This window comes from Streptococcus sp. Marseille-Q6488, assembly GCF_946902925.1.
Taxonomy (GTDB): Bacteria; Bacillota; Bacilli; order Lactobacillales; family Streptococcaceae; genus Streptococcus.
Genome location: NZ_CAMPPZ010000016.1, coordinates 1 through 107,905 on the forward strand (window position 1 = coordinate 1; position 107,905 = coordinate 107,905).

The 107,905-nt window shown below is 38.5% G+C and carries 83 protein-coding genes, 4 tRNA genes, 1 rRNA gene and 1 riboswitch; of the genes, 61 read left to right on the forward strand and 27 right to left on the reverse strand.

Annotation, left to right across the window (positions count from 1 at the left end; genetic code table 11):
- The 18 genes from OVN23_RS07995 to OVN23_RS08080 all read right to left on the reverse strand — a co-directional run.
- Positions 1-79: ribosomal RNA gene (locus tag OVN23_RS07995) — 16S ribosomal RNA — on the reverse strand; the annotation flags it as partial.
- Positions 80-322: 243 nt separating this feature from the next.
- Positions 323-394, reverse strand: a tRNA-Glu gene (locus tag OVN23_RS08000).
- A 92-nt stretch (positions 395-486) separates the two neighbouring features.
- Positions 487-966, reverse strand: coding sequence for a sigma-70 family RNA polymerase sigma factor (locus tag OVN23_RS08005; RefSeq protein ID WP_173218729.1), 480 nt, complete (start codon positions 964-966; stop codon positions 487-489).
- Positions 967-1,086: 120 nt separating this feature from the next.
- The gene (gene ftsH, locus OVN23_RS08010; RefSeq protein ID WP_173218731.1) at positions 1,087-3,045 is read right to left on the reverse strand and encodes an ATP-dependent zinc metalloprotease FtsH; all 1,959 of its coding nucleotides are present in this window, start codon (positions 3,043-3,045) and stop codon (positions 1,087-1,089) included.
- 15 nt (positions 3,046-3,060) lie between these two features.
- A complete protein-coding gene (gene hpt, locus OVN23_RS08015; protein WP_000892176.1) occupies positions 3,061-3,603 on the reverse strand; it encodes a hypoxanthine phosphoribosyltransferase in 543 nt (180 codons plus the stop codon).
- Positions 3,604-3,607: 4 nt separating this feature from the next.
- A complete protein-coding gene (gene tilS, locus OVN23_RS08020) occupies positions 3,608-4,885 on the reverse strand; it encodes a tRNA lysidine(34) synthetase TilS (protein ID WP_173218733.1) in 1,278 nt (425 codons plus the stop codon).
- Positions 4,882-6,150, reverse strand: a complete 1,269-nt coding sequence (locus tag OVN23_RS08025; RefSeq protein ID WP_173218735.1) for a serine hydrolase — start codon at positions 6,148-6,150, stop codon at positions 4,882-4,884. The genes tilS and OVN23_RS08025 overlap by 4 nt, the downstream gene beginning before the upstream one ends.
- Positions 6,143-6,265, reverse strand: a complete 123-nt coding sequence (locus OVN23_RS08030) for an SP_0009 family protein (protein ID WP_000429331.1) — start codon at positions 6,263-6,265, stop codon at positions 6,143-6,145. The genes OVN23_RS08025 and OVN23_RS08030 overlap by 8 nt, the downstream gene beginning before the upstream one ends.
- 4 nt (positions 6,266-6,269) lie before the next feature.
- Positions 6,270-6,638, reverse strand: a complete 369-nt coding sequence (locus OVN23_RS08035) for a septum formation initiator family protein (protein WP_000041903.1) — start codon at positions 6,636-6,638, stop codon at positions 6,270-6,272.
- The gene (locus OVN23_RS08040; RefSeq protein ID WP_001234978.1) at positions 6,631-6,897 is read right to left on the reverse strand and encodes an RNA-binding S4 domain-containing protein; all 267 of its coding nucleotides are present in this window, start codon (positions 6,895-6,897) and stop codon (positions 6,631-6,633) included. The genes OVN23_RS08035 and OVN23_RS08040 overlap by 8 nt, the downstream gene beginning before the upstream one ends.
- A gap of 57 nt (positions 6,898-6,954) precedes the next feature.
- Positions 6,955-10,464, reverse strand: a complete 3,510-nt coding sequence (mfd, locus tag OVN23_RS08045) for a transcription-repair coupling factor (protein ID WP_173218737.1) — start codon at positions 10,462-10,464, stop codon at positions 6,955-6,957.
- A complete protein-coding gene (gene pth / locus OVN23_RS08050; protein ID WP_173218739.1) occupies positions 10,465-11,034 on the reverse strand; it encodes an aminoacyl-tRNA hydrolase in 570 nt (189 codons plus the stop codon).
- A gap of 71 nt (positions 11,035-11,105) precedes the next feature.
- Positions 11,106-12,221 (reverse strand): redox-regulated ATPase YchF, encoded by a 1,116-nt coding sequence (gene ychF, locus OVN23_RS08055; protein WP_001218700.1) that lies wholly within the window; start codon positions 12,219-12,221, stop codon positions 11,106-11,108.
- A gap of 84 nt (positions 12,222-12,305) precedes the next feature.
- Complete coding sequence (locus tag OVN23_RS08060) at positions 12,306-12,500, reverse strand: DUF951 domain-containing protein (RefSeq protein ID WP_000285186.1); 195 nt, start codon at positions 12,498-12,500, stop codon at positions 12,306-12,308.
- Between the two features lie 64 nt (positions 12,501-12,564).
- A complete protein-coding gene (dnaN, locus tag OVN23_RS08065) occupies positions 12,565-13,701 on the reverse strand; it encodes a DNA polymerase III subunit beta (RefSeq protein ID WP_173218741.1) in 1,137 nt (378 codons plus the stop codon).
- Between the two features lie 158 nt (positions 13,702-13,859).
- On the reverse strand, positions 13,860-15,221 hold the full coding sequence (dnaA, locus tag OVN23_RS08070; protein ID WP_023944973.1) for a chromosomal replication initiator protein DnaA: 1,362 nt from the start codon (positions 15,219-15,221) through the stop codon (positions 13,860-13,862).
- Positions 15,222-15,433: 212 nt separating this feature from the next.
- Complete coding sequence (locus OVN23_RS08075; RefSeq protein WP_173218743.1) at positions 15,434-16,192, reverse strand: ParB/RepB/Spo0J family partition protein; 759 nt, start codon at positions 16,190-16,192, stop codon at positions 15,434-15,436.
- A 57-nt stretch (positions 16,193-16,249) separates the two neighbouring features.
- Positions 16,250-17,431 carry a S1C family serine protease gene (locus tag OVN23_RS08080; RefSeq protein ID WP_173218745.1) on the reverse strand — a complete coding sequence of 394 codons (1,182 nt, stop codon included), beginning with the start codon at positions 17,429-17,431 and terminating at the stop codon, positions 16,250-16,252.
- 182 nt (positions 17,432-17,613) lie between these two features.
- Between OVN23_RS08080 and rlmH the strand changes: the two genes are divergently transcribed.
- The 7 genes from rlmH (at position 17,614) to OVN23_RS08115 (ending at position 20,798) form a co-directional block, all read left to right on the forward strand.
- Positions 17,614-18,093, forward strand: coding sequence for a 23S rRNA (pseudouridine(1915)-N(3))-methyltransferase RlmH (rlmH, locus tag OVN23_RS08085; protein WP_267240948.1), 480 nt, complete (start codon positions 17,614-17,616; stop codon positions 18,091-18,093).
- A gap of 43 nt (positions 18,094-18,136) precedes the next feature.
- Positions 18,137-18,210, forward strand: a tRNA-Arg gene (locus tag OVN23_RS08090).
- 165 nt (positions 18,211-18,375) lie between these two features.
- The gene (gene comC, locus OVN23_RS08095) at positions 18,376-18,501 is read left to right on the forward strand and encodes a competence-stimulating peptide ComC (RefSeq protein WP_173218747.1); all 126 of its coding nucleotides are present in this window, start codon (positions 18,376-18,378) and stop codon (positions 18,499-18,501) included.
- A 20-nt stretch (positions 18,502-18,521) separates the two neighbouring features.
- Positions 18,522-19,847: a competence system sensor histidine kinase ComD gene (gene comD / locus OVN23_RS08100; RefSeq protein ID WP_173218749.1), complete on the forward strand. Its 1,326-nt coding sequence runs from the start codon at positions 18,522-18,524 to the stop codon at positions 19,845-19,847.
- Entirely contained in the window at positions 19,844-20,596 is a 753-nt protein-coding gene (comE, locus tag OVN23_RS08105; protein ID WP_000866064.1) for a competence system response regulator transcription factor ComE, read from the forward strand. Before comD ends, comE begins: the two co-directional genes overlap by 4 nt.
- A 51-nt stretch (positions 20,597-20,647) precedes the next feature.
- Positions 20,648-20,719 (forward strand) — tRNA-Glu (locus OVN23_RS08110).
- 5 nt (positions 20,720-20,724) lie between these two features.
- A tRNA-Asn gene (locus OVN23_RS08115) sits at positions 20,725-20,798 on the forward strand.
- Between the two features lie 40 nt (positions 20,799-20,838).
- Here the strand turns inward: OVN23_RS08115 and OVN23_RS08120 are convergent.
- The gene (locus OVN23_RS08120; protein ID WP_001158275.1) at positions 20,839-21,381 is read right to left on the reverse strand and encodes a TetR/AcrR family transcriptional regulator; all 543 of its coding nucleotides are present in this window, start codon (positions 21,379-21,381) and stop codon (positions 20,839-20,841) included.
- Positions 21,382-21,508: 127 nt separating this feature from the next.
- On the opposite strand from OVN23_RS08120, the gene OVN23_RS08125 reads away from it, so the two are divergent.
- A complete protein-coding gene (locus OVN23_RS08125; RefSeq protein ID WP_173262590.1) occupies positions 21,509-24,151 on the forward strand; it encodes a YhgE/Pip family protein in 2,643 nt (880 codons plus the stop codon).
- Between the two features lie 29 nt (positions 24,152-24,180).
- Here the strand turns inward: OVN23_RS08125 and OVN23_RS08130 are convergent, their stop codons facing one another.
- Together OVN23_RS08130 and OVN23_RS08135 are read right to left on the reverse strand one after the other, a co-directional pair.
- Entirely contained in the window at positions 24,181-26,724 is a 2,544-nt protein-coding gene (locus OVN23_RS08130; protein ID WP_173262592.1) for a YfhO family protein, read from the reverse strand.
- A 61-nt stretch (positions 26,725-26,785) separates the two neighbouring features.
- Positions 26,786-28,408: an ATP-binding cassette domain-containing protein gene (locus OVN23_RS08135; RefSeq protein WP_173262594.1), complete on the reverse strand. Its 1,623-nt coding sequence runs from the start codon at positions 28,406-28,408 to the stop codon at positions 26,786-26,788.
- A gap of 205 nt (positions 28,409-28,613) precedes the next feature.
- On the opposite strand from OVN23_RS08135, the gene trpS reads away from it, so the two are divergent.
- On the forward strand, positions 28,614-29,639 hold the full coding sequence (gene trpS / locus OVN23_RS08140; protein ID WP_267240949.1) for a tryptophan--tRNA ligase: 1,026 nt from the start codon (positions 28,614-28,616) through the stop codon (positions 29,637-29,639).
- 151 nt (positions 29,640-29,790) lie between these two features.
- Entirely contained in the window at positions 29,791-31,269 is a 1,479-nt protein-coding gene (gene guaB / locus OVN23_RS08145) for an IMP dehydrogenase (RefSeq protein ID WP_000073430.1), read from the forward strand.
- A 51-nt stretch (positions 31,270-31,320) separates the two neighbouring features.
- Here the strand turns inward: guaB and recF are convergent, their stop codons facing one another.
- Both recF and yaaA read right to left on the reverse strand, forming a co-directional pair.
- Complete coding sequence (recF, locus tag OVN23_RS08150) at positions 31,321-32,418, reverse strand: DNA replication/repair protein RecF (protein WP_173262597.1); 1,098 nt, start codon at positions 32,416-32,418, stop codon at positions 31,321-31,323.
- Positions 32,419-32,420: 2 nt separating this feature from the next.
- On the reverse strand, positions 32,421-32,789 hold the full coding sequence (yaaA, locus tag OVN23_RS08155) for a S4 domain-containing protein YaaA (RefSeq protein ID WP_000455895.1): 369 nt from the start codon (positions 32,787-32,789) through the stop codon (positions 32,421-32,423).
- 158 nt (positions 32,790-32,947) lie between these two features.
- Between yaaA and yfmF the strand changes: the two genes are divergently transcribed.
- From yfmF to tsf, 12 genes are all read left to right on the forward strand, one after another.
- Positions 32,948-34,198 (forward strand): EF-P 5-aminopentanol modification-associated protein YfmF, encoded by a 1,251-nt coding sequence (gene yfmF / locus OVN23_RS08160; protein WP_173262599.1) that lies wholly within the window; start codon positions 32,948-32,950, stop codon positions 34,196-34,198.
- Complete coding sequence (gene yfmH / locus OVN23_RS08165; RefSeq protein ID WP_173283111.1) at positions 34,195-35,478, forward strand: EF-P 5-aminopentanol modification-associated protein YfmH; 1,284 nt, start codon at positions 34,195-34,197, stop codon at positions 35,476-35,478. Before yfmF ends, yfmH begins: the two co-directional genes overlap by 4 nt.
- Positions 35,479-35,519: 41 nt before the next feature.
- Positions 35,520-36,362 carry a cytoskeleton protein RodZ gene (rodZ, locus tag OVN23_RS08170; RefSeq protein WP_173253033.1) on the forward strand — a complete coding sequence of 281 codons (843 nt, stop codon included), beginning with the start codon at positions 35,520-35,522 and terminating at the stop codon, positions 36,360-36,362.
- A 10-nt stretch (positions 36,363-36,372) separates the two neighbouring features.
- Positions 36,373-36,918 carry a CDP-diacylglycerol--glycerol-3-phosphate 3-phosphatidyltransferase gene (gene pgsA, locus OVN23_RS08175; RefSeq protein WP_061654441.1) on the forward strand — a complete coding sequence of 182 codons (546 nt, stop codon included), beginning with the start codon at positions 36,373-36,375 and terminating at the stop codon, positions 36,916-36,918.
- Complete coding sequence (locus tag OVN23_RS08180) at positions 36,915-37,742, forward strand: energy-coupling factor ABC transporter ATP-binding protein (RefSeq protein ID WP_173253019.1); 828 nt, start codon at positions 36,915-36,917, stop codon at positions 37,740-37,742. Before pgsA ends, OVN23_RS08180 begins: the two co-directional genes overlap by 4 nt.
- Complete coding sequence (locus tag OVN23_RS08185; RefSeq protein ID WP_061088579.1) at positions 37,727-38,566, forward strand: energy-coupling factor transporter ATPase; 840 nt, start codon at positions 37,727-37,729, stop codon at positions 38,564-38,566. Before OVN23_RS08180 ends, OVN23_RS08185 begins: the two co-directional genes overlap by 16 nt.
- Complete coding sequence (locus tag OVN23_RS08190; RefSeq protein ID WP_020902295.1) at positions 38,559-39,353, forward strand: energy-coupling factor transporter transmembrane component T family protein; 795 nt, start codon at positions 38,559-38,561, stop codon at positions 39,351-39,353. Before OVN23_RS08185 ends, OVN23_RS08190 begins: the two co-directional genes overlap by 8 nt.
- 58 nt (positions 39,354-39,411) lie before the next feature.
- Entirely contained in the window at positions 39,412-40,230 is an 819-nt protein-coding gene (gene mreC, locus OVN23_RS08195) for a rod shape-determining protein MreC (protein WP_061654451.1), read from the forward strand.
- Entirely contained in the window at positions 40,230-40,724 is a 495-nt protein-coding gene (gene mreD, locus OVN23_RS08200; RefSeq protein WP_061654453.1) for a rod shape-determining protein MreD, read from the forward strand. Before mreC ends, mreD begins: the two co-directional genes overlap by 1 nt.
- Positions 40,725-40,817: 93 nt before the next feature.
- The gene (gene pcsB / locus OVN23_RS08205) at positions 40,818-41,996 is read left to right on the forward strand and encodes a peptidoglycan hydrolase PcsB (RefSeq protein ID WP_112445445.1); all 1,179 of its coding nucleotides are present in this window, start codon (positions 40,818-40,820) and stop codon (positions 41,994-41,996) included.
- Between the two features lie 224 nt (positions 41,997-42,220).
- Entirely contained in the window at positions 42,221-43,000 is a 780-nt protein-coding gene (gene rpsB, locus OVN23_RS08210; protein WP_000268466.1) for a 30S ribosomal protein S2, read from the forward strand.
- 78 nt (positions 43,001-43,078) lie between these two features.
- Positions 43,079-44,119 (forward strand): translation elongation factor Ts, encoded by a 1,041-nt coding sequence (tsf, locus tag OVN23_RS08215; RefSeq protein WP_000808091.1) that lies wholly within the window; start codon positions 43,079-43,081, stop codon positions 44,117-44,119.
- Between the two features lie 121 nt (positions 44,120-44,240).
- Here tsf and cysK read toward each other — a convergent pair whose 3' ends face one another.
- A complete protein-coding gene (gene cysK / locus OVN23_RS08220; protein WP_173253018.1) occupies positions 44,241-45,167 on the reverse strand; it encodes a cysteine synthase A in 927 nt (308 codons plus the stop codon).
- A gap of 284 nt (positions 45,168-45,451) precedes the next feature.
- Positions 45,452-46,087, reverse strand: a complete 636-nt coding sequence (locus OVN23_RS08225; RefSeq protein ID WP_173274896.1) for a YigZ family protein — start codon at positions 46,085-46,087, stop codon at positions 45,452-45,454.
- Between the two features lie 56 nt (positions 46,088-46,143).
- Here OVN23_RS08225 and OVN23_RS08230 point away from each other — a divergent pair, with 56 nt between their 5' ends.
- The 18 genes from OVN23_RS08230 to OVN23_RS08315 all read left to right on the forward strand — a co-directional run bounded on the left by OVN23_RS08230 (position 46,144) and on the right by OVN23_RS08315 (position 66,147).
- Positions 46,144-47,442, forward strand: coding sequence for a DEAD/DEAH box helicase (locus OVN23_RS08230; RefSeq protein ID WP_173274897.1), 1,299 nt, complete (start codon positions 46,144-46,146; stop codon positions 47,440-47,442).
- On the forward strand, positions 47,439-48,101 hold the full coding sequence (locus tag OVN23_RS08235) for a ComF family protein (RefSeq protein WP_267240953.1): 663 nt from the start codon (positions 47,439-47,441) through the stop codon (positions 48,099-48,101). The genes OVN23_RS08230 and OVN23_RS08235 overlap by 4 nt, the downstream gene beginning before the upstream one ends.
- Before the next feature lie 79 nt (positions 48,102-48,180).
- Entirely contained in the window at positions 48,181-48,729 is a 549-nt protein-coding gene (gene hpf, locus OVN23_RS08240) for a ribosome hibernation-promoting factor, HPF/YfiA family (protein ID WP_050073478.1), read from the forward strand.
- Between the two features lie 135 nt (positions 48,730-48,864).
- Positions 48,865-50,838 (forward strand): DHH family phosphoesterase, encoded by a 1,974-nt coding sequence (locus tag OVN23_RS08245; protein ID WP_267240954.1) that lies wholly within the window; start codon positions 48,865-48,867, stop codon positions 50,836-50,838.
- Entirely contained in the window at positions 50,835-51,287 is a 453-nt protein-coding gene (rplI, locus tag OVN23_RS08250; RefSeq protein WP_000864214.1) for a 50S ribosomal protein L9, read from the forward strand. The genes OVN23_RS08245 and rplI overlap by 4 nt, the downstream gene beginning before the upstream one ends.
- Positions 51,288-51,330: 43 nt before the next feature.
- On the forward strand, positions 51,331-52,683 hold the full coding sequence (dnaB, locus tag OVN23_RS08255) for a replicative DNA helicase (RefSeq protein WP_120770774.1): 1,353 nt from the start codon (positions 51,331-51,333) through the stop codon (positions 52,681-52,683).
- A gap of 1 nt (position 52,684) precedes the next feature.
- A complete protein-coding gene (locus OVN23_RS08260; RefSeq protein WP_267240955.1) occupies positions 52,685-52,951 on the forward strand; it encodes a Veg family protein in 267 nt (88 codons plus the stop codon).
- Positions 52,952-53,144: 193 nt separating this feature from the next.
- Positions 53,145-54,506: a choline binding-anchored murein hydrolase CbpD gene (gene cbpD, locus OVN23_RS08265; RefSeq protein WP_267240956.1), complete on the forward strand. Its 1,362-nt coding sequence runs from the start codon at positions 53,145-53,147 to the stop codon at positions 54,504-54,506.
- 82 nt (positions 54,507-54,588) lie between these two features.
- A riboswitch (TPP riboswitch) is annotated at positions 54,589-54,691 on the forward strand.
- Between the two features lie 68 nt (positions 54,692-54,759).
- Positions 54,760-55,050: an MTH1187 family thiamine-binding protein gene (locus OVN23_RS08270; RefSeq protein ID WP_000647665.1), complete on the forward strand. Its 291-nt coding sequence runs from the start codon at positions 54,760-54,762 to the stop codon at positions 55,048-55,050.
- Positions 55,013-55,771, forward strand: a complete 759-nt coding sequence (locus OVN23_RS08275) for an ABC transporter permease (RefSeq protein ID WP_001245134.1) — start codon at positions 55,013-55,015, stop codon at positions 55,769-55,771. The genes OVN23_RS08270 and OVN23_RS08275 overlap by 38 nt, the downstream gene beginning before the upstream one ends.
- A gap of 36 nt (positions 55,772-55,807) precedes the next feature.
- Positions 55,808-56,815 (forward strand): ABC transporter substrate-binding protein, encoded by a 1,008-nt coding sequence (locus tag OVN23_RS08280; RefSeq protein WP_173253013.1) that lies wholly within the window; start codon positions 55,808-55,810, stop codon positions 56,813-56,815.
- Complete coding sequence (locus tag OVN23_RS08285) at positions 56,815-57,543, forward strand: ABC transporter ATP-binding protein (RefSeq protein ID WP_173253012.1); 729 nt, start codon at positions 56,815-56,817, stop codon at positions 57,541-57,543. Before OVN23_RS08280 ends, OVN23_RS08285 begins: the two co-directional genes overlap by 1 nt.
- A 117-nt stretch (positions 57,544-57,660) precedes the next feature.
- Complete coding sequence (locus OVN23_RS08290; protein WP_173253011.1) at positions 57,661-58,119, forward strand: CtsR family transcriptional regulator; 459 nt, start codon at positions 57,661-57,663, stop codon at positions 58,117-58,119.
- A 1-nt stretch (position 58,120) separates the two neighbouring features.
- The gene (locus tag OVN23_RS08295; RefSeq protein WP_173253010.1) at positions 58,121-60,553 is read left to right on the forward strand and encodes an ATP-dependent Clp protease ATP-binding subunit; all 2,433 of its coding nucleotides are present in this window, start codon (positions 58,121-58,123) and stop codon (positions 60,551-60,553) included.
- 527 nt (positions 60,554-61,080) lie between these two features.
- Positions 61,081-61,734, forward strand: a complete 654-nt coding sequence (gene rr06, locus OVN23_RS08300) for a two-component system response regulator RR06 (RefSeq protein ID WP_173253009.1) — start codon at positions 61,081-61,083, stop codon at positions 61,732-61,734.
- The gene (locus OVN23_RS08305) at positions 61,731-63,074 is read left to right on the forward strand and encodes an ATP-binding protein (RefSeq protein WP_267240957.1); all 1,344 of its coding nucleotides are present in this window, start codon (positions 61,731-61,733) and stop codon (positions 63,072-63,074) included. The genes rr06 and OVN23_RS08305 overlap by 4 nt, the downstream gene beginning before the upstream one ends.
- A gap of 168 nt (positions 63,075-63,242) precedes the next feature.
- On the forward strand, positions 63,243-63,770 hold the full coding sequence (locus tag OVN23_RS08310) for an isoprenylcysteine carboxyl methyltransferase family protein (RefSeq protein ID WP_173253007.1): 528 nt from the start codon (positions 63,243-63,245) through the stop codon (positions 63,768-63,770).
- Between the two features lie 76 nt (positions 63,771-63,846).
- On the forward strand, positions 63,847-66,147 hold the full coding sequence (locus OVN23_RS08315; protein WP_267240958.1) for an RICH domain-containing protein: 2,301 nt from the start codon (positions 63,847-63,849) through the stop codon (positions 66,145-66,147).
- 73 nt (positions 66,148-66,220) lie between these two features.
- On the opposite strand, the gene dusB is transcribed toward OVN23_RS08315, so the two are convergent.
- A complete protein-coding gene (dusB, locus tag OVN23_RS08320) occupies positions 66,221-67,201 on the reverse strand; it encodes a tRNA dihydrouridine synthase DusB (RefSeq protein ID WP_173228934.1) in 981 nt (326 codons plus the stop codon).
- On the reverse strand, positions 67,188-68,060 hold the full coding sequence (gene hslO, locus OVN23_RS08325) for an Hsp33 family molecular chaperone HslO (protein WP_000357854.1): 873 nt from the start codon (positions 68,058-68,060) through the stop codon (positions 67,188-67,190). Before hslO ends, dusB begins: the two co-directional genes overlap by 14 nt.
- Positions 68,061-68,224: 164 nt before the next feature.
- Between hslO and OVN23_RS08330 the strand changes: the two genes are divergently transcribed.
- The 21 genes from OVN23_RS08330 to OVN23_RS08425 all read left to right on the forward strand — a co-directional run.
- Positions 68,225-69,652 carry a helix-turn-helix domain-containing protein gene (locus tag OVN23_RS08330; protein ID WP_267240960.1) on the forward strand — a complete coding sequence of 476 codons (1,428 nt, stop codon included), beginning with the start codon at positions 68,225-68,227 and terminating at the stop codon, positions 69,650-69,652.
- A gap of 159 nt (positions 69,653-69,811) precedes the next feature.
- Complete coding sequence (glpK, locus tag OVN23_RS08335; RefSeq protein ID WP_267240961.1) at positions 69,812-71,320, forward strand: glycerol kinase GlpK; 1,509 nt, start codon at positions 69,812-69,814, stop codon at positions 71,318-71,320.
- Between the two features lie 41 nt (positions 71,321-71,361).
- Entirely contained in the window at positions 71,362-73,188 is a 1,827-nt protein-coding gene (gene glpO / locus OVN23_RS08340; protein ID WP_267240962.1) for a type 1 glycerol-3-phosphate oxidase, read from the forward strand.
- Positions 73,189-73,275: 87 nt separating this feature from the next.
- A complete protein-coding gene (locus OVN23_RS08345; protein WP_173253004.1) occupies positions 73,276-73,980 on the forward strand; it encodes an MIP/aquaporin family protein in 705 nt (234 codons plus the stop codon).
- Positions 73,981-74,208: 228 nt separating this feature from the next.
- Positions 74,209-74,340 (forward strand): teichoic acid D-Ala incorporation-associated protein DltX, encoded by a 132-nt coding sequence (locus OVN23_RS08350; protein WP_000813667.1) that lies wholly within the window; start codon positions 74,209-74,211, stop codon positions 74,338-74,340.
- 20 nt (positions 74,341-74,360) lie between these two features.
- A complete protein-coding gene (gene dltA, locus OVN23_RS08355) occupies positions 74,361-75,911 on the forward strand; it encodes a D-alanine--poly(phosphoribitol) ligase subunit DltA (RefSeq protein WP_173253003.1) in 1,551 nt (516 codons plus the stop codon).
- Entirely contained in the window at positions 75,908-77,152 is a 1,245-nt protein-coding gene (gene dltB / locus OVN23_RS08360) for a D-alanyl-lipoteichoic acid biosynthesis protein DltB (protein ID WP_267240963.1), read from the forward strand. The genes dltA and dltB overlap by 4 nt, the downstream gene beginning before the upstream one ends.
- 12 nt (positions 77,153-77,164) lie before the next feature.
- The gene (gene dltC / locus OVN23_RS08365) at positions 77,165-77,404 is read left to right on the forward strand and encodes a D-alanine--poly(phosphoribitol) ligase subunit DltC (protein ID WP_173253001.1); all 240 of its coding nucleotides are present in this window, start codon (positions 77,165-77,167) and stop codon (positions 77,402-77,404) included.
- Positions 77,397-78,665: a D-alanyl-lipoteichoic acid biosynthesis protein DltD gene (gene dltD, locus OVN23_RS08370; protein ID WP_267240964.1), complete on the forward strand. Its 1,269-nt coding sequence runs from the start codon at positions 77,397-77,399 to the stop codon at positions 78,663-78,665. The genes dltC and dltD overlap by 8 nt, the downstream gene beginning before the upstream one ends.
- Before the next feature lie 152 nt (positions 78,666-78,817).
- Positions 78,818-79,258, forward strand: coding sequence for a zinc-dependent transcriptional regulator AdcR (gene adcR, locus OVN23_RS08375; protein WP_001249308.1), 441 nt, complete (start codon positions 78,818-78,820; stop codon positions 79,256-79,258).
- Positions 79,258-79,962 carry a metal ABC transporter ATP-binding protein gene (locus OVN23_RS08380; protein ID WP_001269496.1) on the forward strand — a complete coding sequence of 235 codons (705 nt, stop codon included), beginning with the start codon at positions 79,258-79,260 and terminating at the stop codon, positions 79,960-79,962. The genes adcR and OVN23_RS08380 overlap by 1 nt, the downstream gene beginning before the upstream one ends.
- Positions 79,955-80,761 carry a metal ABC transporter permease gene (locus OVN23_RS08385; protein ID WP_000950038.1) on the forward strand — a complete coding sequence of 269 codons (807 nt, stop codon included), beginning with the start codon at positions 79,955-79,957 and terminating at the stop codon, positions 80,759-80,761. The genes OVN23_RS08380 and OVN23_RS08385 overlap by 8 nt, the downstream gene beginning before the upstream one ends.
- Before the next feature lie 9 nt (positions 80,762-80,770).
- Positions 80,771-82,276, forward strand: a complete 1,506-nt coding sequence (gene adcA / locus OVN23_RS08390; protein WP_173252999.1) for a zinc ABC transporter substrate-binding lipoprotein AdcA — start codon at positions 80,771-80,773, stop codon at positions 82,274-82,276.
- Between the two features lie 1,818 nt (positions 82,277-84,094).
- Positions 84,095-84,979, forward strand: coding sequence for an SPFH domain-containing protein (locus tag OVN23_RS08395; protein WP_025168872.1), 885 nt, complete (start codon positions 84,095-84,097; stop codon positions 84,977-84,979).
- 202 nt (positions 84,980-85,181) lie between these two features.
- Positions 85,182-90,113 (forward strand): ZmpA/ZmpB/ZmpC family metallo-endopeptidase, encoded by a 4,932-nt coding sequence (locus tag OVN23_RS08400; RefSeq protein ID WP_267240965.1) that lies wholly within the window; start codon positions 85,182-85,184, stop codon positions 90,111-90,113.
- 225 nt (positions 90,114-90,338) lie between these two features.
- Positions 90,339-94,127 carry a sugar-binding domain-containing protein gene (locus tag OVN23_RS08405; protein WP_267240966.1) on the forward strand — a complete coding sequence of 1,263 codons (3,789 nt, stop codon included), beginning with the start codon at positions 90,339-90,341 and terminating at the stop codon, positions 94,125-94,127.
- Position 94,128: 1 nt separating this feature from the next.
- A complete protein-coding gene (locus OVN23_RS08410; RefSeq protein WP_138703866.1) occupies positions 94,129-95,817 on the forward strand; it encodes an alpha-L-fucosidase in 1,689 nt (562 codons plus the stop codon).
- 100 nt (positions 95,818-95,917) lie between these two features.
- Positions 95,918-96,808, forward strand: coding sequence for an Rpn family recombination-promoting nuclease/putative transposase (locus OVN23_RS08415; RefSeq protein ID WP_138703865.1), 891 nt, complete (start codon positions 95,918-95,920; stop codon positions 96,806-96,808).
- 236 nt (positions 96,809-97,044) lie between these two features.
- On the forward strand, positions 97,045-97,806 hold the full coding sequence (locus OVN23_RS08420) for an IS110 family transposase (RefSeq protein WP_173218789.1): 762 nt from the start codon (positions 97,045-97,047) through the stop codon (positions 97,804-97,806).
- On the forward strand, positions 97,769-98,212 hold the full coding sequence (locus OVN23_RS10430; RefSeq protein ID WP_119942462.1) for a transposase: 444 nt from the start codon (positions 97,769-97,771) through the stop codon (positions 98,210-98,212). The genes OVN23_RS08420 and OVN23_RS10430 overlap by 38 nt, the downstream gene beginning before the upstream one ends.
- 257 nt (positions 98,213-98,469) lie before the next feature.
- The coding region (locus tag OVN23_RS08425) for a YSIRK-type signal peptide-containing protein (protein ID WP_267240967.1) at positions 98,470-107,905 on the forward strand (9,436 nt) is incomplete at its 3' end.

Here is a 107,905-nt window from a genome sequence, read left to right on the forward strand (position 1 = left end):
TCCTCCTTCAGCGTTCTACTTGCATGTATTAGGCACGCCGCCAGCGTTCGTCCTGAGCCAGGATCAAACTCTCATTAAAAGTTTGAGTTCTCACTCATTTCTGTCACTGACAGATTTATTGTTTTTTCATTGTTCAGTACTACAACCTTAGTTGTAGTGCCCTGCACATTGGTTCGTCTTGTTCAGTTTTCAAAGGTCTTTGTCACTCGCTTCCCTCAAGCGACAACTATATTAGTATATCACAGTCGCTTTCGCTTGTCAACACTTTTTTGAAACTTTTTTAAACTTTTTTCATCAAGTATTTCCAACTGCAACATACCCATAGTCCGTACGGGATTCGAACCCGTGTTACCGCCGTGAAAAGGCGGTGTCTTAACCCCTTGACCAACGGACCAGAGTTGTTATTTTCAACTCTTACTATTATACCGACTTTTCAAACTTTGTCAACACCTTTTTTAAACTTTTTTTATTTTTTTGCATGAATTCCTAATGGGTACGGATGTCAAACTCCTTAAACACAATACGTAAGTCCTTTAGGACTCTTTGACGCCCTCGGAATCGTTCATTTCTTAAAATGCGTTCTAGCTCTTCTTGTTGCTCTTTAGTTTGTTTGTTTCTATAATCTCTTAGTGTTTCATGAAAGAGATAATAGTCATCTAGCCACAGACCTCCCTCACTTATACGATGACTGATCTCGCCTACTTCTTCATAAGGTTCTTTATTATATCTTCGTTTGTGGCTTTCTTGCTTACGGATATAGTCTAAAATTCGATTTCGAAACTTGGTTTTGAAATATTGCCTTAAACGAGGGATATCTTCTACCAATTCTTCTTCTCTACTAATCAATTCATGTAAGCAAATCATTCCCTCTTGGTTCCAGTCCGATAGCTCCCATAAATGAAGGTAATATTCATTTCTACACTTGTATACAATTCCTTGGACTTCTTCATACATTTTTTTAAGCATAATCTTCCCCTTTCTAGATACAGTCTAACAGATTCAGAAACACTTTTGGCACATTTCCTCCATTCTGCACCCTTTAGATCCTCAACTGCACAAAAAAGAGAGGACAAGCCTCTCTCAGGGTTATTTTTCGTCATTCATTTTTGACTTTACTTCATCATAGGATAGTGCATGAGATTCCTCTTCTACTGCTTCAGGCATCTTTCCTGTTTCGTAAAGAGCTTTAATTTGTGTACTATCTAATGTTTCGTATTTCAATAATGCTTCTGCAATCAACTTGTGAGTTTCACGATTTGACTGAATAATTTCAGCAGCTTTATTTCGTGCTTCATTCAATAATGAACGAACTTCTTCGTCAATTTCATAAGCTGTTTGTTCTGAAATTAATTTTTGAGGACTCTGTGCCCCAAACATAGCATGGTTTCCTTCATATTGTACTGGGCCAAGTTTTTCACTCATACCGTACTCTGTAACCATTGCACGCGCCATTTGTGTCGCTTGTTCAAAGTCGTTTGAAGCTCCTGTAGTTTGGACATTAAAGATAATTTCTTCAGCTACACGTCCACCCATTAAGCCAGCCAATTGCTCTTTCATATCTTCTTTAGATAGAAGCATTTGGTCTTCCTTAGGAAGTGCAATCATATAACCACCTGCACGACCACGTGGTACAATTGTAACCTTATGGACAACTCGGGCATTCGATAAGACTAGACCAACAATGGTATGTCCTGCCTCATGATAGGCAACTAATTCACGTTCTTTTTGTGAAACAGTCTTATCTTTCTTAGAAGGTCCAGCAATAACCCTATCTTCTGCTTCATCAATATCTGAGGCATCAATTATCGATTTATTGCGACGAGCAGCAACTAAAGCCGCTTCATTCAAGACATTCTCTAAATCAGCACCAACAAAACCTGGAGTTTGTTGAGCAACTAATTTCAAATCAACATCTTCTGCTAAAGGCTTGTTCTTAGCATGAACTTTCAAGATTGCTTCGCGCCCCTTAACATCAGGACGGCCAACCAATACTTTTCTATCAAAACGTCCTGGACGCAAAAGGGCAGGGTCAAGTACATCTGAACGGTTTGTAGCAGCGATGACGATAATTCCTTCATTTCCCTCAAAACCATCCATCTCAATCAAGAGTTGGTTCAAGGTTTGCTCACGTTCGTCATTACCTCCGCCGAGACCGACTCCACGTTGACGTCCAACAGCATCAATTTCATCGATAAAGATAATAGCTGGTGCTGCTTTTTTGGCATCTTCAAAAAGAGAACGAACACGACTAGCTCCAACTCCGACAAACATTTCTACAAAGTCAGAACCTGAGATACTAAAGAATGGAACACCTGCTTCTCCGGCGACTGCTTTAGCAAGCAAAGTTTTACCTGTTCCCGGAGGTCCCTCCAGAAGGACACCTGCTGGAATACGAGCCCCAAGTTTTGTAAATCGTTTTGGATCTTTTAAGAATTCAACAACTTCAACTAGTTCTTGTTTTTCTTCCTCAGCTCCAGCAACATCTGAAAATCTTACTTTAATATCTTCTTTATTTGCAGCTTTAGCCTTACTACGTCCAAAACTCATTGGGTTACGACCATTGCCTCCCCCCATATTTCCCATCATAGAGAATAGGAAGAAGAAAAGAATCCCAAATGGCACAATGGATACGAGTAGATTAATCCACATACCACTTGAACTTTCATGCTTAACAGTTACTTCTGCTTTATGGTCAGAAGCAAGTTTTTGCAATTCTGATACTGTGGTATCAGAGGGAAGAATAATACTTGAAAATTTCTCTACTGTTGTAGCAGATGGAGAAAAGAACTGAATGCCTGTTTCTTCTTTACTTGTTTTAGGATTTTTATAGACACCCGAAACTTCTATAACACTGCCATTTGGTTGGTAAGTCAATTCTTTTACATTGTCATCGGTAATTTCTTTTACCAATTCTGTATAATTAATTTGCTCACTTTTCCCTGCAACACTACCTGTACTAAAATACTGGTAAGCTGTAACTAGGAAAAAAATAAGTAATAACCATAGAAATGGATTTTTAATTAAACCATTATTTTGTTTTTTCATTAAAAATTGTTCTTTCTAATTTGAATACACTTCTTCTTTTAAGACTCCAACATAAGGAAGATTACGATAATTTTCTTTGTAGTCTAAACCATAACCTACTACAAACTCATTTGGGATAGTAAAGCAGGTATAGTCTGCCTCAATTTCTACAACACGTCCTTCTGGTTTATCCAACAAGGTTGCAATGTTAACAGAAGCTGCTTCTCTTGCAATAAACATATCTCGCAAATTCTTCAAAGTTTGACCTGTATCAATGATATCCTCTACAAATAGAACATGTCTTCCTTTAATATCTTGAGTTACATCTTGCTTGATATTGATGACACCACTACTTGCTGTTCCACCATGGTAGCTAGAAACCATCATGAAGTCCATTTCAATATGTGTATCAATATGTTTGACCAATTCAGCCATAAAAGGAATAGATCCTTTTAAAATCCCAACCAAGATTGGATTTTTTCCTGCATAGTCCTTAGTTAATTGAGCACCTAATTTTTTAGCAGCTTCTGTAATTTCATCGTGTGAAACGAGGATTTTTTTAATATCGTTTTCTAACATTTTTTTACCTATCTATTTTTTCTATATAAAGTACAGTGTTCATTATATCATTTTTCGTGTTTTTACTCAAATCACTAGTCGCAATTCCCAAAATTGAGACAATTTCACCAAATTGCTCAATAATCAGAGCAGATTTTCGCTTTTCCATAGGGATTTTCAAATCAATAAATAGACGTCTGAGTTTTTTTCTATGCCCATTTTGAATCAAAAAATCTCCTCTTTTTCGATGACGAATGAGTATTGATGTTTCCCGTGAAACAGGTATTCGTTGAATTGATTCACCTTCTAATGGAAGTCCAAAGGAAAATAAATAACCTTGATAAGATACCTGATTTTGATAGTGTAACACAAGTTCATCTTCCTTTTCATCAGCCTGCGGACTGATTTTACAAATCTGAAACTGTTGATACTCTTTTATCAATTCATATCCATTTTTAATCGGATAACGATACTGGCTTTTAGATTTTAAAATCTGCCAAACTTCAGCAAACTGCGCTTTTGTAAGATTCAAATCTGGAAAACGATTCAGATAAGTTTGAAGTAAAACTCTTTGTGTTGACTCAGAGTAAGACAATAGCTGCTCTAAATTTTCCACATCAATATTGTTAGATAATTCAGCTATTGCCAAATCATAATCTAAAATTTCATTGCCGATACTTAAGATTGCATCTCTAAATCGAGGATTTTCTTTTTCTAATTCTGGTAAATAAGAATTTCGAATACGATTGCGCAAATAATGATTTTCCTGATTTGATATATCTTCAAAGTGAAAAATTGGTGGAAAGTCTTTTTTCTGAAAATGCAAGAAGGGCCGAATGATTTCTATCTCTCCTACTACTTGCTTCTCCTTAATTCCTGATAGATAGCGCAAACGAGTACCTCGAATCAAACGCATCAAAATCGTTTCCACCTGGTCATCAGCATGGTGGGCAGTGACTAAAGCTGTCGCACCTGTCTTTTTCATGACCTCTTGAAAAAAATCATAACGAAAATTTCTTGCACGCGCTTCTGAAAATTCTCCTAAAAAATTGCTGATATAAATAGGAAGCTCTACTTCAGCAGCCAACTTCCTTAATTCCTTTTCTTCCCAATCTGATTCTACTCTCTGCTTATGATTCACATGAGCTAGAATCAATTCAATTTCTAACTCTTTTTGATAAGTAGATAATACCTTAAATAGAAACATAGAATCTAATCCACCAGAAAGAGCTAGCACCACCTTAGTATGCTTTTTGAAATATCCCTTCTTGAGAAAATGATTTAAAAAATCTTGTTCCCTCATTTTAGAACCTCATAAACATCCTTGGCTATCTGAGAAATCGTATCATAATCAGAATTCTTAGTGAAAATAGAAAGAATAAATGGAGAATCTGCGTAGACAACACCCGTATCATGCTTAAATTCGTCCGCATCCCCAATTTTATGAGCTACCTTCACAGAAACACCTTTGGCAATTCGCTGATTATCAAAATCTGTTTTAGTCAAAGACTCTAGCACAAATCCATTTTGATTATAAATGGCTTCCATAACCTTCCCAGCCATCTTGGAAGAAATCAATTTTTCTTTTGGATCCCAATCATCTCCCGTAATGGCAGACATCTTGGATTTGAATGTGGCATCAGATTGGTTTGAAATGTAATAACCCAATATATTATGAGCTACATTATCAGATTCTTTAGATACTTTTGTGATTAAGTCCTTGAGAGAATACTCTTTATTATCCTCTTTTTTAGGAAGACTACCACTTCCCTCTGGTTTATAAGAACCTGGAAAATCATTGACTGCAGATACGTATTTTACAGTCGTATCTAACTGATAAAGACCCTCATTTATTTTTTCTTGCGCATAATAGAGATAAGGGAGTTTCAAAACACTAGCTGCATACATCTTTTCATCTTGATTGATACCAGCTTCTTTTCCAGTAGTCAGTTGCTTAACATAAATAGAGAATGAATCCTTCTGATATTTTTCAGATAACATTTCTTGGACTTTACTCATCCGATTATCTTCTTCAGAAGTTGATTCTTTAGCTACCCATCCAACCTGATCAATATGTAGAAATTCTCTTCCTTCTACAAACATGGTCTTGTCGATTGATACTTGCGAATAAGCTGATAAGGATGATTTCACTTCTTTTAAATCATAAGGGCTATTATACAGTTTAAAGTCAGATTCTAACCATACTTTTTTTATTATTGGAGTTACCTCCGATTGATCATATAAAAATCGTTTGTCCGCAGCTATAAATTGATGATTTGATAGCTTAAATACCGGAATCCCTTGTTTATTTAAGTGCCACTCAGTTATTTGAAAACTTGTTTTGGGAGTCAATTTTCCAGATTCCACTACTAAATCTTCATTCGCATAAATAGGAACATCTCCATAAACCATGGGAGAACTTAATTTTTCTCTAAAATAAATACCAAAGTCAGATTGTGAAAGGTAATAAATTTCTTTCGAAGTATAGACTACTTCTTTTTCTGTGCTAACGACTTTTGAAATGGTCAAAAAACTTGGTAGCAACAAAATAATTAAGAATTTACGCATTCTTCCTTTCCTTTTCTTCTTGTAAACGCAATAATTGATTTTTATCAGCCAATTCTTCCAGCTTTTCATCTGACAAACTCAAAAATTGCTCAATTATGTCTAATAAATTTTCCATTTTATCACCTTTGAAGCAAGTCAGGAATCGTATAAACTATTTCCCTCGACTTAGAATAATAGTACTTCGCTCGTGTATATTTGGCAGCATAATCCTCATCTTTCAACTTGGTAGCAAATGCTGTCTCCTTATCCTTTTCATCACTCAAAGTTTGATACTGAGTTTGCAAGTCTGCTAATTGCTGACGTCTTTGGAGTAATTGCTGATAGCTCTGCGCTAAATTAAAAGTTGGCAAGATAAATAATAGCATAATCAAAATCAATACCCACCCCATAAAACGATTCCGTTTTTGCCGTTCTTTCATCAGGTAGCGACGGCGTTGGTGTTCATTTTGAATAAAAGAATTATTCAATTGTACGATATTTTTAGACATTTTCTTCTACCCGTGTTTCACTGATAATTTCATACATGCCTGCTGCATCTTCTTTTTTTGTACTATCTTTCATCTCTAGTACTTTTACAAGTAGCAACTTATTGCCAAAGCGAATTTCAACTTGGTCATTAACTTTCAAATCCGTTGAACTTTTGGCCAAGATTCCATTCACCTTGATTCTGCCTTTATCTGCTACTTCTTTTGCGACTGTACGACGCTTGATAATTCGCGATACTTTTAAATATTTGTCTAATCTCATCCTTATTACCTCAACTTATTATTGTACCATTTTTATCTATTTTATAGAAGAAAAATATCAAATGGCATTTTCTTCCTTCGACTCTTTTATCTCTAATAAACTTTCTCCAAAAATCAGCAGACCTTCTAAAATTTCATAATCTTTCTTATTTTGAACATCAAATACAAGCTCCATTAATCCCTTATTCTCAGCGATGCCTGCTTTTAAGTTCGTTGCGGATAAAGCTTTAAAATAATCTTGAGCTAAAAACAGTCGTTGAGTGACTTTTTCAAATTGAACTGTAATCTTATTTTCTTTTCTTTCCACACGTTGAACAAAGACCTTGTCCAAATATGACTTGACTAAACCAATCTCTAAAAGATAGGCTACTACATCTGGGTATTCTCCAAAACGGTCTATCAACTCCTCTTGTAACTCTTCATAATTGACACGGTTGTCAATTTGACGAATTTTCTTGTAAATTTCAATCTTATGTCGTTGGTCTGAAATATAAGTATCAGGAAGATAGGCATCGATTTGCAAAATCAATTCAGCATTCCCTTTAGTTCTTGTGTTAGCGTTAGCATTACCGTTTCGTTTAGCAATAGCTTCCTCTAATAACTGCGAATACAATTCAAAACCAACAGAATCAATGAAACCAGACTGGGATTTTCCTAGGAGATTCCCTGCTCCACGAATCGAAAGATCTCGCATAGCAATCTTAAATCCGGATCCCAATTCTGTAAATCCTTTAATCGCTTCTAATCTCTTCTCAGAGACTTCACTAATTGATTTTTCTGGACGATACATTAGATAGGCATAAGCAATACGATTACTACGACCGACTCTTCCTCTTAACTGATACAAGGTTGACAAGCCCATATGGTCCGCATTTTCAATAAATAAAGTATTGGCATTTGGAATGTCCACTCCTGTCTCAATAATGGTAGTTGTCACCAAGATATCGTATTGTCCCTCAATGAAGTCTAATAGAGTATTTTCCAACTGAATCTCACTCATTTGCCCATGAACATAACCAATCGAAGCCTCTGGAATCAACTCCTGTAATTCAGAAATCTTCTGGTCAATCGTGTCAACTTTATTGTAAAGATAGTAAACTTGACCTCCACGCTCCATTTCACGTAAGACAGCATCACGAATGACACTATCATTCTTTTCTAAAACATAGGTTTGCACTGGATAACGATTAGTCGGCGGAGTTTCAATAACAGACAAATCTCTGATTCCCAGCATAGACATGTGAAGGGTACGAGGAATTGGCGTTGCTGTCAAGGTCAGGACATCTACTTGTTTTTTCAGTTCTTTCAAGGCTTCCTTATGCTTGACACCAAATCGCTGTTCCTCATCAATAATCATCAAGCCCAAATCAGCAAACACAACATCTTTTGACAAAACACGATGCGTTCCAATCAAAATATCAACTTGACCATTCTTTAATTTTTCAAGTGTCTCTGCCTGCTCTTTTTTACTTCTAAAGCGACTCAACACATCAATATTAACAGCAAAATTTTGGAATCGTTCCTTAAAATTAGTATAGTGCTGTTGCGCTAAAACCGTCGTTGGAACTAGAACGACCACCTGTTTATGATCATTGACTGCCTTAAAGGCTGCACGCATTGCAACTTCGGTCTTTCCAAAACCAACATCCCCAACCAATAGCCTATCCATTGGCTGAGAATTTTGCATATCTCTCTTGATTTCCTCGATACTACGAAGTTGATCATCTGTTTCAACATAAGGGAAGGCATCATCAAAAGCATCTTGCCCTTCATCATCGGCTGAGAAAGCAAAGCCTTTCAACTGACTACGCTCAGAATAGAGTTTGATTAAATCGTCTGCTATATCCTCTACCTGGTTCTTAACTTTTTGCTTTGCTTTTTTGAAATGACCATCATTTAATTTATTGAGTTTAGGTTCTTTACCGTCACTTGAAACGTATTTGGAAAGTAGATGAATCTGTTCCACTGGGATAGAGATTTGATCCCCGTTTTGGTATTGAACACTAACATAATCACGGTGAATCCCTTTGATTTCAATTGTTTCAATCCCTAGATATTGACCAATTCCATGAATGTGGTGAACAACGTAATCTCCTTTTTCAAGTTCATTGTAATCTTTTAATCTCTCTGCGTTTGAAACATGTTGTCTTCGAAAACGACGTTTCAATTTCTTTTGAAAAATCTCATGTTCAGTTATCAATAAAATCTTTTCATCTACAAAATGAAAACCATGTCTGAGATTGCCCTCGATTAAGTTTACAGATTCTTTACAGATACTTGACTTATCTCTGGAATCCAATTTAATCTGGTATTCCTCTAACATATCCTCCAATGCCTTACTTCCCATTGAATTGCTAGATTGCAAGATAATAGTATAATTCATTTTTTTGTATCGTTCAATTTCTTCTTTTAGAAAAGAAAACTGATTGAAAAATTCCTGCATAGGATATTGATTGAATTGATAAATTTTGTCAAACTTGAGATTTCCTAACCCCTTTTGTAGATTAGAGAAAAAGGTAACCGGACTCTGTTTTTTATAGATTTGTTCTGTATCTGCAAAATACTGCATCTCAGAAAATGCTTTACCATTCTGTAATTCTTCTGTAAAGTATTGCGCTAGCTCCCTTTCAAAGACTTCATACTGATTCATCAATTTTTGATAATCATCAAAGAATATTGGAGTATCTTTTTCAATATAATCAAAGACAGTCCATGTCTTATCATAGCACAAAGATAAAAACTTCCGAGAATCAGAATGAATTTGTTTTTTGTGAAAACTTGAAAGAATTTCTTCTAAGTATGATTTTAAAATAGGTGATAAAGTCTTTGAAATTTGTTTTTCTAAAGCTGACTGACCTCTTTGATAATCATTTTCTCTCAAAAGTATGTCGCTAGCTGGAAAGATTGTGAGTTCTGTCTTATTTTCTTTCGATAATTGTGTTTCTACTTCAAATGACCTGATACCATCAATTTCATCACCAAAAAACTCAATTCGGCAAGGTTCTAACTGGGATATTTCAAAAATATCTAAAATATCTCCTCGTATACTAAACTCTCCCTGAGTTTGTACTTGTGTAACTTTTCGATAGCCTATTTCCTTTAACTGATGGATAAACGCATGTTGATCATATTCTTCACCAACTGAGATTTTTACAATACTATCTTTGAATACATTGGGAGACGGTAAAATTAATCGACTTGCTGCGATATTACATACTAAAATCCCTTTCTTAGACGGATCAGTCAAAAAACGCAAGGCTTCAACCCGTGAAATAATTTTTTCTTGTGAAGACATCAAAAACTCGACCATAGGGGAGTCATCTACCAAAAATGGATAGACAAGTTCCTCACCCAAGATAGAGATAAGATCACTAATAAGACCTTCTGCTTCTCCATAAGTTGATAGCAATAGAACAATCTTATCTTCTTTCTTCAAACTACTAGCGATTGCTAAAGCTTTTGTAGAAGTTGACAAACCTAACATTAATTGTCTTTTCTTATCTGTCAGATTTTGATGCCATTTTTGGATCTGATCATTTTCTGAGAATAAATCTAATAAGGTCGCCATTTATCCGTTATACCTCTGCATCGTTTTCTCAAAGTTTTTCTCTTGTAAATAGTAATTTACAGAATCGTCAACTTTGTCAATAGACTGTAAAATACCGATATAATCATCCTTGTCAAAGGTACTCAAAACATGGTTAACAACTGACATGCCATTTTTAGGTCTTCCGATTCCAATCTTAACACGGTTAAAGACCTGAGTTCCAATATGTTGAATAATAGACTTGATACCATTATGACCACCTGCTGAGCCTTTTGCTCTTAAACGAATCTTTCCAACTTCCATATCAAGATCATCGTAAATGATGAGTAAATCTTCAATATCTAAACCATAGTAAGTCAATAAAGCATGAACTGCTTTTCCACTTTCATTCATAAATGTCGTTGGTTTGACGAGATAAATTTTTTCTCCATTGAAGAAAAAAGATGCTAGATCAGCTTGAAATATCTTATCGTGTGTAAAAGTGACATTCTGCTTCTTCGCTAGTTGATCAATCAACATAAAACCAACATTGTGTTTTGTTTCAAAATATTTATCCCCTGGATTTCCCAAGCCTACAAGTAATTTGGTCATTTATTTTTCCTTTCAAAAGCCAAAAGGGTTGGAATTTTTTTCCAACCTAATTGACACTATTTATTAATTTTTTAGACATTAAAGCGGAATTCCATGATATCGCCGTCTTGGACGATATATTCTTTTCCTTCTTCACGCAAGCGTCCAGCTTCTTTTACGGCCTTTTCAGATCCATATTTCACTAAATCCTCATATGACATAGTTACTGCACGAATAAAACCTTTTTCAAAGTCTGAGTGGATAATACCAGCTGCTTGAGGAGCCTTCATACCACGTTTGAAAGTCCAAGCACGAACTTCTTTTTCACCAGCTGTGAAGTAAGTTCCAAGTCCAAGTAAGTGGTAAGCTGCACGAGTCAACTTGTCAACGCCTGATTCTGTCAACCCAAGAGCTTCAAGAAACTCTTGCTTGTCTTCATCGTCTAACTCAGAAATTTCTTCCTCAGCACGCGCAGAAATCACTACTACCTCTGCATTTTCTGTCGCTGCAAATTCGCGAATTTGTTTGACATAGTCGATAGAATCTGGATCTGAAACTACATCCTCATCTACATTAGCAACATAAAGAACTGGTTTAGTTGTCAAAAGGAAGAGACCTTTGACAACTTTTTGTTCTTCATCTGTAAATTCAATAGTTCGAGCTGATTTTCCATCTTCAAGAACTGGTTTAATCTTTTGAAGAACATTGAATTCTGCTACTGATTCTTTATCTTTTTGCGTACGTGCCATCTTTTCTACACGCGCATAGCGCTTATTAACTGATTCTAAGTCAGCAAGAATCAACTCCAAGTTAATGGTATCAATATCTGCAAGTGGATCCACAAAGGCATCTTCACGTCCTTGCTCGCGCATCACATTTTCATCATCAAAAGCACGAACTACATGAACAATCGCATCTACTTCACGGATATTAGCCAAGAATTTATTCCCTAGCCCTTCTCCTTTTGAAGCTCCTTTTACAATCCCTGCAATATCTGTAAATTCAAATGTTGTTGGAACTGTCTTTTTAGGAGTGATCATTTCAGTCAATTTTTGTAGACGTTCATCTGGAACTTCCACCATTCCAACGTTTGGATCAATAGTCGCAAATGGGTAGTTCGCTGCCTCTGCTCCTGCTTTTGTAATTGCATTAAATAGTGTTGATTTACCAACGTTTGGCAAACCAACGATACCTGCTGTTAAAGCCATATTTTCTCATTCTCCGTTTTCATTTCAATCCCTAATATTATAACACAAAAAGGGAAAACTTGCTAACCCTCTAACTAAGGCTTCCTAGTCAATAATTTTATTCATTTTTCGATCAAAATCATAGCGTCCCATCATGACAACATGGTCACAATTGCTACATTTGATTTTGATATCTGCTCCTACACGCGTAATTTCCCAACGATTAGCCTTTTTACCTGTTGACTTGATGGTGCAAGCGTGTGGTTTTTTCATTTCAACAAAATTTCCAACTTGATACATACTACTCTCCTTTTCTTTTTCGATTATATCATAAAAGAGGCGAGCTAAGCTCAACCTCTTTAACTTAATTTGTACGGACTGGGGTGATAAGCTGCATAAAGTCCTCATCAGTGTCTGCTGGCACAAGAGTAAATGGACGAACAGCTGAGATAAAGCTAATGGTCACCTTTTCGCTATTTAAAGCTTTAAGAGAATCAATCAAATAAGTTGGATTGAAACTAATAGTCAAATCATCACCAGTAACCTGCTCCGTATCGATTTCTTCATTTACTTTACCAACTTCTGGAGAGTGAACATGGGCGCTAACAACCCCATCTTTAATTTCAAGCTTCACAGTACCATTTTGAGTCGCACTTGATAAAAGGCGAGCACGCTCCATTGACTGACGTAAGTTTACAACATCAAAAGTAATAGTAGTGTTAAAATCTGTTGGAATCAAACGATCTGTATCAGGATAGTTTCCTTCGAGGAGACGAGTATAGAAGCTAATATTTTCACTTCTAAAGAGGATTTGATTGTTAGCAAAGAAAATCTCTACAGTTTCAATATCATCTGTAAATACCGCTGAAAATTCGCGTAAAGAACGGCTAGGAATTACAACATCAAAATCATCACTATTTTTCTCAAGCGTTAATTTTTTCTGGCTTAGACGATGAGAGTCTGTTGCCACTGTTTTGAGCTCCTTGTGGTTACTCAATACAAAATGAACACCTGTTAAAATCGGACGACTCTCTTGTGTGCTTGCAGCAAAGGCTGTTTCATTGATAATTTTCTTGAGTAATTTTGTTTCAAGAATTAAAGGAGTACTTGCTGAAATTTCTTGAATTCGTGGATATTGTTCGCTATCTTTTCCTTTTAGGGTAATTTCTGATTTGCCACTGGTTAAAACAATTTGATTTTGTTCAATTTCTTTAAAATCAAGAGTCACATCAGGTAGACTAGATACCACATTGATGAAGAAAGAAGCTTCAAGAAGGATTGAACCTAGAGAAGTAATTAACAAACCAGCATCTTCATTTTTTTGAGAAATAAAATTTTCAATTGAAATTTGACCATTTGATCCAATTAAAGTAACACCTTCATTGGTCACGTCAATTTTGACAGTTGATAAAATAGGAATGGCATTTTTAGAACTAATAGCTCTCTTAGTAATATTTAATGCTTGTAGAAATAAATTTTTATTAATTGAAAAATGAATCATGGATTCTCCTTTATTTATTTTTAGTATTAGAAGGATAATAGTAATAATAGAGTCTGTGAAATCTGTGGAAAACAGACTTTAAACAAGTCATATCAAGTTTTTGGGCTTGTTTAAAAAATGTGGATAAAAAAGATAATAAAGTAAAAGTTATCCACAAGTTATTTGATTTTCTTTTTGATTGATTCAATTTCTAAACGTAAATTATCGTCTTCATCAATCAAAGATTTAATTTTTGCATGGGCATGAATGACTGTTGTATGATCTTTTCCTCCAAATTCCTTCCCAATTTTTGGAAGACTATTATCTGTCAGTTCTCTAGATAAATACATGGCTACTTGACGGGCTAACACAATATTTTGAAGGCGTCTGCTTCCCTTCATTTCTTTGACGCTGACACCATAAAAGTTACCAACTTCATTTTGAATTTTGTCAATTGGGATGACGAGCATTTGGCTAACATCTTGTTTGCGAGCTCTAATAGCTTCTGCAGCAATATCAATAGTGATATCCTTGATTTTTTTTACTCTGGCAATTAAAGTGATGTCGTTGATAGCTCCCTCAAGATCTCGAACATTTGAGTCAAATTGCCCAGCTAGGTATTCTAGAGTATCACTTTGAAAATTGTAGCCTAAATGTTCCGTTTTACTTTGTAAAATGGCAATACGTGTTTCAAAGTCAGGGGGGGTGATAGTTTGGGTCAACCCCCAACTAAAGCGCGTTACAAGCCTTTCCTCGAGTCCTTCTAAATGCTTTGGACTTCTATCACTGGTTAGGACAATCTGTTTTTGCTTGTCATGAAGGGCATTAAAAGTATTGAAAAATTCTTCTTGAGTTGCGACTTTTTTTCCGCTGAGTGACTGGATATCATCGATTAACAAAAGATCAAGACTACGATAGGTCTTTTTAAACTTTTCCATTTCCCCAAGTCTTAGGTGATCAAGAAAGTCATTAATAAAGCTTTCAGCAGGTATGTATTTGACACGCGCATTTGGAATATTTTTCAAAATTTCATTCCCAATGGCATTAAGTAAGTGAGTCTTACCAAGTCCCGGTCCTCCATAGATAAAAAGAGGGTTATAGGTCAGAGCCAAATCTTCAGAGACAGCCAAAGCGGCTGATACTGCCCAAACATTTCCATCCCCTTGAATAAAGTTATCAAAGGTATACTTTTCTTTTAACCCAGTATCCGAATAAGGAATAGATGCTAACTTTGGACTATAATCATAAAGAGTTGAATTTGTAGCTTCTTCAACTTGTGAGATAGCCGTATCTTGAGGTTTAGTGAAAATATAGTGGGGAGTTATCTCAGCATCATAAATTTCAAATCCGGCAACTACAATAATATCTTTTAGTTGTTTTTCCCAGACCATTTCCATTTCAGATCGTGGTAAAAATATAGTGGCAACATTTTCCTCTACCTTGATGAGTTCAGCTTGAATAGCATAGAAATCATACATGGATCGAGTCAGTCTTTCTTGAGCAAATTCTAATATACGATTCCAAAATTGTTTTTCTTTCAATCCTTTCTCCTCCTTTACTATTTAAAAGTTTAATACTAGAGATATTTTACCATAGATAGTAAGAATTTTCCACAAGCTGTGAAAAATAATCCACAATGTTACCAAGTTTTATCCACAGATTGGGGATAAAGTCAGAAACTATTGTTTTATTAAGCTTTTTATCGAAAAACATAGTGGATAACCTTGTGAGATAAAAAAATAAAAGAACAGCCTTATTTCAGGCTGTTGATAATTCTACTATATTCTTCTTGATTTGAGAAAGCAATAATGATTTTTCCACTATCTTTTTTAGACAGTTTGATTTCTACATCTAATCCGAGTAGTTTTTTTAACTGTTCTTCTTCATTTTGTATGAAATGATCATTTTTTTGCTGTTTCTTTTGTTTTTTCTCTGTCAGCAGAGCTTCTAACTTCCTTACAGAAATATCTTCTTCTATAATCCGTTGTAAGAAATAGTCTTGTTGTTCCTTAGTCAACCCAACTAGAGAACGCGCATGAGCTTGTGATAGTTTGCCATTTTCTACTTCTGAGAGAATCTGTTCTGGCAAGGAAAGCAAACGAATGGAGTTGCTGATATAAGGACGAGACTTGCCCATTTTATCTGCAATTTCAGCATGGGTGAATCCTTTCTCTACGAGAGATTCATAAGCGCGTGCTTCTTCTATTGGATTTAAATTTTCCCTCTGTAAATTTTCAATGATGGATTGGACCATCATCTCTTGATCTGAAAGCTGTTTAACAACAGCTGGGATAGACGTTAGACCAGCTAAAAGTGAAGCCCGATAGCGTCTTTCTCCTGCAAGGATTTCATAACCAATCACAGGAGATTGACGAACAATAATCGGTTGAATGACCCCATTTTCTTTGATAGACTGTGCTAGTTCATCTAGTTTTTCTCTATCAAATTCTTTTCGGGGTTGATAGGGATTTTTTTGTATATCTGTGATAGAAATCATTTCAAATTTTTCCATGATTCTACACTAACACATCTTTTCTCTTATGTAAAGCTTTCTTTACATAGATGTCAATTAAGATTCTAAATCACCTGAACTCTTGTCAAGCTTGATGGATGTAGTTTCTTCTTTACCGTTACGATAGTAAGTGATCTTAATGGTGTCTCCGATAGAATGATTGTAAAGAGCACTTTGTAAGTCTGTTGATGAAGCAATCTCTTTGTCATCTACTTTTGTAATAACATCGTATTTTTCAAGGTGACCATTGGCAGGCATATTACTTTGTACAGAACGAACAACTACGCCAGATGTAACATTACTTGGAATATTGAGTCTTCTGATGTCACTTGTACTTATATTAGATAAATTAACCATCTGGATTCCCAAAGCTGGGCGTGTCACTTTTCCGTTCTTTTCTAACTGTTCAATAATATTGATAGCATCATTTGCAGGGATTGCGAAACCAAGGCCTTCTACAGATGTTCCTCCATTTGTGGCAATTTTACTTGAGGTAATTCCGATAACCTGTCCTTGAATATTGATCAGTGGACCGCCAGAGTTACCTGGGTTAATAGCAGTATCAGTTTGGATGGCTTTTGTAGAAATGGCTTGTCCATCTTCAGATTTTAAGGATACATTTCTATTGAGACTAGATACGATACCTTGAGTGACAGTATTTGCATATTCAGAACCTAACGGGCTACCAATGGCAATAGCAGTTTCTCCTACGGTTAACTTGCTAGAATCACCAAACTCAGCTACTGTTGTAACTTTTTCTGAAGAGATTTTGACGACAGCAATATCAGAGAAAGTGTCAGCTCCGACAATTTCTCCAGGTACTTTAGTTCCATCTGACAAACGAATATCTACTTTGCTGGCACCATTTATAACGTGATTATTGGTGACGATGTAAGCTTCTTTATCATTCTTTTTATAAATAACCCCAGATCCTTCACTAGAGATTTGCTGAGAATCTGTATCAGTCTCATCATTACCAAATACGCTATTTTGTCTATTTGCTGAATAAGTAATAACAGAAACAACAGCATCTTTTACTTTATTAACAGCCTGTGTTGTTGAATTTTCGTTTTTATAGGCAGTCTGTGTAATAGTACTATTGTTGTTAGAGTTTCTTACACTACTTTCTTGAGTTAGTTGAGCTATTGAAAAACTACCCAAGGCTCCACTAAAAAAGCTAATGACGATAACGACTAATAATTGAAACCCTTTTTTGTAAAATGTTTTTAAATGTTTCATATTTGCCTCCATATTTTTGAATTACTGAAAGTATAAACTGACTAGCTTAATTATAACTTAAACATAAAAGTTTTACACAAACTGTGGATAACTCTTTTAAAACTGTGATTTTCTCAATTGAAATCTATTTTTTATTTTGTGAATAAGATGTGAAAAAATAGAGAATATGTTAGAATAGAGTCATGAAAATTAAAGTTGTAACAGTTGGGAAACTGAAAGAAAAGTATTTAAAAGATGGTATTGCAGAGTATTCAAAACGAATTTCTCGATTTGCTAAGCTTGAAATGATTGAGCTAGCAGATGAAAAAACACCAGATAAGGCCAGTGAGTCAGAAAATCAAAAGATTTTAGAAATAGAAGGTCAGAGGATTTTATCAAAAGTTGGTGACCGTGATTTTGTTATTGTGTTAGCCATTGAGGGGAAAACACTTTCTTCAGAAGAATTTAGTAAGCAGTTAGAAGAAGCTTCTATAAAAGGATTTTCTACTCTTACCTTTATTATTGGAGGGAGTCTGGGATTATCACAGGATGTAAAAAAGAGAGCCAATCTCTCTGTTAGTTTTGGTCGTTTAACCTTGCCCCATCAGCTAATGAGACTAGTCCTTGTTGAACAAATCTATCGGGCTTTTACAATTCAGCAGGGATCACCCTATCATAAATAGAAAATTGACTTTTAATTGATTTTTTGGTAGAATAATTGTGTTAGGTCTCATAGCTCAGCTGGATAGAGCATTCGCCTTCTAAGCGAACGGTCGCAGGTTCGAATCCTGCTGGGATCAATATAGTAGCAAAGCTGGGAATTTTCCCGGCTTTTTTCTTAAAAAAGTACACTTGGGGAGAAAAAAATGACAGTTGAGAGAATTTTATCTAAAATGAAATTCCATTTTGTATAATGGTTTTTGTAAGTTAGCTTACAAGAAAAAAACATTTTAGGAGATTTTATTATGAAAAACACAGTTAAATTGGAACAGTTTGTAGCCTTGAAGGAAAAAGACTTGCAGGAGATTCGAGGTGGGGAAAGTAGGGTTTCAAGAATCATCCTTGATTTTCTTTTCCAACGAAAAAAGTAATGAAATAAGGAGAAAGAGTAATGGATTTACTTGGATTTGGGACAGTTATTGTTCATTTTTTAATTATTAGTCACAGTTACCGTTTAATTTGTAAAGGTCAAATAAATAGAAAAGAACTATATGTTTTTGGTATCTATACATTACTAGTAGAAGCAGTACTTGAACTTTCCTTTTATCTTCCATATTTAGATAAAATAGGGATTGAAAGATTTTTATTTCCTTTGGGCTTATATTCCTATTTTCGATGGATGAAACAGTATGAGAGGAATAGAGGACTATTCCTAAGTTTACTACTATCTCTTTTATATGAGAGCACTCATAACTTTCTGTCCGTAACTTTCTCCTCTATAACAGGAGACAATTTTGTTTCACAATATCATTTCCCATTCTTTTTCGTTGTAACGGTGTTGACTTATGTTGTTATATTAAAAATCATTCATTATTTCCACTTAGAACTAACCTATTTTGACAAGGACTACCTTTATCCTTTCTTGAAAAAAGTATTTTTTGCTTTACTATTGTTACATCTTTTATCTTTCGTTTCAGATATAGTAAGTACGATTAAACATTTGAATAGTTTTGGAAGTATCTTGTCATCTATTGTCTTTATTTCTCTCCTTTTGACCTTCTTTGCAATGAATTCGCATAAAGAACAAATGGAGAAAGAGATTGCGTTGAAGCAGAAGAAATTTGAACAGAAACATTTACAGAATTATACAGATGAAATTGTCGGTCTGTATAATGAAATTCGTGGTTTTCGACATGACTATGCTGGGATGCTTGTCAGTATGCAGATGGCAATTGACAGTGGTGATTTACAGGAAATTGACAGAGTTTACAATGAAGTTTTGGTCAAAGCAAATCATAAATTGCGTTCAGATAAGTACACTTACTTTGATTTGAACAACATAGAAGATTCAGCTTTACGAAGTTTGGTTGCTCAGTCTATTGTCTATGCTCGAAATAATGGTGTAGAGTTTACACTGGAAGTAAAAGATACGATTACCAAGCTCCCAATTGAACTATTGGATTTGGTTCGTATCATGAGCGTTTTATTGAACAATGCTGTCGAAGGATCGGCTGATAGCTATAAAAAGCAGATGGAAGTAGCAGTTATTAAGATGGAAACTGAAACAGTTATTGTGATTCAGAATTCATGTAAAATGACGATGACTCCTTCAGGAGATCTATTTGCTTTAGGATTCTCCACTAAGGGAAGAAATCGCGGGGTAGGATTAAATAATGTGAAAGAACTACTAGATAAGTACAACAATATTATTTTAGAAACAGAGATGGAAGGCAGTACATTTAGACAAATCATTAGATTTAAGAGGGAATTTGAATGAAAGTTTTAATTTTAGAGGATGTTATTGAACATCAAGTGAGACTAGAGAGAATATTGGATGAAATTTCGAAAGAATCGAATATTCCAATATCATACAAGACAACGGGAAAAGTCCGTGAATTTGAAGAATACATTGAAAATGATGAAGTAAATCAGCTTTATTTCCTAGATATCGATATTCATGGAATTGAGAAAAAGGGATTTGAAGTGGCTCAGCTCATTCGTCATTACAATCCTTACGCTATTATCGTCTTTATTACCAGTCGATCAGAGTTTGCGACTCTAACCTATAAATACCAGGTATCAGCCTTAGATTTTGTTGATAAGGATATCAATGATGAGATGTTCAAGAAGAGAATTGAGCAAAATATTTTTTACACGAAGAGTATGTTACTTGAAAATGAAGATGTTGTAGATTATTTTGACTACAATTACAAGGGAAATGATTTAAAAATTCCTTACCATGATATTTTGTATATTGAAACGACAGGAGTCTCTCATAAATTGCGCATTATTGGTAAGAATTTTGCCAAAGAGTTTTACGGTACCATGACAGATATTCAGGAAAAGGACAAACATACTCAGCGATTTTATTCTCCTCATAAATCATTTTTGGTAAATATAGGCAATATTAGAGAAATTGATCGAAAAAACTTAGAAATTGTTTTCTATGAAGACCATCGTTGTCCTATTTCAAGATTAAAAATTAGAAAATTAAAAGATATTTTAGAGAAAAAATCTAAAAAGTGATTGACAATTAGTAAGAAATTGATATAATGGTTATATCTGCTACAGATAGAAGGTCCGTTGGTCAAGGGGTTAAGACACCGCCTTTTCACGGCGGTAACACGGGTTCGAATCCCGTACGGACTATTTTATCCGCCATAGCTCAGTTGGTAGTAGCGCATGACTGTTAATCATGATGTCGTAGGTTCGAGTCCTACTGGCGGAGTATAGATAAAAGGGAACACAACTGTGTTCCTCTTTTTGTATCAATTTGTATCACCAAGCATCTTCATAAGGAAATCTGTTATTTCTTGAGGACTTTCTTTTTTTCCATGTGCAATCCAAGTTTGACAGACACCAAAAAGTGCATGAGTTAGATAGATGCTACTGTATTCTAATTCAGTTGTATTGAGATTCAGTTGCATAAATCGCTTTTGTAAATCTGTACTGAGCATGATATGAAGTTTATTTCGTAAGAAATTTTGGATTTCTTTAGTTCCATTTTCAGAAAGAAGGGCAGCCAGAAGTGGTTCTGACTCTAGATATTCAAATACTTCTAAAATAGCATCTCTTTTGTGATGAGCATGTTTTTGAAAAATATATTCAAATGTATGAAATAGCTTGCTTTGATAGTGCTCAATCATATCATACTTATCCTTATAGTGCGTATAGAAGCTGGAACGACTAATTCCGGCTTTTTCTGCTAATTTGACAGTAGAAATTTGATCAAATGGCTGTTCCATCAGTAATTGTACCATAGCATTTTCAATAGTTCGCTTTGTTTTTAAGCGTTTGTTACTTTCTTGCATATTTCCTCCTTGTAAACAAATTAGACTATATGTCTAAAAATGGATTTTTTATCTTGTAATTTAGATTTTTTAATGTATAATCTATTATATCAAAATTTTAGACAATATGTTTAAAAAAGGAGAAACTATGTTTAAAGAATGGAAAGCAATTTTTAAAAAACCAACCTTTATTATTGTCATGATAGGGATTTCTCTTATTCCAGCTCTGTACAATATCATATTTTTGTCATCAATGTGGGATCCATATGGGCAATTGTCTGACTTACCTGTAGCAGTTGTCAATAATGATAAAGAGGCTTCCTATAATGGTAGTAATATAGCAATAGGAAAAGACATGGTGTCCAATTTAAAAGAAAATAAAACCTTGGATTTTCATTTCGTGGATGAAGATGAAGGAAAGAAGGGATTGGAAGATGGCGATTACTATATGGTAGTGACTTTACCCAGTGATTTATCTGAAAAAGCAGCTTCTATTTTAACGGATCATCCAGAACAAATGCAAATCGATTATCAGACTTCAAGTGGTCATAGTTTTATTGCCAGCAAGATGAGTGATTCTGCAATGACACAATTAAAGCAGAATGTCTCTACCAATGTAACCGAGACCTATACCAAAGCTTTATTTAACAAAATGATCGATTTAAAGGATGGCATGAGTCAAGCAGCTTCAGGTAGTGAAAAATTAACTGATGGAGCGAATCAGTTAGTTACAGGAAGTCAAACATTAACTACTAACCTACACTCTTTAGCAGCTTCAAGTTTAACCTTTTCAAATGGAACGGAGCAGTTTACTAAAGGATTATCTGCTTATGTTTCTGGTGTCGAACAACTTCATCTTGGCTTAGGGGATTTTAATAGTGGTTTAGTTACATATACTGGTGCAGTGAGTCAATTAGATAGCGGATTAGGTCAATTATCTTCTAAAAGTCCTGAATTAGTAAGAGGAATCAATCAGTTATATACTGGTGTAGAATCCTATACTGGCGGTGTTTCTCAGCTTAATGCTGGTCTTAATCAATTTTCATCTGGTGTTAGTGCCTATACAAACGGAGTGGGAAATCTTGCAACAGGTGCTAGTCAGTTATCTAATCAATCAGCTACACTTCGAATGGGTATGGAGCAATTAAGTGAAGGGATTCAACAACTTTCTAGCAAGTTAGATGCTTCGTCTGGGAAAAAAGATCAAATTAATCAATTATCTTCTGGTCTAAATCAGTTAAATCAAGCTATTCAAAATATTGATGTTGGAGATACAAAACAATTAGATTCTGTTTTATCAAGTATAGTATCTCTTTCTAATCAAATGTTAGCAAGTGCTCAGTCTGATAAAGCGACTACATTAGCTAATATTCAATCGACAGCAGCTTATCAATCTTTGACAAGTGAGCAACAAGCTGAGATAAGTGCTTCTGTATCTCAAAATTCGACTGATAGTATTCAATCAGCACAGTCAATTGTAGCTTTAGTTCAAGGTTTACAAGGAAGTTTAGAAAACTTACAAAATCAATCTTCTAATCTTTCGACTTTAAAAAATCAAGCTAATCAAGTATTACCGCTTGCTTCTACTTCTTTGACAGGATTGTCAAGTGGATTAACAGAGATACAAGGAGCTGTTGCTAGCAAATTAGTTCCTGCCAGTCAGTCGATTACATCGGGTGTAAATGCATATACTGCAGGTGTTGATAAAGTTTCTCAAGGCGCAAGTCAACTAAGTAAAAAAAATGCCACCTTGACAGGTAGTTTGGGTCAACTAGTTTCAGGCTCAAACACCTTGACACAAAAATCTTCTAGCTTGACAGCAGGAGTTGGTCAATTAGTTGAAAAAACTCCAGAATTAGTGTCTAGTATTGAAAAATTATCAACTGGCTCTAACCAATTGAATCAAAAGAGTCAAGAATTGATAGCAGGAGTTGATAAATTGCAGTCAGGCTCTAGCCAACTATCTGACAAATCCAGTCAGTTAATTTCAGGTGCTTCTCAATTAGAAAGTGGAGCTAATAAATTGGCAGATGGAGCTGGGAAACTAGCAGAAGGTGGAACAAAGTTAACTTCTGGATTGGAAGGTTTACAGACAGGAGTTGCTTCTTTAGGACAAGGACTAAGTAATGCTAGTGATCAACTCAAATCAGCATCAACAGAATCTAAAAATGCAGAGATTTTGTCAAATCCTCTCAGTCTCTCCAAAACTGACAATGATCAAGTTCCTGTAAATGGAATTGCAATAGCTCCTTATATGATATCAGTTGCTCTCTTTGTTGCAGCAATATCAACGAATATGATCTTTACGAAGTTGCCTTCAGGATGTCATCCGGAGAGCCGTTGGGCTTGGTTGAAATCTCGAGCTGAAATAAATAGTATTATAGCTGTTTTGGCAGGAATTTTGGTATATGGAGGAGTTCATCTTATTGGTCTAACTGCAAATCATGAGATGAGAACATTTATTCTCATTATCCTAACAAGTTTAGTATTCATGTCCATGGTGACCGCTTTAACAACATGGAATAGCCGTATAGGAGCTTTCTTTTCTCTTATTTTGCTTTTATTACAGTTAGCATCAAGTGCAGGTACTTACCCACTTGCTTTGACAAATGATTTCTTTAGAGCTATTAGTCCTTGGTTACCAATGAGTTATTCAGTTTCGGGATTACGACAAACAATCTCTATGACAGGAAATATTCATCATCAAGTTATTTTCCTTGCCGTTATATTAGTACTATTTATTTGTTTAGGTATGCTGGCCTATCAACCTAAGAAAATGGAAGAAGATTAAAAAAATCGACCGATTAACTGGTCGATTTTTTATATCTTAGATAACTTTCGTCTGTAATTATAGATTCCAAATAGTAAGAGAGAAGTAAAGGAACAGATTGCTCCAGTAATAAACCCATTGGGAATGAAGGAAAGTGTAATAGTTCCTTTCCCCTTGGAAACATCAACTTTCATAAATCCAGTTTGAGCTTGTTTAATTTCTGTTTTCTTATCATCTTGGTAGGCAGACCAACCTTTGTCATAAGGAATGGTGAAGAAAATGGACGTATCTTGTTGGACATCATATGTAGCAAAGACCTTGTTTTTAGAAGTTGATACTGTGACAGGTTGTTCTTTAATTTTTTGAATTGCCTCAGTTAAAGTTTGGGTATCTAAACGGTAGAAGGTAGGAGATTCAAATGATACTTGTGAATTTCCAGGGAAACTAACATGAATATTGAAAGTTTTTGTCTCTTTTGTATAACCTAGATTAAAGAAGGAGAAGACATTATCAGTTGTAAAAGTTTTCTTTTCTCTATTTACAAGGATGTCAACCTTCTTTTGTTTGTCATTAGAAAAGTGAAGGTTTGTGAAAGAAAGATAAACTTGGCTGTTTTCTGGCACTTCAATTTGATACTGGATTGATGCATCCTCATTTGAAGAGCTTGTAACACTAATCAAATCATCAGTATTCTCTGTTTTTTCATAGGGGATTGGAGAAAAATAATCAAAATCGACGTTAGCAAGTTGATTTAAAAACGAGGCTTGATTATCCAAAGTGTGTTCATTGAACTTGACATCATTGTAAACAGATTGACTAGCAAATGCAATCGGAAGAGAGAATTGATTTTCATATAGGGTAAGATTATCTTTTTGATAGATATCTTTAAAACCATACTTATCAATAGGACTGTCTGAGATATTGTACTGGATGCCAAATAAACTATCAGCCAAAATACTATTATTGGCATAACGGAGATTGAGATTGGTTCCAGAGGATTTAAATCCAACTTTATCCAAAGTAGAGCTTGCTGAACGATTTCGAACAGATGAAAATTGAGAGATTCCATTGTAGTTGAATTTCATACTGTCATTTCCTGTCTGAGTTTCTAGTTTTTCAGTACGGGTAAATTGATTCCCAATATATGTTGAGAAAGATTCCATAGCTGGGATATCTCTACTATATGCACTTCGAGAAGCAAATCCCCATTCTTTAGCAATTCCGTCTATTTGAGATGAAGCATTTAAACTTATTTCAACCATTATAAATAAAGAGATTAGAATGGCAAATAGATTTACAGAGATAAACTTTTTGATAATTGCAAGGAGTAAAAGAGAATAGACACCCAAAAATTCAAGAGTCAGTAGAATATTCAAATCTGTTAAAAAAGAATAATGTGATTTTAGATAGATGGTAGCTAAAAATCCTGATACTACAAGAAAAAGCGAAACTAAAAAATTCCAGACTTTAAGTTCTTTCAGACGATTTAAGACTTCTGCTGCTGTGTAAATTAACAAGGTAGAGAAAATCCAAGCATAGCGATGTAAAAACATATTTGGAGTATGCATGCCTTGCCAAAATAAATCAAGAGCTTCTATATAAAAGCTGATAATTAGAAATGCAAAGAAGATTGCATAGGTAAGTTTCACGTGAAACTTAATAGTTTTCAGTGTAAAAAATAAAATAGTCAAAATAAAGGGAAGTAGTCCGACAAAAATCATTGGAATAGCCCCATACTTTGTTGTATCAAAGGAACCGATGAATTGCTTAGCAAAGAGATCAAGATACCAGCTACTTTCAGTTTGAAACTTTGTAACTTCAGTTAATTTTTCCCCATGTGTCTGTAAATCAAACAGAGTGGGAAGAGTCATAATCAAACTAGCCATACCAGCTAAAAAGGAGATAACTATGAAATCAAGAACCGATGATTTTCGGGTTTTAAAGTCCCACGAAATTTGACAGAGATACCAGAAAATAAGAAACAATACTGTCATATATCCAAAATAATAATTTTGAATAAATAAGATTGACAGACTTGTAAAGTACAATAGGAAATTCTTTTCAGTTATCAGTAGATGTAAACCAGTGATAATTAAAGGAATCAAGATAAAAACATCTAGCCAGGTTTTTATCTCTAATTGACTAACGGTAAAGCTCATCAGAGCATAGGAAGTAGATAAAGCTAGTTTTAAAGGATTAGGAATCGATTGAAATAATTTATTTAAACTAAAGTAAGTTGACAGTCCAATCAATCCAAATTTTAAGAGAGTTGTCAGATAGACAGCATCTGGCATATTTGTTAGATCAAAAAAGTAAACTAGTGGTGAAAAGAAACTACCCAAGTAATAACTAGATAGGGCATAGAAATTTAATCCGAGGCCACTTGTAAAGGTGTAAAACAAACTACCATTTCCGTGTAGGATATTTCTTAGAGATATATCAAAAATAACGTATTGATGAAACCCATCTCCTAATAGTGGAGATGTATCGCTATTCCAGTAGATACCTTGAGATAGATATACTCCTATCATAATGATTATGGGAATGATGAAAGAAACAAAATAGGTCCAATATGTTTTAAAAAATAATTTCATGTTACCTCATAAAATGTTAGAAAACTCAGCTGGTTAACCCAACTGAGTTTTGAAGTTTTATTTAGTCTTTCCAAAGTTCTTTAACTTTTGCTTGTACTTCTGCATTTTCTAGGAATTCATCATATGTTTCATCGATACGGTCAATGACGCCATTTTTAGACAAGACAATGATATGGTTGGCTAGAGTTTGAATAAACTCGTGGTCATGGCTGGCAAAGATGATTGATTCTTTAAAGTTTTTCAATCCATCGTTCAAGCTTGAGATAGATTCCAAGTCCAAGTGATTGGTTGGATCATCAAGGACAAGGACATTTGATTTCAAGAGCATGAGTTTTGAAAGCATGACACGAACTTTTTCTCCCCCTGACAAGACATTTACAGGTTTGTTAACTTCATCTCCAGAGAAGAGCATACGGCCGAGGAAGCCACGTAGGAAAGTATTGTCATCTTCTTCTTTACTTGCGAATTGACGCAACCAGTCAAGGATTGACTCTCCTCCTGCAAAATCTGCCGAGTTATCTTTTGGCAAGTAAGAACGGCTAGTAGTTACTCCCCACTTGACAGTTCCTTCATAGTCAATGTCCCCCATGATTGCACGAATTAGTGCAGTCGTTTGGATGTCATTTTGTCCAATAAGCGCTGTCTTATCACCTGGACGCAAGATGAAGCTAATGTTGTCAAGAATAGTTTCACCGTCAATCTTGACAGATAGATTTTCTACTGTCAAGAGATCATTACCGATCTCACGTTCAGCTTTAAAGTTGATAAATGGGTATTTACGGCTAGATGGAATGATTTCTTCTAAGACAATCTTATCAAGCATCTTTTTACGGGAAGTTGCTTGTTTAGATTTAGATGCGTTAGCAGAGAAGCGAGCAACGAATTCTTGGAGTTGCTTAATTTTTTCTTCCGCCTTAGCATTACGGTCTGCTAGCAATTTAGCAGCAAGCTCAGAAGATTCCTTCCAGAAGTCGTAGTTTCCGACATAGAGTTTGATTTTTCCAAAGTCAAGGTCGGCCATGTGAGTACATACTTTGTTTAAGAAGTGACGGTCGTGGGATACTACGATAACTGTGTTATCAAAGTCAATCAAGAAGTCTTCTAACCATGTAATTGATTGGATGTCTAAACCGTTGGTAGGCTCGTCCAAGAGAAGAACATCAGGTTTACCAAAAAGTGCTTTGGCAAGGAGAACTTTAACCTTTTCACCATTGGCCAATTCGCTCATGTTTTGGTAGTGTAATTCTTCTGGAATGTTTAGGTTTTGAAGGAGTTGAGAGGCTTCGCTTTCTGCTTCCCAGCCTCCAAGCTCAGCAAACTCTCCTTCGAGTTCGGCAGCACGAACCCCGTCCTCGTCTGAGAAATCTTCCTTCATGTAGATAGCATCTTTCTCTTTCATGATGCTATAAAGTTTTTCATTTCCCATGATAACAACATCAATGGCACGTTCATCTTCATAGTCAAAGTGATTTTGACGAAGAACAGAGAGACGTTCATCTGGACCAAGAGAGATGTGACCAGTAGTAGGTTCGATATCTCCGGCTAAAATTTTTAAAAAGGTAGATTTTCCGGCACCATTAGCACCAATTAATCCGTAAGTATTTCCTTCTGTAAATTTGATATTGACATCATCAAAAAGTTTGCGATCACTAAAACGTAGTGAAACATCAGATACTGTAAGCAATGTTTTTCTCCTATATACGTAATATATTTATTCTACTAGAAAATACAGAAATATTCAAATTTTTATTTGTCAATTTTGTGTAAATTACATTTACAGCATCCTTTACACAAATCTGTAAATAGCAAGACTGATTTATTTTGATAAATTACGGTTATTTCATTAAAAAAATGCTATAATTGAAGGGACTATATCGAAGGAGAACAAAATGACTAAATCCATTATTTTAACAGGAGACCGTCCAACAGGAAAATTGCATATTGGACATTATGTTGGAAGTCTCAAAAATCGAGTATCATTACAGGAAGAGGATAAGTATGATATGTTTGTGTTCTTGGCTGACCAACAAGCCTTGACAGATCATGCCAAAGATCCTCAAACCATTGTAGAGTCTATTGGAAATGTGGCTTTGGATTATCTTGCAGTTGGATTGGATCCAAGTAAGTCAACTATTTTTATTCAAAGCCAGATTCCAGAGTTGGCTGAGTTGTCTATGTATTATATGAATTTGGTGTCATTAGCACGTCTGGAGCGCAATCCAACTGTCAAGACAGAAATTGCTCAGAAAGGATTTGGAGAAAGCATTCCGACAGGATTCTTGGTCTATCCAATCGCTCAAGCAGCTGACATCACTGCTTTTAAGGCTAATTATGTTCCTGTTGGGACAGATCAGAAACCAATGATTGAGCAGACTCGTGAAATTGTTCGTTCTTTTAACAATGCATATAACTGTGATGTCTTGGTAGAGCCGGAAGGTATTTATCCAGAAAATGAGAGAGCAGGGCGTTTGCCTGGTTTAGATGGAAATGCTAAAATGTCTAAATCACTCAATAATGGTATTTATTTAGCTGATGATGCGGATACTTTGCGTAAAAAAGTAATGAGTATGTATACAGATCCAGATCATATTCGAGTGGAAGATCCAGGTAAGATTGAGGGAAATATGGTTTTCCATTATCTAGATGTTTTTGGTCGCCCAGAAGATGCTCAAGAAATTGCTGACATGAAAGAACATTATCAACGAGGTGGTCTTGGTGATGTGAAGACCAAGCGTTATCTACTTGAAATATTAGAACGTGAACTGGGTCCTATTCGTGAGCGCCGTATCGAATTTGCTAAGGATATGGGAGAAGTTTATAATATGCTTCAAAAAGGTAGTGAAAGAGCGCGTGAAGTTGCAGGTCAAACCCTATCTGAGGTTAAAGGAGCAATGGGACTTCATTACTTTAACTAAGTTTATTTTACAAGAAACTATCATTTCTATCTCAAAGAAAAGATAGTTTTTTATTTACCCCTGTAACATTTGACAAATTTTTATAGAATGGTATGATAGATACAATATAAAAAGAGTCAAGCTCAAAAATAAAGAAAAGAGGAAACTTCGAATGTCTAATTGGGACACTAAATTTTTGAAAAAAGGTTTTACCTTTGATGATGTATTGCTTATTCCAGCTGAAAGTCATGTGTTGCCTAACGATGCAGATTTAACAACTAAATTGGCAGATAATCTGACTTTAAATATCCCAATTATTACCGCTGCTATGGACACAGTTACAGAGAGTCAAATGGCCATTGCTATTGCTCGTGCAGGCGGTCTCGGAGTTATCCATAAAAACATGTCAATTGCTCAACAAGCAGACGAGGTTCGTAAGGTAAAACGTTCTGAAAATGGAGTTATTATTGATCCGTTCTTCTTGACGCCTGAACATACAATTGCTGAAGCAGATGAGCTTATGGGTCGTTACCGCATCAGTGGTGTTCCAGTTGTTGAAACACTTGAAAATCGTAAATTGGTTGGTATTTTGACAAACCGAGATCTTCGTTTTATTTCAGACTATAACCAACCAATCTCAAATCATATGACCAGTGAAAATCTTGTGACTGCTCCTGTAGGTACAGATCTTTCAACAGCTGAGAGTATTCTTCAAGAGCACCGTATTGAAAAGCTTCCGTTGGTCGATGAAGAAGGCCGTCTTTCTGGTTTGATTACTATCAAAGATATTGAAAAAGTTATTGAGTTTCCAAATGCGGCGAAAGATGAGTTTGGTCGTCTTCTAGTTGCAGGTGCAGTAGGTGTTACTTCAGATACCTTTGAACGTGCAGAGGCGCTTTTTGAGGCAGGGGCGGATGCGATTGTTATTGATACTGCACATGGTCATTCTGCAGGTGTCTTGCGTAAAATTGCTGAGATTCGTGCTCACTTCCCAGATCGTACTTTGATTGCTGGAAATATTGCTACTGCTGAAGGTGCACGTGCCCTTTATGAAGCAGGTGTAGACGTTGTCAAGGTTGGTATTGGCCCAGGTTCTATCTGTACTACTCGTGTGATTGCTGGTGTTGGTGTTCCGCAAGTAACAGCTATCTATGATGCTGCAGCTGTTGCGCGTGAATATGGTAAAACGATAATTGCTGACGGTGGAATCAAGTATTCTGGAGATATTGTAAAAGCCCTTGCTGCAGGTGGAAATGCAGTTATGCTTGGATCAATGTTTGCTGGAACTGATGAAGCTCCAGGCGAAACTGAAATCTTCCAAGGACGTAAGTTTAAGACTTACCGTGGTATGGGATCAATTGCTGCTATGAAGAAAGGTTCAAGCGATCGTTACTTCCAAGGTTCTGTCAATGAAGCAAACAAACTCGTTCCAGAAGGAATTGAAGGTCGTGTTGCTTATAAAGGTGCGGCAGCTGATATTGTCTTCCAAATGATTGGAGGTATCCGCTCTGGTATGGGTTACTGTGGTGCAGCTAACCTTAAAGAACTACACGATAATGCTCAATTTATTGAAATGTCTGGTGCTGGTTTGAAAGAAAGCCATCCTCATGATGTACAAATTACGAATGAGGCACCAAATTATTCTATGTAAAAAAACAATGAAAAGAACTCCAGTAAAAACAGGAGTTCTTTTACAATGTTGTCAATTTCTATTTACAGCAACTTTACCATCCTGAATAGTGAAGATACTTAGATTTTCTGGCAGATTTTGAAGATGATCTAAGCTTGTTGTTGTAATAAAGGTTTGGATTGAATGAGAAATCGTTTCTAATAATTTTAGTTGTCGAGTGTTGTCAAGTTCGCTCATAACATCGTCAAGCAGTAATATTGGAGATTCTGTAGTAATACTTTCCATTAATTCGATTTCTGCTAATTTTATCGATAGGACGAGACTACGATGTTGACCTTGACTTCCAAAACTAGCATCCATCCCATTTATATAAAAAGAGATATCATCTCGATGAGGACCAACACCAGTATTCTTTTTAAATAAATCTCTGGATCTACTTTTTTCTAAAGCAATTTTGAAAGATTCGGACAAGTTTTGTTTGTCAGTCATATTGACAGAAGATTGATAGGATATTGACAACTCTTCAATCTGATTAGAGAGTTCAAAATGTTTCTTACGCCCAAATGATTCTAGTTTTTTTATGAAATCTAAGCGGTGATTCATTACACGACATCCATAATAAACTAGCTGATCATCTAGTACTGAAAGGAAGGTTTCATCTATTATTTGAGCTGATTTTAGGTAAGTGTTTCTTTGTTTTAGGATGTGATTATAATTGGTTAAGTCAGATAAATAGATTGGCTTGATTTGTCCAAGTTCCATATCAATGAATTTTCGTCGAACTGAAGGTGCTCCTTTAATTAGTTGTAAATCTTCAGGAGCAAATAAGACAACATTCATGTGTCCTACGTAATCTGAAAGTCGTGCCTGTTTTAAATGATTAACTTTTGTCACCCGGCCTTTTTGTGTTAGTTCTATTTCTAGAGGAATGGATCCCGTTTTTTTCTGAATAAGACCTGAAAGATGAAGTTGTTCCTCATCAAAATGAATGAGATTTTTATCGGTTCGAGTTCGATGACTACGTGTTAAGGCTAAAAAATAGATAGCCTCTAACATATTTGTTTTACCTTGTGCATTGCGTCCTAAAAAGATATTTAATTTAGGATTAAAGTCTATTTTCGTCTCTTTGTAGTTACGAAAAGTTTTAAGAGATAGGTGTTGTAGCCACATGATTATCTACCAGGGAATCGCGGAGCTTGTTTGCTTTTGGGTGATGAAGAAAGTTTCGATTTGTCTTTTTTTATTCCTTTATTCATCTCCTTAACAAGTTTAGCGATTCGTTCTTTTTCAACTTTATCAGCTTGGTATTCATCTTGCTCCTCAGAAGTAGGTTGTGTCAACAAAATGTCAATATTCATGTCAGGGATGTCAATTTTATCGCCAATACGAAGTTTTTTACCGCGACGACTCTCTAATTCCCCATTAAAGTAAACAGAATGTTCAGAGAGAAAGGATTTGATAGCTCCTCCGCTATGTGTGATTCCAAGTTCTTTGAGTAGTGCTTGGAGGGTAATAAATTCTTCAAATAATTTGTATTCCATAATTCACCTCAATCTTTGGTATTATACCATATTTTCCTAAAAATAGTGAGAGAAACAGGGAGAAATGTAAGCGATTTTTATTTCAAAAGTGTTACAGAGAACAAGAAAATTTCAGGTTTTCGTGATATAATAGAAGTCTGTATATAAGGAGGTAAATCATGGAGTTAGTGCATGGAATTTCAACACATTTTATCCAATCAAAAAAGTTTAAAACGAACAAAATTACCGTGCGTTTTACAGTTCCATTATCTCTTGATACGATTGCAGGTCGCATGTTGAGTGCGAGTATGCTAGAAACTGCCAACCAGATGTACCCCACTTCTCAAAATTTTAGGAGACACTTGGCCAGTCTATACGGTACAGATATGTCAACCAATTGTTTCAGAAGAGGGCAAAGTCACATTGTAGAATTGACATTTACCTATGTTCGTGATGAGTTTTTAAGTAGGAAAAATGTGCTAACTTCTCAGGTTTTGGAACTTGTAAAAGAAACTCTTTTTTCACCCGTAGTAGTTGATAATGGGTTTGATCCCGCCTTATTTGAAATTGAGAAAAAGCAATTGCTAGCAAGTTTAGCAGCTGATATGGATGATTCTTTTTATTTTGCACATAAAGAATTGGATAAATTGTTTTTTCATGATGAACGTCTTCAATTGGAATATAGTGATTTACGAAATCGTATTTTAGCTGAAACTCCACAAAGTTCTTATTCTTGTTTCCAAGAATTTTTGGCCAATGATCGAATAGATTTCTTTTTCCTAGGTGATTTTAATGAGGTTGAAATTCAAAATGTATTAGAATCATTTGTCTTTAAAGATCGAGAAGGAGATGTGAAGGTCCAGTATTGTCAACCTTATTCCAATATCCTTCAGGAAGGTATGATTCGGAAAAATGTGGGACAGTCTATTTTAGAGTTGGGATATCATTGCCCTTCTGAATATGGTGATGAGCAACATTTACCCATAATTGTAATGAATGGTTTACTTGGTGGATTTGCTCACTCTAAGCTCTTTACAAATGTCCGTGAAAATGCTGGATTGGCTTATACTATTTCAAGTCAGCTTGATTTGTTTAGTGGATTCTTGAGGATGTATGCTGGCATTGATCGAGAAAATCGTAACCAGGCTCGAAAAATGATGAATAATCAACTGCTTGATTTAAAAAAAGGATATTTTACAGAGCTTGAGCTAGAGCAGACCAAGGAAATGATTCGTCGGTCTTTGTTGCTTTCTCAAGATAATCAAAGTTCATTGATTGAACGTGCTTATCAAAATGCCTTACTTGGAAAATCTTCAGCAGACTTTAAAGGTTGGATTGCAAAACTCGAGCAAGTTGACAAAGATGCTATTTGTAGAGCAGCTAATAATGTGAAACTACAGGCGATTTACTTTATGGAAGGAATAGAATGACAAAGGTTGTTTTTGAAGAAAAATACTATCCAGCTGTAAAAGAAATGGTTTATCGAACTCGTTTGTCGAATGGATTGACAGTTGCTCTTTTGCCTAAAAAGGAATTTAAAGAGGTTTACGGGAGTGTAACTGTCCAGTTTGGTTCGGTAGATACGCTTGTCACAGAAGTTGACAGAGATGTAAAACAATATCCTGCAGGAATTGCTCATTTTCTTGAACATAAATTATTTGAAAGAGAAGATGCTAGCGATTTGATGTCTGCTTTTACGAGTCTAGGTGCAGATAGTAATGCCTTTACAAGTTTTACAAAAACAAACTATCTTTTTTCAGCAACGGATCATTTTTTAGAAAATTTAGACTTACTTGATGAATTGGTAACATCAGCACACTTTACTGAAGATTCCATTTTAAGAGAGCAGGATATTATCCAGCAAGAACGAGAAATGTATCAAGATGATCCAGATTCGTGTTTATTCTTTTCAACTTTAGCGAATTTGTATCCTGGCACACCTTTAGCAACTGATATAGTTGGCAGTGAGGAGTCAATTTCCCAAATCCATCTAACTAATTTGCAAGAAAATTTTACAAGATTTTATAAATCTGTAAACATGTCTCTGTTTTTAGTTGGTAATTTTGATGTGGAGCGAGTACAGAACTACTTTGGAAGAAAAGAACTGAAAGATTTAGATGTTCAGGAACTAGCAAGAGAAAAATTTGTTTTACAGGCTGTGAAGTCAACAGACAGTATGAGAATGGAAGTATCTTCTCCCAAACTAGCGATTGGAGTTAGAGGTAAGCGAGAAGTTGCTGAGGCGGATTGCTATCGACATCATATTTTATTAAAATTATTGTTTGCAATGATGTTTGGTTGGACTTCGGATCGTTTTCAAAAATGTTATGAATCAGGTAAATTAGATGCTTCCCTATCTCTTGAAATTGAAGTAACAAGTCGCTTTCATTTTGTCATGTTGACAATGGATACGAAAGAGCCAGTTGCTTTGTCTCATCAATTCAGGAAGGCTATTCGTAATTTTACAAAGGATTTAGATATTACAGAGGAACATTTAGATATTATCAAAAGAGAGATGTTTGGCGAATTTTTCAGTAGCATGAACTCTCTTGAATTTATTGCAACGCAATATGATGCTTTTGAACATGGTGAGACAATTTTTGACTTACCAAAGATTTTACAGGAAATTACTTTAGAGGATGTCCTTGAAGCAGGACATCACTTAATAGATGAAGGGGATATAGTTGATTTTACAATATTCCCATCGTAGTAACCTATCATAATAGATACTAGAAAGAAGGGATGACAAGTATGAGGAAAAAAACAATTGGTGAGGTTTTACGATTAGCTAGAATCAATCAGGGATTGAGTTTAGATGAATTGCAGAAAAAGACAGAAATCCAGTTAGATATGTTGGAAGCAATGGAAGCAGACGATTTCGATCAACTTCCAAGTCCTTTTTACACGCGTTCTTTCTTGAAAAAATATGCATGGGCTGTTGAGTTAGATGATCAAATTGTTTTGGATGCTTATGATTCTGGGAGTATGATTACTTATGAGGAAGTAGATGTTGATGAAGATGAGTTGACAGGTCGTAGACGTTCAAGTAAGAAAAAGAAGAAAAAAACATCCTTTTTACCTTTATTTTATTTTATCCTTTTTGCTTTATCGATTTTAATTTTTGTGACCTATTATGTTTGGAACTATATTCAAACTCAACCAGAGGGGTCTTCTCTTTCTAATTACAGTGTGGTTCAATCAACAAGTTCAATAAGTTCAACTAGCTCTGTTCCCCACTCTTCAAGTAGTAGTTCATCTAGCAGTTCTTCTAGTGTAGAATCAACTATAAGTGTATCAGGTGAAGGAAATCATGTAGAAATCGCTTATAAGACAAGTAAAGAAACAGTTAAATTGCAATTGGCAGTTTCAGATGTTACAAGTTGGGTCAGCGTTTCAGAAAGCGAACTTGAGGGCGGTGTAACCCTATCGCCAGAGAAGAAAAGTGCAGAAGCAACAGTTGCAACTAAAAGTCCTGTAACCATTACATTAGGTGTTGTAAAAGGTGTTACTTTGACAGTAGATAATCAGACTGTTGATTTATCGAAGTTAACAGCGCAGACTGGACAAATCACTGTAACCTTTACTAAAAATTAAGGAAAAACGAATGAAAAAAGAACAAATTCCCAATCTCTTAACAATAGGTCGAATTCTCTTTATACCTATTTTTATCTTTATTTTAACGATAGGAAATTCGATAGAAAGTCATATAGTGGCAGCTATTATCTTTTCTATTGCCAGTATTACCGACTATTTAGATGGATATTTAGCACGTAAATGGAATGTGGTCAGTAATTTTGGTAAATTTGCAGATCCCATGGCGGATAAGTTACTAGTTATGTCGGCTTTTATTATGTTGATTGAGTTAGATATGGCTCCGGCTTGGATTGTTGCAGTGATTATCTGTCGAGAGTTGGCTGTGACAGGTTTAAGGCTTTTATTGGTTGAAACTGGTGGAAAAGTTTTAGCAGCAGCAATGCCTGGAAAAATTAAAACTTTCAGTCAGATGTTTGCCATTATTTTCTTGCTATTACATTGGACTTTGCTTGGTCAAGTTCTACTTTATGTAGCCTTGTTTTTCACTATCTACTCTGGCTATGATTATTTCAAGGGTAGTGCTTATGTATTTAAAGGGACATTTGGTTCGAAATGAAATCAATAATTGATGTAAAAAATCTTTCTTTTCGCTATAAGGAAAGTCAGGAATACTATGATGTGAAAGATATTACGTTTCACGTGAAACGTGGAGAATGGCTTTCGATTGTAGGGCATAATGGTAGTGGTAAATCAACGACTGTCCGGTTAATCGATGGCTTATTGGAAGCGGAATCTGGAGAGATTGTAATTGATGGTCAACGGCTGACTGAGGAAAATGTTTGGAATATACGTCGTCAAATCGGTATGGTTTTTCAAAATCCAGACAATCAATTTGTTGGAGCGACTGTTGAAGATGATGTTGCTTTTGGTTTGGAAAATCAGGGCCTTTCTCGTCAAGAAATGAAAAAGAGAGTGGAAGAAGCTCTGGCTTTAGTTGGCATGTTAGACTTTAAAAAGAGAGAGCCGGCGCGTCTATCAGGTGGCCAAAAGCAACGTGTGGCCATTGCAGGCGTTGTAGCCCTAAGACCAGCTATTTTAATCTTAGATGAAGCAACGAGTATGTTGGACCCTGAGGGGCGTAGAGAACTGATTGAGACAGTACAGGGAATTCGGAAAGACTATGATATGACGGTCATTTCTATTACCCATGATTTGGAAGAAGTTGCCATGAGTGACCGCGTATTGGTCATGAAAAAAGGGGAAATTGAATCAACTAGTAGCCCAAGAGAACTTTTCTCTCGAAATGATTTAGATCAAATTGGATTAGACGATCCTTTTGCCAATCAAGTAAAATATTCTTTGAGCCAGAATAGCTATGATTTACCTGAAAATTATTTGACAGAAAGTGAGCTAGAGGATAAATTATGGGAATTGCTCTAGAAAATGTGAGTTTTACATATCAAGAAGGGACTCCCTTAGCTTCAACAGCTTTGTCGGATGTTTCTTTGACGATTGAAGATGGTTCTTATACGGCTTTAATTGGGCACACAGGTAGTGGTAAATCAACTATTTTACAACTCTTAAATGGTTTATTGGTGCCAAGTCAAGGGAGTGTGAGGGTTTTTGATACCTTAATCACCTCGACTTCTAAAAATAAAGATATTCGTCAAATTAGAAAACAGGTTGGCTTGGTATTTCAGTTTGCTGAAAATCAGATTTTTGAAGAAACGGTTTTGAAAGACGTTGCTTTTGGACCGCAAAATTTTGGAGTTTCTGAAGAAGATGCGGAGAAGATTGCGCGTGAGAAACTGGCTCTGGTTGGAATTGATGAATCACTTTTTAATCGCAGTCCGTTTGAGTTGTCAGGGGGACAAATGAGACGTGTTGCCATTGCAGGCATACTTGCCATGGAGCCAGCTATATTAGTCTTAGATGAGCCAACAGCTGGCCTAGATCCTCTGGGTAGAAAAGAGTTGATGAATTTGTTCAAAAAACTCCACCAGTCAGGGATGACCATCGTCTTGGTAACGCATTTGATGGATGATGTTGCTGAATATGCGAATCAAGTCTATGTAATGGAAAAGGGACGTTTGGTTAAGGGTGGTAAACCGAGTGATGTCTTTCAAGATGTTGTTTTTATGGAAGAAGTGCAGTTGGGAGTACCTAAGATTACGGCTTTCTGTAAACGATTGGCTGATAGAGGCGTGTCATTTAAACGATTACCGATTAAGATAGAGGAGTTCAAGGAGTCGCTAAATGGATAGTATGATTTTGGGGCGTTATATCCCAGGGGATTCGATTGTTCACCGATTGGATCCACGTAGCAAATTGCTTGCTATGATGTTACTAATTTTGATCGTTTTTTGGGCTAATAATCCCTTGACGAATCTAATTCTTTTTATAGCGACAGGGATATTTATTGCCTTGTCAGGAGTATCTCTTTCATTTTTTATTCAGGGCTTGAAGTCTATGTTTTTCTTGATTGCCTTCACAACTATTTTTCAACTATTTTTCATTTCTAATGGGAATGTGTTATTTGAGTTTTCGTTTGTGAGAATCACAGATTATGCTTTGCAACAAGCTGGGATTATTTTTTGTCGTTTTGTATTGATTATTTTCTTTTCAACTTTGTTAACCTTAACGACCATGCCCTTAAGTTTGGCATCAGCTGTCGAAGCTTTATTAGCACCTTTAAAGCGTGTGAAAGTTCCAGTTCATGAAATTGGTTTGATGCTGTCCATGAGTCTACGTTTTGTTCCGACCTTAATGGATGATACGACGCGGATTATGAATGCACAGAAAGCGCGTGGAGTGGATTTTGGTGAAGGAAGCATCGTTCAAAAAGTAAAGGCGATGATTCCTATTTTGATTCCTCTTTTTGCAACAAGTTTAAAACGTGCAGATTCCTTGGCTATCGCCATGGAAGCGCGTGGTTATCAGGGTGGAAAAGGTAGAAGTCAATACCGACAACTGAAATGGACTCGAAAGGATACGCTGACTATTCTTGTTATTATCGTACTTGGTTGTTGCTTATTTTTCTTAAAATCTTAGTAGCTTTTAGGAATTGATAAAAAGTTACTGTAACAGTTTTTGATATAAAGGTAGGGATATGAACCGTTTTAAAAAATCAAAATATGTCATTATTGTTTTTGTCACTGTTCTGCTTGTCTCAGCTCTCTTAGCGACGACTTATTCAAGTACAATTGTGACAAAATTAGGAGATGGGATCTCATTGGTTGATAGAGTTGTGCAAAAACCTTTTCGGTGGTTTGATTCTGTCAAATCAGATTTGGCTCATTTGACACGAACATATAATGAAAATGAAAGTTTGAAGAAACAGATTTACCAGTTAGAAGTCAAATCAAATGAGGCGGAAAGTTTAAAGACGGAAAATGAACAACTGCGCCAATTGCTTGATATGAAGTCTAAATTGCAAGCCACAAAGACTTTAGCAGCAGATGTTATTATGCGTTCTCCGGTATCTTGGAAGCAGGAGTTGACCTTAGATGCAGGTAGATCAAAAGGTGCTTCTGAGAACATGTTAGCTATTGCAAATGGTGGCTTGATTGGGAGTGTTTCAAAAGTGGAGGACAACTCTACTATGGTCAACCTTCTGACAAATACGGAAAATGCTGATAAGATTTCTGTTAAAATTCAACACGGCACTACTACAATTTATGGAATTATTGTTGGCTACGACAAGGAAAATGAAGTTCTTAAAATTAGTCAATTAAATAGTAATAGCGATATTAGTACAGGCGATAAGGTAACAACAGGTGGATTAGGAAACTTTAACGTTGCTGATATTCCTGTAGGTGAAGTGGTTGCCACAACGCATAGTACAGACTATTTGACACGAGAAGTAACTGTTAAATTGAGTGCAGATACTCATAATGTGGATGTGATAGAATTAGTGGGGAATTCATAATGAGACAGTTGAAGCGGGTTGGAGTGTTTTTATTGCTCCCTTTCTTTGTTCTAATTGACGCCCATATTAGCCAGCTTCTGGGCTCATTTTTCCCCCATGTACATTTAGCTAGTCATTTTCTTTTTCTATTTCTCTTATTTGAGACGATAGAAGTATCAGAATATCTCTACCTAGTCTATTGTTTTGTGATAGGCTTGGTTTACGATGTTTACTTTTTCCATCTAATAGGGATTGCAACTCTCTTATTTATCTTATTGGGAGCCTTTCTTCATAAATTGAATAGTGTTATTTTATTGAATCGTTGGACACGAATGCTCTCTATGATTGTACTGACATTCCTGTTTGAAATGGGTAGTTATCTTTTGGCTTTTATGGTAGGGTTGACAGTGGATAACATGTCGATTTTTATAGTCTATAGCTTGGTACCGACGATGATTTTAAATTTTTTATGGATTACTGTTTTTCAATTTATTTTTGAAAAATATTATCTATAAGAACGACATATAAATGTAACAAAGGCGTAATATTTATTGGAGTTTTTTTTGGTATACTAGTATTGTCTTAAACAGAAGGAGTATTTATTAACCATGAAGAAAAAAATCTTAGCCTCGCTTTTATTAAGTACAGTAATGGTTTCCCAGGCAGCAGTATTGACGACTGCCCATGCAGAAACGACTGATGACAAAATTGCTGCTCAAGATAATAAAATTAGTAACTTAACAGCACAACAAGAAGAAGCACAAAAACAAGTTGATCAAATTCAGGAGCAAGTATCTGCTATTCAAGCAGAGCAATCTAACTTGCAATCTGAAAATGATAGATTACAAGCAGAATCTAAGAAACTCGAGGGTGAGATTACAGAACTTTCTAAAAACATTGTTTCTCGTAACCAATCTTTGGAAAAACAAGCTCGTAGTGCTCAAACAAATGGAGCCGCAACTAGCTATATCAATACCATTGTAAACTCAAAATCAATTACAGAAGCTATTTCACGTGTTGCTGCAATGAGTGAAATCGTATCTGCTAACAACAAAATGTTGGAACAACAAAAGGCAGATAAAAAAGCAATTTCTGAGAAGCAAGTAGCAAATAATGATGCTATCAATACTGTAATTGCTAATCAACAAAAATTGGCAGATGATGCTCAAGCATTGACTACTAAACAGGCAGAACTAAAAGCTGCTGAATTGAGTCTTGCTGCTGAGAAAGCGACAGCTGAAGGGGAAAAAGCAAGTCTATTGGAACAAAAAGCAGCAGCTGAGGCAGAGGCACGTGCAGCTGCGGCAGCAGAAGCAGCTTATAAAGAAAAACAAGCTAGCCAACAACAATCAGTACTTGCTTCAGGTAATACAAACCTAACAGCACAGGTACAAGCAGTATCTGAATCTGCAGTAGCACCTGTTCAGGCTAAAGTACGTCCAACATATAACACGGATGCCTCAACTTATCCAATTGGAGAATGTACCTGGGGAGTTAAAACATTAGCACCTTGGGCTGGAGACTATTGGGGTAATGGAGCACAGTGGGCCACAAGTGCAGCAGCAGCAGGTTTCCGTACAGGTTCAACCCCTCAAGTTGGAGCAATTGCATGTTGGAACGATGGTGGATATGGACACGTAGCGGTTGTTACAGCTGTTGAATCAACAACACGTATTCAAGTATCAGAATCAAACTATGCAGGTAATCGCACACTTGGAAACCACCGTGGATGGTTTAATCCAACAACGACTTCTGAAGGTTTTGTGACATATATTTATGCAGACTAATTACAGAGGGACTCGAATAGAGCCCTCTTTTTCAGTTTTTACCAGGGACAATAACTATTAAAAATCCCATCAAAATAGCTTGAAAATATCGAAAAAGTATGGTAGAATAAAGATTGTCGTGTGAACGATAATACTCATTCTTGATGAATTGTGAAGCAGTTGCCCTTGGGTCGTTTTGCGAGTTGAAGTCAAGAAGAGGAAAAAAACAAAAAGGAGAAATACTCATGGCAGTAATTTCAATGAAACAACTTCTTGAGGCTGGTGTACACTTTGGTCACCAAACTCGTCGCTGGAACCCTAAGATGGCTAAATACATCTTTACAGAGCGTAACGGAATCCACGTTATCGACTTGCAACAAACTGTAAAATACGCTGACCAAGCATACGACTTCATGCGTGATGCAGCAGCTAACGATGCGGTTGTATTGTTCGTTGGTACTAAGAAACAAGCAGCTGATGCAGTTGCTGAAGAAGCAGTACGTTCAGGTCAATACTTCATCAACCACCGTTGGTTGGGTGGAACTCTTACAAACTGGGGAACAATCCAAAAACGTATCGCTCGTTTGAAAGAAATCAAACGTATGGAAGAAGATGGAACTTTCGAAGTTCTTCCTAAGAAAGAAGTTGCACTTCTTAACAAACAACGTGCGCGTCTTGAAAAATTCTTGGGTGGTATCGAAGATATGCCTCGTATCCCAGATGTGATGTACGTAGTTGACCCACATAAAGAGCAAATCGCTGTTAAAGAAGCTAAAAAATTGGGAATCCCAGTTGTAGCGATGGTTGACACAAACACTGATCCAGATGATATCGATGTAATCATCCCAGCTAACGATGACGCTATCCGAGCTGTTAAATTGATCACAGCTAAATTGGCTGACGCTATCATCGAAGGACGTCAAGGTGAGGATGCAGTAGCAGTTGAAGCAGAATTTGCAGCTTCAGAAACTCAAGCAGATTCAATTGAAGAAATCGTTGAAGTTGTAGAAGGTGACAACGCTTAATTTATATAAATAGTAATTACCTAGGAGGGCGGGGCTTAGCCCGGCTCTCCTATTTTTAAAAAATATAGGAGAATCAAAATGGCAGAAATTACAGCTAAACTTGTTAAAGAGTTGCGTGAAAAATCTGGTGCTGGTGTTATGGACGCTAAAAAAGCATTGGTTGAAGTGGAAGGCGATATCGAAAAAGCGATTGAATTGCTTCGTGAAAAAGGTATGGCAAAAGCAGCTAAGAAAGCTGACCGTGTTGCTGCAGAAGGTTTGACTGGTGTTTATGTTGACGGTAACATTGCAGCAGTTGTTGAAGTAAATGCTGAAACTGACTTCGTTGCGAAAAACGCTCAATTTGTTGAGTTGGTAAACGCAACAGCTAAAGCAATCGTTGAAGGAAAACCAGCTAACAACGAAGAAGCTCTTGCTTTGACTATGCCTTCAGGTGAAACTCTTGAAGCTGCATACGTATCTGCAACAGCGACTATCGGAGAAAAAATCTCATTCCGTCGCTTTGCTTTGATTGAAAAAACAGATGCACAACACTTCGGAGCATACCAACACAACGGTGGACGTATCGGTGTTATCTCTGTAATCGAAGGTGGAGACGAAGCACTTGCTAAACAAATTTCAATGCACATTGCTGCTATGAAACCAACAGTTCTTTCATACAAAGAATTGGATGAGCAATTTGTTAAAGATGAGTTGGCACAATTGAACCACGTTATCGACCAAGATAACGAAAGCCGTGCAATGGTTAACAAACCAGCTCTCCCACACTTGAAATATGGATCAAAAGCTCAATTGACTGATGATGTTATTGCTCAAGCTGAAGCTGACATCAAAGCTGAGTTGGCTGCAGAAGGCAAACCAGAAAAAATCTGGGACAAAATCATCCCAGGTAAAATGGATCGCTTCATGCTTGACAACACTAAAGTTGACCAAGCTTACACACTTCTTGCACAAGTTTACATCATGGATGACAGCAAGACAGTTGAAGCATACCTTGAATCAGTTAACGCTTCAGTAGTTGAGTTCGCTCGCTTTGAAGTTGGTGAAGGTATTGAGAAAGCTGCAAACGACTTTGAAGCTGAAGTTGCAGCTACAATGGCAGCAGCCTTGAATAACTAATTATAGAAAGGAAGTAAATTTGCTTCCTTTTTTCTATGCAGTCGATCCTTATAGGGAGAGTTTCCTATTTTCAAGGTAAAAATAAAAAGCCCTATAATAAGGGCCAATTGTATTTAGGAGACTAAACTTCAAATTCATAGAGTGCTGTAGAGAGATAACGTTCACCGTTATCTGGTGCTAGAGCAAGGACTTTTTTACCTGTACCTAATTTTTTGGCAATCTCGATGGCTCCGTAGATAGCTGCAGCTGAAGAAATCCCTACAAGGAAACCTTCTTTTCCACCAATTTCACGTCCGAGTGCAAGAGCATCATCTGATGTTACACGAACGATACCATCATAGGCTTTAGTATCAAGTGTATCAGGAATAAATCCAGCTGAGATACCTTGAATTTTGTGAGGACCAGGTTTTTCACCAGATAGAATAGCAGATTCATCTGCTTCTACTGCAAAAACTTGAATACTTGAATTTGCTGATTTGAGTGCATGAGAAACACCAGAAATTGTTCCACCGGTACCCACTCCAGCAACAAAGGCATCTAGTCCATCTTTACCGAAAGCAGCTAGTATTTCAGCTCCTGTTGTTCTTTCGTGTACCTCTGGATTTGCTGGGTTGTCAAATTGAAGAGGAAGGAAACCATCACGTTCAGCAGCGATTTCTTGAGCTTTGGCAATAGCACCCTTCATTCCTTCGCTACCAGGCGTAAGGACGAGTTCAGCACCATAGGCTTGGATGATCTTACGTCGTTCTACACTCATAGTTTCAGGCATAACGATGACGACTTTATACCCTTTAGCAGCACCTACCCATGAAAGTCCAATACCAGTGTTTCCACTTGTTGCTTCAACAATAGTAGAACCAGGTTTTAGAATACCGTCTTGTTCAGCTTTTTCAATCATGCTAAGAGCAATACGGTCTTTTACAGAAGAACCAGGGTTAAATGCTTCAAGTTTTACATAGACATCTGCAGCACCTTCTGGCACAATGTTGTTGAGTTTAACAATCGGAGTTTGACCGATTAGTTCAGTAATGTTGTTATAAATAGACATATGAATACCTCTTTGTATAAGATATTTCTAGTATAACGCTAACTATACCATTTGTAAAATATAGAAATCCTATCGGAGCGATAGGATTTTTTTATATCATAGGTCTAAGCCATTAATTTTAAGAGATTGTGTTAGGCTAATTCTAGTAAATAGGTGTAAAGAAGAAAGTTATCAGTTTTCTTTTTGAATTGCTTCATTTTCTAGTAGGTCTTGGCAAGCATCTTTTTATTTTGCTCGTTAAAGTAGTTGTGAGAATGTCAACGAAACGCTGTATTATCCATTGTTTACAACAAGTTTACAGGAACTTCAACTTCTCGTAAACCTTGGTCAGTTAAAGTGACTTTTCCATTAAAAAACTCTACAAGTGCAGCTTTAATAGTTTCTTTTTCTTCTTTATCAACATAAATCATCGTATCGACTTGATCTGTAAAGTTTGTCTCAAGTTCCATGAGCTCATGTTCCTTAAGAAAGTTACTGTACTCTTGGTACTGAGCGTAAGACATTTGAATAGCAATGCCCGCCTGTTCCTTTATTTCAATGATGCCAATTTCTTTGACACCTAAGGCAACACTGCCTGCGTAAGCACGAATTAGTCCTCCAGCGCCTAGTTTAATACCACCAAAGTAGCGTGTCACGACCACACAGACATTGGTGAGATTGTGATTTTCTAGTACCCCAAGCATGGGAACACCAGCAGTGCCACTAGGCTCGCCATCATCACTTGTACGTTTGATTTCACTACGTTCCCCAATAATAAATGCAGAGCAGTTATGCGTAGCTTTGTAGTGTTCTTTTTTGATAGCAGTAATGAAGTCACGAGCCTCTTCTTCGCTATAAACACGCTTGGCATGACAGATAAAGCGGGATTTTTTGATTTCTTCTTGGACTTGTCCGTCCTCTTTAATTGTTCTAAATTCCATGATTTAATTGTACTAAAAAATCATCTAAAGCGCTAGGTTTTTACGAATAAAGAAGTATGAAAGTAAATCCAAACTATCTCGGTCGTTTGTTTACTGAGAATGAATTAACAGAAGAGGAATGTCAGTTGGCGGAGAAATTTCCAGCAATGAGAAAGGAGAAGGGGAAATTTTTCTGTCAACGTTGTAATAGTACTATTCTAGAAGAATGGTATTTGCCCATTGGTGCTTACTATTGTCGGGAGTGCTTAATTATGAAGCGAGTCAGGAGTGATCAAGATTTATACTATTTCCCACAGGAGGATTTTCCGAAGCAAGATGTTCTTAAATGGCGTGGTCAATTAACTCCTTTTCAAGAGAAGGTGTCAGAGGGACTGATTCAAGCAGTAGAGAAGCAAGAGCCAACTTTAGTTCATGCGGTGACAGGGGCTGGAAAGACAGAAATGATTTATCAAGTTGTGGCTAAAGTGATTAATGGAGGTGGTGCAGTATGTTTGGCTAGTCCTCGCATAGATGTTTGTTTGGAGCTGTATAAGCGCCTGCAAAATGATTTTTCTTGCGAGATAGCCCTCCTACATGGAGAATCAAAGCCGTATTTTCGAACACCACTAGTTGTTGCGACGACCCATCAGTTATTGAAATTTTATCAAGCTTTTGATTTGCTGATAGTGGATGAAGTAGATGCTTTTCCTTATGTTGACAATTTCACGCTTTACCACGCTGTCAAGAATAGTGTAAAGGAGAATGGATTGAGAATCTTTTTAACAGCGACTTCGACCGATGAGTTGGATAAAAAGGTCCGTTTAGGAGAACTAAAAAGACTGAGTTTACCGAGACGGTTCCATGGAAATCCGTTGATTATTCCTAAGCCAGTTTGGTTATCGGATTTTAATCGCTACTTAGACAAGAATCGTTTGTCACCAAAGTTAAAGTCCTATATTGATAAGCAGAGAAAGACAGCTTATCCGTTACTCATTTTTGCTTCAGAAATTAAGAAAGGGGAGCAGTTAAAAGAAATCTTACAGGAGCAATTTCCAAATGAGAAAATTGGCTTTGTATCTTCTGTAACAGAAAATCGATTAGAGCAGGTGCAAGCATTTAGAGATGGGGTGCTGACTATACTCATCAGCACAACTATTCTAGAGCGTGGTGTGACGTTTCCTCGTGTAGATGTTTTTGTAGTAGAAGCGAATCATCGTCTTTTTACCAAGTCTAGTTTGATTCAGATTGGTGGACGAGTTGGACGAAGCATGGATAGACCGACAGGAGATTTGCTTTTCTTCCATGATGGATTAAATGATTCAATCAAGAGGGCGATTAAGGAAATTCAGATGATGAATAAGGAGGCTGGTCTATGAAGTGCTTGTTATGTGGGCAGACTATGAAGACTGTTTTAACTTTTAGTAGTCTCTTACTTCTGAAGAATGATGCCTCCTGTCTTTGTTTAGATTGTGATTCTACTTTTGAAAGAATTGGGGAAGAGAACTGTCCAAACTGTATGAAAATAGGATTGTCAACAAAGTGTCAAGATTGTCAATTTTGGTGTAAAGAAGGAGTTGAGGTCAGTCATAGAGCGATTTTCACTTACAATCAAGCTATGAAGGATTTTTTTAGTCGATATAAATTTGATGGAGACTTCCTTTTAAGAAAAGTTTTTTCTTCATTTTTAAGTGAGGAGTTGAAAAAGTACAAAGAGTACCAATTTGTAGTCATTCCCCTAAGCCCTGATAGATATGCTGATAGAGGATTTAATCAGGTTGAGGGCTTGGTAGATGCAGCAGGCTTTGCGTATCTGGATTTATTAGAAAAGAGAGAAGAGCGAGCTAGTTCTTCTAAAAGTCGCTCAGAGCGCTTGGGGACAGAACTTCCTTTCTTTATTAAAAGTGGAGTCCGCATTCCTAAGAAAATCCTACTTATAGATGATATTTATACTACAGGAACAACTATAAATCGTGTGAAGAAACTGCTGGAAGAAGCTGGTGCTGAGGATGTAAAAACATTTTCCCTTGTAAGATGAGGAAAAAATTTGCAAAAATAGAATGAAAGCGTTATAATAAAATCATAAAAACAAAAATGTTTAGAAAGAAGGTACTCATATGATTAAATATAGTATCCGTGGTGAAAACCTAGAAGTAACAGAAGCAATTCGTGATTATGTAGTTTCTAAACTCGAAAAGATCGAAAAGTACTTCCAGCCAGAACAAGAGTTGGATGCCCGAATTAACTTAAAAGTTTATCGTGAAAAAACAGCTAAAGTGGAAGTAACGATTCCGCTTGGATCTATTACTCTCCGCGCAGAAGATGTGTCTCAAGATATGTATGGTTCAATTGACCTTGTAACTGATAAAATTGAACGTCAGATTCGTAAAAACAAAACAAAAATCGAGCGTAAAAATAAAAATAAGGTAGCAACTAGTCAATTATTTACAGATGCTTTGGTGGAAGATTCAAATGTTGTCCAGTCTAAAGTTGTTCGTTCAAAACAAATTGATTTAAAACCAATGGATTTGGAAGAAGCTATTCTACAAATGGATTTATTGGGGCATGATTTCTTTATCTATGTGGATGTTGAAGATCAAACAACCAATGTGATTTATCGTCGTGAGGATGGCGAAATTGGTTTGTTAGAAGTTAAAGAATCTTAATTTCAATATGTGTAAAGGTAGGTTTACTGAATTGTAAACCTCCTTTTTCTTATAATTGATAGAATTACTGATTACACTTTTAAAAAGTCGCTTTTTGAGGGGTATTATGGTATAATGGGTGCCAAGAGGTTTGGAATGAAAAAATTTTATGTAAGTCCAATTTTTCCTATTCTAGTAGGATTGATTGCGTTTGGAGTCTTATCCACTTTCATTATTTTTGTTAATAATAATCTGTTGACGCTTTTAATTTTGTTTCTTTTTGTAGGAGGCTATGTTTTTTTATTTAAGAAACTGAGAGTGCATTATACAAGGAGTGAAGTAGAACAAATCCAGTATGTAAACCACCAAGCGGAAGAAAGTTTGACAGCTCTATTGGAACAGATGCCTGTAGGTGTTATGAAATTGAATTTATCTTCTGGAGAGGTTGAGTGGTTTAATCCCTATGCTGAATTGATTTTGACCAAGGAAGATGGAGATTTTGACTTGGAAGCTGTTCAAACGATTATCAAGGCTTCAGTAGGAAATCCGTCTACTTATGCCAAACTGGGTGAGAAGCGTTATGCTGTTCATATGGATGCTTCTTCCGGTGTTTTGTATTTTGTAGATGTATCCAGGGAGCAAGCCATAACAGATGAATTAGTAACAAGTCGACCAGTGATTGGGATTGTCTCTGTGGATAATTATGATGATTTGGAGGATGCAACTTCTGAGTCAGATATTAGTCAAATCAATAGTTTTGTAGCTAATTTTATATCAGAGTTTTCAGAAAAATACATGATGTTTTCTCGTCGGGTAAGTATGGATCGATTTTATCTCTTTACTGACTACACGGTGCTTGAGGGCTTGATGAATGATAAATTTTCTGTTATTGATGCTTTCAGAGAAGAGTCGAAACAGAGACAGTTGCCCTTGACCTTAAGTATGGGATTTTCTTATGGCGATGGAAATCATGATGAAATAGGGAAAGTTGCTTTGCTCAACTTGAATTTGGCTGAAGTACGTGGTGGCGACCAGGTGGTTGTCAAGGAGAATGATGAAACGAAAAATCCAGTCTACTTTGGCGGTGGGTCGGCTGCGTCCATCAAGCGCACTCGTACCCGTACTCGATCAATGATGACAGCCATATCTGATAAGATTCGTAGTGTGGATCAAGTGTTTGTAGTTGGGCATAGAAATTTAGATATGGATGCCTTGGGCTCTGCTGTAGGTATGCAGTTGTTCGCCAGCAATGTGATTGAAAATAGCTATGCTCTTTATGATGAAGAACAAATGTCTCCAGATATTGAACGAGCTGTTTCATTCTTAGAAAAAGAAGGAGTTACGAAGTTGTTGTCTGTTAAGGATGCAATGGGGATGGTGACCAATCGTTCTTTGTTGATTCTTGTAGACCATTCAAAGACAGCCTTAACATTATCAAAAGAATTTTATGATTTATTTACCCAAACTATTGTTATTGACCACCATAGAAGGGATCAGGATTTTCCAGATAATGCAGTTATCACTTATATCGAAAGTGGTGCAAGCAGTGCCAGTGAGTTGGTAACGGAATTGATTCAGTTCCAGAATTCTAAGAAAAATCGTCTGAGTCGTATGCAGGCCAGTGTTTTGATGGCTGGTATGATGCTGGATACTAAAAATTTTACCTCACGAGTGACTAGTCGGACATTTGATGTTGCTAGCTATCTCAGAACGAGAGGAAGTGATAGTATTGCTATCCAAGAAATCGCTGCGACAGATTTTGAAGAATATCGTGAGGTCAATGAACTGATTTTACAGGGGCGTAAATTAGGTTCAGATGTACTAATAGCAGAGGCTAAGGACACGAAATGCTATGATACAGTTGTTATTAGTAAGGCAGCAGATGCCATGTTAGCTATGTCAGGTATTGAAGCGAGTTTTGTTCTTGCGAAGAATACACAAGGCTTTATATCCATCTCAGCTCGGAGTCGTAGTAAACTGAATGTGCAACGGATTATGGAAGAGTTAGGCGGTGGAGGTCACTTTAATTTGGCAGCAGCTCAAATTAAAGATTTAACCTTGTCAGAAGCAGGTGAAAAACTGACAGAAATTGTATTAAATGAAATAAAGGAAAAGGAGAAAGAAGAATGAAAGTAATCTTTTTAGCAGATGTTAAAGGAAAAGGTAAAAAAGGCGAAATTAAGGAAGTACCAACAGGGTATGCGCAAAACTTTCTTATCAAAAAGAACCTAGCCAAAGAAGCGACTGCTCAAGCTGTAGGTGAACTTCGTGGTAAACAAAAATCCGAAGAAAAAGCTCACGCTGAGATGATTGCAGAAGCAAAAGCAATTAAAGCCCAACTTGAAGCAGAAGAAACGGTTGTAGAATTTGTTGAAAAAGTTGGTCCAGATGGTCGTACCTTTGGTTCTATTACCAATAAGAAGATTGCAGAAGAATTGCAAAAGCAATTTGGAATTAAGATTGATAAACGTCATATTCAAGTACAAGCTCCGATTCGAGCAGTTGGTTTGATTGATGTACCAGTGAAAATCTATCAAGATATTACAAGTGTAATCAATCTTCGTGTGAAGGAAGGATAAGTTTACACCTTCTTGACAAGATTGTAAAAGGAAGGGAAGTCTGATGGCAGAAGTAGAAGAGTTACGAGTACAACCTCAAGATATCTTAGCTGAGCAATCCGTTTTGGGGGCTATCTTTATTGATGAGAGTAAACTTGTTTTTGTGCGAGAATACATTGAGTCTCGGGACTTTTTTAAGTATGCCCATCGTTTGATTTTCCAAGCTATGGTCGATTTATCCGATCGTGGTGATGCTATAGATGCAACAACGGTTCGTACTATTCTTGATAATCAAGGCGATTTACAGAATATTGGTGGCTTGTCTTACCTGGTTGAAATTGTCAATTCTGTGCCAACTTCTGCTAATGCGGAGTACTATGCTAAGATTGTTGCAGAAAAAGCAATGCTACGTCGTTTAATCGCTAAGTTGACAGAGTCTGTCAATCAAGCTTACGAGGCTTCGCAACCAGCTGATGAAATCATTGCTCAGGCAGAAAAAGGGCTGATTGATGTCAGCGAAAATGCTAATCGAAGTGGATTTAAGAACATTCGAGATGTGTTGAATATCAACTTTGGAAATCTGGAAGCTCGCTCGCAGCAAACGACTGATATTACAGGTATTGCGACAGGCTATCGTGACTTAGATCATATGACGACTGGACTTCATGAGGAGGAGTTGATTATCCTAGCAGCCCGTCCAGCGGTTGGTAAGACAGCCTTTGCCTTGAATATCGCTCAGAACATTGGGACTAAGTTGGACAAAACGGTTGCTATCTTTTCGCTCGAAATGGGTGCGGAAAGTTTAGTGGATCGTATGTTGGCGGCAGAAGGTTTGGTGGAGTCTCACTCTATTCGTACGGGTCAATTGACTGATGAGGAATGGCAAAAATATACCATTGCTCAAGGGAATCTAGCCAACGCAAGTATCTATATCGATGATACGCCAGGGATTCGGATTACAGAGATTCGTTCTCGTTCTCGTAAACTGGCTCAAGAAACTGGAAATCTTGGTTTGATTTTAATAGACTATTTGCAGCTTATCACGGGAACTGGTCGGGAAAATCGTCAACAAGAGGTTTCAGAAATTTCACGTCAGTTGAAAATTTTAGCTAAGGAACTGAAGGTTCCAGTAATCGCTCTAAGTCAGCTTTCTCGTGGTGTAGAACAACGTCAGGATAAGAGACCGGTCTTGTCTGATATTCGTGAATCTGGGTCTATTGAGCAGGACGCTGATATCGTAGCCTTTCTTTATCGCGACGACTACTATGAGCGTGGTGGTGAAGAAGAGGAAGGCATACCGAATAATAAGGTAGAAGTTATTATCGAGAAAAACCGTAGTGGAGCTCGTGGAACGGTGGAATTAATTTTCCAAAAAGAATACAATAAATTTTCAAGTATCTCAAAGAGGGAGGCATAAGATGTCAGATGCATTTACAGATGTAGTCAAGATGAAAAAAATCAAAGAAGAAATCAAGGCACATGAGGGACAAGTCGTAGAAATGACTTTGGAGAATGGTCGTAAGCGCCAAAAAAATAGATTGGGTAAGCTAATTGAGGTTTATCCATCCCTATTTATCGTTGAATTTGGGAACGTTGAAGGAGATAAACAAGCTAATGTTTACGTTGAATCCTTTACTTACTCAGATATCCTTACAGAAAAGAATTTGATTCATTATCTTGACTAAAGTGAGAAATTTTCTCACTTTTTCTTTTTTCTCCGAATAGTTTAAGTGAAGGCAATCTTCGATTTATACTCTTCGAAAATCAAATTCAAACCACGTCAGCTTCGCCTTGCCGTTACTCAAGTACAGCCTGCGCCTAGCTTCCTAGTTTGCTCTTTGATTTTCATTGAGTACTATACTATTTCAAGGAGGAAGAATGAAAATTTCACCATTTAAAGTAGCAGAGACAAGGTTTTCTTTTAGAAAATCAGCTAAAAAGGTTGTTCCCTTTTTAGTAGTAGGATTGATGTTAGCAGCGGGTAATAGTGTATATGCCTATTCCGGAGGGAATGGATCAATTGCGCGTGGAGATGATTATCCTGTTTATTATAAAAATGGGAGCCAGGAGATTGATCAGTGGCGCATGTATTCTCGTCAGTGTACTTCTTTTGCAGCTTTTCGCTTGAGTAATGTCAATGGTTTTGAGATTCCAAGGGCTTATGGAAATGCGAATGAATGGGGGCATCGTGCTCGTCGTGAAGGCTATCGTGTAGATAATACACCGACGATTGGCTCTATTGCTTGGTCTACTGCAGGAACTTATGGGCATGTTGCCTGGGTGTCAAATGTAATGGGAGATCAGATTGAGATCGAGGAATATAACTATGGTTATACAGAAGCCTATAATAAACGAAGTATAAAAGCAAATATGATGACAGGATTTATTCATTTTAAAGATTTGGCTGGGGGTAATGTAGTAAGTAGTGGCAAAGTATTCAATAGTCAACCTTCTTCTACAGGAGGAACTCATTATTTTAAGAATAAGGTAGCTATAAAAAATCAACCTTTAGTTAGTGCAACTTCAATTGCATATTATTCTCCAGGTGAGAGTGTTCATTATGATCAGGTACTTGAAAAAGATGGGTACAAGTGGTTGAGTTATACTGCCTATAATGGAAGCTATCGTTATGTTCAATTGGAGGCTGTGAATAAAAATCCTCTAGGTAATTCTGTTCTTTCTTCAACCGGTGGAACTCATTATTTCAAGTCTAAGTCTGCTATAAAAAATCAGCCATTAGCTAGTGCAACTGCGATTGATTACTATTATCCTGGGGAGAATGTTCATTATGATCAAATTCTCGAAAAAGATGGCTACAAGTGGTTGAGTTATACGGCTTATAATGGAAGTCGTCGCTATATCCAGCTAGAGGGAGTGGTTTCTTCACAGAATTATCAGAACCAATCAGGAAATAGCTCTAGCTATGGATCCAATAGTAGTTCAGCTGTTGGTTGGAAGAAGATAAATGGTAGTTGGTATCATTTCAAATCAAATGGTTCTAAATCAACGGGATGGCAGAAAGATGGAGCTAGCTGGTATTATTTGAAATCATCTGGTGAAATGCAGACAGGCTGGTTAAAGGAAAATGGCTCGTGGTATTATCTGGATAGTTCAGGGGCAATGAAAACAGGCTGGTATCAAGTTTTTGGTAAGTGGTATTATTCTTACTCTTCAGGTGCCTTAGCTGTTAATACGACGGTGGATGGCTACAGAGTAAACAGTGATGGAGAACGAGTATAGAAAATTGGAGTAGGAAATTTTTCCTGCTCTTTTCTGTAAGCAGTTTCCTTGACATTTTTCTTATTTTGCGCTATCATATATCTATATAATATATGGGAGTCTGTGTACAGTCTGAGAGGAAGTGTTAAACTTCGACCGCACCTGATCTGGGTAATGCCAGCGTAGGGAACGATACTTAGTCTATTCTTGACCTTTTCCATATATGGTAAAGGTTTTTCTTTTTGTCAAAGGAAAACGAGAAGAGGAGGTTTTTATGAAAGCAAGCATTGCCTTGCAAGTTTTACCCCTAGCACAGGGGATTGATCGGATAGCTGTTATCGATCAGGTCATTGCTTATCTGCAAGTTCAAGAAGTGACCATGGTGGTGACACCATTTGAAACGGTCTTGGAAGGGGAGTTTGATGAGCTTATGCGCATTCTAAAAGAAGCGCTGGAAGTGGCAGGGCAGGAGGCAGATAATGTCTTTGCCAATGTCAAAATAAATGTAGGAGAGATTTTAAGTATTGATGAGAAACTTGAAAAGTATACTGAGACGACACATTAGTCTATTGGGCTTTCTGGGAGTCTTGTCAATCTGGCAGTTAGCAGGTTTTCTTAAACTTCTCCCCAAGTTTATCCTGCCGACACCTCTTGAAATTCTCCAGTCCTTTGTTCGTGACAGAGAATTTCTCTGGCACCATAGCTGGGCGACCTTGAGAGTGGCTTTATTGGGACTGATTTTGGGAGTCTTGATTGCCTGTCTCATGGCTGTACTTATGGATAGTTTAACTTGGCTCAATGACCTGATTTACCCTATGATGGTGGTTGTTCAGACCATTCCGACCATTGCCATAGCTCCTATCTTGGTCTTGTGGCTAGGTTATGGGATTCTGCCCAAGATTGTCTTGATTATTTTGACGACAACTTTTCCTATCATCGTCAGTATTTTGGACGGTTTTAGGCATTGTGACAAGGATATGCTGACCTTGTTTAGTTTGATGCGGGCCAAGCCTTGGCAAATCCTGTGGCATTTTAAAATTCCAGTCAGCCTGCCTTACTTTTATGCAGGTCTGAGGGTCAGTGTCTCCTACGCCTTTATCACAACAGTGGTATCTGAGTGGTTGGGAGGCTTTGAAGGACTAGGTGTCTACATGATTCAGTCCAAGAAACTGTTTCAGTATGATACCATGTTCGCGATTATTATTCTGGTATCGATTATCAGTCTTCTGGGTATGAAGTTGGTCGATATCAGTGAAAAATATGTTATTAAATGGAAACGTTCGTAGAATTAGAATGTTTCAAAAAGAAAAGAGGAAATCAAAATGAAAAAAACATGGAAAGTGTTTTTAACGCTTGTAACAGCTTTTGTAGCTGTTGTGCTTGTGGCCTGTGGCCAAGGAACTGCTTCTAAGGATAATAAGGAAGCAGAACTTAAGAAGATTGACTTTATCCTAGACTGGACACCAAATACCAACCACACAGGGCTTTATGTTGCCAAGGAAAAAGGTTATTTCAAAGAAGCTGGAGTCGATGTTGATTTGAAATTGCCACCAGAAGAAAGCTCATCTGACTTGGTTATCAATGGTAAGGCACCATTTGCAGTGTATTTCCAAGACTACATGGCTAAAAAATTGGAAAAAGGAGCAGGAATCACTGCCGTTGCAGCTATCGTAGAACACAATACATCAGGAATCATCTCTCGTAAATCTGATAATGTAAGCAGTCCAAAGGACTTGGTTGGTAAGAAATACGGAACTTGGAATGACCCAACTGAACTTGCTATGTTGAAAACATTGGTAGAGTCACAAGGTGGGGACTTTGATAAAGTCGAAAAAGTACCAAACAACGATTCAAACTCAATCACACCGATTGCCAATGGAGTATTTGACACTGCTTGGATCTACTATGGATGGGATGGAATTCTTGCCAAATCTCAAGGTGTAGATGCTAACTTTATGTACTTGAAAGACTACGTTAAAGAATTTGACTATTACTCACCAGTCATCATTGCTAACAACGACTACCTCAAAGATAACAAAGAAGAAGCACGTAAAGTCATCCAAGCTATCAAAAAAGGCTACCAATATGCCATGGAGCATCCAGAAGAAGCAGCTGACATCCTCATCAAAAATGCACCTGAACTCAAGGAAAAACGTGACTTTGTCATCGAATCTCAAAAATACTTGTCAAAAGAATACGCAAGCGACAAGGAAAAATGGGGTCAATTTGACGCAGCTCGCTGGAATGCCTTCTACAAATGGGATAAAGAAAATGGTATCCTTAAAGAAGACTTGACAGACAAAGGCTTCACCAACGAATTTGTGAAATAATGACAGAGATTAGACTAGAACACGTCAGTTATGCCTATGGTCAGGAGAGGATTTTAGAGGACATTAACCTGCAGGTGACTTCAGGTGAAGTGGTTTCTATTCTGGGTCCAAGTGGTGTAGGAAAGACCACCCTCTTTAATCTAATTGCTGGGATTTTAGAAGTTCAGTCAGGGAGAATTGTCCTTGATGGTGAAGAAAATCCCAAGGGGCGCGTGAGTTATATGTTGCAAAAGGATTTGCTCTTGGAGCATAAGACGGTGCTTGGTAATATCATCCTGCCCCTCTTGATTCAAAAAGTGGATAAGGCGGAAGCCATTGCCCGAGCGGATGAAATTCTTGCGACCTTCCAGTTGACAGCTGTACGGAACAAGTATCCTCATGAACTCAGTGGCGGGATGCGTCAGCGTGTAGCCTTGCTTCGCACCTACCTTTTCGGGCACAAGCTTTTTCTCTTAGATGAAGCCTTTAGCGCCTTGGATGAGATGACCAAGATGGAACTCCACGCTTGGTACCTTGAGATTCACAAGCAGTTGCAGCTAACGACCCTGATCATCACGCATAGTATCGAGGAGGCTCTCAGTCTCAGCGACCGCATCTATATCTTGAAAAATCGCCCTGGGCAGATTGTTTCAGAAATTAAACTAGATTGGTCTGAAGGTGAGGACAAGGAAGTCCAAAAGATTGCCTACAAACGTCAAATTTTGGCAGAATTAGGCTTAGATAAATAGAAAAATAGGGAGTTGGTGAAGATTATCCTTTACCAGCGCCCTTTTTCTTTTAAAAATGAGAAAATTTCGGTATAATAGTCAAAGATAGTCAAGGTTTAAAGAGAGAGGTGGGTTGTAATGAGATTTAAAAATACATCGGATCATATTGAGGCCTACATCAAGGCGATTTTAGATCAATCTGGTATCGTGGAGTTGCAACGTAGTCAGTTGGCAGATACCTTTCAGGTTGTCCCTAGTCAGATTAACTATGTGATCAAGACACGCTTTACTGAAAGTAGAGGCTACTTGGTTGAAAGTAAGCGTGGTGGCGGAGGCTATATTCGTATAGGACGGATTGAGTTTTCTAGTCATCATGAAATGCTCCGGGAGCTGCTTTACTCGATTGGTGAGCGAGTCAGTCAAGAAATTTATGAAGATATTCTGCAGCTTTTGGTTGAGCAGGAATTGATGACCAAGCAGGAGATGAATTTGCTGGTAGCAGTAGCTTTGGATCGCGTTCTAGGAGAAGAAGCTCCAGTCCATCGTGCAAACATGCTACGCCAGGTCATACAAGAGGTAGATAGAAAAGGGAAGTAAGATGAACTATTCAAAAGCATTGAATGAATGTATCGAGAGTGCCTACATGGTGGCTGGCCATTTTGAAGCTCGTTACCTAGAGTCTTGGCACTTGTTGATTGCCATGTCCAATCACAGTTATAGTGTGGCAGGGGCAACTTTAAATGATTATCCATATGAGATGGACCGTTTAGAAGAGGTGGCTTTGGAACTGACTGAAACGGACTATAGCCAGGATGAAACCTTTACGGAATTGCCGTTCTCCCATCGTTTGCAAGTTCTTTTTGATGAAGCAGAGTATGTAGCGTCAGTGGTCCATGCTAAGGTGCTAGGGACGGAGCACGTCCTCTATGCGATTTTGCATGATGGCAATGCCTTGGCGACTCGTATCTTGGAGAGGGTTGGTTTTTCTTATGAAGACAAGAAAGATCAGGTCAAGATTGCAGCCCTTCGTCGAAATTTAGAAGAACGAGCAGGATGGACTCGTGAAGACCTCAAGGCTCTACGCCAACGGCATCGTACAGTAGCTGACAAGCAAAATTCTATGGCCAATATGATGGGCATGCCCCAGACTCCAAGCGGTGGTCTCGAGGACTATACGCATGATTTGACAGAGCAAGCGCGTTCTGGCAAGTTAGAACCAGTCATCGGTCGGGATAAGGAAATCTCACGTATGATTCAAATCTTGAGTCGAAAGACCAAGAACAATCCTGTCTTGGTTGGGGATGCTGGTGTCGGGAAAACAGCCTTGGCGCTTGGGCTCGCTCAGCGTATTGCTAGTGGTGATGTACCTGCGGAAATGGCTAAGATGCGCGTGTTAGAGCTTGATTTGATGAACGTTGTTGCAGGGACACGCTTCCGTGGTGACTTTGAAGAACGCATGAACAATATCATAAAGGATATTGAAGAAGATGGTCAAGTTATCCTCTTTATCGATGAACTTCACACTATCATGGGTTCTGGTAGTGGAATTGACTCAACTCTGGATGCGGCCAATATCTTGAAGCCAGCCTTGGCGCGTGGAACTTTGAGAACGGTTGGTGCGACTACTCAGGAAGAATATCAAAAACATATCGAAAAAGATGCGGCCCTTTCTCGTCGTTTCGCTAAAGTGACGATTGAAGAGCCAAGTGTTGCAGATAGCATGACCATTTTGCAGGGGTTGAAGGCGACTTATGAGAAACATCACCGTGTACAAATCACAGATGAAGCGGTTGAAACAGCCGTTAAGATGGCCCATCGTTACTTAACTAGTCGTCACTTGCCAGACTCTGCTATCGATCTCTTGGATGAGGCAGCAGCAACAGTGCAAAATAAAGCAAAGCATGTAAAAGCAGACGATTCTGGCTTGAGTTCAGCTGACAAGGCCTTGATGGATGGCAAGTGGAAACAAGCAGCTCAGCTAATCGCAAAAGAAGAGGAAGTGCCTGTTTACAAAGACTTGGTGACAGAGTCTGACATTTTGACCACCTTGAGTCGCTTGTCAGGTATCCCCGTTCAAAAACTGACTCAGACTGATGCTAAGAAATACCTGAACTTGGAAGCAGAACTACACAAACGTGTCATCGGTCAAGATCAAGCAGTTTCAAGTATTAGTCGTGCCATTCGCCGCAATCAGTCAGGGATTCGTAGTCATAAGCGCCCGATTGGTTCCTTTATGTTCCTAGGACCGACAGGTGTCGGTAAGACCGAATTGGCCAAAGCTCTGGCAGAAGTTCTTTTTGACGACGAATCAGCCCTTATCCGCTTTGATATGAGTGAGTATATGGAGAAATTTGCAGCCAGCCGTCTCAACGGAGCTCCTCCAGGCTATGTGGGTTACGAAGAAGGTGGGGAGTTGACAGAGAAGGTTCGCAACAAACCCTATTCCGTTCTCCTCTTTGACGAGGTAGAGAAGGCCCATCCAGACATCTTTAATGTTCTCTTGCAGGTCTTGGATGATGGTGTCTTGACAGATAGTAAAGGACGCAAGGTTGACTTTTCAAATACCATTATCATCATGACGTCAAACCTTGGTGCAACTGCCCTTCGTGATGACAAGACAGTTGGTTTTGGGGCAAAGGACATTCGTTTTGATCAGGAGAATATGGAAAAACGCATGTTTGAAGAGCTGAAAAAAGCTTATAGACCTGAGTTTATTAACCGTATTGATGAAAAGGTGGTCTTCCATAGCCTGTCTAGCGACCATATGCAGGAAGTGGTGAAGATTATGGTCAAACCTTTAGTGGAAAGTTTGGCTGAAAAAGGCATTGACTTGAAATTACAAGCTTCCGCACTGAAATTATTGGCAAATCAAGGATATGACCCAGAGATGGGAGCTCGTCCACTTCGCAGAACATTGCAAACAGAAGTGGAAGACAAGTTGGCAGAACTTCTTCTCAAGGGAGAATTAGAGGCAGGTAGCACACTTAAGATTGGTGTTAAAGCAGGCCAGTTAAAATTTGATATTGCATAAAAGAATAAAAGTATCAGCATCTGACCATAAGTCACAGTGGAGTGAAACTCAATGAAAATCAAAAAGCAAACTAGGAAGCTAGCCGCAGGTTGCTCAAAACACTGTTTTGAGGTTGCAGATAGAGATGACGTGGTTTGAAGAGATTTTCGAAGAGTATGAAACTAAAACCTATAGCTTCTAAAGGATCCGTGGTTTTCACTATTCAACCCAAAATTCATATGTTTATTACCCTCCATCGTATTTGTCTTAGAGCGTGTGTAGTAGAAAAAGAGCAGTCTTATCTGAAATTTTTATTCTTTCAAAAGAGACCTGTTTCTTTTTTGCCTGTCAACCCCGTTCTAGCTTGTATTTGAAAAATCAAACTAAGTTGCAAGATGAATGATTTTCTTGTATTTACGTTGTTGTTGACAACAAGTAGCGGATAAATGAAATCCATTCCATTATCATAGATGATAGGCTGGTAGGAAATTTTCAAATAACATACAGGAAATAGATGTGTGAAGTTCCGGTAGTAGAAAGGGAGAAAGATGAACATTTTAGTTGCAGATGACGAGGAAATGATTAGAGAAGGAATTGCAGCATTTCTGACAGAAGAGGGTTATCATGTTATTATGGCTAAGGATGGACAAGAGGCCTTGGAAAAATTTCAAGATCTTCCTATCCATCTCATGGTACTGGATTTAATGATGCCTAGGAAGAGTGGTTTTGAAGTGTTAAAAGAAATCAATCAAGAGCACGATATTCCTATCATCGTCTTGAGTGCTCTGGGAGATGAAACTACTCAGTCACAGGTATTTGATCTCTATGCTGATGATCATGTGACAAAGCCTTTTTCTTTGGTACTGCTTGCCAAGCGTATTAAAGCGCTTATCAGACGTTACTACGTCATAGAGGATCTTTGGCAATATCAGGATGTAACAGTGGATTTTACCTCTTACAAAGCACATTATAAAAATGAAGAAATTGATCTCAAACCAAAGGAATTATTGGTACTAAAGTGTTTGATTCAACATAAAAATCAAGTTTTAAGTAGAGAGCAGATATTGGAAGAAATTTCAAAAGATGTAGCTGATTTACCTTGTGATAGGGTCGTTGATGTCTATATTCGTACTCTTCGTAAAAAATTGGCTTTAGATTGTATCGTGACTGTGAAAAATGTTGGGTATAAGATTAGCTTATGATAAAAAATCCTAAATTATTAACCAAGTCTTTTTTAAGAAGTTTTGCAATTCTAGGTGGTGTTGGTCTAGTCATTCATATAGCTATTTATTTGACCTTTCCTTTTTATTATATTCAGTTGGAAGGGGAAAAGTTTAATGAGAGTGCAAGAGTGTTTACGGAGTATTTAAAGACTAAGACAGCTGATGAAATTCCAAGCTTACTCCAGTCTTATTCAAAGTCCTTGACTATATCTGCTCACCTTAAAAGAGATATCTTAGATAAGCGGCTCCCTCTTGTGCATGACTTAGATATTAAAGATGGAGAGCTATCAAATTATATCGTGATGTTAGATATGCCTGTTAGTACAGCAGATGGTAAACAGGTAACGGTGCAGTTTGTGCAGGGAGTGGATATCTACAAAGAAGCAAAGAATATTTTGCTTTTGTATCTCCCCTATACATTCTTGGTTACAATTGCTTTTTCCTTTGTTTTTTCTTATTTTTATACGAAACGCTTGCTCAATCCTCTTTTTTACATTTCAGAAGTGACTAGTAAGATGCAAGATTTGGATGATAATATTCGTTTTGATGAAAGCAGAAAAGATGAAGTTGGTGAAGTTGGAAAGCAGATTAATGGTGTGTACGAGCACTTGTTGAAGGTTATTCATGAGTTGGAAAATCGCAATGAGCAAATTGTAAAATTGCAAAATCAAAAGGTTTCCTTTGTCCGTGGAGCATCACATGAATTAAAGACACCTCTAGCTACTCTCAGGATTATCTTAGAAAATATGCAATACAATGTGGGGGATTATAAGGATCATCCTAAATATCTTGAAAAGAGTATTGAGAAAATTGATCAGATGAGTTTCTTGCTAGAGGAAGTGTTGGAATCTTCTAAATTTCAAGAATGGACAGAGTGTAGTGAGATTTTAATAGTAAATACCGTTTTGACAGATGTTTTGTCTCGATATCAGGAATTGGCATTTTCTAAAAATCTTGTGATTGATAATCAGTTGACTACTGATACAAAAGTAAGGATGAGTTTGAAGGCTTTGGATAAAGTCTTGACAAATCTTATCAGTAATGCTATCAAATACTCAGATCAATCTGGCATTGTGACTATTTCTGAGCAAGATGGTTATCTTTCTATTAGGAATACATGTGCTCCGTTGAATCAGGAAGAGTTAGAACATTTATTTGATATTTTTTACCATTCACAAATTGTAACAGACAGAGAAACAGGATCAGGATTGGGTCTTTATATTGTGAAGAATATCTTAGAAAGTCATCGTATGTCCTATAGTTTCTTGCCTTATGAACAAGGGATGGAATTTAAAATCTGCTTGTTACCAGATAGTTAGCTTTTAGTGATACTCTTTTCTTACTTGAGGATAATTTAAGGAAGCATAGTTTGAATGGTAGTGATAGAGTAAATCAAAGAACGGAATCAGTTTTCGTTCTTTTTCTTTTTCAATTCATATTGGGTTAACATAGAGATGTTACAGTAGTGGTAAAGAAAGGGGATCGTGATGATAGCAATAATCATTATCTGTGTATTTTTAATTCGCTTGTTGTTCCTAAAGAAATCAATTGCAAATGAAAAACGGCTTCGTAGGGATGGTGGGCGAGAATTTGGCATTAAAAATACCAAACGTCTTACCTTGGTTCATATTGTTTTTTATATGGCTTGTTTTATGGAAGCCCTAGTCTATCGACCGTCTTTCAATATGATGAGTGTTGTGGGTTTGGTGCTCCTGATATTTTCTATGTTGATGTTGCTACTTGTTATTCATCTGCTTGGGGATATTTGGACAGTCAAGTTGATGTTGGCACCAAATCATAAGTTTGTGGATCATGTCTTATTTAGGACAGTAAAACATCCCAATTACTTTTTAAATATCCTTCCTGAGTTGATTGGCTTAACCTTGCTGAGTCATGCCTATATGACTTTTGTTTTAGTTTTTCCAGTTTATGCAGTTATTTTGTATCGACGAATAGCTGAAGAGGAAAAGTTATTACATGAAGTTATAATCCCAAATGGAAGCATAAAGAGATAAATACAAGATTCAATTCATATACAGTTCATATTGAAATGATATAGTAGTGTTAAGAAAAATATTGGAGGAAATAATTATGTTTGCATCAAAAAGTGAAAGAAAAGTACGTTATTCAATTCGTAAATTTAGTATTGGAGTAGCTAGTGTAGTAGTTGCTAGTCTGTTCTTAGGAGGAGTAGTCCATGCAGAAGTGGTTGGTGGTGGGAATAACCCCATGGTTACATCTAGTGGGCAAGATAGGTTGAAGGAATACAAGCAGCAGTTGATAAAAGAGTTGGAAGATACGGATTTATCTAGTGATAGAAAAGCTGACTATAGAAAACAAATTGAAGATGGGAAGGACTATTCAACATTAGCGAGCGTACAAAATCAATTTTATGATGAGGCTCGGACAATACGTGAGACTAAACGTAATGAGGCAGTTGTTCAAGCTAAGTTACTTCTATCTAAATATATGGAACATCGCTTAGACGAACTTACAAAATTGGAAAAACAAGATAATTCTAAAATCGGGGAGATAGTAGAGGGTGTTAAAAGTATTGTCCGAAAGTATCAAAGTATGTTTGATGAAGCTTATGATGAGGCAGAAGTGGAACAGATGAGACAAAAAGGACAAAGTGAGCTAGATAAGTTGGTAGAGGACTTTAAGAATAGTTTATCAAATCAACAAAGTGAACCATCAGGAAATTCTAATTCTTCTAATGGTAGAGGTGATACGACTAAGCCTGCGAATCAAGGATTAGATTCTGATTCACCTTCTGGAAAAGAACATAATAATCCAACTCCACCAAAAGTAGAAAATCAAGGAGGAAATATAGTTTCTACTGAAAAAACTACGGAGACAAATCTTAAAGAAGCTAAAGAAACAGCTAAAACAACTTTGGATAATTATAGAAAAAGTCGTTTAACAAAATTAAATCCAGCTGCTTTTTGGTTTGGAGACCTCTTGTTGGCGTCTCAAAAGACTTTATCCGAATATAGTACGCAATTTGAGAGTGCTTCGAGTAAAGAAGAAGTGGAAGCTCTGATAGAAAAATCTAAACAGGCAATTGATGAACTGATAGCTACTCATCAAAATAGAGAAATCAGCTTAGAGCGAGATAAGGCAAAGGCTGCAGTTACTAAACATCTAACAGGCTTATTGGATGACATCAAGAAAAATTTAGAAAAAGAGCAACATATCAATACTGTAGAGCTAATTAAAAAGCTAAAAGATATTGAAAAAACGTATTTGCATAAATTAGATGACTCAACCCAAAAAGCCCAACTACAGAATCTGGTTACAGAAAGTCAATCAAAACTAGATGAAGCTTTGTCTAACTTTAAAAAGGGCTTATCTTCTTCGTCAAATTCAGGATCTTCCACTAAACCAGAAACTCCAGAAAAACCAGAGCAACCTACTCCAAGCAAGCCTGCGGAAAAGGAGCAGAACCCATCAGGTTCAACCACAGGAAGTCACTCCGGTTCCACCAGCTCTTCAGGAAGTTCTAGTGCTTCCACTAAACCAAAATCTCCAGAAAAACCAGAGCGACCTGCTCCAAGCAAACCTGCGGAAAAAGAGCAGAACCCATCAGGATCCACTGCAGGAAGTCACTCCGGTTCCACCAGCTCTTCAGGAAGTTCTAGTGCTTCCACTAAACCAAAATCTCCAGAAAAACCAGAGGAACCTACTCCAAGTAAACCATCAGGAAACGAGACAAATTCTTCATCTCCTACCAGATCTAACAGTATTTCTCCTACTCTCTCATCTCAACCGACATCTACTGTTCAAAAGGTATTTACAACTCAAAATGGAAATACCAAGATTACTGTTATGTTTGAAACTGCTACAGAAGCAGATTCTGTCAATCTTAAAGAGGTAACAACAAAAGAAATGATTGATAATATTACCCGTCAAACAGGGCAAGGAACAGTGCGCGTATTTGATATTTCCCTTTCAAAAGATGGGAAAGAAACCCATGTGAAGGGAGAGAGAGTAGTTCGTCTTGCAATTGGTAATATTGATTCTGAGATTCAAGTTTACCATGTGAAAGAAAACGGAGAGTTGGAGTTGCTCCCATCAACAGTTGAAAATGGACAAGTCGTTTTCAAAACGAGTCATTTCAGCTTATTTGCGATTAAAACACTTCCTAAAAAACAAATGGTTGCCGAGCCAGAGGCAAATAGGGAAGGAAAAACTCAATCTGATGATAAGGAAATGGTTCTTCTTGCTGATAAAGCAAATCAAATGAGTGAAAATCGTTCAAATTCAGATAAAAAAGATAAGCAAGCACTCCCATCAACTGGAACAATGTCAACGTTGCTTATGGAATTCTTAGGTCTGATATCTCTAGTAGGTGTTTATCTATTAAAAGGAAAAGAGACGGAGAATGACTAATTTCATATAGATATTGCTTGCCTATATAAATCAAAAACCCGTAACATTTAAGAGAGTTACGGGTTTTAAACTATTAAGCCTTATCCAACTGCAAGAGGGCTTCAATCTCTGCTAGGGTGTTGGCTTGTGAAATGGCTCCACGGAGTTTGGCAGCGCCAGATGTTCCACGGAGGTAGTGAGGGGCTAGTCCACGGAATTCACGGACTGCAACGTTTTCTCCTTTAAGTGCAATCAAGCGTGTTAAGTGTTCATAGGCAATTTTCATCTTGTCCTCAAAAGTCAAATCAGGGAGGATTTCTCCTGTTTCAAAGTAATGGTTGATTTGGTTGAAGAGGTAAGGATTTCCCATGGCAGCGCGACCAATCATGACTGCGTCAGCACCGACTTCTTCGATGCGTTGTTTGGCTTCTTGGACAGTACGGATGTCACCATTAGCGATAAATGGAATCTTGGTCAGAGCTTGAGCAACCTTGTGCAGGGTCTCAAGGTCTGCGTGACCTGTATACATTTGCTCACGGGTACGGCCATGCATGGCGAGGGCAGAAACACCTGCTGCTTCAGCAGCGAGGGCATTTTCTACTGCAAGAGACGGGTCAGCCCAGCCGGTACGCATTTTGACAGTAAGTGGAATATCAAGGACAGACTGGACCTTGTTGATGATAGAGTAAATCTTATCTGGATCCTTGAGCCACATAGCGCCAGCTTCGTTCTTCACGATTTTGTTAACAGGGCAGCCCATGTTGATATCCACGATATCGGTTTTGGTGTTTTCTTGGATGAATTCTGCTGCGCGTGCTAGGCTGTCTTCATCACTACCAAAAAGTTGGATAGAAACAGGGTTTTCGCCTTCGTCGATATGAAGCATGTGCAAGGTTTTTTCATTGTTGTATTGGATTCCCTTGTCAGAGACCATTTCCATGACAACGAGTCCAGCTCCGAGCTCTTTTGCGATGGTACGAAAGGCTGAGTTGGTCACGCCAGCCATGGGCGCTAAAACGGTACGATTGGGAATCTCAACATTGCCAATCATAAAAGGTGTATTAAGATTTGTCACGAATGAGTTCCTCCAGGTCGTTTTCATCAAAGTTGTAAGTTGTTTGGCAGAATTGACAAGTGATTTCTGCCCCGTGGTCTTCCTCTTTCATTTCCTGTAGGTCTGAGCTTGGAAGGCTGGCAAGAGCGTTCATAAAGCGTTCATGGCTACAGTCACATTGGAAACGGATTTCTTCTTCAGAAAGACGCTTGTAGGCCTCGTCACCGTAGATAGCTTTGAGGAGGGCTTCGATATGGTCTTCACTTTCCAGAAGGGTCGAGATAGCTGGCATTTCTTGGATGCGTTTCTCAAAACGGGCAATCTCTTCTTCCTTGGCTCCCGGCAAGACTTGAACTAGGAAACCACCAGCAACCTTGACCTTGTCTTCTTCGTCCAAAAGGACATTGAGGCCGACTGCAGAAGGGGTTTGTTGGCTTTCAGTCAGGTAAAAGGCAAGGTCTTCACCGATTTCCCCAGAAATGAGGGGAGTCATAGAGTTGTAAGGATTTCCAGTACCGTAGTCTGTGATAACGAGGAATTGACCATTGCCGACAAAAGGTCCAACTAAAACTTCACCAGTTGCAGTCTTTTTGATGTCAACACCAGGATTTTGAACGTAACCTTTGACATTCCCCTTGGTATCAGCGACGGTGATGATAGCACCTAGAGAGCTAGAGCCCAGTACCTTCACTGTTAGTTTGGTATTTCCTTTTTCATTGGCTGCGAGAATCTGGCTAGCGATAAGAGTTCGACCAAGCGCTACAGTTGAGCTAGCTTGGGTTTGGTGTTTTTCTTGAGCAGTGCGGACGGTTTCAGTGCTATCAAGGACAAAAGCACGAAAGGCGCCACTTTCTGATATTGTTTTAATAATTTTATCCATAGCTACTATTTTAGCATAAAAATGCCCAAAGGGGGAGCCGTGTGTTTGTTGATTTTCAGGAGAATGGATAAGGAAATCAGCAGGTAAATAAAAAGAGAAACAGATTATTTCAGCATTTGTAAGATTTATGCTATGCTTAAGGTAGAAAATGAAAGGGGTAACAAATGTATTTAGGAGATTTGATGGAAAAGGCTGAATCTGGCCAATTTTCAATCCTTTCCTTTCTATTACAAGAGTCTCAGACGACTGTCAAGGCTGTAATGGAGGAAACAGGATTTTCAAAAGCAACCCTAACCAAATATGTCACCCTGCTCAATGACAAGGCTTTGGATAGTGGCTTAGAGCTGACTATTCACTTAGAAGATGAAAATTTGCGTCTGTCAATCGGTGCAGCTACCAAGGGGAGAGATATTCGGAGCTTGTTTTTGGAGAATGCTGTTAAATACCAGATTTTGGTCTATCTTCTCTACCACCAACAGTTTTTAGCCCATCAGCTAGCTCAAGAATTGATGATTAGTGAGGCTACGCTTGGTCGCCACTTAGCTAGTTTAAATCAGATTTTGTCAGAATTTGACTTATCCATCCAAAATGGACGTTGGCGAGGTCCAGAGCATCAGATTCGTTACTTTTATTTTTGTCTTTTCCGCAAGGTCTGGTCGAGTCAGGAGTGGGAAGGTCACATGCAGAAACCAGAGAGAAAGCAGGAAATTGCTACACTAGAAGAAATCTGCGGTGCGAGTTTGTCTTCGGGGCAGAAGTTAGACTTGGTTCTATGGTCTCACATCAGTCAACAGCGTCTCCGGGTCAATGCCTGTCAGTTTCAAGTCATAGAAGAGAAAATGCGAGGGTATTTTGACAATATTTTCTACCTTCGTTTGTTGAGAAAGGCTCCGTCCTTTTTTGCTGGACAACACCTCCCTCTCGGAACTGAGGATGGGGAGATGATGATTTTCTTCTCTTTCCTCCTATCTCATCGCATCCTTCCTCTTCATACTATGGAATATATCCTTGGTTTTGGAGGGCAGTTGGCAGGTTTGCTGACGCAGTTGATTCAAGAAATGAAGAAAGAGGAGTTGCTGGGTGATTATACAGAGGACCATGTCACCTATGAACTTAGTCAGCTTTGTGCTCAAGTCTATCTATACAAGGGCTATATTTTACAGGACCGCTACAAGTACCAGTTAGAGAATCGCCATCCTTATTTGTTGATGGAACATGATTTTAGGGGGATAGCAGAGGAGGTTTTTCATACCTTGCCCACTTTTCAGCAGGGGACGGATTTGGATAAGAAAATTCTCTGGGAATGGCTCCAGTTAATCGAATATATGGCTGAAAATGGTGGCCAGCATATGCGGATTGGTCTGGATTTGACATCAGGTTTTCTTGTCTTTTCAAGGATGGCAGCCATTTTGAAACGGTATTTGGAATACAATCGTTTTATTACCATTGAAGCCTATGACCGAACTCGACATTATGATTTGCTGGTTACCAACAACCCGATTCATAAGAAGGAACAAACACCAGTCTATTATTTAAAAAATGACTTGGATATGGAAGATTTGGCGGCTATTCGTCAGTTATTATTTACCTAAAAGGCTTGGTTGTTCCAGGTCTTTTTTGTGAAATTCACACAATCTCCTCACATTTTTTAAAAAATTAAAAAAAGTTGATGAACAAGAAAGCGCTTTATTTTGTATACTAGTAAGTGTAAAGAGGAAACATCCTCAAGATCTTTATCAGGAGGACAGCACATGTCACAAGAAAAATATATCATGGCCATTGACCAGGGAACTACAAGTTCTCGTGCCATTATTTTCAACAAAAAAGGAGAAAAAGTTAGCTCGAGTCAAAAAGAGTTTACTCAGATTTTCCCTCAGGCAGGTTGGGTTGAGCACAATGCCAATGAAATTTGGAACTCCGTCCAGTCAGTTATTGCGGGTGCTTTCATCGAAAGTGGTGTCAAGCCAAATCAAATCGAAGCAATCGGAATTACCAACCAACGTGAAACAACGGTTGTCTGGGATAAGAAAACAGGGCTCCCTATTTACAATGCTATCGTTTGGCAATCACGTCAGACAGCACCTTTGGCTGAGCAACTAAAAAGTCAAGGTTATGTGGAAAAATTCCATGAAAAGACTGGTTTGATTATCGATGCTTACTTCTCTGCGACCAAGGTTCGTTGGATTTTGGACCATGTAGAGGGCGCTCAAGAGCGAGCAGAAAAAGGGGAATTGCTCTTTGGTACCATTGATACTTGGTTGGTTTGGAAATTGACTGATGGTGCGGCTCACGTGACTGACTACTCAAATGCAGCTCGTACCATGCTTTATAACATTAAAGAACTCAAATGGGATGATGAGATTTTGGAAATCCTCAACATTCCTAAGGCTATGCTTCCAGAAGTTCGTTCTAACTCTGAAATCTACGGTAAGACAGCCCCATTCCATTTCTACGGTGGAGAAGTGCCAATCTCAGGTATGGCTGGGGACCAACAAGCAGCCCTCTTTGGGCAGTTGGCCTTTGAACCTGGTATGGTTAAAAATACTTATGGAACAGGTTCTTTCATCATCATGAATACTGGTGAAGAAATGCAGTTATCTGAAAACAACCTCTTGACAACCATTGGTTACGGAATTAATGGCAAGGTTTACTATGCATTGGAAGGTTCTATCTTCATAGCAGGTAGTGCCATTCAGTGGCTTCGTGACGGTCTTCGCATGGTCGAAAATTCACCAGAATCTGAAAAATACGCTCGTGATTCTCACAACAACGATGAAGTTTATGTCGTTCCAGCCTTTACAGGTCTAGGCGCTCCATACTGGAACCAAAATGCTCGTGGTTCCGTCTTTGGTTTGACTCGTGGAACAAGTAAAGAAGACTTTATCAAGGCGACTTTACAATCTATCGCTTATCAAGTGCGTGACATCATCGATACCATGCAAGTGGATGCGCAGACAGCTATCCAAGTCTTGAAAGTAGACGGTGGTGCAACTATGAACAATTTCCTCATGCAGTTCCAAGCGGACATCTTGGGAATCGACATCGCACGTGCCAAAAACTTGGAAACAACAGCTCTAGGGGCAGCCTTCTTAGCAGGTTTATCAGTAGGTTACTGGAAAGACTTGGATGAGTTGAAACTCTTGAACGAGACAGGAGAACTCTTTGAGCCATCTATGAACGAATCTCGCAAGGAACAACTCTACAAGGGCTGGAAGAAGGCTGTGAAAGCAACGCAAGTCTTTGCGGAAGTAGACGACTAATACTGGAAGAATAAAGCGACTCAGTTAGAAAGTGTGTAAATATGGAATTTTCAAAGAAAACACGTGAATTATCAATTCAAAAAATGCAGGAACGTACCTTGGACCTCTTGATTATCGGTGGAGGAATCACCGGTGCTGGTGTAGCTTTGCAGGCGGCAGCCAGTGGTCTAGATACTGGTTTGATTGAAATGCAAGACTTCGCAGAAGGAACATCTAGCCGTTCAACTAAATTGGTTCACGGAGGACTTCGTTACCTTAAGCAATTTGACGTAGAAGTGGTCTCAGATACAGTTTCTGAACGTGCAGTGGTTCAACAAATCGCACCACACATTCCAAAACCGGACCCAATGCTCTTGCCAGTTTACGATGAAGATGGAGCAACCTTTAGTCTCTTCCGTCTCAAAGTAGCCATGGACTTGTACGACCTTTTGGCAGGAGTTAACAACACACCAGCTGCCAACAAGGTTTTGAGCAAGGATCAAGTCTTGGAACGCCAGCCAAACTTGAAGAAAGAAGGTTTGGTAGGAGGTGGGGTTTACCTTGACTTCCGTAACAACGATGCGCGTCTCGTGATTGAAAACATCAAACGTGCCAACCAAGACGGTGCCCTCATTGCCAGCCACGTTAAGGCAGAAGGCTTCCTCTTTGACGAAAACGGCAAGATTACAGGTGTTGTAGCCCGTGATCTCTTGACAGACCAAGCCTTTGAAATCAAGGCCCGTCTGGTGATTAACACAACAGGTCCTTGGAGCGATAAGGTGCGCAATTTGTCTAATATGGGAACCCAATTCTCACAAATGCGTCCAACTAAGGGAGTTCACCTGGTAGTGGATTCAAGCAAGATCAAGGTGTCACAGCCAGTTTACTTTGATACAGGTTTGGGTGATGGCCGTATGGTCTTTGTTCTCCCACGTGAAAACAAGACTTACTTTGGTACAACTGATACAGACTACACAGGTGATTTGGAACATCCAAAAGTGACGCAGGAAGATGTAGATTATCTACTTGGTATTGTCAACAACCGCTTCCCAGAAGCGAATATTACAGTTGCTGACATTGAAAGTAGCTGGGCAGGTCTTCGTCCATTGATCGCAGGTAATAGCGCTTCTGACTACAATGGAGGAAATAACGGAACCATCAGTGATGAAAGCTTTAACAACTTGATTGCTACTGTTGAATCTTATCTCTCTAAAGAAAAAACGCGTGAAGATGTTGAGTCTGCTGTCAGCAAGCTTGAAAGCAGTACCTCTGAGAAACATTTGGACCCATCTGCTGTTTCTCGTGGCTCTAGCTTGGACCGAGATGATAATGGTCTCTTGACCCTTGCTGGTGGTAAAATCACAGACTACCGTAAGATGGCTGAAGGAGCTATGGAGCGCGTGGTTGACATCCTCAAAGCAGAATTTGACCGTAGTTTTAAACTGATCAACTCTAAGACTTACCCTGTTTCAGGTGGAGAATTGAACCCAGCAAATGTAGACTCAGAAATCGAAGCTTTTGCGCAACTTGGAGTGTCACGTGGATTGGATAGTAAGGAAGCCCATTACCTAGCAAATCTTTACGGTTCAAATGCACCGAAGGTCTTTGCTCTTGCTCATAGTTTGGAACAAGCACCAGGACTCAGCTTGGCAGATACTTTATCACTTCACTATGCAATGCGCAATGAGTTGGCTCTTAGCCCAGTTGACTTCCTTCTTCGTCGTACCAACCATATGCTCTTTATGCGTGATAGTTTGGATAGCATCGTTGAGCCAGTTTTGAATGAAATGGGACGATTCTATGACTGGACAGAAGAAGAAAAAGCAACTTACCGTGCTGATGTCGAAGCAGCTCTCGCTAATAACGATTTAGCAGAATTAAAAAATTAAGAAAAAATAAAAAAAATAAAAAAAATAAAAGAGGTGGAGGGTAGGACTCCTTGTCGCCCGCCCCTTCTTTTTAATGGAGACAGAAAGATGACGAATGAATTATTTGGAGAATTTTTGGGGACTTTAATCCTGATTCTTCTAGGAAATGGTGTTGTAGCAGGTGTAGTTCTTCCTAAAACCAAGAGCAATAGCTCAGGTTGGATTGTGATTACTATGGGTTGGGGGATTGCGGTTGCAGTTGCAGTTTTTGTATCTGGCAAGCTCAGTCCAGCTCATTTAAACCCAGCTGTGACCATTGGTGTGGCCTTAAAAGGTGGTTTGCCTTGGGCTTCCGTTTTTCCATACATCCTAGCTCAGTTCGCAGGGGCTATGCTTGGTCAGATTTTGGTTTGGTTGCAATTCAAACCTCACTATGAGGCAGAAGAAAATGCAGGAAATATCCTGGCAACCTTCAGTACTGGACCAGCCATCAAGGATACTGTATCAAACTTGATTAGCGAAATCCTTGGAACCTTTGTTTTGGTGTTGACAATCTTTGCTTTGGGGCTTTATGATTTTCAGGCAGGTATCGGAACCTTCGCAGTTGGAACCTTGATTGTCGGTATTGGTCTATCACTAGGTGGGACAACAGGCTATGCCTTGAACCCTGCACGTGACCTTGGACCTCGTATCATGCACAGTATCCTTCCAATTTCAAACAAGGGAGACGGAGACTGGTCTTACGCTTGGATTCCTGTTGTGGGACCTGTTATCGGTGCAGCCTTGGCCGTTCTCGTATTCTCACTTTTCTAATCTGGAAAACAACTATGTTGATAGAGCTTGAGATGGAAATCTCAGGCTTTTTTCTTTTAAAATATACATAGAAAACCGCATAATCCTTAAAATAAGCTGAAATCTATTGAAAACATACGGTAAACAATTGAAAAAATACTATATAAAGTGGTACAATGGTAGAAAAATAAGCTAGTAAGAATCACTCTTATTTTAGCGAAAAATTACAGAAATGAATGGTTTTTCTTGATGAAACAGAGAAAAGAATTGTACCTTTTTCTTGGTCGGACAGCCTTGTATTTTCTTATCTTTCTAGGGCTGCTTTACTTCTTTAGCTATCTTGGTCAGGGTCAAGGAAGCTTTATCTATAATGAATTTTAACTTGAAGGAGAATTCCTATTGTGTCAAATAAACCAATAGTAGATATGATTGAAACCATTGAGCATTTTGCTCAGATACAGCCTAGCTATCCTGTTTATAATGTTTTGGGGCAGGAACACACTTATGGCGATTTAAAGGCTGATTCGGATAGTTTGGCTACAGCCATTGACCAACTAGGCTTGCTTGAAAAGTCTCCTGTGGTTGTTTTTGGTGGCCAAGAATATGAAATGTTGGCAACTTTTGTAGCGCTGACTAAGTCAGGTCATGCCTACATTCCCATTGATAGCCATTCGGCCTTGGAGCGAGTTTCGGCTATTTTAGAAGTAGCGGAGCCAAGTTTGATTATTGCCATTTCAGACTTTCCTTTGGAGCAGGTTTCTACACCGATGATGACTCTAGCTCAGGTTCAAGAAGCCTTTGCTCAAGGGACTAGCTATGAGATCACGCATCCAGTCAAGGGCGATGATAATTACTACATTATCTTTACTTCTGGTACGACTGGTAAGCCAAAGGGAGTGCAGATTTCCCATGATAACCTCCTCAGCTTTACCAACTGGATGATTACGGATAAGGAATTTGCGACGCCAAGTCGTCCGCAAATGCTGGCTCAACCACCTTATTCATTTGACCTGTCTGTCATGTACTGGGCACCGACCTTGGCACTTGGTGGGACGCTTTTTGCTCTTCCATCTGCCATTACTCAGGACTTTAAGCAACTCTTTGCGACTATCTTTTCATTGCCAATCGCTATCTGGACATCAACCCCTTCTTTTGCAGATATGGCCATGTTGTCTGAAGCCTTCAACAGTGAGAAAATGCCTGGAATCACGCATTTCTACTTTGATGGTGAAGAATTGACGGTCAAAACGGCTCAAAAACTGCGTGAGCGTTTCCCGAATGCCCGTATTATCAATGCTTACGGTCCAACAGAAGCGACAGTAGCCTTGTCAGCTGTTGCTGTGACAGACGAGATGTTGGCGACTCTCAAACGCCTACCAATCGGCTATACCAAGGCTGATTCTCCAACCTTTATCATTGACGAGGAAGGAAATAAACTGCCAAATGGCGAACAGGGAGAAATCATTGTGTCAGGACCAGCTGTTTCAAAAGGTTATATGAACAATCCTGAAAAAACGGCAGAAGCCTTCTTTGAGTTTGAAGGTCTGCCAGCCTACCATACAGGCGATGTGGGAACCATGACAGATGAGGGCTTGCTTCTCTACGGCGGACGAATGGACTTCCAGATTAAGTTCAACGGTTACCGCATTGAGTTAGAAGATGTCTCTCAAAACCTCAACAAGTCTCGCTTTATCGATTCTGCTGTCGCTGTCCCACGTTATAATAAAGACCACAAGGTGCAAAATCTATTGGCCTATGTCATTTTAAAAGATGGTGTGCGTGAGCAGTTTGAGCGTGATATCGATATTACCAAGGCCATTAAGGAAGATTTGACAGACATCATGATGTCCTACATGATGCCGTCTAAATTCCTTTATCAAGACAGTTTGCCACTGACTCCAAATGGAAAGATTGACATTAAAGGATTGATTAACGAGGTGAATAAGAGATGATGGAGTTCTTTCAACAGCTTCCTCATTTAGAGCCATACGGCAATCCTCAGTATTTTGTCTATGTGATTGCTGCAACCTTGCCCATCTTTATCGGTCTCTTTTTCAAGAAACGCTTTGCCTGGTACGAAGTGCTGGTAAGTCTCTTCTTTATTGTCACCATGTTGGTAGGTGGGAAGACCAATCAGTTGGCTGCCTTGGGTATTTACCTTTGCTGGGAAATATTGCTCCTGCTTTTCTACAAGCATTATCGAAAAAGCAAGGATGGCAAGTGGGTCTTCTACTTAGTTAGTTTTCTGTCCCTCCTTCCGATTATCTTTGTCAAGGTGCAGCCAGCTATCAATGGAACGCAGTCTTTGCTTGGATTTTTGGGAATTTCTTACCTGACATTTCGTTCGGTTGGGATTATCATCGAGCTGAGAGATGGAGTGATTAAGGATTTTACCCTCTGGGAATTCCTTCGTTTCCTTCTCTTCATGCCGACCTTTTCAAGTGGTCCAATCGATCGCTTTAAGCGATTTAATGAAAATTATCAGACCATTCCTGAGCGAGATGAGTTGATGGATATGCTGGATGAATCTGTTCGCTATATCATGTGGGGCTTTTTGTACAAGTTTATCCTAGCTCATGTTTTAGGAGAGACCTTACTCTCTCCTTTGAAGAATTTAGCCTTGCAGTCAGGTGGCTTCTTTAACCCCTATGCCTTGGCAGTCATGTATACCTTTGGTCTGGAACTTTTCTTTGACTTTGCAGGTTATTCTATGTTTGCCTTAGCCATTTCAAATTTGATGGGAATCCGTAGCCCTATCAACTTTAACAAGCCCTTTTTATCAAGGGATTTGAAGGAGTTTTGGAATCGCTGGCACATGAGCCTTTCTTTCTGGTTCCGTGACTTTGTCTTTATGCGAATGGTCATGGTGTTGACCAGAAAGAAGGTCTTTAAAAATCGCAATGTAACCTCAAGTGTGGCCTACATTGTAAATATGCTGATTATGGGATTTTGGCATGGAGTGACCTGGTACTATATCGCCTATGGACTCTTTCATGGATTAGGCTTGGTCATCAATGACGCTTGGGTTCGCAAGAAAAAAACGCTCAATAAGGAGAGGAAAAAAGCAGGGAAAGCTGCTCTGCCTGAGAATCGCTGGATTCAGTTGCTTGGCATGGTTGTCACCTTCCATGTCGTCATGCTGTCATTCTTAATCTTTTCTGGATTTTTGAATGATCTATGGTTTAAAAAATAAAGGAAATAAAATATGGATATCAAATCAGAAGTTATCAAAATTATTGATGAGTTGTTTATGGAAGATGTTTCTGACATGATGGATGAAGATCTTTTTGACGCAGGTGTCTTGGATAGTATGGGAACGGTTGAGTTGATTGTGGAGATTGAAAACCGTTTTGACATTCGTGTCCCTGTAACAGAGTTTGGTCGCGACGACTGGAATACAGCTAATAAAATCATAGCTGGTATTGTGGAGCTACAAAATGCTTAAACGCTTATGGATGATCTTCGGACCGGTCTTGATAGCTGGTTTGTTGGTTTTTCTGCTCATTTTCTTTTATCCTACTGAGATGCGTCATAATCTAGGACCTGAAAAGCGTTCAGCAGTGGCTACTACTATCGATAGTTTTAAGGAGCGAAGTCAAAAGGTCAGAGCACTATCTGATCCGAACATACGTTTTGTTCCCTTCTTTGGCTCTAGTGAATGGCTTCGTTTTGACGGTGCTCATCCTGCAGTCTTGGCTGAGAAGTATAATCGCTCCTACCGTCCGTATCTTTTAGGACAGAGGGGAGCTGCATCGCTTAACCAGTATTTTGGAATGCAACAGATGTTGCCACAGCTAGAGAATAAACAAGTTGTGTATGTTATCTCACCCCAGTGGTTCAGTAAATATGGTTATGAGCCAGCAGCTTTTCAGCAGTATTTTAATGGAGACCAGTTGACCAGTTTTCTGGAACATCAATCTGGAGATCAGGCTAGCCAATATGCGGCGACTCGCTTACTACAGCAGTTTCCTAACGTAGCTATGAAGGATTTGGTTCAGAAGTTGGCAAGTAAAGAAGAATTGTCGACGGCAGACAATGAAATGATTGAATTATTGGCTCGGTTTAATGAACGCCAAGCTTCCTTTTTTGGGCAGTTTTCAGTTAGAGGCTATGTCAATTATGATAAGCATGTAGTTAAGTATTTAAAGACCTTGCCAGACCAGTTTTCTTATCAAGCTATAGAAGATGTCGTTAAAGCAGATGCTGAAAAGAATACTTCCAATAATGATCTGGGAATGGAAAATTATTTCTATAATACGCAGATTAAGAAGGATCTGAAGAAATTAAAGGACTCTCAGAAAAGCTTTACCTATCTCAAGTCGCCAGAGTATAATGACTTGCAGTTGGTTTTAACACAGTTTTCTAAATCTAGGGTAAACCCGATTTTTATCATTCCACCTGTTAATAAAAAATGGATGGACTACGCTGGTTTACGAGAGGATATGTACCAACAAACGGTGCAGAAGATTCGCTACCAATTAGAAAGTCAAGGTTTTACCAATATAGCAGATTTTTCTAAGGACGGCGGGGAGCCTTTCTTTATGAAGGACACCATTCACCTTGGTTGGTTAGGTTGGTTGGCATTTGATAAGGCCGTTGATCCCTTCCTATCCAATCCCACCCCAGCTCCGACGTACCATCTGAATGAGCGCTTTTTCAGTAAAGACTGGGCGACTTATGATGGAGATGTCAAGGCATTTCAATAGATAATAGTATAGAAGAGTTCAAGGATGAAACTAGTTTTCACGTTTTTTCTTGACTCTTTTTTTGGTTGTGATATAATTAACCAGTAAATAATTTTTCAAAGAATAGTATTTTTCTTTTAAAAAAGAGAAGTCTAAAAGGAAAGGAGTCAGATATGAGACAGCTAGCGAAGGATATCGATGCTTTTTTGAATGAGGTGATTTTACAGGCAGAAAACCAACATGAAATCCTAATAGGTCATTGTACTAGCGAGGTAGCTCTGACCAATACCCAGGAGCATATCCTCATGCTCTTGTCGGAGGAATCTTTAACAAATTCAGAGTTGGCTCGTCGTCTCAATGTCAGTCAGGCGGCAGTTACCAAGGCCATTAAGTCTTTGGTCAAGGAAGGGATGTTGGAAACATCTAAAGATCCTAAGGATGCGCGTGTGATTTTTTATCAGTTGACTGATTTGGCTCGTCCAATCGCTGAGGAGCACCATCATCACCATGAGCATACACTTTTAACCTATGAACAAGTGGCGACTCAGTTTACTCCAAATGAACAAAAAGTGATCCAGCGGTTTTTGACTGCTTTAGTAGGAGAAATCAAATAATGAGATATATTACGGTAGAGGATTTATCCTTCTATTATGATAAGGAGCCCGTTCTTGAACATATCAATTATAGTGTTGATAGTGGGGAATTTGTTACCTTGACAGGGGAAAATGGGGCGGCTAAGACGACACTCATCAAGGCCAGTCTTGGAATCCTCCAGCCACGCATTGGAAAGGTGACCATTTCAAAGACAAATACGCAGGGTAAGAAATTGAGAATAGCTTACCTTCCTCAACAGATTGCCAGTTTTAACGCTGGTTTTCCAAGTACGGTTTATGAATTTGTCAAGTCGGGTCGCTATCCGCGAAAAGGCTGGTTCCGTCGTTTGAATGCTCATGATGAGGAGCATATCAAGGCTAGTTTGGACTCAGTTGGTATGTGGGAACACCGAGACAAACGCTTGGGGTCTCTCTCTGGGGGACAAAAGCAGCGAGCGGTGATCGCTCGTATGTTTGCTTCGGACCCAGATGTGTTTATCCTAGATGAGCCGACAACGGGGATGGATGCAGGAAGTAAAAATGAATTTTACGAACTTATGCACCACAGCGCCCATCATCATGGCAAGGCTGTTTTGATGATTACCCATGACCCTGAAGAAGTTAAGGATTATGCGGACCGCAATATTCATCTAGTCCGTAACCAAGACTCGCCATGGCGTTGTTTCAACGTTCATGAGAATGATCAGGAGGTGGGCCATGCTTAGTTTGTTATCTTATGACTTTATGCAACGTGCCTTTCTGGCTGTTATTGCCATGAGTCTTTTCTCGCCAGTTCTTGGAACCTTCCTTATCTTGCGCCGTCAGAGTTTGATGAGTGATACTCTTAGCCACGTCTCGCTTTCAGGTGTAGCCTTTGGGTTGGTTTTGGGGATTTCTCCGACAGTTTCTACGATTGCCATTGTCTTGATTGCGGCGGTCTTTCTGGAGTATCTCCGTACGGTTTACAAGAGCTTTATGGAAATCGGGACGGCTATCCTTATGTCAACAGGTCTGGCTGTTTCTCTGATTGTCATGAGCAAGGGAAAAAGTTCTAGTTCTATGAGTTTGGACCAGTACCTTTTTGGTTCAATCGTGACTATCAGCGAAGAGCAGGTTATTTCCCTCTTTGTCATTGCGGCGGTTGTTTTGATTTTGACCTTCCTCTTCCTTCGTCCAATGTATATCCTGACCTTTGATGAGGATACGGCCTTTGTGGATGGCTTGCCCGTTCGTACCATGTCCATTCTTTTTAACATGGTGACGGGGGTGGCCATTGCCCTTATGATTCCAGCTGCGGGAGCTCTTCTGGTATCGACCATTATGGTCTTACCAGCTAGTATTGCCCTGCGTCTGGGGAAAAATTTTAAATCGGTTATGCTACTTGCTAGTGCTATTGGCTTTTTGGGAATGGTGGCAGGACTCTACATTTCCTACTATGCAGAAACACCTGCAAGTGCAAGTATTACTATTATTTTTGTAACTGTTTTCTTGCTAATTAGTTTAGTAAGACGTTTTATCAAATAGGAGACTAAGATGAAAAAAATTAGCTTATTACTAGCCAGTCTATGTGCCTTGTTTTTAGTGGCTTGTTCCAATCAAAAGCAGGCAGATGGCAAACTAAATATCGTGACAACCTTTTACCCTGTCTATGAATTTACCAAGCAAGTTGCAGGAGATACTGCTAATGTAGAACTCCTAATCGGTGCTGGTACAGAACCCCATGAATACGAACCATCTGCCAAGGCAGTTGCCAAAATCCAAGACGCAGACACCTTCGTTTATGAAAATGAAAACATGGAAACTTGGGTTCCTAAATTGCTAGATACCTTGGATAAGAAAAAGGTCAAAACCATCAAGGCGACAGGCGATATGTTGCTCTTGCCAGGTGGTGAGGAAGAAGAGGGAGACCATGACCATGGAGAAGAAGGCCATCACCATGAGTTTGACCCCCATGTTTGGTTATCACCAGTTCGTGCCATTAAACTTGTAGAGCACATCCGTGACAGCTTGTCAGCAGATTATCCTGATAAAAAAGAGACCTTTGAGAAGAATGCGGCTGCCTATATCGAAAAATTGCAAGCCTTGGATAAGGCTTATGCAGAAGGCTTATCCAAAGCCAAACAAAAGAGCTTTGTAACGCAACACGCAGCCTTTAAATATCTCGCCTTGGACTATGGACTCAAACAAGTCGCAATCTCAGGCCTTTCTCCAGATGCCGAGCCATCAGCTGCTCGTTTGGCAGAATTGACAGAGTATGTCAAGAAAAATAAAATCGCCTATATCTACTTTGAAGAAAATGCCTCACAAGCCCTTGCTAACACACTTTCAAAAGAGGCAGGTGTCAAAACAGATGTCCTCAATCCTTTAGAAAGTCTGACAGAAGAAGATACCAAGGCTGGAGAAAATTACATCTCTATCATGGAGAAAAACCTCAAGGCTCTAAAACAAACAACAGACCAAGAAGGTCCAGCTATCGAACCTGAAAAGGCAGAGGATACGAAGACAGTTCAAAATGGTTACTTTGAGGATGCAGATGTCAAGGATCGTACCTTGAGTGACTATGCAGGTAACTGGCAATCAGTTTATCCTTTCCTTGAAGATGGAACTTTTGATCAGATCTTTGACTACAAGGCTAAGTTGACTGGTAAGATGACTCAGGCTGAGTACAAGGCCTACTATACAAAAGGCTATCAGACAGATGTGACTAAGATTAATATCACTGATAACACTATGGAATTTGTTCAAGGTGGACAAAGTAAGAAATTCACCTACAAGTATGTTGGTAAGAAAATCTTAACTTACAAGAAAGGCAATCGTGGCGTGCGCTTCCTCTTTGAAGCCACAGATGCAGACGCTGGACAATTCAAGTATGTTCAGTTTAGTGACCACAATATCGCCCCAGTTAAGGCAGAACATTTCCATATCTTCTTTGGAGGCACAAGCCAAGAAGCCCTCTTTGAAGAAATGGATAACTGGCCAACCTACTACCCAGATAACCTATCTGGACAAGAAATCGCCCAAGAAATGTTGGCGCATTGATGAGAAATCGACTAGTTCATAGGAGCTAGTCGGTTTTTGGGTACTAGATGGCTAACTTCATTATAGATCTTTCAGAACTTTAAACAATAAATAAAACTCTTGAAATCTTAGCGCTTGTGTGTTAGAATAATTTTATCGGGTAAGGTTCATTAGAACACCAAATCCCTTAACTATTGCAGTAGTTAAGGGATTTTTTGGTATATTCTATAGTAATAGAAAAAGACCCTCTAAATTTTGTAGAGAGCCTTAAAAAATCAAAATAAAAAGATAACCCCAGGCACATAGGAATGCTCAACCTTTCAGTCTACCCCATTCTGGGACCCAGCGTTTATCCTTCACAAGTTATCTTATTGAGTTCATTATATCACACTTATGGAAAATGTAAAGAAATTTGTATAGTATTTTTAAATGAATTGATGAAAAATCAAATACCTTTCAGAACTAAGGAACTTTAAATAATAAATAAAACTCTTGAAATATCTGGGCTTATATGCTAGAATGTAGTTAGTGTATAAGGTTCATTAGAACACCAAAGCCCCTAACTACTGCCATAGTTAAGGGCTTTTTTGACGTATCTTAGCGATTTAACGGGTGTTGATAGGCTAGTCAGTCGGTCTACTTCTTACCATCTAGCCATTTGCAGACGAAATACAAGATAATTCCTGCTATAACATCCGCTATAATAGTAAGAGCAAGCTCAGGCATAAGGCTCATTAGTTTCACCTCCTCTCACGACCCCATAGGAACGTAATCGGTAACCGATGACCAAAATAGTATACCACACTAAATTTAGATCATCAAGGTCACTTAATGCTTGAACTATTGTAGATTATATGCTAGAATATAGTTAATTGATAAGGTTCATTAGAACACCAAAGCCCCTAACTAGTGCGATAGTTAAGGGCTTTTTTGACGTATCTTAGCGATTTAACGCGTGTTGATAGGCTAGTCACTCGGTTTACTCTTTACTATCTAGCCATCTGCAGACGAAATACAAGATAATTCCAGCTATAACATCCGCTATAATAGTAAGAGCGAGCTCTATGATAAGGCTCATTAGTTTCACCTCCTCTCACGACCCCATAGGAACGTAATCGGTAACCGATGACAAAAGTATTATACCACACTAAATTTAGATCATCAACCTCACTTAATGCTTGAACTATTGTAGATTATATGCTAGAATATAGTTAATTGATAAGGTTCATTAGAACACCAAAGCCCTTAACTATTGCCGTAGTTAAGGGCTTTTTTGACGTATCTTAGCGATTTAACGGGTGTTGATAGGCTAGTCAGTCGGTCTACTCCTTACTATCTAGCCATCTGCAGACGAAATACAAGATAATTCCAGCTATAACATCCGCTATAATAGTAAGAGCGAGCTCTATGATAAGGCTCATTAGTTTCACCTCCTCTCACGAACCCATAGGAACGTAATCGGTAACCGATGACAAAAATAGTATACCACAATAAATTTAGATCATCAACATTGCTTAATGCTTGAACTATTGGAGTGCGGTTCACTGTAATGATGTTTTTGTTATCCTATTAAAGGGTTAGCTGTTATTTGTTTTGTTTAGTTAGCCATAGCTTGAAAAGTTCAGATAGTACTTGGATAAATAACGGAGCTAGAAATATTCTGAGCAAGGTTTCTAATATATGTAACTTAAATTGATAGAAATTAGACGACAATAGGACAATTCATCTCTAATTATTGACATTTCAGGAAAAATCGCAGTAAAAACGGTACAGCCTTCTTTAAATGTGCTATAATACTAGAAAAATACTTGTGGAGGTTCCATTATGGCAATATTTTTCATGATTTTTCTGATTGTTTGTGTGCTCCTATTGGTGATAGTCACACTGAGTACGGTTTATGTGGTTCGTCAGCAGTCGGTGGCGATTATTGAACGCTTTGGGAAATACCAAAAGGTTGCCAATAGCGGTATTCATATTCGCTTGCCTTTTGGGATTGACTCGATTGCAGCGCGGATTCAGTTGCGTTTGCTGCAAAGTGATATTGTGGTTGAGACCAAGACCAAGGACAATGTGTTCGTTATGATGAATGTAGCGACTCAGTACCGTGTCAATGAACAGAGCGTGACAGATGCCTACTATAAACTTATGCGTCCAGAATCTCAGATTAAATCTTATATCGAAGACGCTCTTCGCTCTTCTGTTCCAAAATTAACCTTGGATGAATTGTTTGAGAAAAAAGATGAGATTGCCCTTGAAGTTCAACACCAAGTGGCGGAAGAAATGACTACTTATGGTTATATTATCGTGAAAACCTTGATTACTAAGGTGGAGCCAGATGCAGAAGTTAAGCAATCCATGAATGAAATCAATGCGGCGCAACGCAAACGGGTCGCAGCGCAAGAATTGGCGGAAGCTGACAAGATTAAAATCGTCACTGCAGCTGAAGCCGAAGCAGAAAAAGACCGCCTTCATGGTGTGGGGATTGCCCAACAACGTAAGGCGATTGTGGATGGATTGGCAGAGTCTATCACTGAACTCAAGGAAGCCAATGTTGGCATGACAGAAGAGCAAATCATGTCCATTCTTTTGACCAACCAGTATTTGGATACCTTGAATACCTTTGCCTCTAAAGGAAATCAGACTATCTTTTTACCAAATACTCCAAATGGTGTAGATGATATCCGTACACAAATCTTGTCAGCCCTTCGCGCTGAGAAGAAATAATAGACTAAAGAGCTTGGCAACAGGCTCTTTTTGTATTACGTTTGTTAAGAAAAACAAAGAACATTGATATACATTTAACTAAAAATTATTGTATATTGTCTACTTTAATTAGGAATGATAAGGGAATAACTAGAAAGATTTGTGAATACAGACTATTTCTGATATACTAAATATACAGTAATAATGAATGATGGGAGATGGGATGAAAGAATTTCAATTTGAGAGAAAGCAGCGTTTTTCTTTGAGGAAATATGCAATAGGAGCTTGTTCGGTCTTGCTAGGAACGAGTTTATTTTTTGCTGGTATGGGTGCTCAACCTGTACAGGCTACCGAAACGACTTCAACACTAATTTCAAGTCATTATTTGGATGAGCAGGATTTACCTAAAAAGCTAAAATCTGAGTTGCAATGGTTTGAGGAAAATAAGATTGAGGTAAAAGAGGGAAAAGAATACTACTTTATCTATCGAAAATTGGCTACAAGATTACCAGAAACAGGTCTGTTTTCTAATGATGGGATGTTTATCTTGGGAGCAGGATTATTATTGCTTTCCTTCACTTTAATCAAGAGAAAAAGGAGAGCGTCTTACTTCCTTGTGGCAGTCTTTGCTGTTGGTGGATGGGGAGCATCCATCTCTGCTTTAGAAAATCTGTTAGAATTGCAACCAGCCCTTGTTAAGAGAGTAGAAGGTCAGTTTTTACCAAGTCCTGAAAGAGTCCAAGGATATGAATTTACGGGATATTATTTGGTAAGAGATAGTGCTAGCAAGGAACTTTCTGTTGATAAGATAGAGTCGCCAGCATTATCTCAAAAGGAGGAAAGTTCAGAACCTCAATTTAAGAAGATTGTACCACAGACTGCATCTCATTTTAGCTCGACTGAAGACCTTGTGCAATCTCCTCAACCATCCTACGCAGTTGAGAAAATTGTTGAAGCTCCTGTAAGCAAACAAGCTCCTGATGAAATTGTGCCCATAGGGACTAAGGAGGAAGTTGCAGGAAATCCCCAAGGAGAACAACCGAAAGCAGAAGATAATAGTGATTATAAAACAAGTCCTGAGGAAGGCGTGTTAAATGCCACAGTAGAGAAACCAGAATTGCTAGTCACTACAGAGGAGATTGCTTTCCAAACGATAGAACAAGAAGATGCAACCTTAGCTAAAGGGCAAACTAAAGTTGTTCAAGAAGGTGTTGTTGGTGAACGCACCATCTATACGGAAGTCACTATCGTTAACGGGGAAAAATCTAGCAAAGTTATAGAAAATATAATCACAAAAGAGCCGGTGGATAAGGTGATTGCAGTTGGGACTAAGGAAGAAGTTGCACCAAAACCAACACAACCTGTAACTCCAGAGCCAGAGGAAGTTAAACCAGTTCAACCTGAAAAAACTCCAATAGTAGAGAATGAAACAGAGACAAAACCAGCTGATGGAATAGGACAACCAAGACCAGGAGCAGAAGAAACGCCGGGTACAGAAGCAACACCCGACGAGAAACAAACACCTGACAAACCCGAAGCCGAGCCGAAGCAACCAGATCCAGCAACCCCAGCTGTGGAATCAGGGGGCGAGGAGAATCAAACTCTTGCCCCACAAGGTACTGAGTCTAATCAACCATCTAAAGTAGCTGCTGAGACAAAAGATTCTGAGCCAGAAAGCCCAGTTGTGGAATCAGGGCGAGAAGAAGACCAATCCCCTTCGGAACAAAAGGGTGAGGAGAACCAGCTGGAGAATCCAGTTGAGGGGGTCAAAGATGTTGGTGAATCTGCCCCACAAGAAACCCAAAAACAACCAGAACAAACGGCTCCATCTCCAGAGGTCAACCCAAGTCCAGTAAACGAACCAGAACCAGCTGTTCAGCCTGAACCCTTAGCTCCCCAAGTGCAACCAACTGTCCCAAATCCAGTAACGAAAGAAAAAGTATTAGAGTATAAAACAATATATAAAGCATCGCCAGCTTTAAATTACAAAGAGCAACGAGTAGAAGTAGCAGGCGAAAATGGTAAGGAAGTGACAACTACTTCTTACAGTTTTGATGAAAGTACTGGGAAAATAGTAGAAAACACTTCAACAAAGATAGAAAAACATCCAGTAGATAGAGTTATTAAGGTTGGAAATGTAGAAGAAACAACCTCAACAACCAAAAGAGGTGAACAGTTTATCGCGGATGAGTCACTTGATAAAGGTGTCAAAGAAGTCAGAAATCAAGGTCAAGATGAAGAAACGACAACAATAAAAGTTTACAAAGTAAATGAACAAACAGGAGACTTGACGGAGCCAGCTGTAACAACAAAAGTCGCTAAGCCAATGCAAGCGAAAATAACGGCAGTAGGAACAAAACCAACAGTTCAATCACAAGAAATTCCTTTTAAGACAGTTTATAAAGCATCGCCAGATTTAAGTTACAATGTGCAAGAAGAAGAAACACCAGGGGAAAACGGTCGTACAGTATCAACTACAAAATACACATTAAATCCTGAAACAGGGGCTATCTCAGAAGAAACTACAACTGAAAATATTCCAGTTAAAGACAAAGTAGTAAAAGTTGGAAATGTGGAAAAGATAGTGTCACCTATAGAAATCACTGAGTTGAGAAAAGATAACCTTGAACTTCCAAAAGGAAAAGAAGTAGTTGAATATGCAGGAGAGCAAGGGGAAAAAACCGTCACTAAAACTTATGAAGTTAATCCGGAGACAGGAGAGTTATCAAATCCAGTAGAGAAGACTGAAACAACTAAAGCTATGCGCCAAAAAGTAATCTTGGTTGGTACTAAAGAAGACAAACCACATCTATTGCCAGAAAATAGCGAGTTAGAAAATGCAGTGGATGTGATGGAAGCTAGTAGAGAAATGAAGTCTGTAGACTTCTTAACAGATGAAAAAATAAAAGCGCAACTAACTCCGTCTGCTTTAGAAATAGAGCGTGATTTTTATAAAAAACGCAGTGAGTTGAAAAAAACGCAGCCGCAGATAAGGGATGATGAAGTAAGAGAAATTCTACGAAAAGAATATCTTGAAAAATTATCGATTAAAGAAACACTCGATGCGACTAAAACCGATTTAGAAGCTAGTTTGAAAAAAGTTGCGGCGCATACCTTGAGTATTTTAGGTGACAATCAACAAAATAGAGAAAAAGTAAAAGGTGATATTGAAGCTAATAAAGAGAAAATATTACTAGGGTTATCCTATATCAATCGTTTTTATAATATTGATTTTGGAGATACTAATATCCGCGATATTCTAGCTTATAATCCAAGCTCATTTGGTAAGAAAGAGGTTACTGCTTTAGATTGGTTAACCCACCTTGGGTCTATGAGTTATGATGAATTAAGATTAACCAATAGTCCAAAAACATTTGAGAAATACTTTGGTAAAATTACAGATAAACCAACATTATTAGAGTTCCTAGATTACAACAGAACTACATTCACTAATATGGATGGCGATACGTGGTTGAAGAAAGCGACTAAAGCTATCGTAGTTGAAAAAGCTTCGAAAGAAAAACCTGATGAAAAAGTAGACTTATATACAAAATTAACTACTCTTCCTGAGAAATATGGAGCAGAAGAACTTCAAATAAAAAATAGAAGACAACACAATATAGCTACATTATTAGGTTTAGTGAATATTAAAGAACCAAGCGTGTATGCTATAACTAACATAGCGACGGTAACCTACGGAAACATCGGAACGTATATGGATACTTCTTTAGAGAAAACCAATAAAGCTAAGTATACCGAAGAGCTTAATAAGGTTAAAGAATTGATAGAATTAACAGCTACAAGGCAGGCTAATTATGTTGATACTTTATATAGAATAACAAAAGAAGAAAATCGTCCGAAACTAATTACAAATAGAGTAATTGTCGATACGATGAAACAATATACTGCAGACGTAAATGCTAGAATAAATACTACATGGTCTAAAGAATCAGGACCAACAGCAGATAAAGGGGTTAAAGACTTTATGACACCTCTAGGATTGTATTCACCATCGCAAAATGTAGGTGCAGAAGCCAATGGAGTGGGTGTCCGTTACTTCATAGATAGAGTTCTGGATGATAGAGGTTCAGCTACTTATTCTCATGAAATGACGCATTTATTAGACAGAACAGTACTGTTTAATAATCATGGTCGTCGAGATGGTACAGCGGCAGAGTTTTATGCTAGAGGAATTTTTGAAAATTCTTACACACCAGAAAAAGATACGTATTTTAACCTAAACTTTGTTTTTGACGAAAGTAAGAAAAATGGCTTCTACAACAAAACGCCAGATAGATTCAAAACAGATGCAGACTTGAAATCTTATATGCATGGAAGTTTTGATGTGTTATATAGTTTAGATTATTTAGAAGCGGAAGCAACAAAACAACTTTTAGCGGCAGATAAAACTAAATACTTCAAGAAAATAACTCCGATTACTTCAACTGGGACTAGAACACCCGTAACATACACAAATCCAGCAGTTCAAGCTACGCACAAGAGTGAAAAAATCTCAGAAATCACACTGGCAGAAGCGGAAAAACTAACGGATATCAATAGCTTGATTGATAATAATATTTTAGTGAACCGTTACATTATAAAAGGATTTACTGATAAAGGTACTATTCAAGCTAATGGGTATTATTTAGTGGATATGTTTGATACCATTTATGGTGTTAGTCAAAATGACTCTGGTATGAGTGGGGATATCACCTTTAGAAAACAAGCCTTTGAACTTATGGGTGCTCTAGGATATTATGAGGGATTCGTACCTTATGTATCGAATCAGTTTAAAGTAGAAGCAGAAGCGGCAGGAAAACCATTATCCGATAAGTATATTTTTGAAAAAATTCTAGGAAAATCTTACGCAGCTTTCAAAAAAGAGCAAATAACTGAGCGTGTTGAGAAATTAGGTAAGTTAAAACTAATTACTATAAATTACAATGGAAAAGAAGAAGTGATTGATAGTAAAGAAAAATTACAAGAGCTTATGAATAAAGCTGTTTTAGCTGAACTAGCCCAGATAAAAGCAGGCAATACCACGGCTAAAAAGTTTGAGTTTATCGAAACCCCAGTTCAAAAACTGAAAAAAGCGATTTATAAAGCTTATCTCAAAGATTCAGATGACTTTAGACAGTCGATTTACAATAGTTAAGACAAAAGGGACATCTCTCTGGAATGAACATTCAGAGAGGTGTTTTTTTGCGCTCTTGTAAGGTTTGACTTTATTAGTTTGCTTGAATATGGAGTGATTTTCAGACTTTTCCACAAATTATAGAATCTTTTCTGAGTATTTAGGGAGTGATAGAGGAAGTCTTGAAAGCGCTTTTGTTTTGTGCTATAGTCAAGTAAATCGAGTCGTTTAAAGAGGAATGCTTGTATGAGAAGAGAAGAAGTTTTACGAAATCACTGGTTTTTTAGCCAAGAGATGGGGAAGGAAGAGGCCTTGGCACCGGATTTTCAGAGGGGAAATTGGCAGGCCATTCAAGTGCCACATGACTGGAGTATTTACAATGATTTTGACCATTATTCGCCAGCGCAAAATGAGGGTGGTCAGTTAAATGGGGGTCAGGCTTGGTACCGGACGCAGTTTTACTTGGAAGAAGATGCCAGTCTTGTATCGGTGCGTTTGTTGTTTGACGGGGTTTACATGAATGCCCAAGTCTATATTAACGGGCAAGTGCTGGGCTATTATCCCAATGGCTATACACCCTTTTCTTATGATATCACCTCTTATCTAAGAAACGATGGGACAGCCAACCAGCTTGCGGTTTTTGTGGAAAATAAGCAACCTAGCAGTCGTTGGTATTCGGGCAGTGGTGTTTACCGAGAAGTAAAATTATTGATTAGAGATTTGGTGCATCTGGATTTATATGGGATTAAGATAGAAAGTCCCAAGCTCAAGGAGCAAAGAGATGGATGGGTGGAAACTCAGCTTGAAAGTAAAGTTTCAAATGATGGGCCTCAGTCTGTGTCGGTATATTTAGAACAGAGTATCTGGTATGATGGACAACAGCTGTCAGACTGGCAGGCGACAGACTCTCTAGTGATTGAGTCTGGGGACAAATATTCTTTCCAACAAGCCATATCAATTTTCCAACCTTTGCTTTGGGATATTGACCATCCTCATCTCTATCAGTTGAAGACTCGCCTTTATAAAAATGGCATTTTGGTTGATGAAGAAGAGGAGAGCTTTGGTTACCGCTATATAGATTGGCAAGCGGATAAGGGCTTCTTTCTAAATGGTCGCTGGTTGAAGATTCATGGAGTTTGTCTGCACCATGACTATGGATCTCTGGGAGCTGTGGAAAACAGGTCAGCTGCCGAGAGACGATTGCGCCAGATGAAGGAAATGGGCGTCAATGCGATTCGAATCACCCATAATCCAGCTAGTAGTATCTTGCTAGATGTGGCTGCTAAAATGGGGCTACTTATTCAAGAAGAAGCATTTGATACCTGGTATGGAGGCAAGAAAGAATATGACTATGGTCGCTTTTTTGAGGAAGAAGCGACTCATCCAGAAGCGAAAGCAGGCGATTTCTGGTCAGATTACGACTTGCGCACTATGATTGAGCGTGGCAAGAACAATCCAGCGATTTTTATGTGGTCCTTGGGAAATGAAGTCAGCGAAGCAAATGGCGATGCCCATTCATTGAAAACTATTAAACGCTTGCTGGAAAGGGTCAATGAGATTGATGATAGCCGTTTTGTGACCATGGGAATGGACCAGTTCCGCTTTGGAGATGGTTCTGGAGGTCATGAAAAGATTGCTGATTTGCTGGATGTGGTAGGCTTGAATTACTCGGAAGATAATATTGATAGGATTCGTAAAAGACATCCCAAGTGGCGACTTTACGGGTCTGAAACCTCATCGGCTACCCGAACGCGTGATAGCTATTTTCGCCCAGCTAAGGAATGGGTTGGGGATAATCGCCACGTGCGGAATTTTGAACAGTCAGACTATGGCAATGATCGGGTTCCTTGGGGGAAGACGGCGACGGCTTCTTGGATAGCAGATAGAAATCGGCTAGACTATGCGGGTCAGTTTATCTGGACAGGAGTGGACTATATAGGTGAGCCGACTCCTTGGCACAATCAAAATGACACGCCTGTAAAGAGTTCCTATTTTGGGATCGTGGATACGGCAGGGATTCCTAAAAATGACTATTATCTTTACCAAAGTCAGTGGGTGGACCTAGATCAGCAGCCTATGGTTCATATCTTACCTCACTGGAATTGGGAAATCCACAAGAGTTATCAACAAGTTGTGGATAAGTATGGGGATATCCCTGTTCGAGTCTATTCAAATGCTGGTTCAGTAGAGCTATTTCTCAATGGGAAATCCCAAGGCAGAAAGACTTTTCAGGAAAAATGGACTTCAGGCGGTAGAAAATACCAAGAGGGAGAAGGTTCTGGCCAACTCTATCTTGAATGGCGTTTGGCTTATCAACCGGGAGAATTGCGTGCTGTAGCTTATGACCGTCAAGGTCAGCTTGTGGCAGAAGATAGGGTGGTGACTGCAGGTAAGCCTGCTAAGATTGGGTTACATGCCGAGAAATCACAACTGGAGCCAGATGGGCAAGACCTCCTCTATCTCTATTTTGATGTATTGGACAAGAATGGAAATTGGGTTCCGACTGCTTCCAATCAGCTTCATTTTAAAATTGAAGGCCCTGCTCGTATTGTGGGTGTGGATAATGGAAGGCAGGCCAGTCATGAACGTTACAAGGCTCAGAAAAATGGTCGGTTTAAGCGGAAAGCCTTTCATGGCAGAGGTGTCCTCTTAGTTCAGAGCTTGGAGCAGGCAGGTCTAGTCAGAGTAAAGGCCAGTGCCAGAGGGCTAGAGCCAGCAAGTTTTGATCTCTTAGTGGGAGAGGCTTTGGCTACCCAACCAGTGAAAAATAAGCGCTTGTTTGAGATTCGAGTGAACAAGCAGGCAGAATTACAAGAAGGGGATTCCCCAGCCATTGGACTTTATCCACAAACTGTGGATAACCCTGTGAACAAGGTGGGGAATAGTGAAGTGATTTGGGAGATGAGTGGCAGTGCCCACGCCATTATCAAGCAGGGAGTGCTTCATTGCTTGTCTGCAGGGGACTTGGTTATCCGAGCCATGTATCAAGGGAAAACCTATCAACTGCATTTGCAGGTAGCAGAAAATACCTCGCTAGGGCAGGCAGTGTCTGTACGACCACTTCGCTTGTATACAGCTAAGGGGACTTATCCACAGCTTCCGTCCTCGGTCTTGGTGGACTATGAGTCAGGCGGTGTAAAACGAGTCAAGGTTGTCTGGGAGAAAATTCCTAAAGAAGCTTTGGAAAGCTTTCATGAATTTACGGTATCTGGCCAGCTAGAAGGTCTGGATTTAAAGGCTTCGGCTCAGGTTTGTGTTCAAGGGATTTACGCTATTGAGCCTGAAAGGGTCTGGACGCTTGTCAAGGAAGCTCCACACTTACCAGACCGAGTCAAGCTAGTCTTATCAGATGGTAGACGAGATACGGCCAAGGTGACTTGGGATGAACTCAATCCTCAAATCTATGATCAGGTAGGAGAATGTGTGCTCACAGGACAAGTAGCGGGCTGTGAGTGGCCGGCAACAGTCACTATTCATGTGACAGATGCCAGTGTAGATGGGGAAGTCATTTCCAATCAATGGACAGGGTCCAATCTGCCTCTGGTCTTTGCTTCCCACTCAGAGCTGAATCACCCAGTCTCTTACCTCAATGACAAGGTCATTTCTCGGAAGAAATCGACAGCCAATACTTGGATTGCTAAGTCAGATCAAGCTAGCGTGGGCATTCTTTTTGGAGATGCAGGGATTTTAAAACCGCGATTTGTGGATAATGTGACCTTGTATTATGTTGAGAATCAAGAATACGTGGCGATGGAGCCTACTTTTATTGATTATTATGTAGGGAATGAGCCTAGCTTGCCTCGGACTCCCAATCATTTGGATAAGGATTCCCTGCTCAAACAAGAGGAGAATTGGCGACCTGTATCAGCTATCCGAAAAGTTTCAAGCGACAAGGCTGAAGAGCTTCGTTTTGAATTTGACAAGGTAGAAACCTATGCCCTTCGTCTTCGATTTGAAAACTTGGTAAATCCACTAGCGTTAACAGAATTGCAAGTGCATGCCAAAAAAGTTAAGAAAAATGTAGATAGGAAGTAGTATGGTAAGAGAAATAAAACCGCATGGGCCCTTGCCTAGTTCGACCCAGCTAGCTTATTTAGAGGATGAACTAGCAGCCTTTATCCATTTTGGTCCCAATACCTTTTATGACCAGGAATGGGGGACAGGTCAGGAGAATCCTGCACGCTTTAACCCGACAAGGTTAGACGCACGTGAGTGGGTTCGCGTGCTCAAGGAAACGGGCTTCAAAAAGTTGATTTTGGTGGTCAAGCACCATGATGGCTTTGTCCTTTATCCGACAGCTCACACAGATTATTCGGTCAAGGCCAGCCCTTGGAGGAATGGAGAGGGGGACTTGCTCCTTGAAGTATCCCAAGCTGCCACAGAGTTTGATATGGATATGGGGGTCTACCTATCGCCGTGGGATGCTCATAGTCCCCTCTATCATGTGGACCGAGAAGCAGACTATAATGCCTATTATCTGGCTCAGCTGCAGGAAATCTTATCAAATCCTGCTTATGGTAATGCAGGAAAATTTGCTGAGGTCTGGATGGATGGAGCTAGAGGAGAGGGCGCTCAAAAGGTCAATTATGAATTTGAAAAATGGTTTGAAACCATTCGTGAACTGCAGGGAGATTGCTTAATTTTTTCAACAGAAGATACCAGTATACGCTGGATTGGCAATGAACGAGGGTATGCAGGTGATCCCCTGTGGCAAAAGGTGAATCCTAATAAACTAGGAACAGAAGCAGAGCTGGACTATCTTCAGCACGGAGATCCCTCGGGCACGATTTTTTCAATTGGTGAGGCAGATGTTTCCATTCGACCGGGCTGGTTTTACCATGAAGAGCAGGATCCTAAGTCACTTGAGGAGTTGGTCGAAATCTACTTTCACTCGGTGGGTCGGGGAACTCCACTCTTGCTTAATATTCCGCCGAATCAAGATGGGCTCTTTGATGCAAAGGATATTGAACGTCTCTATGAATTTGCGGCCTATCGCAATGAGCTCTATAAAGAAGATTTGGCTCTGGGATCTGAGGTATCTGGTCCAGCTCTTTCCACAGACTTTGCCTGTCACCATTTGACAGATGGCCTTAGGACCAGCTCTTGGGCAAGCGACGTAGGCTTGCCAATCCAGTTAGAACTTGAGTTAGGGTCACCTAAAACTTTTGATGTAATTGAGTTAAGAGAAGATTTGAAGTTAGGGCAACGAATCGCTGCTTTTCATGTGCAAGTAGAGGTGGACGGCGTCTGGCAAGAGTTTGCCAGGGGCTTCACAGTTGGTCATAAGCGCCTCTTGCGAGGTCCACTAGTAGAGGCACAGAAGGTGCGCGTGATGATTACAGAGTCACAGGATTTACCTGTATTGACCAAGATTTCCCTCTATAAAACTCCTGGATTATCAAAAAAAGAAGTTGTTCAGGAACTAGCATTTGCAGAAAAAAGTTTAACTGTGACAAAGGGAGAGGCTCTTCATTTTAGGATTGAACGTAGCGAAAGTGGCTCCTCTTTAGAGGCTAAGATTTCGATTCAACCGGGGACAGGTGTGCATGGTGTCGCCTATCAGGATGAGATTCAAGTCCTTCAATTCCAAGCAGGGGAAAGAAAAAAAGATTTGTGCCTACCAACCCTGTATTTTGCTGCCGATAAGACTTTAGATTTCTATCTAAATCTGACTGTTGATGGACAACTGATTGATCAAGCTCATATTTTAGTTGAAACGAGATAAAATATCTTCACAATTCATTTCCTTTTCGAATAAATAGATAGAACCATCGAATCTAGCAAAATTAGATTTAAAAATATGGTATAATAGAAGGAGGAAATGGATGACTTTAAGACATCCGGGCATTAGCCCGACCAATGATTTGGTTGCTAAGAAAATCTTTAGCAACCCAGAAATCACTTGTCAGTTTATCCGCGATATGTTGGACTTGCCTGCCAAAAATGTAACCATTTTGGAGGGGAGCAATATTCATGTACTACCTTCCCTGCCTTATTCAGCCCAAGATTTCTACACTAGCATAGATGTCTTGGCGGAGTTGGATAATGGTACGCAAGTTATTATTGAGATTCAGGTTCATCATCAGAATTTTTTCATCAATCGCCTATGGGCTTACCTATGTAGTCAGGTTAATCAAAACCTAGAAAAAATTCGCCAACGAGAAGATGATACCCACCAGAGTTACAAACATATCGCACCAGTATACGCTATCGCAATCGTGGACAGCAATTACTTTTCAGATGATTTGGCCTTCCACAGTTTCAGCATGCGAGAGGACACGACAGGTGAGGTCTTAACCATCACAAACAATGGACAAGAAAACCATCTAGTCAAGATGGCATTCTTGGAACTAAAAAAATACAGAGAAACCAGCAAAGACAAGGTTCGTAAACCATGGTTGGAGTTTTTCGGGAATAAGCCCTTTACCCAGCAACCCGAGCGAGCCATCAGCCAAGCAGACCAACTGCTAGACTACAAGAGCTGGTCCGAGGAGGACAGGAAGATGTTTAGCCAACTACGTATGCGAGAAGAACAGGCCTTGTTAGCGCAGGACTATGCCTTGGAAACAGCTAGAGCGGAAGGCATTGAAGAGGGATTAAAAGTAGGTCTAGTAAATCTCGTTCGCCAAGGTCTGCTGCTATCTGAGGTTGCCAGTCAGCAGTTGGGTATGACTGTGGCTGAGTTTGAGGCGCTATTGAAAGACCATCACAAATAAGGACTAAAAAAACTCTAAGCAGGCAGAGCCTGCTAACTCATGACAGAAAAAGAAGTTTAGCTTATAATGAAGATGAACAATACAAATCCGTGGTGTCTAATAGGGCTTTTCCTAGCCTGTTAAAAAAACTGGATGAACAAGAGTCATGAGATAACTCGAATATGCCTTGAGCATAAAAATATCTTACTAGTAGCCTCTTGTTCTATTGTTCAAATAGTTAACAGGAGGTTTTTATAATGGAAGTCATGATTGAAACGTGTTGTGGTATTGATGTCCACCAAAAATCTATTGTTTGTTGTATTCTAGATGATCCACTAGATACTAATAAGCCAAAGAAAATTCAGAAGAAATTTGGGACAACTACTGTAGCTCTTCACAATGCCTTAGATTGGTTGGTGGAAAACCATGTCACACATGTCTTTTTTGAAAGTACTGGGCAATATTGGCTCCCTCTCTTTAATATCTTTTCAGATTCTAATCTCGTCTTGGTACTTGCTAATCCTCAACATATCAAGAATGTGCCTGGTCGAAAAACAGACATGAAAGATGCCGAATGGATTGCTCAACTCGGCCGTTGCGGACTAATTGAACCTTCCTATATCCCTGCTCCTGAAGTAGTACAGCTTCGTTTACTGACACGTCGCATGCGTTCTTACAAGCAGCGTCAAACTCAAGTCAAAAATGAAATTCACAATCTCTTACAACGGGCTAATATCAAGCTAACAAGTTATCTTTCTGATATTTTTTCTAAGACAGGGCGATCACTTTTAAAATTATTTATTAACGGAGAAAGCATTACTGTAGAATCTGTTATCCCTTGTATCCAAAAGCGAGTGAAAGCAAGTCCAGAAGAACTTGTTGAAGCGATGGAAGGAAAGTTGTCACTAGAAGATCGCTTCCTCTTAGACCAGAGCTTAGAGGAATATCAGATGTATCAGGAACTCATTGAAAAATTGACCGATGAGATTCAACACTACATCGAAAAGGAGTTTCCCTGAGGAAAATAGGATACTTCAAACCATTCCTGGTGTGAATGAAAACTGTGCTGCCACTATTCTAGCTGAGATTGGACTAACTGTTACAGCCTTTCCATCCGATGCACACTTAGCATCCTGGGCTGGACTATGCCCAGGATCTTATGAGAGTGCTGGCATTAAAAAATCCTCACACATTACGCAAGGAAATCGATATATCAAACAGGCTCTGACCATGTCGGGATTAATTGTAGCACATTCTAAGGATCCAGCTTTTTCTTCTTTTTACAATCGAATTTCCCAAAGAGGAAGCAAGATGAAGGCGATTATTGCTTGTGCTCATAAGATTCTCAGAATCATTTACAAACTACTCTCCACCAAACAGACTTATCAAAAAGAAAAGGCGATAGGACTGAGGAAACAGTTCTAACGCTAAAACTAAAAAAATTCAATTACAGTATAGCACAGGAAGTGATTTTTTACTGTCTTTTTTCAAATAAAAATTTAGCGTTTTGCTGTTCAAATTTGCGAAAATAGTATATAATAATACTGTCTCAAAACTTGTCTTTTGACAAGCCTGGGAACAAAAAGAAAAAAACATATCCTTTCCTTAAATACTAAAATATTTAAGGGGGGGGGGTATTTTTTAGTACCTCCAGAAAGGAAAAAACGAGAGGTAATTCAATCATGAAAAAATCATATCGTGATGATAACGGGGAAAAGGTCTTCCGTTATTCCATTCGTAAGTACCACTTTGGTGCTGCCAGTGTTGCGGTAGCGGCTCTGATGTTTTTTGCCAACGGAGCTGTGGCAGCGAGTGAGACAATTACTCCAGTTACGGCAAGTGATGTCGTTACGGCAGGTTCTGATGGCAATGCAGATGGGGTTCCAGGAACCTCGGATGAGGAAGACTCCAAGCAAGCTCTGACTGACCAGCCAGCTGAACTTAAACCAGCTGATGAGCTAAAAGCACAAGAGGCGCCGGCTGAAGAAGCTGAACAAGGGAAAGCTGTGTCTAAGCCTGCTGAGGTAGACTCTAACTCTAGCCAGCCAGAGTCTGCTCAAGAGAAGCCTCAAGCAGAGGGAGAAAAAGAGCAAGAACAGCCAGCTGCTGTTGCTAATACAGAGGCAGCCAAATCGACTCAAGGGAATCTGCAAGCTTTGTTGGCAAACCTAACCCTAGACTCTATGAAGGCTCTCCACGATGAAGTGGAAGCGGGTCTAGCAGCAGCTAATGCAGTTTTGAGCGACCCTAAAGCGACACAAGCGCAAGTTGACGAGCAAACAAGGGCTATGGAAGCCCTAATCAGCCGTGTCAACCAAGCCTTGACGCCTGCCCTAGAAAATCCAACAATCTTGGAAAAAGCAGGTCTAGCATCTACAGACCTCACATCTACAGGTATAACTTCTACCGGACTCGCTACTCCAGACGGAGCTGTGACCGAGCAACCAACCGGAGGGAAGCGTCGTAGAGGAGGAGGCTTGAGCGCGACAGCACCAGCTGCAACCCAAGACGCTTCATCTGCTGGAGGGAACGCAACTACTCCTGGAGCTAGCTCTAGCTCTCAAGCTACTCCACAGGCACTCCCAACCTACACCAACACAGAAGGTAAAAATGGTGTTTATGACCTAAAAAAAGAGTTAGAGTTTATCACTAATCAACTCCGAGCTAACAATGCGTCGGAAGATAAAATCCAAGCAGCCAAGGCAGCCGTTGATAAGTTCAATGAAGCCTTCTCTAAAGGAGACACTATCAGTCAATCAGATTTTGATGCGGCCTTAGCAGATCTGAAAAAATCACGTGAACTTATCGAAGGAGTTCTTGCTGAAAAAGAGGCTAATGGAGCGGTTGTTTCAAATCCCCTTGAACCACGGGTTTCTAAGAGGAATGAGTCTGGTTATTCACTTGATGATGATGAAGATGACATCGAACATGAGCAATCTTCAGATACAGAACCAACAACTATCCAACCTCGTTCGAACAGGACACCTCGCTCAGTTGATAGTGTTGGAATATATAATAATAAAAATAGGTACTACTTTGATAGAGGACAAGACCCCGCTAGCCCGTATAGCCGATACACTTATGCGTTTTTTAATGAGCGTGCTGTCAGAGGTAGTGGAAATCCAGATAGAATTAGTAGACTACAAGGATATTTGAAAGAAACAGTAACCCCAACAACAGAAGGTTTTAGATGGAATATTGAGATTAATCCTGGAAGGAATGATTTAGGTGGGCTTAGTTTCATGTTTACGGTGCCTAACGGCCAAAATATTAAACAAGATACAGTAACAGTAACTAAAACCGATAACGCTGGAACAACTTCGAATTCAACCCAGGGTAGAGGTAATAATCAAGATATGGTTACTGGATCATTGAGTGCTGCTGGAGCAACAAATGTAGCGAAGGGAACTCCAGAAAATACGAATGCTGCTAGAGTAGGAACTCCAGGAAGCCCTAATCACTATTTAGTAGGAAATGTAGATGATTTTTATAGAAGCGGATTAGCAATCCAAAATAGACAACCAGATGCATTCCACAGTAGAGGGGATAGCGAAACTGTACCAGCTAACTCAGAATTACAATCAAGAGCAGAAAGAGAGTTAGGAAATCAGAAACTACAGAGAATTAAAGATTCTAGAGGAGTAACTTATTACGGTAGAATAGCAGGGAATACGAGTTATACAATTACTTTCGAAACGCAAGGTAATAACGATTTAAATAAATTAGATTATTTATCTGTATTAAAAGGTATTAAAAATGGAGAAAAAACTTATTTAGGAAGTATAGTGCACGCTAGAACAGATAGTGAGAAGGGATTCGCTGATAAAAACATCTATCGTCTTAAAGGTAATGGGTACTATGAAGTTGAACGAAACACGGCGTATTATACGACTAGATTCCCTGGAGAAGGAAGAAAAGTTAAAGAGAAAAATGGCAGTGTCGCTTATGCTTATGAAAGATATCAAGATAATCCGTTAAATCCTAATGTTAAAGGAGTTTTAACGGAAGGAGGTAACTTTGGTTCTGACCGAGCTTTCGATATAGATGGTCAGTCTTATGGGGACTATTATAACGAAGGGGATCAGAAGCTAGATAAAGAGACAGTCAAACAGCAAGCACAGGAAAATGGACAAAGCATTACATGGTACAAAGGAGATAGAGAACTTACTAGAGAAGAAGTAACTTTAGATGCTATCTCTACAGCTGGTGTTCATACTTATAAATATAAAGTTTCATATAGAGATGGTTCTTATAATGATGGTACAATTAATTTTGTAACAAAACCTAAAAAGCCTGAAATAACAACAGATATAGAAACAAAACTAGGACAAACACTTAATGTTACGGCGAGAAATATAGAACCAAATAGCGAGGTAGAATTATATAAAAAAGGAGAAAATAATCAAGGTGATTTACTTATATCTAAAACTACAGCTGGTAGTCAAGGAAATGAAGTTACGTTTTCAAACGTTAACCTTAAAGCCGGGATTTATTATGTGAAACAAAAAGTGGCAGGAAGTTGGTTAAATCGTTCAAATAATAAAGTTGAAGGAGTTTATTCTGATCCCTCATCTGATAAAAAAGTAGATGGGCTAGTAGTGGGAACTACTGGTAAGTTCACTAATGGTGATAGAATAGATAGAAAGCCAATAACCCACTATTCAACAAAAGACAATCAAAGAGATGCTGAATTAATCCACGCCTTTATAGCTGAATCTCCAGATGGAATTAGAAGTGTAACAGTAGAAAATCCAGATAATCTACCTAACTTAACTACAAACACCCCATCCGGTGGAACTAGTGCAACGAGAAAAGTGATAAATGTCCATGCGCCGGCGGCAAATCTTCAGGGTAGTTATAGACTTGTATTTACAGCAACATCTAATAGTGGCGCAATTAAAACATTTACCACGGTTATTAATTATCCGCCAGCTGCCCCATCTTTCGAAACAACCTCAAAAGAGTTGGAAAGAAAAGCTCAAGAGAATTTAAAAACACCACCACCAACTATTATAAAAGTAAAAAATGTGAGCGTTAGTAATAATAAAGTGCAGGATGGCAAACAATGGAAAGTCTTTTTGGTTAGAGGTGGATATAATAATAATAATAATCTAGTTCCTAAAGCAGAAGACTATGAAATTATAGGAGAAGCACTACCGAAAGAAGGTGGTATCGCCCAATTCGCGTATACTGACTATAAGGTGGATAAATTAGGAACTCAACCAATTAGAGCTATTGTTGCGTTGATAGATAAGAAAAGTGGAAAAATAGATGAAAACTTGGTTTCTACGTTGAGTACTGATAGCATACAAGCAACCAATCCAATAACACACTACCCAATAAAACCGGAAGTAAGCCAAGATCCAAATACTTTAGAGGTTACTGCCAAAGTTGGACAAGGTACGGCTAATAAAGCGAAGCTTGTCTATTTCCCTCAGCCAGGCGTTCTCGTTCCTGCTAACGAAACATTCACTAAAGTAGGAAATAAATGGGTCAAAGATTCACAAAACAATAACAATATAACTATTTCGAATAATTCGGATGGAACAGCGACAATCCATATTCCATACGGGACGAGTGCAAACAACCTTCCAGTTGCAGCTAGTCAATATGAAGAAGGTCAAAGTACAGAGTCGGAAAATAATAATGTAATAGTAAAAGGAGATACAACAGCACCGAAGGTGAGTTTAGGAGATACAGTTTTATCAACTGATGCCAACCAAGCAACAACACCGGTATATAAAGTGGTACAAGGGGATGTGTTTAATCCAAAACTTAAGGTTTGGGATAATATAGGTAGTGTCAAGGAGTTGGATATAACAAATACCCCTGCTGGCATTACTAAACAGAAGTTTGGAACTGATTTCCAAAGTCAAACTAACGCTAAGGAAAATAATAAATATAGTGGTTCGACATTTAGTGGTAATGTTGCAGATACACAAGCAATAGGACAACAGACAGCTCAAATCACTGTAAAAGACGCATCAAATAATACGGCTACTTACTACTTGCGTTATGAGGTTCTTCCAAAAGTAGAGGCTAAGCAAGATAAGTTTCCTCAAGTTAAAAGTAAAGAATTACAAGATGGAAACAATCCAGAAACTTATATTCAATTTAAAAATAATAATCAAAATGTTACTAAGCCATCAGTAGCAGATGTAACTTGGGAAAGAAGACCAAGTACAGAAGAAGCAGGTCTTGATAAAACAGGAGTAGTAAAAGTTACCTACCATGTAACAGACGAGAATGGTCAATCTAGAGATGAAGTTAAACTTGTAACAATTAAAACACCAGTCTATCACGCAACTGTGAGAGATACCGGTATTTATGAAACAACAGTAGGGACTAATTTCTCAGCTTCTACTAGTGCAACTGGGGGGTATTTAACTTCTAACTTTAACACTAACACTAAATATTATTGGAAATCGAATACAGAAAATGGATATCACAGCGGATATGGAGGAGATACACGTAATCAAACAGCAGATTATCTAGGGAAACGTTCGGATACAATTCGAGTTTTCTATCCAAATTCTCAAGATAGGCAGGATTATCAAGATAAACGTTCAGAAGACCATGAGATTACGTTTATTTCTAAACCACGTATTCCGTCTGTCGATGCAGCGTCACTAGCTGGAAAAGCGAATAAGATAAATCAAACAGTAATAGTTAATAATGTTACACCAGGAACAACAGTTAAATTATACAATGGCGATACTGAGATTGGTTCAGTAGATGTAAGGAAAGGTGATAATGAGTCTTATACAGCTGTTAAAAATAATGTTGAGGTAACAGTAAACGGTACATTACCACTTTCTAAAAATATTCGTGCAAAAACAATATACACACCTGATCAAATAGACTCAGGATATAGCAGGAGTGTAAGTAGCACGACGCAGGCACCGTCGAAACCAAGTATCTCTCAAAGTCCAGAAGATTTAGTAGTGAAAGCGAAAGTAGGGCAAGATGGGGCTACAAAAGTGACACTTACTTATATTAATGCAAATGGAATTACTAAAACAGTAGGATTTACGAAAAACAATGGAAACTGGGATAAAGATAATGTGAATGCTGATGCTACAGTATCAATTACAAATGATACTGATGGTCTAGGTGAAATTCAACTTCAACTTCAACAAGATACAGCACAAGCAGGTTCTGAAGTTACTGTTAAACAAAAAACAGATACATCAGAATTTAGTACCCCAGCTACTACTAAAGCTTTAGGAAGATTAACGGGGTTAACAAATACAGCTCAAGCTGATGGTTCTGTGGAAATCAATGTTCCGGAAGATGCTACGCGTATGAGTTTAACTTATACACCGACAGGGCATTCTACATCAACAACATTAGAATACACGAAAAATGGTAGAACATGGACGTCTCATAATGGAATAGGTACTTATTCTGATGCGGGAAGAATATCCATTCCAAAAGCTGCAGTAGAGGATGGTACTACAGTTTCGGTTATTGCATCAAACAATAGTAAAACAACTACTAATATAATAAGTAAAGCGAAGTTTGAACAACCGAATGCAACAATAAGTAATCAACGTGAGAACGGCGATACGAGAATCACTCTTCCAAATAATGCTGATACTGTGACTGTTACTTATAAAGATGCACAAAATATAGCTAAGTCAGTGACTTTAACTAAAGGAGCAGGAAACCAATGGACAAGTGGTGGAAACTTGCCGACTGGTGTAACATTGATAGATAGTGAGCTTGAGATCGCGTACAAGACTATTAAAGGTGATGAAGCTGTGAGAACGGTTTCAACACGAGGGCAGGGAGATGTTCGTTCTCAAGGGGCAACTCAAGACATCGTAGTAGACCACAGATCACCAGTTATTCAAGATGTTGTTATCGCTGCAGGTGCGATACCTACGAATGATGATTTAGAACGTGCTGTAACGTTTGAAAAGCGTTCTATTACTGCGAAGTCAACACAAACAGCTGTTCCAGCTGGAACAACAAGAAATATTCCAGCAACCTTGACTTATAACGATGAATCTACCGAAGACATTACTGTAACTGTCAAATCAAAACCAACAGCGCCAACGGTTAATGATTTAGAAAGTCGTCCTAATGCAACAGAGCCAGGACTTTTATCAACAGCCCGCCAGATTTCTGGTCAAGCTATGGCAGGAGCTGAAAAAGTTAAATTAACTTTACAAAACGGTGAAGTTAAAGAGATAACTCCTGAAGCTGATGGACGTTGGTCTTATACACTTGCCGCGAATGAATTCCTTACACAAACAACATCACGATTTAATGCCAAATACAGCAGTGATCAAATTAGTGTTGTTCAAGTGAAAGATGGTATAGAATCTGAACCAAATAGAGTCGGTGTTGTGATGGGACGCACGATTGTAGATACACCACTCCAAGCTGGACGTAATATTACTCTTCATATTCCACATGATACGACTTCTGGATATATCCGTATTGGAGGAACAACCAATGGAGGTGGAGTAGATATTGGTTTGAAGAAAGTCGGAGATACCTGGACTTTAGCAACAGATGCAGATAAGGCAAGCAAACTAGAACTTGTAAATGAAACGGATTCTGACAATCCAGCTATGACTAAGGTTACACTTAAGGTTAAAGATACGAATGAAGCATTATATAAGTCACCGTTTACTATTGGTTCTGATAGAGGAAATGTCAAGTTCAGAGCTCACTATTATAATGGTGGAAATATCAATGGACCAGTTCCGAGTGGTCGTACTTCTGATCAAGATTGGATTTTATCTGCAATGCCAACTAATACAAATCCGGTAGCTTCTTGGGAAACAGGTAAAGAAGTTCAAGATGGACAAAGTCTTCCATCGCCTAAGGTAGACGAGTTAAAAGACTTGTTTAAGGGAGCGGATGCGGAAGATGATGCAAGTTTGACTGTAGGATACGCAGCCTCTAATAGAGGTAAATTACGTGTTCGTGTATTCACTGGTCGAAATATTGCTAATAATGTTGAAGGAACCTCTGTTAGTGCACAATCTAATGGTCGAATCGCTCCAGGTAACTATACTCTTGTCTTATCAACAATAGATGCCGCAGGAGCAGAATCTAATCTTCTTGAAAGAAATGTTGTAATTAAGAGCCATGCAGATTACTATCGTGATATTGTTAAGTATCCAACAAATGAGGAAAAATTAACATATAATGATACAGATCTTACTAATGGTAATTTTACAACAGCAGCGAAAACAAGGTTTAAAGATAAAATTGAAGAATTAAATCGCACAGTACTTCCGGCATCAACAAGATATACAGTAGGAACTACTGACGATAAGGCGAAAGTAGCTGTGATTAACTTCCCGGATGGTTCTACTATTGATATTTCTCATACACTAGTAGCAAAACCAACGAAGCCTACATTCAACCCAACTGAAGGACAAGGAGAAGGTGCAAAATTAAGTGATACAGATCGTGTAATTAGTGGAACAGCACTTCTAAGTGCAACGAAGGTAACTATTCATTTCCAAGATGGTCGTGGTCAAAGAGGAAGTCAAGATGTGACACCGGTTAATGGGAAATGGAGCTATAACTTACCACAAGATCGTTATCTTCGCCAGACTGAAGACACAACAGTTATAGGTTCATCGTCAGTTCCATTATCAGTAACACAGACAGTCTTTGATGCAGTTAGTGATAAAGAAACTATCTATGTAGCAAAACATAGAAACTTCGAAGGTAGAACAATCACGCAACCAAAAGGAAGTGAAGAATTAAAAGCTTTAAAAGCAGATGCTAAAAAAGGGATTAAGTACACTGAGAGAGATGTAGAACAAGCATTCCCAAGTGATTTTGAGGCAACATGGAAACAAACTCCAGATATCGATACAGTGGGTAGAAAAACATATAAAGTTCAAGTAACAGAAAAAGAAAAAACGGATACAAGTATACCTGGTGAGTATGATGTGACAATTATAGTAACAAATAAAAAACCTGAAGAGTTGACTTACGAGAATAAAGACAATGGAACAACTCGTATTAAGTTACCGACAGATGCGGATAAAGTAAGGTTAACAATTCCAAAAGGAAATAGAATCGAAGAATATACTCTTACTTCAGAAAATAATTGGGAACTACCATCTAACTCGGGAATAAAGAGAGAGGGTGATTACTTAGTCCTAAATTCTAACTCTGTTGATGGAAACCGTCAAGTAACAGCAATAGCTACTAAAGGTGAAGGAGAACTTAAGAGTCAAGAAACACCAACGTCTGTCTCAATTCCTACACATGACCTTGAAGTGACGAAAATCACGAAAAAACCTGGAGAATCAACGACAAATGAAGAGTTACTTGCTGCGGTAAATGTAGATAAAAAAGCTTCAGCTGTATTGAAAGAAGGAACGCGATATCCAACAACTGTAGGAACTCATACTCTTGACGTTGTAGTAACTTATGCAGATAGAAGTACTGAGATAGTTAAAGTACCTTATGAAGTAACAGCAGTTGACAAATCAGGATTAGAAACAGCTAAAGAAGAATTAGCAGAAGCGATAGCAGCAAATGCAGATAAAGCGGATAAACCACAAAGTAAAGTAGAAGCATACGAAACAGCTAAGCAAAAAGCAGAAACAGCTAAGCGAGATGCGGAAACAGTAATTGGAAATGACAATGCGACAGCGGATCAAGTAAGAGAAGCACTAAGAAAAGTAACCGAAGCTAAAACTACATTAGAAGAAGCAACAACAGCATTGAACAATGTAGCAACAACGCCAGCTAAGGAAAAATTATCAAGAGAAGCAGCGGCATTAACAAATAAAGCAGATACAACAAATAAAACACCAGACAGTGTTACAGCATACAATAATAAAGTAAATGAAGCGCAAAATGATATAACGCAAGCGCAAGCAGCGGCGCAAGCAGTAGCAGATAAAGGTGATAATGCAACAGCAACAGAAGTATCAGAAGCACAAGCGAAGGTAACCGCAGCACAAGCGAAATTAGACGAAGCTAAGAAACTATTAGTAGCTAAAGAAGACAAATCAGGATTAGAAACAGCTAAAGAAGAATTAGCAGAAGCGATAGCAGCAAATGCAGATAAAGCGGATAAACCACAAAGTAAAGTAGAAGCATACGAAACAGCTAAGCAAAAAGCAGAAACAG

What these genes read in the sequence shown, in the direction of transcription:
- OVN23_RS08005 (WP_173218729.1), bottom strand. Translation starts at nt 966, where the DNA reads ATGCTTAAAAAAATGTATGAAGAAGTCCAAGGAATTGTATACAAGTGT.
- ftsH (WP_173218731.1), bottom strand. Translation starts at nt 3,045, where the DNA reads ATGAAAAAACAAAATAATGGTTTAATTAAAAATCCATTTCTATGGTTA.
- hpt (WP_000892176.1), bottom strand. Translation starts at nt 3,603, where the DNA reads ATGTTAGAAAACGATATTAAAAAAATCCTCGTTTCACACGATGAAATT.
- tilS (WP_173218733.1), bottom strand. Translation starts at nt 4,885, where the DNA reads ATGAGGGAACAAGATTTTTTAAATCATTTTCTCAAGAAGGGATATTTC.
- OVN23_RS08025 (WP_173218735.1), bottom strand. Translation starts at nt 6,150, where the DNA reads ATGCGTAAATTCTTAATTATTTTGTTGCTACCAAGTTTTTTGACCATT.
- OVN23_RS08030 (WP_000429331.1), bottom strand. Translation starts at nt 6,265, where the DNA reads ATGGAAAATTTATTAGACATAATTGAGCAATTTTTGAGTTTGTCAGAT.
- OVN23_RS08035 (WP_000041903.1), bottom strand. Translation starts at nt 6,638, where the DNA reads ATGTCTAAAAATATCGTACAATTGAATAATTCTTTTATTCAAAATGAA.
- OVN23_RS08040 (WP_001234978.1), bottom strand. Translation starts at nt 6,897, where the DNA reads ATGAGATTAGACAAATATTTAAAAGTATCGCGAATTATCAAGCGTCGT.
- mfd (WP_173218737.1), bottom strand. Translation starts at nt 10,464, where the DNA reads ATGGCGACCTTATTAGATTTATTCTCAGAAAATGATCAGATCCAAAAA.
- pth (WP_173218739.1), bottom strand. Translation starts at nt 11,034, where the DNA reads ATGACCAAATTACTTGTAGGCTTGGGAAATCCAGGGGATAAATATTTT.
- ychF (WP_001218700.1), bottom strand. Translation starts at nt 12,221, where the DNA reads ATGGCTTTAACAGCAGGTATCGTTGGTTTGCCAAACGTTGGTAAATCA.
- OVN23_RS08060 (WP_000285186.1), bottom strand. Translation starts at nt 12,500, where the DNA reads ATGTATCAAGTTGGAAATTTTGTTGAAATGAAAAAACCACACGCTTGC.
- dnaN (WP_173218741.1), bottom strand. Translation starts at nt 13,701, where the DNA reads ATGATTCATTTTTCAATTAATAAAAATTTATTTCTACAAGCATTAAAT.
- OVN23_RS08075 (WP_173218743.1), bottom strand. Translation starts at nt 16,192, where the DNA reads ATGGAAAAATTTGAAATGATTTCTATCACAGATATACAAAAAAATCCC.
- OVN23_RS08080 (WP_173218745.1), bottom strand. Translation starts at nt 17,431, where the DNA reads ATGAAACATTTAAAAACATTTTACAAAAAAGGGTTTCAATTATTAGTC.
- rlmH (WP_267240948.1), top strand. Translation starts at nt 17,614, where the DNA reads ATGAAAATTAAAGTTGTAACAGTTGGGAAACTGAAAGAAAAGTATTTA.
- comC (WP_173218747.1), top strand. Translation starts at nt 18,376, where the DNA reads ATGAAAAACACAGTTAAATTGGAACAGTTTGTAGCCTTGAAGGAAAAA.
- comD (WP_173218749.1), top strand. Translation starts at nt 18,522, where the DNA reads ATGGATTTACTTGGATTTGGGACAGTTATTGTTCATTTTTTAATTATT.
- comE (WP_000866064.1), top strand. Translation starts at nt 19,844, where the DNA reads ATGAAAGTTTTAATTTTAGAGGATGTTATTGAACATCAAGTGAGACTA.
- OVN23_RS08120 (WP_001158275.1), bottom strand. Translation starts at nt 21,381, where the DNA reads ATGCAAGAAAGTAACAAACGCTTAAAAACAAAGCGAACTATTGAAAAT.
- OVN23_RS08125 (WP_173262590.1), top strand. Translation starts at nt 21,509, where the DNA reads ATGTTTAAAGAATGGAAAGCAATTTTTAAAAAACCAACCTTTATTATT.
- OVN23_RS08130 (WP_173262592.1), bottom strand. Translation starts at nt 26,724, where the DNA reads ATGAAATTATTTTTTAAAACATATTGGACCTATTTTGTTTCTTTCATC.
- trpS (WP_267240949.1), top strand. Translation starts at nt 28,614, where the DNA reads ATGACTAAATCCATTATTTTAACAGGAGACCGTCCAACAGGAAAATTG.
- guaB (WP_000073430.1), top strand. Translation starts at nt 29,791, where the DNA reads ATGTCTAATTGGGACACTAAATTTTTGAAAAAAGGTTTTACCTTTGAT.
- recF (WP_173262597.1), bottom strand. Translation starts at nt 32,418, where the DNA reads ATGTGGCTACAACACCTATCTCTTAAAACTTTTCGTAACTACAAAGAG.
- yaaA (WP_000455895.1), bottom strand. Translation starts at nt 32,789, where the DNA reads ATGGAATACAAATTATTTGAAGAATTTATTACCCTCCAAGCACTACTC.
- yfmF (WP_173262599.1), top strand. Translation starts at nt 32,948, where the DNA reads ATGGAGTTAGTGCATGGAATTTCAACACATTTTATCCAATCAAAAAAG.
- yfmH (WP_173283111.1), top strand. Translation starts at nt 34,195, where the DNA reads ATGACAAAGGTTGTTTTTGAAGAAAAATACTATCCAGCTGTAAAAGAA.
- rodZ (WP_173253033.1), top strand. Translation starts at nt 35,520, where the DNA reads ATGAGGAAAAAAACAATTGGTGAGGTTTTACGATTAGCTAGAATCAAT.
- pgsA (WP_061654441.1), top strand. Translation starts at nt 36,373, where the DNA reads ATGAAAAAAGAACAAATTCCCAATCTCTTAACAATAGGTCGAATTCTC.
- OVN23_RS08180 (WP_173253019.1), top strand. Translation starts at nt 36,915, where the DNA reads ATGAAATCAATAATTGATGTAAAAAATCTTTCTTTTCGCTATAAGGAA.
- OVN23_RS08185 (WP_061088579.1), top strand. Translation starts at nt 37,727, where the DNA reads ATGGGAATTGCTCTAGAAAATGTGAGTTTTACATATCAAGAAGGGACT.
- OVN23_RS08190 (WP_020902295.1), top strand. Translation starts at nt 38,559, where the DNA reads ATGGATAGTATGATTTTGGGGCGTTATATCCCAGGGGATTCGATTGTT.
- mreC (WP_061654451.1), top strand. Translation starts at nt 39,412, where the DNA reads ATGAACCGTTTTAAAAAATCAAAATATGTCATTATTGTTTTTGTCACT.
- mreD (WP_061654453.1), top strand. Translation starts at nt 40,230, where the DNA reads ATGAGACAGTTGAAGCGGGTTGGAGTGTTTTTATTGCTCCCTTTCTTT.
- pcsB (WP_112445445.1), top strand. Translation starts at nt 40,818, where the DNA reads ATGAAGAAAAAAATCTTAGCCTCGCTTTTATTAAGTACAGTAATGGTT.
- rpsB (WP_000268466.1), top strand. Translation starts at nt 42,221, where the DNA reads ATGGCAGTAATTTCAATGAAACAACTTCTTGAGGCTGGTGTACACTTT.
- tsf (WP_000808091.1), top strand. Translation starts at nt 43,079, where the DNA reads ATGGCAGAAATTACAGCTAAACTTGTTAAAGAGTTGCGTGAAAAATCT.
- cysK (WP_173253018.1), bottom strand. Translation starts at nt 45,167, where the DNA reads ATGTCTATTTATAACAACATTACTGAACTAATCGGTCAAACTCCGATT.
- OVN23_RS08225 (WP_173274896.1), bottom strand. Translation starts at nt 46,087, where the DNA reads ATGGAATTTAGAACAATTAAAGAGGACGGACAAGTCCAAGAAGAAATC.
- OVN23_RS08230 (WP_173274897.1), top strand. Translation starts at nt 46,144, where the DNA reads ATGAAAGTAAATCCAAACTATCTCGGTCGTTTGTTTACTGAGAATGAA.
- OVN23_RS08235 (WP_267240953.1), top strand. Translation starts at nt 47,439, where the DNA reads ATGAAGTGCTTGTTATGTGGGCAGACTATGAAGACTGTTTTAACTTTT.
- hpf (WP_050073478.1), top strand. Translation starts at nt 48,181, where the DNA reads ATGATTAAATATAGTATCCGTGGTGAAAACCTAGAAGTAACAGAAGCA.
- OVN23_RS08245 (WP_267240954.1), top strand. Translation starts at nt 48,865, where the DNA reads ATGAAAAAATTTTATGTAAGTCCAATTTTTCCTATTCTAGTAGGATTG.
- rplI (WP_000864214.1), top strand. Translation starts at nt 50,835, where the DNA reads ATGAAAGTAATCTTTTTAGCAGATGTTAAAGGAAAAGGTAAAAAAGGC.
- dnaB (WP_120770774.1), top strand. Translation starts at nt 51,331, where the DNA reads ATGGCAGAAGTAGAAGAGTTACGAGTACAACCTCAAGATATCTTAGCT.
- OVN23_RS08260 (WP_267240955.1), top strand. Translation starts at nt 52,685, where the DNA reads ATGTCAGATGCATTTACAGATGTAGTCAAGATGAAAAAAATCAAAGAA.
- cbpD (WP_267240956.1), top strand. Translation starts at nt 53,145, where the DNA reads ATGAAAATTTCACCATTTAAAGTAGCAGAGACAAGGTTTTCTTTTAGA.
- OVN23_RS08270 (WP_000647665.1), top strand. Translation starts at nt 54,760, where the DNA reads ATGAAAGCAAGCATTGCCTTGCAAGTTTTACCCCTAGCACAGGGGATT.
- OVN23_RS08275 (WP_001245134.1), top strand. Translation starts at nt 55,013, where the DNA reads ATGAGAAACTTGAAAAGTATACTGAGACGACACATTAGTCTATTGGGC.
- OVN23_RS08280 (WP_173253013.1), top strand. Translation starts at nt 55,808, where the DNA reads ATGAAAAAAACATGGAAAGTGTTTTTAACGCTTGTAACAGCTTTTGTA.
- OVN23_RS08285 (WP_173253012.1), top strand. Translation starts at nt 56,815, where the DNA reads ATGACAGAGATTAGACTAGAACACGTCAGTTATGCCTATGGTCAGGAG.
- OVN23_RS08290 (WP_173253011.1), top strand. Translation starts at nt 57,661, where the DNA reads ATGAGATTTAAAAATACATCGGATCATATTGAGGCCTACATCAAGGCG.
- OVN23_RS08295 (WP_173253010.1), top strand. Translation starts at nt 58,121, where the DNA reads ATGAACTATTCAAAAGCATTGAATGAATGTATCGAGAGTGCCTACATG.
- rr06 (WP_173253009.1), top strand. Translation starts at nt 61,081, where the DNA reads ATGAACATTTTAGTTGCAGATGACGAGGAAATGATTAGAGAAGGAATT.
- OVN23_RS08305 (WP_267240957.1), top strand. Translation starts at nt 61,731, where the DNA reads ATGATAAAAAATCCTAAATTATTAACCAAGTCTTTTTTAAGAAGTTTT.
- OVN23_RS08310 (WP_173253007.1), top strand. Translation starts at nt 63,243, where the DNA reads ATGATAGCAATAATCATTATCTGTGTATTTTTAATTCGCTTGTTGTTC.
- OVN23_RS08315 (WP_267240958.1), top strand. Translation starts at nt 63,847, where the DNA reads ATGTTTGCATCAAAAAGTGAAAGAAAAGTACGTTATTCAATTCGTAAA.
- hslO (WP_000357854.1), bottom strand. Translation starts at nt 68,060, where the DNA reads ATGGATAAAATTATTAAAACAATATCAGAAAGTGGCGCCTTTCGTGCT.
- OVN23_RS08330 (WP_267240960.1), top strand. Translation starts at nt 68,225, where the DNA reads ATGTATTTAGGAGATTTGATGGAAAAGGCTGAATCTGGCCAATTTTCA.
- glpK (WP_267240961.1), top strand. Translation starts at nt 69,812, where the DNA reads ATGTCACAAGAAAAATATATCATGGCCATTGACCAGGGAACTACAAGT.
- glpO (WP_267240962.1), top strand. Translation starts at nt 71,362, where the DNA reads ATGGAATTTTCAAAGAAAACACGTGAATTATCAATTCAAAAAATGCAG.
- OVN23_RS08345 (WP_173253004.1), top strand. Translation starts at nt 73,276, where the DNA reads ATGACGAATGAATTATTTGGAGAATTTTTGGGGACTTTAATCCTGATT.
- OVN23_RS08350 (WP_000813667.1), top strand. Translation starts at nt 74,209, where the DNA reads ATGAAACAGAGAAAAGAATTGTACCTTTTTCTTGGTCGGACAGCCTTG.
- dltB (WP_267240963.1), top strand. Translation starts at nt 75,908, where the DNA reads ATGATGGAGTTCTTTCAACAGCTTCCTCATTTAGAGCCATACGGCAAT.
- dltC (WP_173253001.1), top strand. Translation starts at nt 77,165, where the DNA reads ATGGATATCAAATCAGAAGTTATCAAAATTATTGATGAGTTGTTTATG.
- dltD (WP_267240964.1), top strand. Translation starts at nt 77,397, where the DNA reads ATGCTTAAACGCTTATGGATGATCTTCGGACCGGTCTTGATAGCTGGT.
- adcR (WP_001249308.1), top strand. Translation starts at nt 78,818, where the DNA reads ATGAGACAGCTAGCGAAGGATATCGATGCTTTTTTGAATGAGGTGATT.
- OVN23_RS08380 (WP_001269496.1), top strand. Translation starts at nt 79,258, where the DNA reads ATGAGATATATTACGGTAGAGGATTTATCCTTCTATTATGATAAGGAG.
- OVN23_RS08385 (WP_000950038.1), top strand. Translation starts at nt 79,955, where the DNA reads ATGCTTAGTTTGTTATCTTATGACTTTATGCAACGTGCCTTTCTGGCT.
- adcA (WP_173252999.1), top strand. Translation starts at nt 80,771, where the DNA reads ATGAAAAAAATTAGCTTATTACTAGCCAGTCTATGTGCCTTGTTTTTA.
- OVN23_RS08395 (WP_025168872.1), top strand. Translation starts at nt 84,095, where the DNA reads ATGATTTTTCTGATTGTTTGTGTGCTCCTATTGGTGATAGTCACACTG.
- OVN23_RS08400 (WP_267240965.1), top strand. Translation starts at nt 85,182, where the DNA reads ATGAAAGAATTTCAATTTGAGAGAAAGCAGCGTTTTTCTTTGAGGAAA.
- OVN23_RS08405 (WP_267240966.1), top strand. Translation starts at nt 90,339, where the DNA reads ATGAGAAGAGAAGAAGTTTTACGAAATCACTGGTTTTTTAGCCAAGAG.
- OVN23_RS08410 (WP_138703866.1), top strand. Translation starts at nt 94,129, where the DNA reads ATGGTAAGAGAAATAAAACCGCATGGGCCCTTGCCTAGTTCGACCCAG.
- OVN23_RS08415 (WP_138703865.1), top strand. Translation starts at nt 95,918, where the DNA reads ATGACTTTAAGACATCCGGGCATTAGCCCGACCAATGATTTGGTTGCT.
- OVN23_RS08420 (WP_173218789.1), top strand. Translation starts at nt 97,045, where the DNA reads ATGGAAGTCATGATTGAAACGTGTTGTGGTATTGATGTCCACCAAAAA.
- OVN23_RS10430 (WP_119942462.1), top strand. Translation starts at nt 97,769, where the DNA reads ATGAGATTCAACACTACATCGAAAAGGAGTTTCCCTGAGGAAAATAGG.